The sequence below is a fragment of the Deltaproteobacteria bacterium HGW-Deltaproteobacteria-18 genome (genome assembly GCA_002841885.1).
GTDB lineage: Bacteria > Desulfobacterota > Desulfovibrionia > Desulfovibrionales > Desulfomicrobiaceae > Desulfomicrobium.
On record PHBE01000003.1, the window covers coordinates 57,672 to 171,565 of the forward strand.

General features: G+C 61.0%; 105 protein-coding genes and 2 tRNA genes (2 of these 107 cut by a window edge). 47 read left to right on the top strand and 60 right to left on the bottom strand.

Going from position 1 to position 113,894, the window contains the following annotated elements; translation table 11 throughout:
- From CVU60_03630 to CVU60_03655, 6 genes are all read right to left on the bottom strand, one after another.
- Positions 1–134, bottom strand: the 5' portion of a protein-coding gene (locus CVU60_03630) for a haloacid dehalogenase (GenBank protein ID PKN42893.1). It extends 700 nt beyond the left edge of the window; 134 of the gene's 834 nt are visible here — the first part of the coding sequence; the start codon lies at positions 132–134; its stop codon lies beyond the left edge, outside the window.
- Complete coding sequence (locus tag CVU60_03635; GenBank protein PKN42894.1) at positions 131–2,287, bottom strand: HAD family hydrolase; 2,157 nt, start codon at positions 2,285–2,287, stop codon at positions 131–133. Before CVU60_03635 ends, CVU60_03630 begins: the two co-directional genes overlap by 4 nt.
- On the bottom strand, positions 2,284–3,246 hold the full coding sequence (locus CVU60_03640; protein ID PKN42895.1) for a carbohydrate kinase: 963 nt from the start codon (positions 3,244–3,246) through the stop codon (positions 2,284–2,286). Before CVU60_03640 ends, CVU60_03635 begins: the two co-directional genes overlap by 4 nt.
- Before the next feature lie 631 nt (positions 3,247–3,877).
- On the bottom strand, positions 3,878–5,338 hold the full coding sequence (locus CVU60_03645) for a carbon starvation protein A (GenBank protein PKN42896.1): 1,461 nt from the start codon (positions 5,336–5,338) through the stop codon (positions 3,878–3,880).
- Between the two features lie 244 nt (positions 5,339–5,582).
- Positions 5,583–7,289: a transcriptional regulator gene (locus CVU60_03650; protein PKN42897.1), complete on the bottom strand. Its 1,707-nt coding sequence runs from the start codon at positions 7,287–7,289 to the stop codon at positions 5,583–5,585.
- A 9-nt stretch (positions 7,290–7,298) separates the two neighbouring features.
- On the bottom strand, positions 7,299–8,084 hold the full coding sequence (locus CVU60_03655; protein PKN42898.1) for a DNA-binding response regulator: 786 nt from the start codon (positions 8,082–8,084) through the stop codon (positions 7,299–7,301).
- Between the two features lie 318 nt (positions 8,085–8,402).
- On the opposite strand from CVU60_03655, the gene crcB reads away from it, so the two are divergent.
- Entirely contained in the window at positions 8,403–8,777 is a 375-nt protein-coding gene (gene crcB, locus CVU60_03660; protein ID PKN42899.1) for a fluoride efflux transporter CrcB, read from the top strand.
- Positions 8,778–8,856: 79 nt separating this feature from the next.
- Here crcB and rpe read toward each other — a convergent pair whose 3' ends face one another.
- From rpe to CVU60_03765, 21 genes are all read right to left on the bottom strand, one after another.
- Positions 8,857–9,525: a ribulose-phosphate 3-epimerase gene (rpe, locus tag CVU60_03665; GenBank protein ID PKN42900.1), complete on the bottom strand. Its 669-nt coding sequence runs from the start codon at positions 9,523–9,525 to the stop codon at positions 8,857–8,859.
- On the bottom strand, positions 9,522–9,980 hold the full coding sequence (locus tag CVU60_03670) for an Lrp/AsnC family transcriptional regulator (protein PKN43031.1): 459 nt from the start codon (positions 9,978–9,980) through the stop codon (positions 9,522–9,524). Before CVU60_03670 ends, rpe begins: the two co-directional genes overlap by 4 nt.
- Positions 9,981–9,991: 11 nt before the next feature.
- On the bottom strand, positions 9,992–11,074 hold the full coding sequence (gene ahbD / locus CVU60_03675) for a heme b synthase (protein PKN43032.1): 1,083 nt from the start codon (positions 11,072–11,074) through the stop codon (positions 9,992–9,994).
- A gap of 119 nt (positions 11,075–11,193) precedes the next feature.
- Positions 11,194–12,171 (bottom strand): porphobilinogen synthase, encoded by a 978-nt coding sequence (locus CVU60_03680; GenBank protein ID PKN42901.1) that lies wholly within the window; start codon positions 12,169–12,171, stop codon positions 11,194–11,196.
- A gap of 9 nt (positions 12,172–12,180) precedes the next feature.
- A complete protein-coding gene (ahbC, locus tag CVU60_03685; GenBank protein ID PKN42902.1) occupies positions 12,181–13,374 on the bottom strand; it encodes a 12,18-didecarboxysiroheme deacetylase in 1,194 nt (397 codons plus the stop codon).
- Between the two features lie 316 nt (positions 13,375–13,690).
- Positions 13,691–14,629: a hypothetical protein gene (locus tag CVU60_03690; protein ID PKN42903.1), complete on the bottom strand. Its 939-nt coding sequence runs from the start codon at positions 14,627–14,629 to the stop codon at positions 13,691–13,693.
- A gap of 51 nt (positions 14,630–14,680) precedes the next feature.
- On the bottom strand, positions 14,681–16,564 hold the full coding sequence (gene asnB / locus CVU60_03695) for an asparagine synthase (glutamine-hydrolyzing) (GenBank protein PKN42904.1): 1,884 nt from the start codon (positions 16,562–16,564) through the stop codon (positions 14,681–14,683).
- An 85-nt stretch (positions 16,565–16,649) separates the two neighbouring features.
- Positions 16,650–17,060, bottom strand: a complete 411-nt coding sequence (gene fliS, locus CVU60_03700; protein ID PKN42905.1) for a flagellar export chaperone FliS — start codon at positions 17,058–17,060, stop codon at positions 16,650–16,652.
- 18 nt (positions 17,061–17,078) lie between these two features.
- Positions 17,079–19,136 carry a hypothetical protein gene (locus CVU60_03705; GenBank protein PKN42906.1) on the bottom strand — a complete coding sequence of 686 codons (2,058 nt, stop codon included), beginning with the start codon at positions 19,134–19,136 and terminating at the stop codon, positions 17,079–17,081.
- A gap of 138 nt (positions 19,137–19,274) precedes the next feature.
- On the bottom strand, positions 19,275–20,222 hold the full coding sequence (locus CVU60_03710) for a flagellin (protein PKN42907.1): 948 nt from the start codon (positions 20,220–20,222) through the stop codon (positions 19,275–19,277).
- Between the two features lie 145 nt (positions 20,223–20,367).
- A complete protein-coding gene (gene tsaB / locus CVU60_03715; protein PKN42908.1) occupies positions 20,368–21,114 on the bottom strand; it encodes a tRNA (adenosine(37)-N6)-threonylcarbamoyltransferase complex dimerization subunit type 1 TsaB in 747 nt (248 codons plus the stop codon).
- Entirely contained in the window at positions 21,089–22,156 is a 1,068-nt protein-coding gene (gene rseP / locus CVU60_03720; GenBank protein ID PKN42909.1) for an RIP metalloprotease RseP, read from the bottom strand. The genes tsaB and rseP overlap by 26 nt, the downstream gene beginning before the upstream one ends.
- Entirely contained in the window at positions 22,150–23,361 is a 1,212-nt protein-coding gene (locus CVU60_03725; protein PKN42910.1) for a 1-deoxy-D-xylulose-5-phosphate reductoisomerase, read from the bottom strand. The genes rseP and CVU60_03725 overlap by 7 nt, the downstream gene beginning before the upstream one ends.
- A gap of 9 nt (positions 23,362–23,370) precedes the next feature.
- Positions 23,371–24,165: a phosphatidate cytidylyltransferase gene (locus CVU60_03730; GenBank protein PKN42911.1), complete on the bottom strand. Its 795-nt coding sequence runs from the start codon at positions 24,163–24,165 to the stop codon at positions 23,371–23,373.
- Positions 24,162–24,863 (bottom strand): di-trans,poly-cis-decaprenylcistransferase, encoded by a 702-nt coding sequence (gene uppS / locus CVU60_03735; protein PKN42912.1) that lies wholly within the window; start codon positions 24,861–24,863, stop codon positions 24,162–24,164. The genes CVU60_03730 and uppS overlap by 4 nt, the downstream gene beginning before the upstream one ends.
- A 9-nt stretch (positions 24,864–24,872) precedes the next feature.
- Positions 24,873–25,427, bottom strand: coding sequence for a ribosome recycling factor (locus CVU60_03740; GenBank protein ID PKN42913.1), 555 nt, complete (start codon positions 25,425–25,427; stop codon positions 24,873–24,875).
- Position 25,428: 1 nt separating this feature from the next.
- Positions 25,429–26,148 carry a UMP kinase gene (locus CVU60_03745; protein ID PKN42914.1) on the bottom strand — a complete coding sequence of 240 codons (720 nt, stop codon included), beginning with the start codon at positions 26,146–26,148 and terminating at the stop codon, positions 25,429–25,431.
- A 176-nt stretch (positions 26,149–26,324) separates the two neighbouring features.
- Positions 26,325–27,128, bottom strand: coding sequence for an elongation factor Ts (locus CVU60_03750; protein ID PKN42915.1), 804 nt, complete (start codon positions 27,126–27,128; stop codon positions 26,325–26,327).
- A 4-nt stretch (positions 27,129–27,132) separates the two neighbouring features.
- Positions 27,133–27,918 carry a 30S ribosomal protein S2 gene (rpsB, locus tag CVU60_03755; protein PKN42916.1) on the bottom strand — a complete coding sequence of 262 codons (786 nt, stop codon included), beginning with the start codon at positions 27,916–27,918 and terminating at the stop codon, positions 27,133–27,135.
- Positions 27,919–28,044: 126 nt separating this feature from the next.
- Positions 28,045–29,697: a ribonuclease J gene (locus CVU60_03760; protein ID PKN42917.1), complete on the bottom strand. Its 1,653-nt coding sequence runs from the start codon at positions 29,695–29,697 to the stop codon at positions 28,045–28,047.
- A 132-nt stretch (positions 29,698–29,829) separates the two neighbouring features.
- A complete protein-coding gene (locus tag CVU60_03765; GenBank protein ID PKN42918.1) occupies positions 29,830–31,890 on the bottom strand; it encodes an elongation factor G in 2,061 nt (686 codons plus the stop codon).
- 267 nt (positions 31,891–32,157) lie between these two features.
- Here CVU60_03765 and CVU60_03770 point away from each other — a divergent pair, with 267 nt between their 5' ends.
- Together CVU60_03770 and CVU60_03775 are read left to right on the top strand one after the other, a co-directional pair.
- A complete protein-coding gene (locus tag CVU60_03770; GenBank protein ID PKN42919.1) occupies positions 32,158–33,135 on the top strand; it encodes a hypothetical protein in 978 nt (325 codons plus the stop codon).
- Positions 33,132–34,238 carry a radical SAM protein gene (locus CVU60_03775; protein PKN42920.1) on the top strand — a complete coding sequence of 369 codons (1,107 nt, stop codon included), beginning with the start codon at positions 33,132–33,134 and terminating at the stop codon, positions 34,236–34,238. The genes CVU60_03770 and CVU60_03775 overlap by 4 nt, the downstream gene beginning before the upstream one ends.
- Positions 34,239–34,696: 458 nt before the next feature.
- On the opposite strand, the gene CVU60_03780 is transcribed toward CVU60_03775, so the two are convergent.
- The 16 genes from CVU60_03780 to CVU60_03855 form a co-directional block, all read right to left on the bottom strand.
- On the bottom strand, positions 34,697–35,242 hold the full coding sequence (locus tag CVU60_03780; GenBank protein ID PKN42921.1) for a hypothetical protein: 546 nt from the start codon (positions 35,240–35,242) through the stop codon (positions 34,697–34,699).
- A gap of 90 nt (positions 35,243–35,332) precedes the next feature.
- Positions 35,333–36,340: a hypothetical protein gene (locus CVU60_03785; protein PKN42922.1), complete on the bottom strand. Its 1,008-nt coding sequence runs from the start codon at positions 36,338–36,340 to the stop codon at positions 35,333–35,335.
- A gap of 28 nt (positions 36,341–36,368) precedes the next feature.
- Positions 36,369–37,154, bottom strand: a complete 786-nt coding sequence (locus CVU60_03790) for a hypothetical protein (GenBank protein ID PKN42923.1) — start codon at positions 37,152–37,154, stop codon at positions 36,369–36,371.
- Positions 37,155–37,172: 18 nt separating this feature from the next.
- Positions 37,173–37,886, bottom strand: coding sequence for an orotidine-5'-phosphate decarboxylase (locus CVU60_03795; GenBank protein PKN43033.1), 714 nt, complete (start codon positions 37,884–37,886; stop codon positions 37,173–37,175).
- Positions 37,883–38,527: a guanylate kinase gene (locus CVU60_03800; protein ID PKN42924.1), complete on the bottom strand. Its 645-nt coding sequence runs from the start codon at positions 38,525–38,527 to the stop codon at positions 37,883–37,885. The genes CVU60_03795 and CVU60_03800 overlap by 4 nt, the downstream gene beginning before the upstream one ends.
- Positions 38,520–38,777, bottom strand: coding sequence for a DUF370 domain-containing protein (locus CVU60_03805; GenBank protein ID PKN42925.1), 258 nt, complete (start codon positions 38,775–38,777; stop codon positions 38,520–38,522). Before CVU60_03805 ends, CVU60_03800 begins: the two co-directional genes overlap by 8 nt.
- 3 nt (positions 38,778–38,780) lie before the next feature.
- Positions 38,781–39,662: a YicC family protein gene (locus tag CVU60_03810; GenBank protein PKN42926.1), complete on the bottom strand. Its 882-nt coding sequence runs from the start codon at positions 39,660–39,662 to the stop codon at positions 38,781–38,783.
- Positions 39,647–40,210 carry a DUF4416 domain-containing protein gene (locus CVU60_03815; protein PKN42927.1) on the bottom strand — a complete coding sequence of 188 codons (564 nt, stop codon included), beginning with the start codon at positions 40,208–40,210 and terminating at the stop codon, positions 39,647–39,649. Before CVU60_03815 ends, CVU60_03810 begins: the two co-directional genes overlap by 16 nt.
- Positions 40,207–41,496, bottom strand: coding sequence for a tRNA (N6-isopentenyl adenosine(37)-C2)-methylthiotransferase MiaB (locus CVU60_03820; GenBank protein ID PKN42928.1), 1,290 nt, complete (start codon positions 41,494–41,496; stop codon positions 40,207–40,209). The genes CVU60_03815 and CVU60_03820 overlap by 4 nt, the downstream gene beginning before the upstream one ends.
- Positions 41,486–42,529: a tRNA 2-thiouridine(34) synthase MnmA gene (locus CVU60_03825; GenBank protein PKN42929.1), complete on the bottom strand. Its 1,044-nt coding sequence runs from the start codon at positions 42,527–42,529 to the stop codon at positions 41,486–41,488. Before CVU60_03825 ends, CVU60_03820 begins: the two co-directional genes overlap by 11 nt.
- A gap of 30 nt (positions 42,530–42,559) precedes the next feature.
- The gene (gene gatA, locus CVU60_03830; protein PKN42930.1) at positions 42,560–44,026 is read right to left on the bottom strand and encodes an Asp-tRNA(Asn)/Glu-tRNA(Gln) amidotransferase GatCAB subunit A; all 1,467 of its coding nucleotides are present in this window, start codon (positions 44,024–44,026) and stop codon (positions 42,560–42,562) included.
- A gap of 40 nt (positions 44,027–44,066) precedes the next feature.
- Positions 44,067–44,351 (bottom strand): Asp-tRNA(Asn)/Glu-tRNA(Gln) amidotransferase GatCAB subunit C, encoded by a 285-nt coding sequence (locus CVU60_03835; protein ID PKN42931.1) that lies wholly within the window; start codon positions 44,349–44,351, stop codon positions 44,067–44,069.
- Positions 44,352–44,353: 2 nt separating this feature from the next.
- Positions 44,354–46,288: a hypothetical protein gene (locus tag CVU60_03840; protein ID PKN42932.1), complete on the bottom strand. Its 1,935-nt coding sequence runs from the start codon at positions 46,286–46,288 to the stop codon at positions 44,354–44,356.
- A 136-nt stretch (positions 46,289–46,424) separates the two neighbouring features.
- Complete coding sequence (locus CVU60_03845) at positions 46,425–48,332, bottom strand: molecular chaperone DnaK (GenBank protein ID PKN42933.1); 1,908 nt, start codon at positions 48,330–48,332, stop codon at positions 46,425–46,427.
- Between the two features lie 238 nt (positions 48,333–48,570).
- Entirely contained in the window at positions 48,571–49,590 is a 1,020-nt protein-coding gene (gap, locus tag CVU60_03850; protein PKN42934.1) for a type I glyceraldehyde-3-phosphate dehydrogenase, read from the bottom strand.
- 10 nt (positions 49,591–49,600) lie between these two features.
- The gene (locus tag CVU60_03855; protein ID PKN42935.1) at positions 49,601–50,161 is read right to left on the bottom strand and encodes a GAF domain-containing protein; all 561 of its coding nucleotides are present in this window, start codon (positions 50,159–50,161) and stop codon (positions 49,601–49,603) included.
- Positions 50,162–50,350: 189 nt separating this feature from the next.
- Between CVU60_03855 and CVU60_03860 the strand changes: the two genes are divergently transcribed.
- From CVU60_03860 to CVU60_03880, 5 genes are all read left to right on the top strand, one after another.
- On the top strand, positions 50,351–50,767 hold the full coding sequence (locus CVU60_03860) for a nucleoside-diphosphate kinase (GenBank protein PKN42936.1): 417 nt from the start codon (positions 50,351–50,353) through the stop codon (positions 50,765–50,767).
- Complete coding sequence (gene proC / locus CVU60_03865) at positions 50,767–51,558, top strand: pyrroline-5-carboxylate reductase (GenBank protein PKN42937.1); 792 nt, start codon at positions 50,767–50,769, stop codon at positions 51,556–51,558. Before CVU60_03860 ends, proC begins: the two co-directional genes overlap by 1 nt.
- 23 nt (positions 51,559–51,581) lie before the next feature.
- Positions 51,582–52,112 carry a hypothetical protein gene (locus tag CVU60_03870; GenBank protein ID PKN42938.1) on the top strand — a complete coding sequence of 177 codons (531 nt, stop codon included), beginning with the start codon at positions 51,582–51,584 and terminating at the stop codon, positions 52,110–52,112.
- Between the two features lie 68 nt (positions 52,113–52,180).
- Positions 52,181–52,256: transfer RNA gene (locus tag CVU60_03875), tRNA-Val, on the top strand.
- A 61-nt stretch (positions 52,257–52,317) separates the two neighbouring features.
- On the top strand, positions 52,318–53,181 hold the full coding sequence (locus CVU60_03880; protein PKN42939.1) for a hypothetical protein: 864 nt from the start codon (positions 52,318–52,320) through the stop codon (positions 53,179–53,181).
- Between the two features lie 33 nt (positions 53,182–53,214).
- On the opposite strand, the gene cobD is transcribed toward CVU60_03880, so the two are convergent.
- Together cobD and CVU60_03890 are read right to left on the bottom strand one after the other, a co-directional pair.
- Positions 53,215–54,186 carry a cobalamin biosynthesis protein CobD gene (gene cobD / locus CVU60_03885; GenBank protein PKN42940.1) on the bottom strand — a complete coding sequence of 324 codons (972 nt, stop codon included), beginning with the start codon at positions 54,184–54,186 and terminating at the stop codon, positions 53,215–53,217.
- A 15-nt stretch (positions 54,187–54,201) separates the two neighbouring features.
- The gene (locus CVU60_03890; GenBank protein ID PKN42941.1) at positions 54,202–54,678 is read right to left on the bottom strand and encodes a tRNA (uridine(34)/cytosine(34)/5-carboxymethylaminomethyluridine(34)-2'-O)-methyltransferase TrmL; all 477 of its coding nucleotides are present in this window, start codon (positions 54,676–54,678) and stop codon (positions 54,202–54,204) included.
- Positions 54,679–54,800: 122 nt separating this feature from the next.
- On the opposite strand from CVU60_03890, the gene rfbB reads away from it, so the two are divergent.
- From rfbB to CVU60_03915, 5 genes are read left to right on the top strand one after another with little or no spacing between them, the layout of a single operon-like run.
- The gene (rfbB, locus tag CVU60_03895; protein PKN42942.1) at positions 54,801–55,826 is read left to right on the top strand and encodes a dTDP-glucose 4,6-dehydratase; all 1,026 of its coding nucleotides are present in this window, start codon (positions 54,801–54,803) and stop codon (positions 55,824–55,826) included.
- Positions 55,823–56,686, top strand: coding sequence for a dTDP-4-dehydrorhamnose reductase (gene rfbD, locus CVU60_03900; GenBank protein ID PKN42943.1), 864 nt, complete (start codon positions 55,823–55,825; stop codon positions 56,684–56,686). The genes rfbB and rfbD overlap by 4 nt, the downstream gene beginning before the upstream one ends.
- Entirely contained in the window at positions 56,683–57,699 is a 1,017-nt protein-coding gene (gene hrcA, locus CVU60_03905) for a heat-inducible transcription repressor HrcA (protein ID PKN42944.1), read from the top strand. The genes rfbD and hrcA overlap by 4 nt, the downstream gene beginning before the upstream one ends.
- A gap of 50 nt (positions 57,700–57,749) precedes the next feature.
- The gene (grpE, locus tag CVU60_03910; GenBank protein PKN43034.1) at positions 57,750–58,295 is read left to right on the top strand and encodes a nucleotide exchange factor GrpE; all 546 of its coding nucleotides are present in this window, start codon (positions 57,750–57,752) and stop codon (positions 58,293–58,295) included.
- 4 nt (positions 58,296–58,299) lie between these two features.
- Complete coding sequence (locus tag CVU60_03915) at positions 58,300–58,665, top strand: CoA-binding protein (protein ID PKN42945.1); 366 nt, start codon at positions 58,300–58,302, stop codon at positions 58,663–58,665.
- A 44-nt stretch (positions 58,666–58,709) separates the two neighbouring features.
- Here the strand turns inward: CVU60_03915 and CVU60_03920 are convergent, their stop codons facing one another.
- The 6 genes from CVU60_03920 to CVU60_03945 all read right to left on the bottom strand — a co-directional run bounded on the left by CVU60_03920 (position 58,710) and on the right by CVU60_03945 (position 65,487).
- The gene (locus CVU60_03920; protein PKN42946.1) at positions 58,710–59,597 is read right to left on the bottom strand and encodes a rhomboid family intramembrane serine protease; all 888 of its coding nucleotides are present in this window, start codon (positions 59,595–59,597) and stop codon (positions 58,710–58,712) included.
- The gene (locus CVU60_03925) at positions 59,598–60,380 is read right to left on the bottom strand and encodes a hypothetical protein (GenBank protein PKN42947.1); all 783 of its coding nucleotides are present in this window, start codon (positions 60,378–60,380) and stop codon (positions 59,598–59,600) included.
- On the bottom strand, positions 60,377–61,441 hold the full coding sequence (locus CVU60_03930; protein PKN42948.1) for a chorismate synthase: 1,065 nt from the start codon (positions 61,439–61,441) through the stop codon (positions 60,377–60,379). The genes CVU60_03925 and CVU60_03930 overlap by 4 nt, the downstream gene beginning before the upstream one ends.
- A gap of 24 nt (positions 61,442–61,465) precedes the next feature.
- Complete coding sequence (locus CVU60_03935; protein PKN43035.1) at positions 61,466–62,071, bottom strand: tRNA methyltransferase; 606 nt, start codon at positions 62,069–62,071, stop codon at positions 61,466–61,468.
- 76 nt (positions 62,072–62,147) lie between these two features.
- Complete coding sequence (locus CVU60_03940) at positions 62,148–62,894, bottom strand: TlyA family rRNA (cytidine-2'-O)-methyltransferase (GenBank protein PKN42949.1); 747 nt, start codon at positions 62,892–62,894, stop codon at positions 62,148–62,150.
- Between the two features lie 4 nt (positions 62,895–62,898).
- Positions 62,899–65,487, bottom strand: a complete 2,589-nt coding sequence (locus tag CVU60_03945) for an alpha-glucan phosphorylase (GenBank protein PKN42950.1) — start codon at positions 65,485–65,487, stop codon at positions 62,899–62,901.
- 77 nt (positions 65,488–65,564) lie between these two features.
- Between CVU60_03945 and CVU60_03950 the strand changes: the two genes are divergently transcribed.
- From CVU60_03950 to CVU60_03995, 10 genes are all read left to right on the top strand, one after another.
- Positions 65,565–66,041, top strand: coding sequence for a dUTP diphosphatase (locus tag CVU60_03950; GenBank protein PKN42951.1), 477 nt, complete (start codon positions 65,565–65,567; stop codon positions 66,039–66,041).
- A 26-nt stretch (positions 66,042–66,067) separates the two neighbouring features.
- The gene (locus CVU60_03955; protein ID PKN42952.1) at positions 66,068–67,261 is read left to right on the top strand and encodes an aspartate aminotransferase family protein; all 1,194 of its coding nucleotides are present in this window, start codon (positions 66,068–66,070) and stop codon (positions 67,259–67,261) included.
- 102 nt (positions 67,262–67,363) lie between these two features.
- On the top strand, positions 67,364–68,218 hold the full coding sequence (gene prmA, locus CVU60_03960; GenBank protein PKN42953.1) for a 50S ribosomal protein L11 methyltransferase: 855 nt from the start codon (positions 67,364–67,366) through the stop codon (positions 68,216–68,218).
- Complete coding sequence (locus CVU60_03965; GenBank protein ID PKN42954.1) at positions 68,215–68,913, top strand: endonuclease; 699 nt, start codon at positions 68,215–68,217, stop codon at positions 68,911–68,913. The genes prmA and CVU60_03965 overlap by 4 nt, the downstream gene beginning before the upstream one ends.
- Positions 68,910–70,031 carry a hypothetical protein gene (locus tag CVU60_03970; protein PKN42955.1) on the top strand — a complete coding sequence of 374 codons (1,122 nt, stop codon included), beginning with the start codon at positions 68,910–68,912 and terminating at the stop codon, positions 70,029–70,031. Before CVU60_03965 ends, CVU60_03970 begins: the two co-directional genes overlap by 4 nt.
- Positions 70,032–70,126: 95 nt before the next feature.
- Positions 70,127–71,398, top strand: coding sequence for a peptidase S41 (locus tag CVU60_03975; GenBank protein PKN42956.1), 1,272 nt, complete (start codon positions 70,127–70,129; stop codon positions 71,396–71,398).
- A gap of 51 nt (positions 71,399–71,449) precedes the next feature.
- Entirely contained in the window at positions 71,450–72,751 is a 1,302-nt protein-coding gene (locus CVU60_03980) for a hypothetical protein (GenBank protein ID PKN42957.1), read from the top strand.
- Between the two features lie 75 nt (positions 72,752–72,826).
- Positions 72,827–74,173, top strand: a complete 1,347-nt coding sequence (locus tag CVU60_03985; GenBank protein PKN42958.1) for a hypothetical protein — start codon at positions 72,827–72,829, stop codon at positions 74,171–74,173.
- A gap of 171 nt (positions 74,174–74,344) precedes the next feature.
- Positions 74,345–74,665, top strand: coding sequence for an adhesin (locus tag CVU60_03990; protein ID PKN42959.1), 321 nt, complete (start codon positions 74,345–74,347; stop codon positions 74,663–74,665).
- A gap of 87 nt (positions 74,666–74,752) precedes the next feature.
- Entirely contained in the window at positions 74,753–75,166 is a 414-nt protein-coding gene (locus tag CVU60_03995; protein PKN42960.1) for an aminoacyl-tRNA hydrolase, read from the top strand.
- Here CVU60_03995 and CVU60_04000 read toward each other — a convergent pair.
- Positions 75,135–77,570 carry a CoA-binding protein gene (locus tag CVU60_04000; GenBank protein PKN42961.1) on the bottom strand — a complete coding sequence of 812 codons (2,436 nt, stop codon included), beginning with the start codon at positions 77,568–77,570 and terminating at the stop codon, positions 75,135–75,137. The genes CVU60_03995 and CVU60_04000 overlap by 32 nt on opposite strands.
- A gap of 157 nt (positions 77,571–77,727) precedes the next feature.
- On the opposite strand from CVU60_04000, the gene CVU60_04005 reads away from it, so the two are divergent.
- The 6 genes from CVU60_04005 (at position 77,728) to CVU60_04030 (ending at position 86,213) form a co-directional block, all read left to right on the top strand.
- On the top strand, positions 77,728–78,591 hold the full coding sequence (locus tag CVU60_04005; GenBank protein ID PKN43036.1) for a YitT family protein: 864 nt from the start codon (positions 77,728–77,730) through the stop codon (positions 78,589–78,591).
- Between the two features lie 28 nt (positions 78,592–78,619).
- Positions 78,620–80,095: a hydrolase Nlp/P60 gene (locus CVU60_04010; protein PKN42962.1), complete on the top strand. Its 1,476-nt coding sequence runs from the start codon at positions 78,620–78,622 to the stop codon at positions 80,093–80,095.
- Positions 80,096–80,374: 279 nt separating this feature from the next.
- Positions 80,375–82,462 (top strand): thiosulfate reductase, encoded by a 2,088-nt coding sequence (locus CVU60_04015; GenBank protein PKN42963.1) that lies wholly within the window; start codon positions 80,375–80,377, stop codon positions 82,460–82,462.
- A gap of 9 nt (positions 82,463–82,471) precedes the next feature.
- A complete protein-coding gene (locus CVU60_04020) occupies positions 82,472–82,921 on the top strand; it encodes a 4Fe-4S ferredoxin (protein PKN42964.1) in 450 nt (149 codons plus the stop codon).
- A gap of 222 nt (positions 82,922–83,143) precedes the next feature.
- Complete coding sequence (locus tag CVU60_04025) at positions 83,144–85,207, top strand: hypothetical protein (protein ID PKN42965.1); 2,064 nt, start codon at positions 83,144–83,146, stop codon at positions 85,205–85,207.
- A gap of 172 nt (positions 85,208–85,379) precedes the next feature.
- The gene (locus CVU60_04030; GenBank protein PKN42966.1) at positions 85,380–86,213 is read left to right on the top strand and encodes an endonuclease IV; all 834 of its coding nucleotides are present in this window, start codon (positions 85,380–85,382) and stop codon (positions 86,211–86,213) included.
- Between the two features lie 128 nt (positions 86,214–86,341).
- On the opposite strand, the gene CVU60_04035 is transcribed toward CVU60_04030, so the two are convergent.
- The gene (locus tag CVU60_04035; GenBank protein PKN42967.1) at positions 86,342–87,250 is read right to left on the bottom strand and encodes a hypothetical protein; all 909 of its coding nucleotides are present in this window, start codon (positions 87,248–87,250) and stop codon (positions 86,342–86,344) included.
- Between the two features lie 182 nt (positions 87,251–87,432).
- On the opposite strand from CVU60_04035, the gene CVU60_04040 reads away from it, so the two are divergent.
- Positions 87,433–88,053, top strand: coding sequence for a hypothetical protein (locus CVU60_04040; GenBank protein PKN42968.1), 621 nt, complete (start codon positions 87,433–87,435; stop codon positions 88,051–88,053).
- Between the two features lie 134 nt (positions 88,054–88,187).
- Here the strand turns inward: CVU60_04040 and CVU60_04045 are convergent.
- Positions 88,188–88,263, bottom strand: a tRNA-Ala gene (locus CVU60_04045).
- Between the two features lie 147 nt (positions 88,264–88,410).
- Here CVU60_04045 and CVU60_04050 point away from each other — a divergent pair.
- The 7 genes from CVU60_04050 to CVU60_04080 all read left to right on the top strand — a co-directional run bounded on the left by CVU60_04050 (position 88,411) and on the right by CVU60_04080 (position 95,947).
- Positions 88,411–89,100 carry a polyisoprenoid-binding protein gene (locus tag CVU60_04050; GenBank protein PKN42969.1) on the top strand — a complete coding sequence of 230 codons (690 nt, stop codon included), beginning with the start codon at positions 88,411–88,413 and terminating at the stop codon, positions 89,098–89,100.
- A gap of 55 nt (positions 89,101–89,155) precedes the next feature.
- Positions 89,156–90,658, top strand: a complete 1,503-nt coding sequence (locus tag CVU60_04055; protein PKN42970.1) for a hypothetical protein — start codon at positions 89,156–89,158, stop codon at positions 90,656–90,658.
- Positions 90,583–92,298 (top strand): hypothetical protein, encoded by a 1,716-nt coding sequence (locus tag CVU60_04060; protein PKN42971.1) that lies wholly within the window; start codon positions 90,583–90,585, stop codon positions 92,296–92,298. Before CVU60_04055 ends, CVU60_04060 begins: the two co-directional genes overlap by 76 nt.
- Before the next feature lie 13 nt (positions 92,299–92,311).
- Positions 92,312–93,913 (top strand): DNA recombination protein RecN, encoded by a 1,602-nt coding sequence (locus CVU60_04065; protein PKN42972.1) that lies wholly within the window; start codon positions 92,312–92,314, stop codon positions 93,911–93,913.
- The gene (locus tag CVU60_04070) at positions 93,910–94,686 is read left to right on the top strand and encodes a dihydroorotate dehydrogenase (GenBank protein ID PKN42973.1); all 777 of its coding nucleotides are present in this window, start codon (positions 93,910–93,912) and stop codon (positions 94,684–94,686) included. The genes CVU60_04065 and CVU60_04070 overlap by 4 nt, the downstream gene beginning before the upstream one ends.
- Before the next feature lie 2 nt (positions 94,687–94,688).
- On the top strand, positions 94,689–95,597 hold the full coding sequence (locus CVU60_04075) for a dihydroorotate dehydrogenase (protein PKN42974.1): 909 nt from the start codon (positions 94,689–94,691) through the stop codon (positions 95,595–95,597).
- Positions 95,598–95,698: 101 nt separating this feature from the next.
- Complete coding sequence (locus CVU60_04080; protein ID PKN42975.1) at positions 95,699–95,947, top strand: hypothetical protein; 249 nt, start codon at positions 95,699–95,701, stop codon at positions 95,945–95,947.
- Between the two features lie 334 nt (positions 95,948–96,281).
- On the opposite strand, the gene CVU60_04085 is transcribed toward CVU60_04080, so the two are convergent.
- From CVU60_04085 to CVU60_04110, 6 genes are read right to left on the bottom strand one after another with little or no spacing between them, the layout of a single operon-like run.
- Positions 96,282–97,580 carry a hypothetical protein gene (locus CVU60_04085; protein ID PKN42976.1) on the bottom strand — a complete coding sequence of 433 codons (1,299 nt, stop codon included), beginning with the start codon at positions 97,578–97,580 and terminating at the stop codon, positions 96,282–96,284.
- A complete protein-coding gene (locus CVU60_04090; protein PKN42977.1) occupies positions 97,553–98,359 on the bottom strand; it encodes a hypothetical protein in 807 nt (268 codons plus the stop codon). The genes CVU60_04085 and CVU60_04090 overlap by 28 nt, the downstream gene beginning before the upstream one ends.
- A gap of 4 nt (positions 98,360–98,363) precedes the next feature.
- A complete protein-coding gene (locus tag CVU60_04095; protein ID PKN42978.1) occupies positions 98,364–99,368 on the bottom strand; it encodes a methionyl-tRNA formyltransferase in 1,005 nt (334 codons plus the stop codon).
- On the bottom strand, positions 99,341–99,853 hold the full coding sequence (gene def, locus CVU60_04100; GenBank protein ID PKN42979.1) for a peptide deformylase: 513 nt from the start codon (positions 99,851–99,853) through the stop codon (positions 99,341–99,343). Before def ends, CVU60_04095 begins: the two co-directional genes overlap by 28 nt.
- Before the next feature lie 5 nt (positions 99,854–99,858).
- Positions 99,859–101,655, bottom strand: a complete 1,797-nt coding sequence (locus tag CVU60_04105) for an aspartate--tRNA ligase (GenBank protein ID PKN42980.1) — start codon at positions 101,653–101,655, stop codon at positions 99,859–99,861.
- 50 nt (positions 101,656–101,705) lie between these two features.
- Positions 101,706–102,959, bottom strand: a complete 1,254-nt coding sequence (locus tag CVU60_04110; GenBank protein PKN42981.1) for a histidine--tRNA ligase — start codon at positions 102,957–102,959, stop codon at positions 101,706–101,708.
- A 147-nt stretch (positions 102,960–103,106) separates the two neighbouring features.
- Between CVU60_04110 and CVU60_04115 the strand changes: the two genes are divergently transcribed.
- From CVU60_04115 to CVU60_04160, 10 genes are all read left to right on the top strand, one after another.
- Entirely contained in the window at positions 103,107–103,811 is a 705-nt protein-coding gene (locus CVU60_04115) for a molybdopterin-guanine dinucleotide biosynthesis protein MobB (protein ID PKN42982.1), read from the top strand.
- 28 nt (positions 103,812–103,839) lie between these two features.
- Positions 103,840–105,630, top strand: coding sequence for a chloride channel protein (locus CVU60_04120; GenBank protein PKN42983.1), 1,791 nt, complete (start codon positions 103,840–103,842; stop codon positions 105,628–105,630).
- A gap of 2 nt (positions 105,631–105,632) precedes the next feature.
- Entirely contained in the window at positions 105,633–105,857 is a 225-nt protein-coding gene (locus CVU60_04125) for a molybdopterin synthase sulfur carrier subunit (protein ID PKN42984.1), read from the top strand.
- Complete coding sequence (locus tag CVU60_04130) at positions 105,854–106,693, top strand: thiamine biosynthesis protein ThiF (protein ID PKN42985.1); 840 nt, start codon at positions 105,854–105,856, stop codon at positions 106,691–106,693. Before CVU60_04125 ends, CVU60_04130 begins: the two co-directional genes overlap by 4 nt.
- Positions 106,694–106,709: 16 nt before the next feature.
- A complete protein-coding gene (rdgB, locus tag CVU60_04135; protein PKN42986.1) occupies positions 106,710–107,336 on the top strand; it encodes a non-canonical purine NTP pyrophosphatase, RdgB/HAM1 family in 627 nt (208 codons plus the stop codon).
- 2 nt (positions 107,337–107,338) lie between these two features.
- A complete protein-coding gene (glmS, locus tag CVU60_04140) occupies positions 107,339–109,156 on the top strand; it encodes a glutamine--fructose-6-phosphate transaminase (isomerizing) (GenBank protein ID PKN42987.1) in 1,818 nt (605 codons plus the stop codon).
- A 2-nt stretch (positions 109,157–109,158) separates the two neighbouring features.
- Positions 109,159–111,060 carry an N-acetylmuramoyl-L-alanine amidase gene (locus CVU60_04145; GenBank protein PKN42988.1) on the top strand — a complete coding sequence of 634 codons (1,902 nt, stop codon included), beginning with the start codon at positions 109,159–109,161 and terminating at the stop codon, positions 111,058–111,060.
- Positions 111,061–111,149: 89 nt separating this feature from the next.
- On the top strand, positions 111,150–111,836 hold the full coding sequence (locus CVU60_04150; GenBank protein ID PKN42989.1) for a DUF554 domain-containing protein: 687 nt from the start codon (positions 111,150–111,152) through the stop codon (positions 111,834–111,836).
- A gap of 33 nt (positions 111,837–111,869) precedes the next feature.
- Entirely contained in the window at positions 111,870–113,867 is a 1,998-nt protein-coding gene (locus CVU60_04155) for a hypothetical protein (protein ID PKN42990.1), read from the top strand.
- Positions 113,864–113,894, top strand: partial view of a hypothetical protein gene (locus tag CVU60_04160; GenBank protein ID PKN42991.1) — the 5' portion only. The gene runs 377 nt beyond the window's last position; only the first 31 of its 408 coding nucleotides appear in the window; its start codon is at positions 113,864–113,866; its stop codon lies off the right edge, out of view. The genes CVU60_04155 and CVU60_04160 overlap by 4 nt, the downstream gene beginning before the upstream one ends.

The following is a 113,894-nucleotide window of genomic DNA, read 5'->3' on the forward strand; positions in this document are numbered from 1 at the left end:
GTCACGTAGGCCAGACAAATTTCCTCGCGCGCCGCCAGTTTTCCAAAAAGCGCCTTGGCCGAAGGCCACGGGGGATTTGGGCCGTTGGGGATCAGGGTCCGGTCGAGGTCGGTACAGAGCAGGAAACGACTCATGCCGTGCCTTCCTCCTTGGCGGGAAATCCATAATGGGCCATGGCGTCAAGAATCCCCGCTGCGAAGGATGCCTCCGAAAAATGGATACCCTCGATGTTGGCCAGGTCCGACAGCTCTGAGGTGTGTCGGTTGTCCACCACCGTGCCCAGCGTGTTGCCGCGCAGCATGTCGGCGTCGGCCCCGGTGACACCGGCGACAAGAGTGTTTTCCAGAGGGAAGTCCAGCTGTTCGGAGCACCAGCGCAGGGCCAGACCCTTGGAGGCACGAAGTGGCAAAACGTCGAGGAATTGGCCGAAGGAAACGAGCACGTTCACGGCCTGCTCGTTGTGTTGGAGCAGTTGCCTGACCTGCTGTCCGGTGATCATGGATGTATCGATATAATAGCTGATCTTGAACGCGTTCTGGTGTTTCTTGGGCTGCAAGGACAGCCCCGGGATTTCCCGCAGGGTTTCGCGCACGGCCCGGGGATCCCACAAGTGGTTGATGTGACGTTCCCAGATCGTGTCCTGGGTGAGGTTGGGGGCGTAATGGATCTCCGTACCCTGTCCGGAGATCAGCACGTCGGGCTGCGGGATCTTGTGCTTGCGCAGCGTGGCCAGGGCGTGATCCAGACGTCGCCCGGTGACGATGCCGAAGAGGACGGTCTTGCGGTGGGCGTGCAGGGTCTGCAAGAGCGCCGCAAGCGAAAAGTCTTCGCCGATGAGGCTCAGGTCCAGCTCCGCGAAGAGCGCCTGTTTGCGGGAGATGCTTCTTCGTCTGATGGGCGCCATGCGGATCAGCGGCTCGGTTTTTTCCACCAGGGGGCGGACAACATCCAGATATTTTTCCACGTGCGCCTGCCATGAATAGTGGCGACGTACGCCGGACAGTCCATTATTGGCAAAGCTGCGCCATTCCTTTTTGTCGACCAGGGTCCGCAGGATTGTTTCCGCCATGGCCTCCTTGTCGAGGGGATCGACGAGATGACCGTTGCGGCAGTTCCTGATGATATCGATGGGGCCTCCGTCCTCCGTGGCCACGATGGGCAATCCGCAGGCCGCGGCTTCGAGCAGGGTCAGGCCGAAGGGCTCGGTCAGCGCCGGATTCACGAAAACTCCTCGTGATGCGGCGGCCAGGCGGAAAAGGGTGGCGACGTCCTCGGGTCTGTGATGCTTTGGGTAGGCGATCTTGCCGTAAAGGTCGTGGCGGTCGACGGCGAGCAGGATGTCATTCAGGACGCCCCGTGCTCCTTCATCCATGTCATGGATGTCGTCGCGGTTGCCGGCAACGATGACCAGGTTGGCGGCCTCCTGCAGGTGTGGGGATTCTCCATAGGCATCAATGAGGGTCACGATGTTTTTTTTCGGATCCGGCCGCGAGAGCGCAAGCACCAACGGTTTGGAGGAGCGTTGCAGGAATCGCTTCAGTTCAAAGGCGATGGGGCTGCTCTTTTCGCTTTCGCGGGGCGGGTAGAAATGGCTGAGATCCGTGCCTGGGGGGATCACGCGCATCCGTTCGGGCTGGTAGAAATCGTAGAGGCCGTATTGCTCCTCGATCTCCTGCCCGGTGCTGGTGATGATGCGCTCGGCCGCGCTCAGAGTGGTCTCCTCTGCCTCGATGCGGCGCGACATCCTGTACGTGTCCTCGATCTGGCCCCGTGAAATGCCGCTGGCCAACAGCCGCAGCCGCTTGCTGCGGCCCAGGGAGTGCCCGGTATGAACGAGCGGTATGCCAAGCTGGTGCGAGAGCCTGGCTCCGACATAGCCCGCGTCGGCGTAATGACTGTGCAGAAGGTCGGGAATGCGCTCCTGGCTCTTGAGAAAGGTGATCACGTTGTCGGAAAAATTGTCCAGCGAATCCCACAAGAGTTCCTTGCGCAGGTATTTTTCCTCTCCGCACTCGATGCGCACGATGCTGGCCTTGTCGGACAGTCGTTCGGTCACCTGTGCGTAGTCGGGACTGACGGCGTCGTCGACGACCCTGCGGGTCAGCAGAATGGCCTTTTCCACATCCGGGCGTTCGCCAAGGGCACTGGCCAGTTCGACCACATACTTGACCTGTCCGCCTGTGTCCGCGTCGCGGCCCAGCTCCATGTCATGTCCGCGCACCAGGCCGTGGATGCTGATCAGCACGATGAACAGCGGTTTTTTGACGGGCTTTTCGCGTGTCTTCACAGGTTCCACTCCTTGAAAAAAGGCTGGTAGAATTCCAGTTCCTCGGGGACCGCCCCCCGGATTTCGCAGATGGAAGCGGCAAAGTCGTCTGCGCGCTTGAGCGCGGTGCTTTCCGGCCAGCACAAGAGCGTGCCCAGAATGCATGCGGCGGAAAAAGCGTCGCCAGCGCCTACCGTGTCCACGATGCGCGAGGATTCCTTGCCGGGGGGAACGATACAGAGGTCATCGTTCCTGTCCAGCTGCCAGGCACCGTCTTTTCCGCAGGTCACGATCAGGCGATCGATGTCGAACATGCGCTTCAGTTCGGCTCCTCGGGCCTGCGCCAGTCCTGAGCCCGCCTTGAACATGTCGGCGAGGATACGCAATTCCTCATCGTTGAGTTTGACGATGCTTGCATTTTGCAGCGAAAACCGCGCGGTGTCCTCGTCATACCAGGGCTCGCGCAGATTGACGTCCAGAAATCGGGGAGCAGCGGCGATTTGCAGTATTTCCGACAACGCCTGCCGGGAAACTTGATGGCGCTGGCTCAGGGTTCCGAAATAGACAAGCCCGGGAGAGGCGGCTTTAGTCGCAGCAACGGCTCCGGCAGGGTCGATGAAGTCGTAGGCCTGCCGGGGCAGGATCTCGAAATGGTGCCCCGCGTTCCCGATATGAACCTGCACCTGGCCCGTGGGCAGGTCTCTGTCGATCTGGACTCCCGAGACATCCATGCCCCGTTCCTCCATGCCGGCAAGAACCCTGGCGCCAAGGTCGTCGTCTCCCAGCCGGGATATCATGACCGGTTTTTGTCCGAAGGCCGCCAGATGCCGGGCGGCATTGAAGGGTGCGCCGCCCAGAACCGCGCGATCAGGAAAGACATCAGCCAGAATTTCCCCAAAGAGAACGATGGGTGGATTCTGGCCATCGCGGGCGGGGCCTTGACGCGTGAAGGATTGCTGCGAACCTGTCTTGTGTTTCATATGGCGGAAGTCTCGTCATTATGTCGAATTTACAGGATGTTTATGTGTTTCATGCCTTATTGATGAATCATTACAGTCCGTATTTATTGTTGAATTGTCATATCCAGTGGAGCAGTTGGATAGTTGAATGACGTTTTATCATTCCGATGAATTTGAGATATTTTTTACGGGATGTGTAATGTGCGGATCAATAAAAATAGCGATATAAATTTTTTTGTTACATTTTTAATGTGATTGATGTCAATAAAAGCAGGAATTGTTCATTTTGCGTGTAACAGATCCAGTCGGCAAATCAGGCTGCGCTCCGGCAAACGATGCCCGGTTCAGTCAGGCAGCCGGCGTGCCTCAAGATCACGACGACAACGGGCCTTGAGGGGGTATTTGTGGAGCTCACGTCTGCGGGAGACGGAGTCACCCTGAGGTGCTAAGGCTGAGCCCTGTTACGTGCTATGAGTTTGATCAAGAAAATCGACGAGTCGGAGTGCCTGTTCGAAAGGGGACGGTGAGGCCTGATCATTACGGGGCAATGACATGTTGCATGAAGCTGAGATCTTTGATCTGCAAGTGCTGGAGATGGAACGAAAAAAGGGAGCCGTAAGCTCCCTTTTTTTGTGTCATGTGCGTGAAGAGGTCAGCCGATGACCCCGGGGGAATCGACGGGGTCCACTTCCACCGGAGTGTTGCGCGCCGTGAGCATGAACCAGACGAAGCAGGCTGCGGCCACGGCGATGCCGATGGGGTAGCCGATTTCCTGGCTCAGGTGGAACGGGAACTCGGGGGCCACGCAGAGGTAGGTGGCGCAGACCGCGGTCATGAAGGTCGCGGGCACGGAAGCGATCCAGTGCAGCTTGCCGTGGCGGACCAGGTACATGGCGGAAGCCCACAGCACGATGGTGGCCAGGGTCTGGTTGGAGAAGCCGAAGTAGCGCCAGATGACGTTGAAGTCGGTCTTGGTGATCAGGAAACCGATGACGAACAGCGGGACGGCGATCATGAGCCGCTTGGGAATGGACTTCTGTTCGATCTTGCTGAAGTCGGCGACGATCAGGCGGGCGGCGCGAAAGGCGGTGTCGCCCGAGGAGATAGGCAGGATGATGACGCCGATGATGGCCAGGAAGCCGCCTATGGGGCCCATCAGGGTCGTGGCGACCTGGTCGACGACTGCGGCAGGGCCGCCGCTGGCCAGGGTGGCCTGCAGGGCTTCGGGGGTCTGGTAGAAGGTCATGCCGAGTGTTGCCCAGACCAGCGCGATGATGCCCTCGCCGATCATGGCGCCGTAGAAGATCGGGCGTCCGCATTTTTCATCCGGGATGCAGCGCGCCATCATGGGCGACTGCGTGGCGTGGAAGCCGGAGATGGCGCCGCAGGCGATGGTGATGAACATCAGCGGCCACATGGGCAGGCCTTTGGGATGCACGTTGGCCAGGCCGACTCCGTTGGGGAAGAAGGTGTAGCCGTCGACGATGAGCATGGTCGAGAGGCCGAAGGCCATGATCAGCAGACATGCCGTGAAGAGCGGGTAGAGGCGGCCGATGATCTTGTCCACGGGCAGGATGGTGGCCAGGAAGTAGTAGGCGAAGATGATGCCGGTCCAGATGACCACGGCCGTGTTTTTGTCCACGTCGAAGCCAATCTTGTTGGCCAGGAGCTTGGCGGGTCCGAGAATGAAGACCACGCCGACCAGCAGCAGGAGCACGATGGAGAAGACATTCATGAACTGCTTGGCGAACTTGCCGAGGTTGTAGCCCACGGCGTCGGGGATGGACTTGCCGTCATAGCGGACGGACATCATGCCCGAGAAGTAGTCGTGCACCGCGCCGGCGAAGATGCTGCCAAGAACGATCCAGACCAGTGCCGCCGGGCCGTAAAGGGCGCCGAGAATGGGGCCGAAGATGGGGCCGAGGCCCGCGATGTTCAGCAGCTGCACCATGTAGATGGTCTTGGGGTTCATCTTGACGTAGTCGACGCCGTCCTCCAGACGGCAGGCCGGGGTGGCCCGACAGGTGTCGACGCCGAAACTGGATTCGACGATCTTGCCGTAAACGAAATAGCCGGTAATGAGTGCCGCGACGGCAAAAAAGAAGTAAAACAAGTCTCCCTCCTTGGAAAAAAGTTGGTTGCGCCAAATCTCTTCAAATCAACGTCTGGTCATGCTGTCATGACCGGGACGGCTTGCCGGGTCGAACTCGGCGGATATTTCGCGCTTTAGGACAAGACAGGGGAGGGGACAACGAAACATGTTTCAAATGTCTTTTTGAGCGCCTGAATTGCGCGAGAGGAGAGCCGAAACGTCTGGCGAGCGATGGGACTCAGAGGGGCCTGCGAAGAACAGGGGGCTAGACCCGGGCCGGCATGGGCAGCATGAAGTCGATGCAGGTGCCCTGGCCGGGCGCGCTGATGACCTGCGGGAGATAGGACGGGCCAAAGATCTGCTCCAGTCGCTGGAAGCAGTTGCGCACGCCGATCCCGCCGGAACGGGAATCAAGTCTGGTTTTGGCGAAGAGCCGGTCCACCTGGGTCTGGTTCATGCCGACCCCGTCATCCTTGACCTCAACATGCAGGCATGGGCCTTCCTTGCGCACCTGCACGCGGATCTCGCCGCCGTTTTCATGGGCCAGAATGCCGTGGCGCACGCTGTTTTCGACCAGGGGCTGGATGATCAGCGGCGGAATGGGCCAGGATTCGCATCCTTCCTGCACGTCGAAGTCGACCCGGATGCGTTCACCGAAGCGGGCCTGTTCGATGGCCAGATAACAGCGGATCTGATCCAGCTCTTCGGACAGGGGCACGAACCCCCGGCTCGCCTCCAGGCTTTTGCGCAGATAGCTGGAGAGGTCCTGCAGCAGGCTGCGGGCCTTTTCGGGACTGGTGCGGCAAAAGGAGGTGATGGTGTTCAGGGAGTTGAACAGGAAGTGCGGGTTGATCTGGGCCTGCAGGCGCCGGATCTCGGCATGGGCGAGCATGCGCTCGGTGATCTGGATGTTTTCAAGTTCGAGCTGTGTGGAAAAGAGGTTGCCAAGCCCCTTGCCGAGTTCGAAGAGCAGCAGGTCGAGGGATTTGTTGGCAGTGCCGTAGAACTTGAGCGTGCCGGCCACGTTTCCGCCCTTGGTCAGGGGGACGATGATGGCCGAGGCAAACGGGCAGTTCGGGTGTCCGCAGCCGATGCCCTCCTTTGCGCTCAGAAACATGGGCTGCCCGGTCTCGATCACGGTCCGGGTGGCCTCGGTGACGATGGGGCGTCCGGCCAGGTGGTGGTCATCGCCGACGCCGATGTGGGCCAGGACGTTGGTTTCGTCGGTGATGGCCACGGCACCGACCGTGACCCTGCTGTGGATGATGCGTGCCGTGGCCAGGGCGCTCTCGGGGGTCAGGCCGGAGCGCAGGTGGCTGACCGTGGAGTTGGCGATGTCCAGGATTTCCTGTGCCTGGACCGAATCCTGCCTGGCCCGGTAACGGAAGACCACGTTGATGACCTGCACGAAGGTGGCCGCGCCCAGGGTGTTCAGGATGATCATGGGCGCGGCGATGATGCGCACCAGTTCCACGGCTTCGGCAAATGAGTGGGACAGGGCCAGAACCATGCCCATGTGCAGCGTCTCTCCGCCAAAGGCCAGTCCGGCCGCCCAGCGCCAGTCCACGCTGCGCTCCTTGAGGTACAGGGTCAGCAGTCCGGCGGCCGCGCCTTCGATCATGGTTGCCATGCCGCAGGGCACGGCGCTGAAGCCGCCGATGTCGATAAGGATGCGATGCCCTCCGGCGATCAGACCCGAAGCGATGCCGACCACGGGGCCGCCGAAGAGACCTCCCGTGATCACGGCCATGGCCCGAAGGTTGGCCACGGATTGTGAGACAAGGTTGCCCCCGTAGGTGCCCAGGATTCCGGCCGCGCCGAAGAAGAGGATCTGCAGCAGCGTCGAGCGCCACGATGGGCCTTGGCGCAGGCGCATCTTGTGGATGGGGGTGATGGTCAGGAGCAGGAAGGCTCCGGCCACGATGAGCCCGAGACGTTCGGCCAGGGCCAGGATGAGGGCGTCGGAATTCATGGCTATCCTCTACGCAAGGCCGAGCTGGTCGCGAAAATCGCGGACCCTGGCCTTGCTGACGGTGATTTCGGTGGTCGCGTGATCGCGCATGGTCAAAAGATACTTGCCGTTGAACCAGGGCGCAAAATCCCTGACCTGCGTCAGATTGACCAGCTCCCCGCGGTTGGCGCGAAAGAAGGACAGGGCGGCGAGTTTTTCCTCCAGGCGGTCCAGGGTGCCGGGACCGTGGTGGACATAGCTCGTGTCACGCGTGTGGACAAACATGCGGCGCCCCTCGGTGCGAATGAGGACCACATCGGCGTGTTCCAGCAGCAGCACGCGCCCCCGGTGCTCCACGGAAATGCGCACCAGCGGCTGGCCGAGGCCCATGCCTTTGAGCAGTTCCTGCAGCTGCGGCTGCGCGGCGAGACCCGTGTCCTTGAGGCGCAGCTGGCTGCGCAGCCGCCCCAGGCAATTGGCCAGGCGCTCGCGGGAGACGGGCTTGAGCAGATAGTCCACCGCGTTTTCCTCGAAGGCGCGGATGGCATACTGGTCGTAGGCCGTGGCAAAGACGAAGAGCGGCGGCTCGGGGCATCTGAACGCCCGCTCCAGAACATGGAAGCCGGTCGCGCCGGGCATCTGGATGTCCTGGAAAACCACTTCGGGACGCAGGCGCACGATTTCTTCCATGGCCTGCGATGCGGACATGGCCGTGCCCACGATCCGCACATCCTCAAAACCGGACAAAAGATAGGACAGCTCGTCCAGGGCGGGCAGTTCGTCATCTACCAGGAGGCATCGGATAGGAGGTGTCATGGAGTCTCTCAAGGTGTTTGCCGCGCCTTTATCAGAATCGGACGCAAAACGCATCAATGGCGTAACTCTCTGTTTTGAATTGAGATACTGTCGAGATTGATGTCCGTCCTGTTCTGCGGCAGAAATAATTGACCCATGCGGGATAGCGCTCCACAATCATGCGCGGCTTTGGTAAGCGGAGTCTTCGCCGTGCCGAATCCTTTCGTCCCGAAGCAGCCGAGGCTTTATTAGAGGGAGGCTGTATGGCGTCTTGGCTTGTGCGTGCCTGCGACCCCGGGCTCGTCGCTGCGGACAGCGAATCAACCGCGAGGAAAACTCATGTCGAAAATTGCCTTGATCGCCCTGGCCGGGGCGTTTGGAACGCTGTGCCGCTACTGGCTCTCGGGCCTGGTCTACGATGTCATGGGGCGGGACTTTCCCTGGGGTACATGGGCGGTGAATATCACGGGCTGCTTTCTTTTCGGGCTGGTCTGGATCCTGGCCGAAGAACGGGGACTGTTGTCGGCACAGGCCCGCATTCTGATCCTCACCGGCTTCATGGGCGCGTTTACGACCTTTTCGACCTTCATCTTCGAGAGCGGCGGCATACTCAACGACGGGCAGTGGCTCAAGCTGGCCCTTAATCTGGCAGGCCAGAATCTGGTGGGTTTCGCGGCCCTCTACCTGGGCACGGGGCTGGGCAGGATCGTTTAGCGGCGCAACCTGCGCATGCATGAAAAAAACCCTCGCAGCGGGCGAGGGTTGGTCAAAACAAAGGAACGGCGCGGGCCGTCTATTTCGCGTGCACGGCATCCTGAAATGCCCTGTGCCGCTCGGCATACGGGGGAAAGCCGAAGAACGCCGAGCCGGAGACCAGGACATCGGCTCCAAGGTCAAAGAGTTCCTTGGCGTTGTCCAGGGTTACGCCCCCATCGACCTGAATCAGGGTCTGTAGCCCGCGTGAGCGGATCATGCCTGACAGGGCCGCGATCTTGTCCTTGCTGAAGGGGATGAAGGACTGGCCGCCGAAACCCGGGTTCACGCTCATGATGAGCACCATGTCCAGCTGGGGAAGCAGATACTCGACGACACCCAGCGGCGTGGCCGGGTTGAGCGACAGCCCTGCCTGCATGCCCGCCTCGCGGATGACGCTGAGCGTGCGCTCCAGATGCAGGGTGCTTTCGGCGTGAATGCACAGCAGGTCGGCGCCCGCGTCGGCGAATTCCGAGATGTAGCGCTCGGGGCGTTCGATCATGAGATGCACGTCGAAGAAGAGCTTTGAGGTCTTGCGCAGGCGCTTGATGACCGGAGGGCCGAAGGTGATGTTCGGAACGAAGGCCCCGTCCATGACATCCCAGTGCACCCATTTGAGGCCGGCCTCTTCAAGGGCGGCCAGTTCGGAGCGCAGCGCGCCGAAGTCCGAGGACAAAAGGGACGGTGAGAGGATGAATTCGCGCATCATTCCTCCCGGTCGCCCATCTTGAAGTCGACCTGGATCTTGTACATCTTGGTCGCGGGCAGGTTCAGGATGGAAATGCCTGTCTTGCGGGTGATTCCGGCCAGGGTCTCCTGCACGTCTTCCCAGGAGGGGCCGATGAATGTGAACCAGATGTTCTGGCGATGGGCCCGCAGGTAGTTGTGCGTCACGCCGGGGAGCGTGTTCACCTCGGCGATGAATTCGTCCAGTTTGTCTTCCGGCACGGCCGCAGAGCACAGGGTCGAATGCCAGCCCAGCTTTTTGGACTGGAAATTGGCCCCGATGCGGCGGATCACGCCTTTTTCCGTCAGCGCCCGCACGCGTGCCAGGGTCTCGGCTTCGGTCAGGCCGACCTGGCGCCCGATTTCTTCATAAGGCCTGGCTTCGAGCGGGAAGCCGGTCTGGATCATGTCCAGGATCTTCTTGTCAAAATCGTCCATGCTTCCACCCATCAGGCTTTGCGCCGTTCGGCGATTTTGGGGATGTACGTGCACAGCGGCTCTTCACCCATGTAGTTGTCGTTCATGGAATGGGCCCTGGCGCGGCAACCGCCGCAGACCTTGTGGTATTCGCAGATGCCGCACTTGCCCTCGTACTCTTCCTGGGTGCGGAACTGTCTGAACTGCTTCGACGAACGCCAGATTTCCGGGAACGGGGTGGTGCGGATGTTGCCGCAATCAAGTTCCAGATAGCCGCAGGGCTGGACCTGGCCGACATGGGAGATGAAGCAGAAGCCCGTTCCGCCGAGACAGCCGCGGGTCATGGCGTCGAGGCCGAAGTTTTCAGGCGTGACCGGCACTCCCTCGGCCTTGGCCCGTTGACGCATGATGCGGTAGTAGTGCGGGGCGCAGGTGGCCTTGAGATGCATGCTCGTGGTCTTGCGGAAATCGTAGAACCAGTTGAGCACGTCCTCGTATTCCTGTCCCGTGATGACCTCGGCGCCAAGCTGGGCGGCGCGGCCCGTGGGCACCAGCAGGAAGATGTGCCAAGCCACGGCCCCGATGTGTTCGCACAGGTCGAAGATCTTCTTGAAACTGCTCAGGTTCGCGCGGGTCACTGTGGTGTTGACCTGGAATTCGATGCCGGCATCTTTCAGGTACTGGATGCCGCGCATGGAGGCGTCGAACGCGCCCTGCACGCCGCGAAATTCGTCGTGGCTTTGCGCGTCGGGGCCGTCGATGGAGATGGAACAGCGCTGCACCCCGGACTCGCGCATCTTTTGCGCGGTTTCCGGGGTGATCAGCGTTCCGTTGGGGGACATGACGCAGCGCAGGCCCTTGTCTGTGGCGTAACGGATCAGTTCATAGACGTCGGCGCGCATCATGGGATCGCCGCCGGTGAAGATGATGATCGGGTTGCCGACCTGCGGGAAGGTGTCGATGAGCGCCTTGGCCTCGGCCGTGTCCAGCTCGCCTTCGTAGGGTTCCAGGTGCGCTTCGGCCCGGCAGTGCTTGCAGGCCAGGTTGCAGGAGCGGGTCACTTCCCAGGCGATGAGCTTGCAGGCCGGGGTGCCGTCGGCCAGGGTCGTGACCATGCCGCCCGGATGTCCGCCGGGCTTCGCGCCGGGATGCCCGCCCGGGTGTCCGCCGGGATGTCCGGCTTTCGGCCCGTCCAGGCCGGGGGCGCCTGCCGCGTTATGAGGATGTTTCTGCATTATATGTGTCCCGCCTTGAGCAGGTCTTGGGTGAAGTAGGAGAGAATGAGGTCCGCGCCGGCCCGCTTGAACGCAATGAGGCTTTCGAGCGCCACGGCGGTTTCGTCGATCCAGCCGTTCATGGCCGCCGCCTTGATCTGGCTGTATTCCCCGCTGACCTGGTAGGCGGCCACGGGCAGGTCGAAGTTGTCGCGGACCAGGCGGATGATGTCCAGATAGGGCAGGCCCGGCTTGACCATGAGGATGTCCGCACCCTCTTCCACGTCGGCGGCGGCTTCGCGCAGGCCCTCACGCCAGTTGGCGGGGTCCATCTGGTAGGTCTTGCGGTCCCCGAACTTTGGCGCGCTCTCGGCCGCGTCGCGGAAGGGACCGTAAAAGGCCGAGGAATACTTGACCGCGTAGGACATGATGGGCGTGTTCAGGAACCCCTTTTCATCGAGGGCTTCCCGAATGGCCGCCACCCGGCCGTCCATCATGTCCGAGGGCGCGATGATGTCCGCGCCGGCCTCGGCCTGGGCCACGGCCGTGCGGGCCAGCAGCGCCAGAGTCGGGTCGTTCTGGACCACGCCTTCGGGCGAGACCAGGCCGCAGTGCCCGTGGGAGGTGTACTCGCACAGGCAGGTGTCCGCGACCACGATCAGCTCCGGCCAGCGGCTCTTGATGCGGCGGATGGCTTCCTGCACGATGCCGTTTTCAGCGTAGGCCTGGGTGCCGGCCGGATCCTTTTCGACGGGGATGCCGAAGAGGATGAGGCTTTTGAGACCGGCATCCACGGCCGGGCCCACTTCGCTCAGGAGCTGGTTCAGACCCAGCTGGAACTGACCGGGCATGGAGCTGATGGGCTTCCTGAAATCCGGGTCCGATTCGACCACGAAATACGGCTGGATCAGGTCTTCCCGACCCAGCCTGCTCTCCCGCACCATGTCCCGCAGGACGCTTTTGGAACGCAGCCTGCGGCCGCGGTGAAAGGTGTTCATGCCGTCCTCCTAGACCTTCTCGCCGCTGATTTCCTCGTCGGTCAGGTAGCAGGCCGGGTCATGTGCCCAGAAGTCGTCGAAATAGGCTTCGGCCCGGGCCCGGAAGTTGCCGCCGCAGATGTTCAGGAAGCGGCAGGTGGCGCAGCGACCCTTCACGTGCGGCCTTTTGTCCTTGAGCTTGTGCAGGAGCTCGATCTTCTCGTCGACCCAGATCTCGGAGAAAGGGCGCTCCAGCACGTTGCCGAAGGTGTGGTGGCGCATGAACTGATCCGCGTGCACGGAGCCGTCCCAGGAGATGCAGCCGATGCCGCGTCCCGAGGAGTTGCCTTCGTTCATTTTCAGAAGTTCCATGACCTCGGCGGCGCGCGCCGGATCTTCCTTCAGCAGGCGATAATAGACGTAGGGGCCGTCGGCGTGGTTGTCCACGGTCAGCACTTCCTTGGGCTTGCCCTTGTCGTGCAGGGCCCGGGTGCGGTCCATGATCAGGTCGACCACGGCGCGGGTCTCGGCGTGATCCAGGTCTTCCTTGATCAGCTCGGAGCCGCGGCCCGAATAGACCAGGTGGTAAAAACAGATGCGCGGCACTTCCAGGGATTCGACCAGATCAAAGAGGTGCGGAATCTCGGCCGCGTTGCGCTTGTTGATGGTGAAGCGCAGGCCCACCTTGAGGCCTTCGGCCTGACAGTTTTCCACGCCTTTGAGCGCCTGCTTGTAGGAACCGGTCACGCCGCGGAATTTGTCGTGCACGGCCTCGGCGCCATCCAGGGAAATGCCGACGTAGGACAGGCCGACTTCCTTGAGTTCGCGAGCCTTGGCTTTGGTGATGAGCGTTCCGTTGGTGGAGATGACCGCACGCATGCCCGTGGAGGTGGCGTATTTGGCCAGGTCCACCAGATCTTCACGCACCAGGGGCTCGCCGCCGGAGAAGAGAATGACCGGGGCGCCGAACTTGGCCAGGTCGTCGATCATGGCCTTGGCCTGATCCGTGGAGATGGGATCCTTGTGATTGCTCGGCTCCACGGCGTGGGCATAGCAGTGCACGCATTTGAGATTGCAGCGCTGGGTCATGTTCCAGACCACAACGGGCTTTTTGTCCTTGGCGAACTGCAGCAGGTGAGAGGGAAGTTGGGCGGAGTCGCGTCCGTAGCGAAGTGCATCGGAAGGTTCCACCGTGCCGCAGTATAATTTCGAAATACCGATCATGGGTGCCTCATGTGAACGCTGGGGTTCGTCGGGGTGATGTGCGAGCCCGGCCGCGCCGAAAGGGGCTGCCGGGTCCGAAAAAACGGGAAAGCCGAAGGCTTGTCCTAATGGTTGCCATTGTCAAGTCAAGGGGTGAAAAACGCCTACTGCAGGGTGTTGGTAGGAGGTTCGGCGTTCAAAAGCGATGCCGTGCGGTCCTTGGAATCCACGGCGCGGTGCTCGGAACCTGCCTCCGTATTCTCCGCGCTGTTTCGGGGCCGACGGCGGTCTTTGGGACTGCTCAGGGCTGTGCGCCACCATGCTTTGAAGTTGCGCATCAGATCCCTCCGGTCAGCAATGTCAGGATGATGGCGATAGCCATGGCCAGAAGCATGGGCAGGATCAGAACGGCCAGGACCTGTTTGTTCGTGGCACCGTGCACGTGGCGCAGTCCCAGAAATTTGTACACGACCACGCCGATCATGGCCAGGGGCAGTCCGATGTACGGGACGATCATGAGCAGCATGGGCGCAGCGCTGTAGGTCCCGGCCCGGAAGGTACCCTCGAAGCCCTTGGTGTCAGCCTTGAAGAGCCGCAGAAAGAAGTGGTTCATGGCGGTGTCGAGAAACAGGAAGACACAGACCTCAAGTGGGTACAAAATGAGGGAAAGAGCCGCCTGCAGCGTGTTGTCCAGGTTTTCGGTCAGTACGCTCGGGGGAATGATGCCTAAGAGCTGCCAGATGGATTGAGACAGGGCTACGGCCTGAACGATGATCAGGAAGAAAAGCAGCGGCTTGAGCAACCCGTTGCCCACCGGCATGGCCGAGAAAAAGGCCTTGGGATTGGCCAGCACGTCAAGGAAAGTCTGGGCAAAGGCGCGCGGATAGCCGGATTCGACGCGCTCCCACAGCGGCAGGGATGGCTCCGGCCGTTGCTCGGCGTTAAAAGGGTCTTCTTCCCCGTCTTCATTGAGCGCGGCCAGTTCGTTCCACAGATCTTCGTCACGCGGCGGCGCAGGGGTCTCGACGGGTCCAGGAGCAGGCTGGTCGGTTTGAACGGGGGCCTGAGCCTCTTTCAGCATGTCCGGACGTTCAGGGATGACCGGCGGAACCGGGGGCTGCGACTGGGTTTCAGGTTCAATATGTTCGAGCGGGGTTATTTCACGGAATTTGAAGCGATGCCGGCATTTTGGACAGGTGGCCATGACCGCTTTTGGAGGCAGCTTCTCTTCGTTGATAGTGCGTCCGAACCCGCACTTGGGACAGGTGATGTTCATGGTAAATGCGTTCTCCTCTTGCGAGAAGGCTGATACCTGCTCTTGTCCCGATTAGCAACCGCGTGAGGTTTTGGCAGACACGAAGAGGTCGTCGAAGAGATGCACGAAGAGGGCGACAATGATTACCCCGCTGTAGTCCATGGGGCTGTCCGAATCGAACTCGCGCAGCATGTGATCCGTGAATTCGGGTCTGAAATAGCCCTTGTCGCGGACGGTGGCGGCGGAGAGGACATCGCCGATCATGCCTCTGAACATGCGCACGAACCATTTGCTCGGAGGGGCCAGGGGCTGCTTGCGGCGTTGGCTGATGGCGGGGGGCAGGAAGGTGCGAAAGCTCTTTTTGAGCAGGTACTTTTCATTGAGGCCGCGCATCTTGAGGTGGTTGGGCAGGGAAAATACGTACTCCACCAGCCGGTGATCCATGAATGGCGAGCGCAACTCGACGGAGTTGGCCATGCTCATGGTATCGGCCAAGGGCAGGGTCAGGTTCGGCAGGCGCATCTTGCTCTCCAGGTACAGGGCCTGGTCCATGAGGGGCCTGTTGCCCGGAACGGTGGGCAGTTCTTCATCCCGTTCCCCGATGATGGGCAGCAGCCGATTCACGAAGGCGTCGCTCATGAGCTGTCCCTTGAACTGGAAGGCCTGGAATCTGTAGGGCAGTGCCGGATGCGCAACAGGATAGCCTTTGAGGGCGACATACTGCATCCAGGCCTGCTGCGGCGAGGTGATGCCGGGAAAGACCCGGCGCAGAAGGTTCGCGCGGCCGACGCTCTCGTTTCTGCCAATGAAGTTCATGAGCTTTAAGAGTTTGAAATAATCGTATCCGCCCAGGATTTCGTCCGCCCCGTCTCCGGACAAGACGACTTTGAAGCCCATCTCTCTGATTTGTTTTGATAAAAGATAGAGAGGGAGGTTCAGGAGGGTGACCAGCGGGCTCTCCAGGTGCCAGACCAGTTTCTCGATTTCCTCTTCCGCGATGGAGCAGAGGAATTCGTGGTGGCTGGTTCCGAATGAACTTGAAACCATGCGCGCAAAATGGCGTTCGTCGTAGCCTGCGTCTTCGAAGGCGATGGAGAGGGTGTGCACCGGGGCGTTCGAGAGGTGCGCATAAAGACCGGTCACGCTGCTGGAGTCGATGCCTCCGCTCAAATACGAGGCTACGGGCACGTCGGCTACGAGCCGGTCGCGCACGGCTTCGACCAGGTGGTGGCGCAAGCCCTCGGCGGCCTCCTCTTCGGAGATGTTCGCCACGGGACGGTCCATGGGGATGTCCCAGTAAGGGGCGCTTCGCTGACCGTTGCCGTCTGCAATCAGTGTATGGGCGGGCGGAAGCTGGCTGATTCCTTGCAAAAACGTATCCGGGGCCAGGTTGAATCCGTAGTCCAGGAGCCGGTCCATGGCCAGGGGGTTCATGTCGCGGGGCACGCCGGGAAAGTGAAGGATGGCCTTGATCTCCGAGGCGAAGATGAGCGTTCCATCGGGCCTGCGCGTGTAGAAGAGGGGCTTCTTGCCCATGCGGTCTCGGGCCAGGAAGAGGGTTCGCGCCCGAGGGTTCCAGACCGCGAAGGCGAACATGCCGACCAGGCGGCGCAGGCATTTTTCGCCCCACTGCAGGTAGGCCGCAAGCAGAACTTCCGAGTCCGAATGTGTGCGGAAAACATGTCCAAGGCTGGCAAGTTCGGCCCGCAACGGTTGGTAATTGTAGATTTCGCCGTTGAAGACCAGGACCGCTCCGGACGGTTCGTGGACCACTGGCTGGTTGCCCCCCGCCAGATCTATGACGGAGAGCCGTCGGTAGGCCAGGGCGCAGCAGCCGTCCTGGAACAGGCCCTGGTGGTCCGGCCCGCGATGGGCCAAGGCCTGGGCCATGGACGCAAGAACGCCGCCCTGCAAAGATATCCCGTCCGGGTTGAAAAAACCGGCTATGCCGCACATGCGTGTTTTCCCTGTTGAGGTGTGGTCTGGGAAAACGTTTGCAGAATGCGTGCCTTACATGTCGGCCAGGATAGGATTTCTCTGCCTATCTGGCGTAATATGCGGCCGCTTTGGGAGGAGCCTGATACGCCGGGTTCTTGGAAATTTCCGAAAAGGCGGACCTGAAAGAGGACAGGATTCCGATCACCTCGTCCACGAGCACGGTATCCATCTTGAGGTTGGCCTGCAAAAGGCGCGTGTTGCAGTACATGTAGAGCTTGTGCAGGTTCTTGGCGATTTCCCCGCCTTTGTCCGTATTCAGGGAACCGTCGAGTTCCGCGATTATGTCGAGAGCCTGGGAGATGAGGATGCCTTTCTTGGCGAAGTTTTTCGCCTGAATTTCCCCCTTGGCCTGCTCCAGGAAGGTGATGGCCCCGTCGTAAAGCATGACCACGAGGTGACCAGGGGTTGTGGTGGTGACCTGTGTCTGCATGTAGGCGTTGGCGGCTTTGTGCACGATGCGAACTCCTTTCAATCAAGTGCTGGACAAGCTGTCGATTTGTGACTTCAGCTGTGTGGATATGTTGTCGTAATTGCCGAGAAGGGCTTCCAAATTGGCAAAGCGCAGGCGCAGGTTCTTTTCCAGGAGAGCCAGGCGGCGCTCTTCATAGGCGATCTTGTCGTCGATGGAATCCATGATGTCCTGATAGTTGTCTTTGAGGACTTCAAGAGTTCCGGTAGTTGCGTCTGTCAACCTTTTGAGTTCGTCAATCAACTCCTGGGTCTTGCCGGATTTGATCTGGGCTGAACCGGAATACGAACCGGCCGTCAGATTGATGACCTCAAGGGAGAGGCCCCTGGCCCCGTTTTCGTCCCCTTGGCCCACAATCTTCGTGCCGTCGATGCTGGCCGGGTATCCGTTGATGCTGGCGGACGTGATGTTGCCGCCAGCGTCTACGGTGTAGTTCACTGCGTATTCCCCGGCTTTCGTGATGCCTTTGATGGCCGAATCGAAATTGAAATTCGAAGATTCCACAGCAACGCCGTTCACTATTTCCTTGGTCGAAGGGTAATAGTCTGCGCTGAAGAGGCGGGCCACGGCGTCGGGGTCGGTGTTCAGCGCTGCTGAAAAGGCGCTGGAGTCGAAGACCAGCAGGCCAAAGGTCGGGGAGCCCTGGCTGGTGTCCGTGGTGATGCCTACGCTGCCCAGGGAGACGATGGGGTCCATGTCGTAGTCAAACCCGACCCCTTTTTCCGCGAGGATGTTTTTGAGCTTCTGCTGGATCATCTGCATGCCGTAGTTGCCGGTCAGCAGGGATCCGGAAACGTTTTCGCCGACAGTCGTGACCTGGGTCTGGTCCTTGATTTCCTGCAGTACCGAATTCACTGCATCGACAAATGTCTGCACTTTCTCGGCGACAGCTTCCGAGTCAAGGCTTGTGGTGATGGTCGCGCTGCCGATGCTGGCCAGGTTCATGGTCACGCCGGAGATGATGTCCGAAATGGAGTTTGTTTTGCGTTCGAAATAGCCGTCTGTGGCGCCTTGAAGCTGCTCGAAGGCGCCCGGCTGCAGTGCGCCGATCGTGGTCCCGGGAGAATTAATGATGGAAATCTGTTTGTCCGAGCCAGCCGCGCCCGTCAGGGTCAGTTCGACATTGCCGGACACGTCTGCGGCCGTGGCCATGGAAAATCCCACCTCAGCGTTGATCTTTCCGGCCAGCGCTGCGTAGGTATCCGCGGCCTCGACAGCGACGGAATACAGCGTGCCTCCATAGGCGAACCTGAAGGTACCGTCGGCGGTGGTGACCGTGTCGGCGGTCGTCTTGCCGGTGAAGGTGGCTTTGAGCACATCCTCGGTGGCGGTGGGAGGATCAAGAGGAAAGCCATCGACCCGAAGCTTGGCGTTGGCTGCGTTCTGGGTTTCAATGAACTGCGCCTGGCTGAAATTGGGGAGCAGATTGGCCGAGGTCGACGCGTCATCGACAAGGAAGTCATTGCCCGCCCCCAGGTTCATGCCCCGGATCTGCAGCCGGTAACCGCTGCCGTCGTTGACCACACTGGCGCGGACGTAGTTGCGATTGTCCGCATCGGAGTTGATGAGACTGGCAAACTGGGTCAGGGTCGTGGTGCTCGATACATTCACGGTCACCTGCCGGGACCCGGCCGCAAAGACAAAACTTCCTGCCGAGCCGCCGCTTATGACATCGTCCGGGGAGGAAAAAATTACCGCCCCCATGTGCATGTCGTTGGTCGCCAGGGACAGCACATCCACCTGATGGGTACTTTCTTCCGCGCTGCTGCCTGCCGTGGCGGTCAATGCTGTGGTGTTGGAGGAGAGTGCGTTCTTGGTCAGGAACTCGTCCGTGGTGTTCATGGAATTCAGGGACGTTTTGAGGGAGAGCATGTTCATTGAGAGCGAATCAAAGGCGTCGCTCTTGGCTTCCCAGTCTGACCGCCAACTCTCGAGCCGTTTGGTTCTGACTTGTTCGATCTCGATGAGCTTGGTCACCATGGAGTCGAAATCCGTCCCGGAGCCTAGGCCCGTGAAACGGATGGATCCGGAAACAAGCGAACTGGTCAGGTCATCAGCCATGTCATTCCTCTGGTGCGTTGGGTTGGACGAATCTACTCACGCTTCGAGCAAACCTGGTGCCAGAATCAACGTTGCCGAGTTAAAAAGGCCGGGCCGCTTCCGCGACCCGGCCGGGAATGAGGTTTTACGAAGTTGTCATTATCCCTGCATGAGCTGCAAAGCCATCTGCGGCAGGGTGTTGGCCTGGGAGAGCATGGCCACGGCGGACTGGGTCAGGATCTGGTTACGCACGAAGTTGGTCATTTCCGTGGCGATGTCGGCATCGGAGATCCGGGACTCGGCAGCCTGCAGGTTTTCTGCCTGGATCTGCAGGTTGGTGATGGTGTTCTCAAGACGGTTCTGCAAGGAGCCGAGATTGGCTCGGATGTTATCCTTGGAGGTGATGGCCGCGTTGAGAGCTGCCAAGGCTTCCTGCGCACCCTGCTGGGTGGAGATGCTGGCACCGGCGGAGGCCACGCCGTGCGAGCCGTTCGCCTTGCTCGTGTCGGAAGAAAGGCCCACGCCAAGAGCGGAGGCGGTCGCGTTGCCGATGGCGATGTAGTAGTAGTCTTCCGCGGAATCGTTGCCCGTGCCGAAGTGGATCTTGAGCGGGCCCGTCGAGGCCAGGCCGCTGCCACTGTGGCTGCTCGCCCAGCTGGAGACAGCGGTGGAGGTGGCGGAAAGATTGCCGTTCAGCAGGTAAATGCCGTTGAAGTCCGTGGCGTTGGCGATTCGGGTGATTTCCGAGGCCATCTGCTGGTACTCCGAGTCGATGATCAGGCGCTGGTCCGAGCTGTAGGTGCCGGTGGCCGCCTGGGTGGCCAGTTCCTTCATGCGGATCAGCTTTTCGTCGATGACGCCAAGGGCGCCGTCGGCGGTCTGGATCATGGAGATGGCGTCGTTGGCGTTTCTGACACCCTGGTTCAGGGACGCGATATCGGCACGCATGAGCTCGCGAATGGCGAGGCCCGCCGCGTCGTCGGCGGCGGTGGTGATGCGCAGGCCCGAAGACAGGCGGCTGACGGATGTTGACAGGTTGCCGTACGCGGCCGACAGGTTGCGGTTCGCGTTCATGGCCATCAGGTTGTGGTTGATAATGAGTGACATAAAAAATTCCTCCTTGAAAGATTAGCGGCTTCCTTGCCTTTGAATCGAGCAGTTGCGGGCCTTGCTCTTTGGTCTTGATGAGTGAATCGGCAGGAAGCGGAATTTCTTTAGAGGAATTTTGTCTGACAGCTCATGTCGGACGAAATTATTCGAAATCGGGGATGTGCCTGCGGGCGTCGGTAGCCGGAATGCCGCGCGAACTTGCGATGGATTCCAGATTGTCCTCGGCGTCGGACTTGCGCAGATAAAGCGGCTGGGGCGTTTGGTTTGAGTATTCGGCCTTGCATGCTGCTGCCAGCAGAGAGGCTGGCAAGGGTGTGTCGAGAGGCTGCGGCAGGGCCGTGGCTTTTGGCAAGGCCTGCAATTCAGGATTTTTGCGCAGGCCGCTGCCAAGCAGAAAGATGTCCGCCGGGCGTGACTGAAGCAGCTCGTACGCGTTGAGAACCGGCAGTGGGCAGACATGAGCCAGAGGCGTGCCCGCGACAAATCCCTGGATGTAGACCTGGCCCTTGCGGGCGTAGGTCAGAACCCAGAGTTCGCAGCCATGCACGAACGGTTCGGCCTGGGTGGCCAGGATCTGCGGATATTGCAGGCCGGCCATGGGGATGGCGTGCGGACGGGACAGCCCGTGCATGGCAGCGTGGGCGATGCGCAGGCCTGTGAACGATCCCGGTCCGCGCACACAGGCGATGCCCGAAAGTTCGCCAGTGTTCATGGCTTGCACCCGCAGGGCGCGCTCGATGGCCGTGGCCAAGTGGCGGATGGATTGGCCGGGGCAGAGAATCTCTTCGCTGAACATGACCTCCCGCGCGCTGCCAAGGACAACCTGAATGCGCTCCTCGGCGCAGTTGAGCGCGAGATAGCGGCTATCTGAAGTGTCGGACGATATCATTGAAAGTGGCCAGAATCATGAGCATGAGCAGCAGCATCATGCCGATTTTCAGGGCAAATTGCTGCACGCGCGGGCTCAGGGGTTTGCCGGTGATGGTTTCCAGGAAGAAAAAGAGGATGTGCCCGCCGTCCAGCACCGGGATGGGCAGCAGGTTCAGGATCCCGAGATTGATGCTGATCAGCGCGGTCAGGGCCAGCAGGTTGACCAGGCCGTTTTGCGCTTCCTTGTGGATCATCTCGGTGATGAGGATGACCCCGCCCATGTCCGACATGGGGATGACCCGCTCGATGAGCTTGACGATGCCCATGACCATCAGCCCGCTGACTTCCCAGATTTGACGTGCACCCTGGACCGCCGATTCAAAAAAGCCGAGCTCGCGGCTCAGGATCTCGCCTTTTGGTGCGATGCCGAGCATGGGCATGGTCTTGATCTCGCCGAACAGATTGCGCTTTTCCTGCAGCCGTGGGGTAACGTGCACGGAAAAGAGCTCGCTGCCCCGCTGCACGGTCAGGAACATCGAATCGCCCTCATTGGTCTCGATGCGATCGACCAGATCTTCCCAGACCGCGATCTGTACGCCATCGATCTCGATAATCTGGTCCCCGGGCATGATGCCGGCTTCTTCGGCAGCGCTCGAGTTGGTCACCTGGCCGATGACGGGCAGAAGTTCCTGCACTCCCTGGCTGTAGGCCAGTCCCCAGAAAATGAACCAGGCCAGGATGAAGTTGAAAACGGGCCCGGCCAGTACGACCAGCATGCGCTGCCAGGGAGGTCTGCGCGAAAAGGATTCCTCCGGTCCAAATCCTTCGGGAAGTTCGGCGTCCACGGATTCGCCGACGAGCTGAACATATCCTCCCAGGGGAAAGGCGCAGACACGGTAGTCTGTCTTGCCCCGGGTGAAGCCGAAGAGGCGCGTCCCGAATCCCAGGGAAAAGACGCTCACACCCATGCCGAGGCCGCGCGCGACAACGAAGTGTCCCAGCTCATGAAAAAAGATCAGTCCGCCCAGGACTACAACCACAGCCAGAATACTGGTTACCATTCGCCTTTTCCTATGGCCTCTTCGGACCGAGTTCGTGTTTGCGCATCGAGGTCCAAAATGTCCTCCAGATCATGCACGCAGGTCAAGGAATGATTGGCCAGCATCAGTTCGATGAGCCGTGCAATTCCCGGGAAAGAGATGCGCCCGTCCAGAAAAGCCTGAACCGCGATTTCGTTGGCGGCATTGAGCACCACGGGGTGGCTTGAACTGGCGGACAGCGCCTCGCGTGCCAGATTCAGGCAGGGAAAGCGCAGCGGGTCGGGGGACTCGAAAGTCAGAGTGCCGATCCGTGCCAGATCGAGGCGCTCAAGGCCGATCTGCAGCCGCCGCGGATAGCCGAGGCAGTAGCCGATGGGGATCTCCATGTCCGGCATGCCCAGGTGGGCCAGCTGCGAGCCGTCTTCGTATTCGACCAGGGAGTGAACGATGGATTGGGGATGGACCACCACATCCACCTCGTCCAGAGACGCGCCGTACAGATGCACGGCCTCGATGATCTCAAGACCTTTGTTCATCATGGTCGCGGAGTCGATGGAAATTTTTGCGCCCATTGACCAGTTAGGATGCTTCAGGGCCTGGGCCGGGGTCACCGCCTGGATTTCCTGCAGGCTTTTCGTGCGAAACGGTCCGCCCGACGCGGTCAGGATCAGGCGGCAGGCCTGCCTGCCTTCGTGGCCTGCGAAGGCTTGGAAAAGGGCGTTGTGTTCGGAATCCACCGGAAGAATGACGGCCCCGCTGGCCTGGCAGACACGGCGAAAAAGGTCCCCGGCCAGGACGAGAGCCTCCTTGTTGGCCAGACAGAGCACCTTTCCGGCCTCGGCCGCGGCCAGGGCCGGTACCAGCCCGGCCGCGCCGACCTGGGCGGCCAGGATGAGGTCGGCCTCGGGGAGGGTGGCCATGGCGGTGTACCCTTCCTGTCCTACAAGGATGCGTGGGGAATAACCGCCGGGAAGCAGCGCGCGCAGCTCTTTGGCCTTGTCTTCGCTGAGGACGCCCAGATAAGCAGGGCGGAACGTTTCGGCCTGTCTGGCCAGCAGCTCCATGTTTCTGGCTCCGGCCAGAGCCACGACGTTAAGATCGTCCCTGTTCTTGGCCACGACCTTGAGCGCGCTCGTGCCGATGGACCCGGTGCTGCCCAGAATGGCGAGGTTGCGCTGGTCGGGGCGTTCGAAAACCGGGGATGAGAGGCCTGAGATGTATTTCATGGTTTTGTCTCAGGCGAAAAAGGAAAACAGGGCGGTCAGCCCGCAGTACAGTGGGAGGGTGAAAAGCAGGCTGTCGATGCGATCCAGAATGCCGCCGTGACCGGGCAAGATTTTGCCGGAGTCTTTTATCCCGCGCCAGCGTTTCAGGGCGGACTCGAAAAAGTCGCCAATCTGCGCGGCAATGTTCAGAGCCGCACCGAGCAGGGCGAAACTCGTCCAGTGCGCGTTGCCGAAAGAGAAACCCATGGCGGTGCAGACCAGGACGCTCGCACAGAGTCCGCCAAGGCTGCCTGCCCAGGTCTTTTTCGGACTGACCGACGGCCAGATCTTGGGTCCGCCGATAAAGCTTCCCGCATAGTAGGCTCCGGTGTCGGCGGCGAAAGTGGTCAGCAGCACGAGCCCGATCTCGGGCGCCGAGATGGTCCTGAACAGACGCAGGATAAAGGGCAGGTACAGAAGTCCGAAGAGCAGCGTCTGGCTGTCCTGAAAGGCGTCGGGGGATTTGCCCCTGTCATGGGCGATCAGAAATGAGACGGCCACGCCCAGCATGGCCGAGCAGACCAGGGCACCGCCGCTCCAGGCCAGAGGAGCCCAGACCATGCCCAGAGCGAAGAGCACTCCGATGGTCTTCCAGACAGGCTTCTCCCGTCCCGGCCAGAACATGGCGTAGAACTCCAGGAGGCCAAGACCGGCCACGGCGGAGATGCCGATGCTCAGAATTGGGTCGCCGCTGTAGATGGCCCATCCCAGCAAGGGCAGAAGCAGCAGGGAGGTCAGGACGCGCTTGAAATGCGGACTTTTCATGCGGACTCCTCCCCAGTGGTCCCGAAACGCCGCTGGCGGGACGCGTAGTCATCCAGTGCGGCATGCAGTTCGGGCACATGAAAGTCCGGCCAGGGCACGGCGGAGAAATAGAGCTCGCTGTAGGCGCTCTGGAAGAGCAGGTAATTGCTCAGCCGCAGTTCGCCGCTGGTGCGCAGAATCAGGTCCGGATCGGGCATGCCCGAGGTGTAGAGTTCGCTTGCGAACATTTCTTCTGTCAGCTCCTCGGGCTTGACCTGATTTTCAAGCAAGGCCTTGCAAGCCCGCAGGATTTCAAGCCGTCCCGAGTAGTTGAGGGCCAGATTCAGGTTCATGGCCGAGCAGGCGGCGGTTTTTTCCATGGCGTGGCGCAGCACCTGCCGGGTTGCCAGGGGCAGTTCATCCAGATCCCCGAGTACGTTCAGGCGGATGGACTGCTCCAGCAGAGACGGCAGTTCCTCGGTCAAAAAGTCCTTGAGCAGGCCAAAAAGGAAGCCGACTTCCTGCTTGGGCCTGGACCAGTTTTCCTTGGAGAAGGTGTAGAGCGTCAGGTAGGGAATGCCGAGTTTTCGGCATTCCTTGACGATTTCGCGGGCGGTTTCGGTGCCGGCTTTGTGGCCGGCACTGCGGTCAAGCCCCTTGGCGCGGGCCCAGCGGCCGTTGCCGTCCATGATAATGGCGAGATGATTGAGCGGTGGCATGGACTGGATCTAGATCTCCATGATTTCCTTTTCTTTCTCGGTAAAGGCCGCATCAGCCTTTTTCACGAAGTTGTCCGTGGTCTTCTGGACCTCATCCTGGGCCTTGTGCAGATCGTCTTCGCTGATTTCCTTGGCGGTGTGCATCTTTTTGAGAGCGTCGTTGACGTCCCGGCGCACGTTGCGGATGGCGACCTTGGCATCTTCGGTGTATTTTTTGGCCATCTTGACCAGGTCCTTGCGGCGTTCTTCGGTCAGGACCGGGATGTTGATGCGAATGGCCCGACCGTCGTTGATGGGAGTGAGTCCCAAGTCCGACTTCATGATGGCCTTCTCGATGCTGTTGAAGGCGCTACGATCCCAGGGAGAGATGGAGATGGTGCGGCTGTCCGGGATGGATACGGAGGCGACCTGATTGAGCGGGGTCGGGGTGCCGTAGTAATCGACCCGGATGCTGTCCACCAGGGCTGTGGAAGCCCGCCCGGTGCGCAGCTTGGAGAAATCCTTTTCCAGACTGTCGATGCTTTTCTGCATCCTGTTTGTGCAATCCTGTGTGTGCTTTTCCATGTCATTCTCCTTGAACAATTGTTCCGACTTCTTCGCCCCTGACTACCCGCTGGATATTGCCGGGCACAAAGAGGTTGAAGACCCCGATGGGGAGTTTGTTGTCCATGCAAAGGGATATGGCTGCGGAATCCATGACCTTGAGACGGCGCTGCAGCACGTCGAGATAGGTCAGCTTGTTGAACATGACCGCGTCGGGGTGCTTTTCAGGGTCCTTGTCGTAGACCCCGTTGACCCTGGTGGCCTTCAAGATGGCCTCACATTTGAGTTCCATGGCCCTGAGCGCTGCCGCAGTGTCCGTGGTGAAATAGGGGATGCCCGTTCCGGCGGCGCATATGACCACGCGGCCTTTCTCGAGATGACGGATGGCGCGGCGCCGGATGTAGGGTTCGGCCACTTCCTTCATGTCGATGGCGGTCATGACGCGGGTCGTGATGCCGAGTTTCTCGAGGGCGTCCTGAACGGCCAGGGCATTCATGACCGTGGCCAGCATGCCCATATAGTCGGCCGAAGCACGGTCCATGCCCTTGGATGAGACGGAAATCCCACGAAAAATGTTGCCACCACCGATGACCATGCTGAGCTGCACTCCCATGGAAGCCGCCTCGGCAAGTTCACGGCAGATGGACTGGATGGTCTGAGGTTCGATGCCGAAGCCCTGCTCTCCGGCCAGGGCCTCTCCGCTCAGCTTGAGCATTACTCTGCCGTATCGGAGTTTCTCCATTGTGTAGGTACCTCTTGGGTAAGCGGTGAACGAAAAGGAGGCCGGGATGCCCTGGCCTCCTTCTCGGATGATCGTATATCCATTTCGCGCACTCGCTGCAACAGGAGGCGTGAAGCGGGACAGATGCGGGGTTTGATGATCTGAGGGCCAAAAAAAAGGGCCTTGCGGCCCTTTGCTTATGCGCCGATGGCGAACCGGAAGAACCGGACGATGTCGGCGTTTTTCCCGAGAAGATCCTTGATGGTCTTCTTGTCGTCTTTAATGAAGAGCTGTTCGCGCAGACAGACTTCCTGATAGAACTTGCGGATGCGTCCCTCGACGATCTTTTCGGCGATCTGGGCCGGCTTGCCTTCTTCCTTGGCCTGGTTCAGGTAGATTTCCTTCTCCTGGGCCAGCGTCTCGGCCGGGATCTGATCCGGGCCTACGCAAAGGGGATTGGTGGCTGCGATCTGCATGGCTACGTCCTTGGCCAGCTCGGGAGTGACCTGGCCGGAAAGCTCGACCAGGACGCCAAGCTTCTTGGTGGAGTGGACATAGGTGCCGATGGCTCCGTCACCGGAGAAGGACACGTAAGCCAGGCGGCCGACCTGCATGTTCTCGCCGATCTTTCCGATCAGGCCGGTCAGGTCGGTGGCTTCGGCAGGCAGGGCTGCCACGTCGTCAGTCTTCTTTTCCAGGGCGAGGTTGGCCAGGCCTTCGGCCAGGGCAATGAATTCCTCGTTCTTGGACACGAAGTCGGTCTCGCACTTGAGTTCGCTCATGGCCGCGGATTTGCCGTCAGCGGACAGGACTACGGTCACCAGACCTTCGGAGGTTGCACGTCCGGCTTTCTTGGCGGCCTTGGACAGCCCCTTTTCGCGCAGCCAGGCAATGGCTTTTTCTTCATCGCCATCGCATTCGGCCAGTGCCTTTTTGCAATCCATCATGCCTACGCCGGTGCGTTCGCGCAGGTCCTTAACCATCGCTGCAGTGATACTCATCGTATTATACCTCTTCGTCTGTATCTACGGATTCCGGCTCTGCGGAACCGGCCGGGAGTTCAACTTCGGGAACCTTGGTGGTCTTGGGCTCTTCCACGGTGTCCTTGGTGCTGGCGGCGCCTTCCATGCAGGCGTCGGCCATGGCGCCGGCAAAAAGCTTGATGGCGCGGATGGCGTCGTCGTTGCCGGGGATGATATAGTCAATCAGGTCGGGATCGCAGTTGGTGTCGACCACGGCCACGATCGGGATGCCGAGCTTGCGGCATTCCTTGACGGCGATCTCTTCGCGATGCGGATCGATGATGAATGCGGCCGCAGGCGGTTCTTCCATGTCCTTGATGCCGCCCAGGGTCAGGTTCAGCTTGGTGACTTCGCGTTCCATGCGCACGACTTCCTTCTTCAGGAAGCGGCTCACGGAGCCGTCCTCGAACATGGTCTCGAGCTTCTTGAGGCGAGTGATGCTGGTGCGGATGGTCTGGTAGTTGGTCAGGGTGCCGCCCAGCCAGCGGTTGGTGACGTGGTACATGCCGCAGCGCTCTGCTTCGGTCTTGATCACGTCCTGCGCCTGGCGCTTGGTGCCGACAAAAATGATCTTTCCGCCGCGGGCTACGGTATCGGCGATGAAATCGTGGGCCTTGCGGTACAGCTTCACGGTCTGCTGCAGGTCGATGATGTGAATTCCCTTGCGCGCGCCGAAAATGAAGGGGCGCATCTTGGGGTTCCAGCGGCGGGTCTGGTGGCCGAAGTGAACTCCGGTCTCCAGCATCTGTTTCATACTTACATAAGCCATGGTAATCTCCTTGGTTTTATTCCTCCGCCCACAGGAGCCCGAATGGGCCAAACCAAAAATGCGGACGTGTGGAGTGTTTGGGAACTGAAGTCGGTACGCGAGTGCTTTGTGCTTGGCAAGAAAAAATTATACCCGGGCGATGAGGGGAATGACGATGGGGTCGCGTTCCAGGACCTTGCGAAAAAAGCGGCGCAGGGAAGACCTGATTTTCTCTTCCAGCTTGTAGGCTTCGCTACCGGGGTTGCCTTCCATGACATCTAATATGATGCACTTGGCGTCTTCGAGAATGTGGGAGAAATGCTGCTCGAATATGAAGCCCTTGGACTGGATGCTGGGGCCGAAAACGATGGTCCCGAATTCGTCCTGCACCAGAAGCACGATGACAAGCCCTTCGCCGCCCAGGATCTGGCGTTCCTTGAGCACGCTCTGGCCCACGTCGCCCACGCCCTTGCCGTCGACGAGGATGGACTCGGCGAAGACCGCTTCCTCCAGGCGGATGCCCGAGGACGAAAGGGTCACGGGATGGCCGTTCTCGAGGATCAGCGCCCGTTCGGGCGCGATGCCCCGCGAAACGGCCAGTTCGGCGTGCTTGAAGAGGTGGCGGTATTCGCCGTGCACCGGAACGAAGAATTTGGGTCGGACCGTGTCGAGCATGATCTTGAGCTCTTCCTGGTGGGCGTGGCCGGAGGCGTGGATGGCCTGCACCTTTTCGTAGAGGACGCTCGCTCCGTGCCGGTAGAGGTCGTTGATGACCCGGGTGATGGCCCTGGTGTTGCCCGGGATGAAGCGCGAGGACATGACTACGGTGTCGCCCTTGTGGATGTTGATCTGCCGGTGTTCGCTCCGGGCCACACGGCTCAGGGCCGAAAGGGGTTCGCCCTGGGAGCCGGTCAGCAGGATGACGATCCGGCTGTCGTCGAGATATGCCAGCTCTTCCATGTCGCAGGAGTTTTCGCGGTTGAAGCGCAGGTGTCCGAGGTCCTTGGCGACCTCGATGTTGGTGACCAGACTGCGCCCCGTGAAGGCCACCTTGCGGCCGTGTTTGGCGGCGAGATCGAAAATTTCCTGCATGCGTTGGATGTGCGTGGCGAACAGGGTCACCAGGATGCGGCCCTTGGCCTCGGCAAAGACCTCGTCAAGGGAGTCCTGGATTTCCTGTTCGGTGAGTGAAAAACCTTCCCTTTCCACATTGGTCGAGTCGGAAAGCAGGAGCAGTACGCCGTCGTGCGAGAATTTTTGGAAGGCTTCGAGGTCCGTGGCGTGCGCACCCTGGGGATTGCGGTCGATCTTGAAATCCCCGGTGTGCACAATGCGCCCGGCCGGAGTCTCGATGCCAAGGCCGAAGCCCTCGATGATGCTGTGGCAGACCGGCATGAAGGTCACGGCGAATTCGCCCAGGTCGACCCGTTCCCGCGCGTGCACCGGGTGCAGCTTTACATGGGATTCGAGATTGCGCTCCTGCAGGCGTTTCATGGCCAGACGCAGGGTGAACTCCGAGCCGTAGAGGGGAACATCCTGCAGGTAGGGGACAAGCCAGGCCAGCGCACCGATGTGGTCTTCGTGTCCATGGGTCAGAATGATGCCCTTCAACTTGTGCTTGCGGCTGACGATGAAGTCCATGCGGGGGATGACCACATCGACCCCATAGAGAATGACATCCGGAAACATGAGCCCGCAGTCCACGAGGATCATGCTCTGCTCGGTCTCCAGGGCCATGCAGTTCATGCCTATTTCTCCCAGCCCGCCAAGCGGGGTCAGGGTAACGTGCGATTCGGGCATTAAGGGGCTCCGGTTTGTTGAGGTGTGATTTGATGCTTGCGCATCCTTACGGAAACTAAGGGAAGTGAAGCCCAAGGACAAGACCAAAAAAAAGGCCGCGTTGGAGCGGCCTTTTTCGTGCGGAAGACGGGTTCAATCTTCTTCTTTCTTGCTGTCGGCGATGACCTGCTCGGCCACGTTGGGCGGGCATTCCTCGTAATGGGCGAACTCCATGGTGAAGGTGCCCTGGCCTCCGGTCATGGAGCGCAGGTCCGGGGCGTATTTCATCATTTCGGCCATGGGCACGTGAGCCTTAACTTCGGTCACCCCGCCGATGGAGTCGGAGCCCAGGACCCGTCCGCGCCGGCTGGAGAGGTCGCCGATGACGTCGCCCATGAACTCGTCGGGAATGAACACGGCCGCGAGCATGATGGGTTCGAGCAGTATCGGGTTGCACATCTCGACGGCTTTCTTGAAGGCCAGGGAGCCCGCGATCTTGAACGCCATTTCAGAAGAGTCGACGTTGTGGTAGGAGCCGTCGTAAACGGCCACCTTGAAATCGACCATGGGATAGCCGGCCAGGAATCCGCGTGCAGCCGCTTCCTGGACGCCTTTGTCCACCGCCGGAATGTAGTTGCGCGGAATGGAACCGCCGACGATCTCGTCAAGGAACTCGTAGCCCGCACTGCGGGCGTTGGGCTCCATGCGGATCCAGCAGTCGCCGAACTGGCCGCGTCCGCCGGACTGTTTCTTGTGCCGGCCCTGGACCTGGGCCTTGCCCTTGATGGTCTCGCGGTAGGGGATCTTGGGGGTTTTGAGGAGAATGTTGGTCTTGTAGCGGCGCCTGACCTTTTCCACAGCCAGCTCGATGTGCAGCTGTCCCATGCCGGTGAGCAGCATGTCGCCTGTCTCGTCGTTCCGCACCAGGTGCAGGTTGATGTCCTCGTCCAGAAGCTTCTGCACCGCCGCGAAGACCTTGTCTTCCTCGCCTTTTTCCTCGGCGGCCAGGGCATAGGAAATGATGGATGGGCTCAAGGCCGGCTTGGGCAGGATGAACGGGGCCTTCTCTGCGCACAGGGTGTCGCCGGTGGCCGTGTTCTTGAGTTTGGCCACGGCCACGATGGCTCCGGGTCCGACCTCGTGCTTGCAGGGGGTCTGTTTTTTGCCTTCCAGAAACAGGATTTGGCCGATCTTTTCCTTTTCGTCCTTGGTTGCGTTGAGGACGCTGGCGTCGGGGGAGAGCACGCCGGAGAGCACGCGCAGCACGGACAGCTGCCCGGCGAAGGGGTCGGCAATGGTCTTGAAGACAAAAGCGGCAAACGGTGCGTCAGGGCTCGACGGGCGTTCGTTGCCGTCGGCGTCGAGCCAGGGCTCGTGTTCCAGTGGCGAAGTCATGAGGTTCTGCATGGTCTCAAGGAGCGTGACCGCACCCTTGTTCTGCAAGGCGGCGCCCGCGCAGACCGGGACCAGCATGCGTGCGGCGATGCCTGCGCGCAGACCGGCGATCATTTCCTCGTCCGTCAGCGAGCCTTCCTCGAGGTATTTTTCCATCAACTCTTCGCTGCTTTCGGCGATGTTTTCTACAGCGATTTCACGCGTCATGGTGACTTCGTCGGCCAGGTCTTCAGGCATGTCGATGGGCGTCAGGGCGCCATTCTCATCGAAGGCGTAGGCCTTTTCGGCCAGGATATCGACCAGGCCCCGGAAGTCGGCTTCGCTGCCGATGGGCAGATAGAGGAGGACGGGCTTGATGCCCAGGGTGTCGGACAGGGCCTGATAGGCCATTTGGAAATTTGCACGTTCACGGTCCATCTTGTTGATGAAGACCATGGCCGGGAGCGAGGCCTTGACTGCTTCGGACCAGATCTTCCTGGTCAGCGGCTTGACCCCGTCGATGGCGTCGATGATCAGGACCACGTTGTCCGCGCCCTGCAGAAGATAGGGAAGATCACCAATGAAGTTGTTGTCGCCGGGCGTGTCGATGAGAAAATTCAGGTTCTTCTTCCAGGGGAGCTGCGCAAAGCCGGGTTGAATGCTGCCCCTGCGTTTGGTTTCTTCGGGTTCGTAGTCGAGGACTGTCGAGCCCTCGTCGATCTTGCCCAGCCTGGTAATGGAACCGGCGGCGAACAGCAGCATTTCGGCCACTGAAGTCTTTCCGGTTCCTCCATGCCCTATCAGGGCGAAAGTCCTCTGTTTTTGAAGTTGATCCTGCATACAGCCCCCTTATGCAAAGTATTACGCAACCATATGGCTACAGGGTATAAGATCGTTCCAGTCTTTCATAATGATCGACGGGAATTCGCTTGCAAAAGAGAAGAAATTGGATGAAAGTCCCACGCTCTAAGTCCCCGAGCGCTTGTAAACCGCCTGCTATCCTGAACTTTTTCAAGAAATACCCCTATAGAGAGGGGTCTTGGAAGTTGTCAAGAGCAATGGGATTTTAAGTGCTGCGTAATTCTTCAAAATTGTTGAGAGAAAATCATGAACACGGTCGATTCACAGCCCCTGGACCCTGCATCCGCCACGCTCCTGCGTTGCCGTGCCGAGAATATGGATGCCGATGGGCCCTGGCTTTTCTGGTCCGCTCCGCCGTCCCCGACCTTGCGCCGCAGCCTGAAAGACCACGGACAGCTCGTGCCCGTGCTGGTCGATGCCGCAGGCGCACGGCCCGTGCTCGTTGCGGGTGCGGCCCGGGTTGCCGCCCTGGCGGAGCTTGGCCGTGAGATTCTGTGCCTGGACCTTGGTGCCCTCGGCGCAGAGGCCAGAGGACTGACCTATGTGCAGTCCAATGCCGGTGCGGAGTTAACCGACGGGCAGCTCGTTCTGGCCCTGCGCTACTTCAACGCCCTGTCGGACGTGAACATGGCGCGGGTGCTTGAGGCGCTCGGCTTTGAAGCGCGTTCCAAGAAGATGCGCCTGGTCCGCGCCTGGCTGACGCTGCCTGCGCGCTGGGATGCGTTTCTGGGCACGGGCGCTGTGCCCCTGGCTTGCGCGGACGTGCTGGAAGCATTTGCCCCTGAAGATCTTGAGGCCCTTGAGGCGCTCTTTGCCTCGCTCTTCTGGTCACGCGGGAACGCGGTCAACGTGCTGACGTGGATTCGCGAGGTCTGTGCCCGTGACGGTGTTTCCGTGGCAAAAGTGCTGGAGGGCGCGGGTTTGAGAGAGATTCTGGCTGCCGGTCTTTCGCCCAAGGACGCCATGACCCGCATCATTCACGAGGTACGCCTGCAGCGCTACCCGGTACTGTCGGACATGGAGCGCGAGTTTGTCGACACCGCCCGCCGGGTCTCGGCCGGAACGCGTTGGCGGGTGGTCCAGCCGGACGTGTTCGAGAGCAACGCCGTGGAACTGAGCGTGCGCCTGACGAGCCCGGCCGATCTGCACGCTGCCAGCGCTGAACTTGCCCGCATCGCGGTCCGGGAAGATCTGGGCGGCCTTTTTCCTTTGGGGGACAAATGACGGCCCTGCCTACCTATCTGCAGGGCATCAGCCGGGTTGTGGTCGATGCGGCCGTGGCCGGTTCCCCCGTGGCGCAGCGCGTGCGTCAGAGGTTGCCCCACCTGACGGCGGAAGTACTGGACGAGGGCGAAACCCTGTCCTCAGGGCTGGCGCGTGAGGATATCCTTTACCTGAAGCGGTACCGGGGTCGTTTTTTGCGTCATTGCCCCGGCACCAGCCATTATCGTTGCTGCGGATACCAGATCGTGCATATCGGTGAAAATTGCCCGCTTCGCTGCTCGTATTGCATTTTGCAGGCCTATTTTCAGGACCGCGTGCTCAAGGTCTGGGCCAACCAGGACGACCTGTGGCAGGAGCTGGACCAGTCCTTCAGCGCAAACCCTGATCGCCGCTACCGGGTCGGTACCGGGGAATTCACCGATTCATTGGTGCTTGAGGCCCTGACCGGCTATAGCCGGGATCTGATCGAATTTCTGGGGAGCTATCCGCAGGTCTGCCTTGAACTCAAGTCCAAGGTGGTGGACCTGTCCTGGATGGACGTTGTCCGCGATCCCTCAAGGGTCCTTCCGGCCTGGTCCATGAACGCACCTGCCATAGCAGAGCACGAGGAACAGGGCGAGTGCGCGAGCCTGGAAGAGCGCCTCACCGCAGCACGGACCTGCGCCCGGGCGGGTTTTCGGGTCTGCCTGCATTTTGACCCCATGATCCATTTTCCCGGCTGGCAGGAAGGCTACGCCCGCACGGTGGAGATGATCTTCGACCATCTGCGCCCCGAGGAGATCGCCTATGTGAGCATGGGCTCTTTTCGACACATGCCGGACCTGAAGCGCTGCATCATCGAGAATTTTCCCGGTTCGAGCTACATCCATGGGGAGTTCATCACCGGGATCGACGGCAAGCAGCGTCTGTTGCGGCCCTTGCGGGTCGAGCAGTTCCGCTTCCTGGCCGACGCGTTGCGCCGGGGCGGGCTCGATCGGCAGCTCTATCTGTGCATGGAGTCGGACGAAGTCTGGCAGGCGGTACTTGACCGCACGCCCTCGGACCTGGGCGGTTTATACAGGCATCTGATGGCGCAGGCTTTTGGTGATGGAGGGAAAGAGTAAGGGACTGTCAGCCTGTGAGTATTTTCAATTTGCGGGACACGGTCCGGTCCCGCCATGGCTATCCAAGCCCTGTTCTCGGGGGTGGCATTGTACGGCCGCGATCCGGGTTGGGCCGGGCAAGGGCCGCCGAAACTCCTTCTCCGGCCTCGTAGAGTCGAATCGTTGCGTGCAGGGCGTTATGTCTGGGTGGTTCGGTTGGCAACGATTCAACAAACGATGCCAGGCTCAGTCAAACAGTCGGCGCCCCTAGCCCGGCCCAACCCGGCCCGCTGGGAAGACGCATGAATGGTCGGTTTTTTCGAGTTGGCCTGACGTTGGGTGCGAAGTCATTGCGAGAAGCCAGGCTCTGCGTGGGAGTCTTCGACGCGGCAATCCACGCTTCCGATCTCTGGGGCGGCACTGTGCGGCCGCGAGCCGGATTGGACCGGGCGAGGTCCGCATGAGCTCCTGGAAGGCTCTCAGTCTGCTGCGGGCTGCGATTTCATGATGCCGCCCAGATCCAGATTCATGTTTTTTATGCAGCTGTCTTTAAGATGGCAGCGTTCACACCCGTAGCGGTGAGGGTAGGGGGTGATGGTCGCGTATTTGCGGTCCAAGGCTCCTGAATCCTGCAGGTTCAGACCAATTTTTTCAAGCGTCCGGCACAGTGGCTTGGTTGGAACCGGAACCGGCGCGCATTGCTTTTCTCCCAGTTCAGGCATCAGCGCCTTCAAGGTCCCCATGATCATGGTCTGGGCGATGGCCTCGTGCTTGAATCCTTCCGACGGGGACTGCTTCCAGATTTCGTCGACCTGGTCCTCCACCTCGCTTTCAAGAAATACGACTACATGTTCCTTGCGGTCACCAAGCTTGTAGACCTTGAGAAGGGGAAGCCATTTTTCCCAGACGTCGAGCACGGAGAGCATGTCGCGCGGGCCGAGTTCGTCGATCTGGGAGAGGAAAAGGAACGTGGGAAAATCAAACTCCGGCTGCACCGGCAGTTGGGTTATGGACAAAATCTTCATGAATGCTCGAACCTGTGGTCTAGGGTGTCTGGGAAGCCGGACGCGAGGCCCGTGGCGTGGATTGGTCCTTGATATACTTGCGCGTGAAACTCAAGAATTTTCTCTGGCTCCAAGGTGTCTGGCCGCCCACAGCGAGGCCTGTAGACGGTTGGGCACGTCGATTTTCTTGTAGATGTTGTAGATGTGCGATTTGACGGTGTTGAGGCTCAGAAAAAGCTTCTGCGCGATATCCTTGTTGGTGGCTCCGGCGGCGAGCATGAGCAGAATTTCCTGTTCGCGCTGGCTCAATTCGGCCTGTCCGTCTTCCGGGGCAATCAATTCGGCGGGGCGGTTCTGCTTGCCGAGCAGAAAAGCGGACATGGCCTCGCGGGAGAACCAGAGCTCATTTTCAAGCATGGCGCTGACACCCTTGACCATCAGCCTGAACGGGGAGTTGCGGTAAAAGATGCCGCGAATGCCGGAGGTGAGGGCTTCCAGTTCGAGGGAGCGGTCTTCCGGGACGTTGAAAAGGGCCACGGACGTGGACATGAACGGGGAATCCTCGCCGTTCGCCTCCTGCAAAAGCTCCTCCATGGACATGCCGGTGCAGTCGAGAAGGGTCAGGTCGGGCCGGGCGCTTTCAAGAATTCTGGGCAGGGAAGGGGAGTGGCTGCAGCTGACTCCGGTCTCCTGACTGAGTCTGGCAGCCAAAAGGTCGTTCAGGAGCGGGTCGTCTCCGACGATGCCGAGCATGGCCGGTCCTGCCTGGCCGGGTTTTCTGCCCGAGTTGACGCAAAGGGAGGTGACCTTGGTCGGATCGAAGGCGACGGCCATGCCGTTTTTTTCCGTACGCACCACTGTGCCCTCGACCCGAAATCTGGATTGCTGCTGGCCGGCTCTCATGCCGCCGAAATCGAGGGAGATGTTCAGCGTCACTTGCGTTCCGGCGGGATATGTCTGCCCGGTTTCGAAAAAGACCCCTCCAGCAGAGATGTTTGTCGTCGCCAGCTCCTGGTCCGAATAGTCATGCATGATCGAGCTCACTTTCGTGGGGATGCTCAAGGAAAAACGTTCAATACTGCGTCGAGTGCCCCTTTTTGACGCCGTGCTGTTGTTCATGTTTCCTCCGTGGCGGGTGTGCAACGTGTTAGTCCGATACTTTTGCTTCCGCGGTGGAGATGTCTTGCGGCAACAGGTTGTTTTTCTTGAGGTACGCTAAAAATTTTTGGGCAATTTCCAGGTTGTTGTTGAGGCGCAGGGCCGTGCGCAGATGTTCGATGGTGCTCTGGATGTCGGCCTTGGCGAAACAGGCCCTGGCCATGTTGTAGTGCAGGTTCTCGTCGGCCGGGGAGAGCTCCAGCGCCTTGGCGTAGTACTCCGTGGCCTGTTCGTACATCTCGTTCTTGCGCAGACTGATGCCGAAATCATTGAAGAGGTGCTTGTGTTCGGCCTCGAAGGTCGCCTCCATCTTGATCAGGCGTTGGAAGATGTTGTCGGCTTTGCCTGTTTCTCCCCGGTCCAGATAGGTCAGGCCCAGGCCGAAATTGGCCCTGATGTTTTCTTCATCGACGCGCAGGGCGTTGTCGAATTCGTACTCCGCGCTGTAGGTGTCCCCGTTCACTCGATGTCGCTCGGCCTTGGCGATGGTCTGATTGAGTTTGCGGATACTCGGAAAGACCTTGCTCGAATAGAACTCGGGTTCGGGTTCGTACTGCTCCAGGAATTCTTCTTTCGGGATCTCCTGCTTGGGACCGGAAGGGACGTAGTTCGGATTCAGTGGCTGGATGGTGATCACGCCCTGGTCGTCTTCTTCGGCAAACCAGTACATGGTCTGCGTGGTCTTGCGTATGGTCGCACCCGCACCGACCTTGGCAATTTTTTCTGAGGAAAAAACGCCCTTGATAAGCGCGCGTTGATTTTCAGTTTCCGACATGGGCGTCCCCCGCAGAAATTATGTGATTGTCTTCAGATAGTTCCGAGCTGCCTGCACAGGGTTGTCCGACCGGGTGATGGGTCGGCCGACGACAAGGTAATCACTGCCGTCACGGGCTGCCTGAGCCGGAGTGCAGACACGTGACTGGTCTCCACAGTCTGCGTCGGGCAGGCGAATGCCAGGAGTGAGGAGCTGAAAAGATGCTCCACATGCCTGACGTATATCACGAACTTCCCTGCCTGAACAGACCACGCCGTCGAGTTTCCAGTTTTGGGCGCTTTGCGCCAGATAAACGGTCAGATCGCGCAGATCCGCCTCGGTGGCGTCGGGATTCCAGGCCAGATCCTTGGACCCAAGGCTGGTCAGCAGCGTCACGGCGAGGATGAGGGGGGAAGCCTGTCCGGGTGCAAGGCCCTGGGCCCGGCCTGCCGCCGCCGCTTCGCACATGGCGCGTCCGCCGAGTGCGTGGATGGTCAGCATGTCCACGCCCATGCGCGTGGCCTGGGCCGTGGCCGCTTGCACGGTGTTGGGGATGTCCATGAATTTGAGATCGAGAAAAACCTTGAAACCCATATCCTTGAGTCGGGCGACAAGCTCCTGTCCGGAGTTCAGGTACAGCTCCAGACCGACCTTGACCCAGGGCACCACGCCTTGCAGGCTCGAAGCCAGGGCCAGCGCCTGCGCCGTCTCGGGAAAATCCAGGGCCACAACCAGTGCCGGGTAGGTTTTCATGAGAGCCCCCACTGGCGGATCAGGGCGGCTTGCCAGGACTCCTGGTAGGCGGGTCTGGTTTTTTCGGCCACATAGATGGCTCGTAGCTGTTCGTAAGCCAAATTCAAGTCGTCGTTCACGATCCAGTGGTCGAACCACCGGCTGTCCCCGATTTCGTCCCTGGCGGCGGCCAGACGGCGGATGATGGTGGCCTCGCTGTCCGTGCCCCGTCCGGTCAGCCGGGACTCCAGAGCCGCGCGTGACGGAGGGAAGACGAACACGTAGCAGCCCTGCCCCATGTTGCTCTTGATCTGGCGCGCGCCCTGCACGTCGATGTCGAAGATGACGTCGCGGCCTTTGGTCAGGAGGTCCATGGTGGTCTGTCTCGGGGTGCCGTAAAGGTTGCCGTGGACTTCGGCCCATTCGGCGAAATAACTTTCGTCCCGGCGGCGCTCAAACTCTTCGCGGGTCAGGAAATGGTATTCCCGGCCGTTGGCCTCGCCCGGACGGGGTGCGCGGGTGGTGCAGGACACGGAAAAAGTAAAGGCGCTGAATTCGGCGGTCAGCCGTCGGATGAGGGTGCTTTTTCCGGTGCCCGAAGGGGCGCTGATGACGAGCATCATGCCCACGTTGGCTTGCGGGGGAGTGCTTGCGCTATTCATCACTGCCTCCGGCGGTGAATCGTTGGCTGATGGTTTCGGGCTGGATGGCTGACAGGATGCAGTGGTTCGAATCGGTGATGATGAGCGAGCGGGTTTTGCGGCCCTGCGTCGCGTCGATGAGCCGTCCGGCCTGCTTGGCCTCCTCCCGCAGGCGGCGCATGGGGGAGGAGGTCGGGCCGACGATGGCCACCACTCTGCTTATGACCACGGCATTGCCGAAGCCGATGTTGAGGAGTTTTTTCTTTTCCACGCCCTACTCCAGGTTCTGGATCTGCTCTCTGCATTTTTCGAGTTCGGCCTTGAAGGAGACCACCAGCTGGCTGATGCTCGTGTTCTGGCTCTTGTTGCCGCAGGTGTTGATCTCGCGGAAGCATTCCTGGACCATGAAGTCGAGTTTGCGGCCCACGGGCTCGGTCTGGTTGAAATAGCCGTCGATGCCCTTGAGATGGATCTCAAGGCGCGTCAGCTCCTCGGAGACATCGACCCGGTCTGAGATGGTTGCCAGTTCCTGCAGCATGCGGTCCGGATCTATCTGGGCACCGCTGTCAAGGAGCAGCTTGGCGACCCGTTCCTGCAGCAGGGCGAAACGCTCCGGCGCGGTCTGGGCCGCCAGGACGCGGATCTCTTCCACCAGCACGGTCAGGCGAGCAAAGCGCACGCGCAGATCATCCTCCAGCGCCAGACCTTCCCGGACCCGCGCTTCGTCCCAGTCCGCAAGGGCCTTCTTCAGGGTCTCGGTCAGGCTTTCGATGAGCTGCGGGTTGTCGATGCTGCCGGAATCCTTCCACAGGGAAGGGATGTTCAACAGCCGGTTCAGGTCCGGCGTGTGTGAAAGGCCCTTGGATGCGGCCAGAGTCTCAAGCTCCTGCAGCATGGACGCCGCCATGGTCCTGTCCAGGCTAAGCGACTGCAACTCGGGGTTGTTGATCTTGAGCCCGAGAAAGAGCTCCACCCCGCCCCGGTTGGCCACTGTGCGGACCTCGTTTTCCCAGGTTTTTTGGTGGGCGTAGAGGGTGGGCGGAATCTTCCACTTCAGATCCAGATGGCGGTTGTTGAGGCTGCGGATTTCCCAGGACAGGGTCCAACCTTCCTCCTGGGCGCTGGCGCGGCCGTAGCCGGTCATACTCTTGGGCATTGCGTATCCTCTGATGATGTTAAATGCTTGAGGGATTCCCTGTACATGTCCCGGATGCGGGTCAGGTGCTTCTTGACCTCGGGCGCGGCGTAGTCCGGGAAGGTCCAGGGGAGGTCACACCAGTCTCCCCCTTGAAAAATGAGGGTCAGGTCGGCCCAGATTCCCTGTGACAGGTACACCCTGTGCGTGAAATTCTTGCCCGTGGCCAGGACCAGGCGTTCCTGGGTGACGTAGCCCGGGTCGAGATTGAAAAACCGCCTGCCGTCACGCGCCCAGCGAGTCTCAAGCCTGTTGGTAGCCAGCTTGATTTCGGCCAGCCCGTCGAGGGGCAGGGGGCGCTCAAAGGACAGGACAAGCCGGGAAATGGGCGAGCCCAACTCCGCGTCGTAATAGCTGGTCCGGCTGAAGGGGATGGGCTGCGACTCGTAATCGATGCGGCCCATAATCTCTTCAAGACGCGGTCGCAGCGTCGGCCAGACCTCCTCCCGGCAGGCGCTCAGCACCGACAGGAATGCACGTCCCGGCAGGGGCTCCTTCGGGATGCTCATGCCTTCTCCGTGTGCTCATGGGCACGTTTGGCCTTTAGTCCCGAAGAGGTCAATCCCACCGGGACGACGCGCAGAAGTTCGTGAGCCAAAGGGGGCGCGTCGCTGACCGAGCATTCGACGTAAAATTCGTTCATTCCCGTGCCTCCATCTTCCATGGCTACATCCATGACCGGGAGTTTGAGCAGCTCAAGCAGAAAATCCTCGCGTTTGCGGGCCACCTCCCGGCGCAGGGCCTTGGCCCTCTCCCGGCGGATGTGGCCGGGCACGGAATTCTTGAAGAGTGCGGCCGGGGTACCCGGGCGCTCGGAATAAGGGAAGACGTGCGCGTACGAGAGCGGCAGGCGCCGCACGACCTCCAGGGTTTCGTCCGCATGCGCCTGCGTTTCACCCGGAAAACCCGCGATGAGGTCCGCGCCAAGGCCGAAGACAGGCCAGATTTTGCGCAGGTCATGCAGAAAGTCGAAGATCTGCTCCGGTCCGTAGTGCCCCCGCCCCATGCGGCGCAGCACTTCCGGGCTGCCGCTCTGCAGGGAGACGTGCAGGTGCGGAGTCATGAGGCGGCTTTGCGCCAGGGTGGAGAGCGCCTTGGCGTTCAGGTCGCCGGGTTCCAGGGAGCCCAGCCGCAGCCGTGCCCGACCGGCCCAGCGGGGGGACAGGGCCCGGTCCACCGCGGCAAGAAGATCCCAGAAGTCTTCATTTGATGGCAGATCCCGGCCGTAATGGCGCAGGTTGATGCCGCACAGGGAGATTTCGCGGATTCCGGCCTCAAGCAGACGCTCGGCCTCACCTATGACCTCTGCGGGAGGGCGGCTGACGGAGCGACCGCGCGTGGAGGGGATGATGCAGTAGGTACACCCGTGGGAGCATCCGTCCTGGACCTTGATCACGCCCCGGGCGCGGTTGTAGCCGGAGATGGCCGGCGTCGGAAAGGGGGCTTGCGCCTGGTCCGCGCTGCCGAGCCGAGTCTTGTCTTTCTGGGAGATGATCTCATCCACCGCGTCCATGGCCAGGATGCGTTCCCGGTCGGCCTCCACGGCGCAACCGGCCACGACAATCCACGGTTTGGGACTGTTTGAGGAAAGGCTTCGGACCAGTTTGGCCAGATCGAGCACCGCGCGCTCGGTCACGGCGCAGCTGTTGATGAGCACCAGGTCGGCCAGGGACGGGTCATGGGTTTCCATCAGGCCGTCCGCGACGAGGGTTTCGCGGATGGCCTGGGATTCGTACTGGTTGACCTTGCAGCCCTGGGTGGTCAGAAAAAAAAGCTGTCCGGGTTCACGCCGCACGGGTCGCCTCCTGGATCACGCCGCCGGCCAGGACCTGCCCATCGGGTGAATACACGGCGGCCACCTGGCCCGGAGTGGGAATGGGCCGTGGCTCCGGAAAGGCGATGGACATGCCGGATTGGTCCACGGTTACGTGCGCAGGTTCCGGGAGCTGACGGTAGATCGTCTGCACGAGCACCTCCTCTGGCCAAAGTCCGGGCGCAAGGAGCAGGTTGGGGACGGCCGTGCGGCAGCCTGACGATATGGCCTCGGATTTGGGGCCGACGAGGAGCCGGTTGTGCACGAAGTCCTTGCCCGTCACGTAGAGGGGTTCGCGGTAGGCGATGCCCAGGCCCTTGCGCTGCCCCAGGGTATGGTTCCACAGGCCCGCGTGCCGGCCAAGCACCGTGCCGTCGGCCAGTGCGATGGGACCCGGACCGCCCAGCCGGATCTTTCTTTCCCGCAGAAAATCCCTGTAATCAGCGGGGATGAAACACACTTCCTGGCTTTCCCGTCCGGCGGGCGGCTCCATGTTGCGTTCGGCCAGGGCCAGCCGCACGGCGTTCTTGGTCCAGTCGGCCAGGGGGAAGAGGACATGCCCGAAACGTTCCCGAGGCACCCTGGACAGAAAATAGCTCTGATCCTTGCTTGCATCGAGGCCCCTGTACAGGGCCGGGCCGTGCGCGGTGTGCAGCAGTCGGGCATAGTGGCCCGTGGCCAGCCGGTCCGCCCCGAGTTCCCGGACCCTGTCCAGCAGCAGTCCGAACTTGATGGCCGGATTGCAGGCCGCGCAGGGGTTGGGGGTCAGCCCGGCCTGATAGGCGCGCACAAAGGGGGCAACGACCAGTTCCTCGAATTCACGCCGCAGGTCCAGCAGATGGAAGGGCACGAAAAGGGTGGAGCACAGATCGCGTAGCCGTTCGTGCAGGACTTCGTCATCTGTACCCAGAAAACGGGCGTGTACGGCCATGACCTCGGCTCCGGTTTCCCGGAGCAGAAGCAGGCTCATGAGGGAATCGGCCCCTCCACTCAGTGCGATTGCGGTTTTGTGCATGTAAAAAAAGGCCGGAAGATCCGGCCCGGGTTAAGCAAGCGGCGGCTTTGGCAGCTTTGGCAGGTGAGTTTCCAACGTCTGGGCCGCGGACAAGAGGCCCGCTTCATCCATGTTCCCGGCGAAGAGTTGCAGGCCGACGGGCATGCCGGAGTCCTTTCCGAGCCCGACAGGCAGGGAGAGACCGGGCAGTCCGCTCAGGTTCAGGGAGATGGTGAAGATGTCCGTCAGGTACATCTGCAGCGGATCGGCAGTGTTTTCTCCGATGGCGAAAGCCGTGGTCGGGCAGGCCGGACCGCAGATCAGGTCGCATTTGTCCAGGGCGCTCAGGAAGTCCTGGCGGATCAGGCGCCGGACCTGGGCCGCCTTCCTGTAATAGGCCTCGTAGTAACCGGCCGAGAGCACGTAGGTGCCGAGCATGATGCGGCGCATGACCTCTTCCCCGAAGCCTTCGGAGCGTGAGCGGGTGTACATGGTCGCAAGGTCCTGGGTCTGGCTGCTGCGGCGGCCGTAGCGCACCCCGTCAAAGCGGGCCAGGTTGGAGCTGGCTTCGGCCATGGCCAGGATGTAGTAGGTGGCGATGGCGTACTCCGTGTGCGGCAGTGACACGGGCACTACCTCTGCGCCCAGGGAGGCGGCCAGGTCGACGGCGCTGCGGCAGGCCGCGTCCACCTCGGCCGAGAGGCCTTCGCCCCAGTACTGTTCCGGCAGGCCCAGGCGCAGGCCCTTCAGCGAGTCGCTCCGGTTCAGGGCTTCGAGATAATCAGGGACCGGCGTGTTGACGCTGGTGGAGTCCTTGGGATCGTGGCCCGCGATGACCTGCAGGATTTCCGCCGCATCGGCCACGGTGCGGGTCATGGGACCGGCCTGGTCCAGGGAGGAGCCGTAGGCGATGAGGCCGCGCCGTGAAACACGGCCGTAGCTGGGCTTGAGGCCCACGATGCCGCAGAAGCTGGCGGGCTGGCGGATGGAGCCGCCCGTGTCCGTGCCGATGGATGCGAAGCACTGTCCGGCTGCCACGCTGGCCGCGGAACCGCCGCTGGAGCCGCCGGGAACCCGCGCCGTGTCCCAGGGATTCCTGGTGACCTTGAACGCGGAATTCTCCGTGGACGAGCCCATGGCGAATTCGTCCATGTTGGCCTTGCCGAGGATGATGGCCCCGGCGTCTTTGAGTCTGGTCACGCAGTCGGCGTCGTAGACCGGGACGAAGTTTTCAAGAATTTTGGAGCCGCAGGTGGTGGGCATGCCCACGGTGGCCAGGACATCCTTTATGACGACCGGCACTCCCCACAGCGGCCTGGTTGCGTCCGGCCCCTTTTTGTCCATGGCCGCGGCCAGGCTCAGGGCTTCTTCCCCGGAGACATGCAGGAGGGCGTCAAGCCGTGGTTCGGTAGCGGCGATGCGCTCCAGGCAGGAAGTTGTCGCTTCCTGGGCGGTGACTTCGCCTGCGCGCAGGAGATCGCGGACCTGAGTCAGGGAATGGTGGAAAAGCTGTGACATGAAAAATTCCTCTTGGAGCGGTTCTGAAGTGCGTCGCCGATCAGACGATGCGCGGCACGATGAAGTATTCGCCGTCGGTCTCGGGGGCGTTGCGCAGGATCTCGGTGCGATCGAAATCCTTGCGGACTTCGTCCTCGCGCAGGAATCCGGGCTGCTCGACGGGAGTGTACATGGGTTCGACGCTGCTGGTGTCCAGTTCGTTGAGCTTGTCCATGTAGCCGAGGATGTCATCCATCTGGACGCTGAGGCCGGCGGCCTGTTCGGGGCTTATTTCGAGCCGGGACAGGGTGGCGATGGCCAGGGCTTTTTCAGGGCTTATTTTCATGCTCATCCTTGCTGCTTCTTGTTTTGAAGTTGGATTCGGCGTTCTTCGCGGCGAATCTGTCTCTGTTCCCTGGCCTGACGGATTTTTTCCATGTCGGCCCGGATCATGCCCGATTGAGTCGGCTGGAACAGGAACAGGTCCTGGGAAGCCTGCCCTGCGTCCCAGTGCATGGGCGCCAGGGTCCAGGGCATGCGGCTGGCAGCCTCTGACAGGGCCTGGTTGAAGGCGGAGACGGAGTTCTGGCCGCCTCCGAGCAGGGCGGTGAAGCGCACGAAGTCGTAGCCCAGCGCCGCCCACATGTCCGCTTCTTCCCCGCCACCTTCCTCCATGCCGCGCTTCAGGCTCTGGGCGCTTTGGGAGGGGCTGTCGGTGCTCCATGCGCCGGGAAAGAGCGTCAGGTCGAAGTATTGGGTTTCAAGGTTCGCTTCGCCCAGGCTCTGGCCCCAGAGTTGTGGTCCAAGGAAGATGAGCCGCGTTTCCTCGTAGTAATGGAAAAGCGGGGCCAGCTGCTGTACCCGGAAGAGGGAGTCGGGCAGGAAAACCGCCTGGAAGGGAGGCTCGGGGTTCAGGGTGTCCTTGGCTCCGCTGGCGCCCAGAATGGCGGCCACGGCCTTGCCCCAGGTCGGTGGGTTCTGGATGTCGTAGCTTCTCGTCGTGGAGATGCGCGCGCCCAGAATTCCTGCCTGCTCGCGAAAGATGTCGGCCATGGCCGTGCCGAACCGGTCCTGGGGATGCAGGATCGCGTAAGACGTGATTCCAAGCTGTTCGCAGCCCCGGATGACGGCCCGGACCTGGTCCGCAGGGGTGCTGAAGAAGCGCCATGCTTCCTTGCCCTCGTCCTCGACGCTGGGCATGAAGGTCAGAAATCTGGATGTGCGGTGCAGGCCCGCCAAACGAATCTGTCCCCAGATCTCCTTGCGCAGCGGTCCGCCGATGATGGGCACGCCGCTCACGGCGCGCAATTCTTCCAGAAAGGTCGGAGATTCGGTATTGATGAGCTTGATCGCCGGGGCCTCGGTCTGGGCCCGGCTCTCGCGCCAGGCTGTGTCGGCGCCTTTGGCGATTTTCCAGCCTACCTGCGAATAGGGGCCGGAAAGGGGCAGGAGCAGGACCAAGCTCTGCCTGACCACGCCCATTTCCTGTTCCAGGGCCCGCAGCTGACCGGCAAAGAAATCCTTGTTGGCGAGACTGCCGCTGCGCACTATGGCGGACAGGCTGGGCCAGACGGCTGGCCAGTTGCCCTTGTCTTCAGTCAGAAGCTTCATGCTTCGCGCCCAGACCACCATGGACCAGGGATAGGCGTTCGGATCGGCGCCAAGAGCGCTGTCCAGAATCCTGCGCAGCTCATCCACCTGCAGGGATTCCGCACGGCGCAGGGCGTCGGCTTCCATGGCCCCCCGTGTGCCGTCATCGGGCACGGCCTTGTAGACAAGGCCCATGGCTTCGAAGGCCAGGCCATATTCCGGGATGGCCCAGAAATGGTCGGTCAATTCCATCCCGGCCGCCATGCGGGTGGTCCAGTCCAGGTCGGCGCGTCCGGCGAGATCAATGAGATAGCTCGCATAGGCGTCCCTGCCCTTGCGCGCCAGGAGAAGCTGGGCGTTGGCCTGGTTCCAGTCCCAGGAGGACGTGGCGGTTTTGTTTTCGGCCTGCCAGGCCTGCAGATTCTTTTCCGCCAGGTCGTATTCCCCGAGCTGCACCGCGCTGCCGACGGTATTGCGCCAGGCCTCGCCGCGGCCGGGGTCGCCCACGCGGCTTGTCTCCAGATACTTGGTATAACGCTGGAGGGCTTTTTCCGGGTCCGCCGCCTTGTGCCCGGGCAGTGCGGAGGCGGGCTTTGCGTCGGGGGTGGAGTACACGATTTTCTTGGCGCAGGAGGCGGAGCCGAGAATCAGGGCCATGACGAGGATGCAGGAATAAAGTGATCGGAATTTCATAAGGTATGGAGCCTGACAGGGGTCTGACGGGGTGTCCCGGTTGAATAAAAAAAAGCCTGGCCCCGTCAAGGGCCAGGCGTGGAGTATAGGGACCGGCAAATTGCCGTGTCAAGCCAATGCTTGCCGTGGTCTGAACTTACTTTTTCACTTCCGTGTAGTCGGCATCAACCACGTCTTCATCGTCGTTTCTGGCGCCGCCGCCCTGTCCGGCGTCCTGCGGCCCTTCTTGGGCTCCGGCGTCGGTCTTTTGGGCATAGAGCTTTTCGGCCAGCTTGTGCGAGGCCTGGGCCAGTTCGTCCATGGATTTCTGGATGGCATCGGTGTCTTCGCTCTGCAGGACGCCTTTGAGCGCCTCGGCCTTGCCTTCGATGTCCGCCTTCATGGCCGCATCGATGTTCTCTCCCAGATCACGGATGGATTTCTCCGTGGTGTAGATCAGGGTGTCGGCGCTGTTGCGGACTTCGATGAGCTTCTGCTTCTTCTTGTCCTCTTCGGCGTTGGCTTCGGCTTCCTTGACCAGACGGTCGATGTCCGCATCGCTCAGGCCGCTCGATGCGGTGATGCGGATGGACTGTTCCTTGCCGGTGCCGAGGTCCTTGGCCGAAACGTTGACGAGGCCGTTGGCGTCGATGTCGAAGGTGACCTCGACCTGCGGTACGCCGCGGGGAGCGGCCGGGATGCCGGTCAGTTCGAAGCGGCCCAGGGTCATGTTGTCGGAGCACATGGGACGCTCGCCCTGCAACACGTGAATGGACACGGACGGCTGATTGTCGGCGGCCGTGGTGAAGGTGTTGCTCTTGCGGGTCGGGATGGTCGTGTTGCGGTCGATGAGTTTTGTGAACACGCCGCCCAGGGTTTCGATGCCAAGGGACAACGGAGTCACGTCAAGGAGCAGCACGTCCTTCACATCGCCGGCCAGGATGCCGCCCTGAATGGCCGCGCCCATGGCCACGACTTCATCGGGGTTCACGCTGCGGTTGGGCTCCTTGCCGAAGAACTCGCCGACCTTCTTCTGCACCAGTGGCATGCGGGTCATGCCGCCGACCAGGATGACTTCGTTGATGTCGCCGGTCTTCAGGCCCGCGTCGGCCAGTGCCTTGCGACAGGGCTCGATGGTGCGATTCACCAACGCCTCGCACAAGGATTCCAGCTTGGCCCGGGACAGTTTCATTGTCATGTGCTTGGGGCCGTTCTGGTCAGCCGTGATGAAGGGCAGGTTGATGTCCGTCTCCATGGAGGAGGACAGGTCCTTCTTGGCCTTTTCGGCGGCTTCCTTCAGGCGCTGCAGAGCCATCTTGTCCTTGGACAGATCGATGCCGTTCTCCTTTTTGAATTCGTCCACCAGGTAGGTGATGATCTCGTGGTCGAAATCCTCGCCGCCGAGGAAGGTGTCGCCGTTGGTGGCGCGCACTTCGACGACATTGTCCCCGACTTCGAGGATGGAGATGTCGAAGGTGCCGCCGCCGAGGTCGAACACGGCGATCTTTTCGTTGGCCTTCTTGTCGGAGCCGTAGGCCAGGGAAGCAGCGGTGGGCTCGTTGATGATGCGTTTCACATCAAGGCCCGCGATGCGGCCGGCGTCCTTGGTGGCCTGACGCTGCGAGTCGTTGAAGTAGGCCGGGACGGTGATGACCGCTTCGGTCACGGTCTCGCCCAGGTAGGTCTCGGCGTCTTTTTTCAGGCGCTGCAGGATGAGCGCGGAGATTTCGGCCGGGCTGTACTTCTTGTCGCCGATCTCAACGTAGGCGTCGTTGTTGGCTCCGGCCACGATCTTGTAGGGGCTCTTGCTGATCCAGCTCTTGAGCTTGGGGTCGTCGATCTGCCGGCCCATCAGACGCTTGACCGCGAAAATGGTCTTGTCGGAGTTGGTCACAGCCTGACGCTTGGCGATCTCGCCCACCAGACGGTCCTGGTCGGTGAACGCCACGATGGAAGGAGTCGTGCGCCCGCCTTCGGGATTGGTGATGCATTTGGCTTCCTTGCCTTCCATGACATAGACGCAGCTGTTGGTCGTACCCAAATCTATTCCGATAATCTTACCCATTGTGGTCTCCTCTGCGATATTTGAAATAATTATGTAAAAATCGGGCACAAATTAACGCCTAAAAATTGCTTGTAAAGGGCAGGAGAGGTTTTTTTTTGGCTGGAGGGTCCAGAGGGTAAACGGCGACGCATCCGGAAGCATGCTTCAGGGGAGGATGACAGGCGTGCGGGTCGTGCACGAAAAAGCCCCTGCCGTCACTGACGGCAGGGGCCTTGGTTCGAATCGCTCGCCGGTTGGATCAAAGGCCTTTTTGCGCCATCAGATGGGCCAAATCGGCCACGCGGCATGAATAGCCCCATTCGTTGTCGTACCAGATCAGCACTTTGGCCAGGTTTCCGGCCTGGACAGTGGTGAAGTCCGCGTCCACCACGCCCGAGTGCGGATCGGCGATGAAATCCGAGGAGACCAGCGCCTCTTCGGCATACCCAAGGATGCCCTTGAGTTCGCCTGCGGCTGCGTCCTTGAATGCGGCCTTGAGTTCCTCGGCCGTCGTGTCGCGCTCGAGCACGGCCACGAAATCCACCAGGGAGACCGCAGGCACTGGCACGCGCACCGAATAGCCGTCAAAGCGCCCGGCCATCTCGGGGATGACCTTGGCCACGGCCTTGGCCGCCCCCGTGGAGGTCGGGATCATGTTGCAGGCGGCGGCCCTGGCCCGGCGCAGGTCCTTGTGCGGGAGATCGAGGATGCGCTGGTCGTTGGTGTAGGCGTGGACCGTGGTCAGCACACCCTTGGCCACGCCGAACTTGGCGTGCATGATCTTGACCGCCGGAGCCAGGCAGTTGGTCGTGCAGGAGGCGTTGGAGACGATGTGGTGGATGGCCGGGTCGTACTTGTCCTCGTTCACGCCGATGACCACGGTCAGGTCTTCGTCCTTGGAAGGCGCGGTGATGATGACCTTCCTGGCCCCGCTCTCGAGGTGCTGCCCGGCGGTGGGGCCGGTGCGGAAGATGCCGGTGGACTCGATGACGATATCGACGCCGCACGACTTCCAGGGGATGAGCTTGGGATCGCGCTGGGCAAAGCTCTTTATCTCCCACTCGCCGCCCACCCGGATGGTGTCCGCGTCCGCCTCCACCGAAGGTGCGAAGTGCCCGTAGGAGGTATCGTGCCGGAGCAGGTGGGCGTTGGTCTGGGTGTCGAAGAGATCGTTGATGGCCACCACTTCCAGGGTGTCGCGATGGCGTTGCCAGATGGTCTTGAGCACCTGTCGGCCGATGCGGCCGAAGCCGTTTATTCCTATTCGTGTTTTTTCCATAAGATGCTCCCTAGTCTTCAAAAACCTGGTAGTCGTAAGCGTTTATGAGTTCCATCTGGCGCTTCAAGGTCTGGTGCATGCGCGCGTTTTCGATGGCGATGGCCGAAATGTTGGCGATGGCCTGCAGGAAGCCGATCTCTTCCTCGTCAAACTCGCGGCGCTCTCCGGTGTAGACCCGAAGCACACCGATGGGGCGGCTGCCTTCCACAAACAGGGGGGCCACCAGCACGGAAACCAGCCCTTCCTTGGCCGCTTCGCCGCCGTACTGGAAGCGCGGGTCCGAACCCGCATCGGCAATCTGGACCACCTTGCCGGTGAAAGCCTCGCGGTCCAGGCCGCTCTTGGCCACTTCGACCACGCCTTTTTTGGCGTAACGCTCGCTGAGGCCGAAATAGGCTGCAGGCTTCAGAACCTTGCCGCTGCGGTCGAGGAGGCGGATGAAGCACCCCTTGACACCCATGGCCCGGGTCACCTGTTCCGCGATCCGGCTCAGCACCTCGCTCGGGTCGAGGCTTGAGTTCACCGTTCTGCTGACTTCGTAAATAATTTCGTAGAGGCGCTTTTTGCTCATGATTTCCTCCGTTCATGTCTGAAACTTCGCGAGAAACATACATGACAAAGGCTCAAGAGAACAACACCTTTTCGCTTCCGGCTCAAAATTATGAATTGAATGAACAAACAGGCCGGCTTTTTCCGCGAGTGTCTTGAGTTTTCCACATGCAGAGGATACGAGGCCCCAAAATCTTTTACAGGAGTATTTATGGAACGCACTTTTTCCATCATCAAGCCCGACGCCGTGGCCCGCAACCTTCAGGGCGAAATCATGGCCATGATCCAGGGCGCAGGGCTGCGCGTCGTGGGCATGAAGATGATCCAGTTGACCAGATCCCAGGCCGAAGGCTTCTACGCCGTGCATAGCGAGCGTCCCTTTTTCGGCAGTCTTGTCGAGTACATGTGCTCCGGTCCGTGCGTGGTCATGTGCCTGGAAGGCGAGAATGCCGTGCAGAAGTACCGCGACCTGATGGGCGCGACCAACAAGGACAACGCCGCCGAAGGCACCATCCGCAAGAAATACGCGCTGGACATCGAAAAGAACTCCTGCCACGGTTCCGACGGTCAGGATACCGCAGCGGTCGAAATCGCATACTTCTTCAACGCACTGGAGCTGGTGGGATAATGAAAAGATTCGGGTTCATCGGGCTTGGGAACATGGGTGGGGCCATCGCCAGGGGGTTGGCCGCAGGCGGAGCGTTCGCCCTGCACGGATTTGATCCCAGCGAGGGCATGTGCCGCAGGAATGCGGACATCATGAGCATCCATCCGACTGCCCAGGAACTGGTCAAGAATTCGGACTATGTCCTGCTGGCCGTCAAGCCGCAGGTCATGCGTCCGGTGCTGACCGGTCTGGTCCCGGCCCTTGGACCCGAAACCTGTCTTGTCTCCATCGCCGCCGGCGTCACTCTGGACCAGCTGGTCGAATGGTCCGGGAAAGAATGCCCCGTGGTTCGCGTCATGCCCAACACTCCGGCCATGGTCGGCAAGGGCGTGTATGCGCTGTGCTTCGACCACGAGCTCCTGGATGAGAGCTGCAGGCAGACTCTGCTGGACGTCTTTTCCTCCATCGGCCAGGCCCATGTGCTGCCGGAGAAGCTCTTTGACGCCTACACCGGGCTCATCGGTTCCGGGCCCGCCTACGTATACGCCTTCATGGAAGGCCTCATCGACGCCGGCGTCACCCTCGGGCTGACACGTGCCCAGGCCACCAGCATGGTCGCGGGGCTGGTCTCGGGATCGGCGCTCATGGCCGAGGCGGAGGGTGCCCATCCGACGCTTCTGAAGGAGATGGTCACCTCGCCCGGCGGGACGACCATCGCGGGCCTCAACGCCCTGGACGAACATCACTTCAAATTCGCGATCGGCCGGGCAGTCCGGGCGGCCGCCGAGCGCAGCAAGGAACTTGCGGATTAGGGCGGCCAGGAGCCGCCTTGTTTATGCCGTATTCATTCCGTAGCGCACGCATCCTTGCCCAGCCCGTGACCGCAGTCGAGACTCCGGAAATCGAGTCTGTCTATGCCGGAAACAGGGAGCTGCTGCTTCTTCTGGACCGCGAAAACGATCCTCCCGTCCTGGCCCGCCGCTTTGTCGAGCATCGGAACCTGCCGCCCCGGGGCTGCCCGTCCTCCCTGTACAATCTCATTCTGCGCGAACCCATGGCCGGTGACGTCATCGGTCTTTTGAGCCTGTACACCGGCTATCCCAAGAGCGACGTCGCCTATGTCGGCGAACTTTTTCTGAGCGTCGAATTTCAGGGCATCGGCCTGGGCAGGGAAGCCTATCTCAGCCTTGAAGCCCTGCTGCGTCCGGGGTCCCTGACCCGTGTGCGGGTGGGGGTGGGGCTCAAGAACTGGAATGCCATGCGGTTCTGGATCAGGCTTGGTTTCATGCACGTCACCGGGATGAGCGGAGACCGTATTTTCGGCCCCGGCAAGCACGCTTTCCTCGAACTGCAGAAAAATCTGTGATCCCGGCCGGATCAGTCGACGGTAATATCTTGACATGACACGGGGGGCGGGGCTAAACGCAACTCCTCGGGCGATTAACTCAGCGGTGAGAGTGCCACCTTCACACGGTGGAAGTCACAGGTTCAAATCCTGTATCGCCCACCACCGACCGCACAAACCCTTTCAGGCACCCGCCCGGAAGGGTTTTTTCGCTTATGGAGCATCCATGCAGATACAGGACGATTACGAACTTCTCGACAGCGGGAACGGACAAAAACTGGAACGCTTCGGCACTGTCATTCTGGCCCGCCCATGTGCCCAGGCCGTGTGGGAACCCGCGCAGCCCGCACTCTGGGATTCCGCCAGCGCCACCTTCGACCGCAAGGACGGGCTCAACTGGCACGGCCGGGAACGCCTTCCCGAGGAATGGATTGTGACCGTGCGCGGGGTGCGCATGCGTCTTTCGACCACGGATTTCGGGCATCTCGGCATTTTTCCCGAGACGCTCGATCTGTGGGAATGGATCGGAGCTTCCGTGCGCCAGGCTGCAGCCGAGCGCAAGGAGGCCCCGAGTTTTCTGAACCTATTCGCCTATTCCGGGGGGGCGACCATGGCGGCGGCCCTGGCCGGTGCGCAGTGCTGCCACCTCGACGCATCAAAAGGCATGGTCGAATGGGCTCGCGGCAACTCGGCCCTGAACGGCCTCGAGGATTCGGGGACCAGGTTCATCGTCGACGATGTCGGCGCCTTCCTGAAACGCGAGGTGCGGCGCGGGCGCAAATACGATTGCGTGCTCCTCGACCCTCCGTCTTTCGGACGCGGCAAACGCGGAGAGCTCTACAAGGTCGAAAGGAACGTGCAGGAGACTCTTGATCTGGTCCGTCAGGTTTTGAGCGACGCTCCGCTTTTCGTCATCCTGACGTCGCACACGCCGGGTTTTTCGCCCATTGTGCTCAGGAATCTGCTGGAGCAGACTTTCGGCAAGGGGACCCTGGCCTGCGGGGAAATGCTTCTGCATGGCGGCGACGGGGTGCTGGACCTGCCAAGCGGCACGTGGGGGCGATGGGAGGGGAAGAGCGCTGAAATTTGAGATTTCAAGCCCGGGATCTGATCGCAGATTGTATCAGCCCAGATTCCACCAGCCAAGATAGCTTCCGCTGATGGTCAGGGCCACGGTGCACAGCAGGGCGGCCAGCAGCAGAGTCCGCATCATGCCGCGAATGCGCGCCGGGGACCAGGCTACTCCGAGGGGGCCGAGAAACGGTTTGTCCTTGATCTCTCCGAAGTAGCGGGTCGGCCCACCCATGCTCACCCCGGCCACGTGGGCGGCGGCGCTCATGGGCCAGCCCGCGTTGGGGCTGTCCATGCTCCGCGCGTCCCGCGCGATGCGCTCCCAGGCGGCGGGACGCAGCCGCAGCCACCCCGTGGCCCAGATGGAGATTGCGGCCAGCCGTGCGGGCAGCCAGGCCAGGATGTCGTCGGCCCGCGCCCCGGCCTTGCCGAGCTCCTCGAAGCGCTCCGTGCGGTAGCCCCACATGGAGTCCACGGTGCTCACGGCCTTGTAGGCCCACAGCGCGGCGGGGCCCAGGAGGCAGAGCCAGAAGAGGGGGGCCACGAAGCCGTCATTGAAATTTTCGGCCAGGGTTTCGCCCAGAGCGCGGCAGACTTCGTCTTCGGTCATGTCTTCCGTGTCCCTGCTGACCAGGCCGGCCAGGTGCGCGCGGGCCGCCGCCAGTCTCCCGTTTTCAAGCAGGGCCAGCACGGTGTTCGTTTCCCGCAGCAGGCAGCCAAGGGCCAGCCCCGCATAGCCAAGATACAGGGCCAGGATTTCGCCCGCCAGGGGCAGTCCGGTCAGCAGCTGGACCAGTGCCGCGCAGCCCAGGGCCACGGCGGCGACGCTCAGGGTCCCGCCGATGCGCGGTCCAAGGAAAAAGGATTTTGCCCAGCCTTCGAGGCGCTCAAGCATCTTGCCGATGAGTCGCACCGGGTGCGGCCAGTCCCGGGGGTCACCGAAGAGCAGGTCCAGGGCCACGCAGCCCAGCAGAAAGACTAGCAGTGACAGGTTCAGCGGCAGATTGTAGAGCGTGTCGGGCATGCGCGTCTCCAGTGGTTACGGGGCGTCCGGCCTGCCCTCGCGCAGGTCCAGTTCCCCGGTCTGACGATAGGCCTCGTAAAGAAGCACGGCCGCGGCGTTGGCCAGGTTGACGCTTCTGACCTCCCCCCAGATGGGGATGCGGACGAGATCCGCGGCGTCGTGCAGGATTTCCGGGGGCAGGCCCCGGGTCTCGGGGCCGAGCACGATGATGTCGTCGGCCCTGAAGGAAAAACGGTGATAGGCCGTTCCCTGGCGCGCGCTGGTGAAAACCAGCCGCCCCGGATCGCGGCCTTCCAGGAAGGCGGCCCAGGACGGCCAGATGCGTTTGTCCACGTGAGGCCAGTAGTCAAGGCCCGCCCGTTTCAGGTACTTGTCGTCCAGGCTGAAGCCCAGGGGCTCGATCAGGTTCAGGCGGGTGGTGGAGGCGGCGCAGAGTCGGGCGATGGTCCCGGTGTTGGGCGGAATTTCAGGTTCGTAAAGGGCGATTTGCATCTTGGAGTCTCTTTAAGTATTTTTAAAGGCTGTCACGGCCCGCACGGGGACGCGCTGTCGGCTCGTCATCCACTTGGCTTTCAAACCCGCTTCCGTCAAGAACCGCGAAGTCAGGAGAATACATGCATCTGCTCGTCACCGGAGGCTGCGGCTTCATCGGCTCAAATTTCATCCAGCACATGCTTGCCGCGCACGAGGATGTGGTCATCGTCAACCTCGACAAGCTGACCTATGCGGGCAACCGCCGCAATCTGGCCGAAGAGGAGGCCCGGCACATGGGCCGCCGCTATCATTTCGTGCATGGCGACATTTGCGACCAAGAGCTGGTGCCGGAGCTCATGCAGCGTTTTTCCTTCGATGCGGTGCTCAATTTCGCCGCCGAATCGCATGTGGATCGCTCCATAAGTGACCCCTTCCCCTTTGTCACGACCAACGTGCTGGGCACCCAGAACCTCCTGGAGGCCGCAAGGCGCGCCGAGATCCCGCGCTTCGTGCACGTCTCCACCGACGAGGTCTACGGCACCCTCGGCCCTACGGGCCGGTTCACCGAGGACACTCCCCTGGCGCCCAATTCCCCGTACTCGGCGTCCAAGGCTTCCTCGGACCTCCTGGCCCGGGCCTATTTCCACACCTACGGGATGCCCGTCATGGTCACCCGCTGTTCCAACAACTACGGCCCCTACCAGTTTCCGGAAAAACTCATCCCCCTGGTCTATTTGAAGGCCTCCAGAAACGAGCGCATCCCCGTCTACGGCGACGGGCAGAACGTTCGGGACTGGATCTATGTCATGGATCACTGCCGGGGCGTGGAGGCCACGCTTTTCAAGGGACAGCCCGGCGCAGTCTACAATTTCGGAGGGGACGCCGAGCGGACGAACCTGGAAGTGGTGCGTCTCATATTGCGCCTGACGGGCAGGAGCGAGGATCTCATCACCCATGTCACTGACCGGCCCGGGCATGATCGCCGCTACGCCATGGCTTTCGAGCGTTCAACGAAGGACCTGGGCTGGACCCCGCAGCATTCTTTCGAGGATGGCATGGCCAGAACCCTGGCCTGGTACAAAGCCAACGAGGCCTGGCTTGACGAAGTGCAGAGCGGCGCCTATCGCCAGTTCATGGATGCATGGTACCAAACGAGGCAGGCATGAGGAGCGCAGTCGTACTGGGCGGCAAGACCGGCCTGCTGGGGCAGGCGCTGTGTCTGGCTCTGTCCAGGCAGGGATGGACCGTGAACGCTCCGGGGCGCGACGAGCTGAACCTGTTTGAACGCCCGGCCGTGGAGGAATACCTCATTCGGACCGAGGCCGCGGTGCTTTTCAACACTGTGGCCTACACCAAGGTCGATCAGGCCGAGGACGATCCGGCCGAGGCTTCCCGGCTGAATCGGCAGTTGCCGCTGATCCTGGGCAAGGCCGTGCAGAACACGGGGGTTCCCCTGGTCCATTACAGCACGGATTTCGTCTTCAACGGTAAAAAGACAACCCCCTACGGACCCGGGGACCAGCCCGCGCCCGGTTCGGTCTACGGCCAGACCAAGCTGCAGGGCGAGCGTGAGCTTCTGGCCCTTGATCTGCCGAATCTGCTCATCATCCGCACCTCGTGGCTTTTTGGCCCGTGCAAGACCAATTTCGTGACCCGCATTCTGGAACTGGCCGCGACACGGCCGGAGCTCAGCGTGGTCCACGACCAGATCGGCAGCCCTTCCTACACCCCGGATCTGGCCGTCGGTTCCCTGGCTCTTCTGGACAGGGGGGCGACGGGCATCTTTCATCTGGCCAACGCCGGACAGGCAAGCTGGTGCGAGCTGGCCACCGAAGCCGTCCGGGGGGCGGATCTGGCGTGCCGGATCAAGCCCATACCCTCGTCCGAATATCCCCAGAAAGCCTGCCGACCTGCATATTCGGTCCTGGATCTTGGCGCCTTCACGGCCGCCACGGGCATCGCGCCTCGGCCGTGGTTGCAGGCCCTGCGCGAATTTCTTTTCTCCCGGGAAGACTGCCTGTCATGATCCTGAGCAAGCGCGAAACCGCCGTCCTCACCGCCGTGGTCGAGACCTATGTGGAGACCGCCTTGCCCGTGTCGTCCCAAACCCTGGCCACGGGTCTTGGACTGAGCCCCGCTTCGTTGCGCTCGACCATGGCCGCCCTGACCGAAAAAGGTTATCTGCGGCAGCCGCACACGTCCGCCGGGCGGGCCCCGACTGTCCCTGCTTTCCGCTATTATCTCGACCAGGTCCTCAAGCTCGGGCCCCTGCCGCGCAGGGAGCAGTCCCGCCTGCATGATCACATCCAGCCGGGAGAAGGGGATTTGCCTCAGGTCCTGCGTCGCGCCGTCCGGACGCTTTCGACCCTGACCCGTCAGGTGTGCGTGATCATGGCCCCGCGTCAGGATCTGGCCCGCTGGCGGCAGATAGATTTCGTACTCCTGCGACCGGGCATGATCATGGCGGTGCTGGTCATGCATGGCGGGCTGGTCAGCAACCGTCTGGTGCAGATGGACGAGAGCCTGGGAGCCAATGATCTCGTGCACTACGGGAACTACCTGAACAGTCTTTTCGAGGGACGCACCACCCATGAGGTGCGCGGCGAGATCGAGCGGCAGTTGCAATACGCGCGAAGGACCCTGGATGCCTATCGCAGGGCCTGGGAGCTGGCTTCGCAGGCCCTGGCCGAGGAAGAGCAGCCCGAGGTTTTCGTCGGCGGCACGAGCCATCTCACGGACCAGCCCGAATTCACGGAGCTTGAGACCATCCAGGAGCTTTTGCGGCTCATCGAGGAACGCTCCCGGCTGCTTGAACTGCTGGACAAGACCTCGGTCAGCCAGTCCGTTTCCGTAAGCCTGAACCAGAGCATGCCCGGACTCGCGGAGTGTTCGCTGGTGGCTTCTCCCTACAGCGCTTTTTCCACCAATCACGGCACGTTGGCCGTGCTCGGGCCGGTGCGCATGAACTACGCACGCATCATGCCCATGGTTGACTTTGCCGCTCAAATACTTAGTCAGTGCCTCAAATCCCGCTTCTAAGGATATTCGTGAAGCGTTTTTTCAAATATTTCAAGGATCAGGAGTTTTTCATGTCCAATAAGGAAAAAGAGGGCCAGAACCCGGATGAAGTGCAGACCGAAATGCAGGCGGAAGAAACACGGGAGCTGACCCTGGAGGAAAAATACGCCCAGGCCCTGGCCGACATGGAGGAGCTCAAAAAGGACAACTTGCGTGTCCTGGCGGACAGCGAGAATTTCAAGAAGCGTTTGCTGCGTGAAAAGGAGGACTATTTCAAGTTCGCCACTTCCGCCATCCTCGAGGAAATCATCCCGGTCATGGACAATCTCGACCTGGCCCTGGCCCACGGCAGGCAGGCAGAAGCCTGCAAGGATCTGGTAACGGGTGTGGAGATGACCATGAACATTTTTCTCGACACGATGAAAAAGCATGGACTGGAGCAGATCGCCGGGGTTGACGTGCCCTTCGATCCTTCCCGCCACGAGGCCCTGGGTCAGGTCGAACGGGACGATGTCGATGAAAACACGGTCTGTCAGATGCTGCAGAAGGGCTACATGCTCAAGGACAGGCTACTGCGCCCGGCCAAGGTCATGGTCAGCCGCAAGGCGGGAGCGTAAACTCATGGGACAGATCGTCGCGGTGCTCGGCGCGAGCCACAAGCCGGAGCGCTACTCGAATCAGGCCGTGCGCATGCTCAAGGATTACGGTCACTCGGTCATCCCGGTCACGCCGGGCCGAGCCGTCATCGAGGAGTTGCCGGTTGTTTCGAGCCTTGATGCCATCGGTCAAAAGGTGGACACGCTGACTCTCTATGTCGGGCCGGACCGCAGCGCCCAACTGCAGGACGCCATCCTGGCGCTCAGGCCCGGACGTGTCATTCTCAATCCCGGCACCGAATCGGCGGCACTGGAACAGGCCTTGACCGAAGCGGGCATCCCCTGGGCGCACGCCTGCACCCTGGTCATGCTCAGAACCGGACAATTCTAGACGGCAGCCCTTGGCCCGGGGAGCCCCTGCGGCTCCTCGGACCCTCACCCTGCAAGCGCCCCGCTCCCAAGGGCCAAGGCCCAGGCCCAGACCGCAAGGGCCAGCCCCGCCGCCCCGCTCAAAGCCCCGATCCGCGCCTTCCATCCCGTTGCCCCGTGCCAGTCTCCGACCAGCAATCCAAAGGGCAGACCGCAGCACATCCCGAAAAAATGCGCGCCCAGATCCACGCGCTCCTCGCCCGCGCCGAGCATGGCCAGCAGGCTGAAACCAAATCCCAGAGCCAGCAGAAGGACCTGTCCTCTCGAGCCGCGTTCGGCCCGTCCCGCGCCTCCAGCCAGGACGCCGATCAGTCCGAACACGCCCGTGGATGCGCCCACGCTCAGGTGATCGGGCGCCTGTGCCCAGGCGTTTACGGCATTGCCGAGGCTGCCCGAAAGCACAAAAAGTCCCCAGGTCAGGCCTGATCCGATGCGTCGCGCCAGGAGCGAGGCAAGCACGGCCAGCGCTCCGGCATTGGCCAGTAGATGTCCGGCGTCGGCGTGCAGGAAAAGGGCGGTTACGCAACGCCACCACTCACCGCCCAGAATGAGCGCGGCGTCGGCCCGACCGGCGAGATGCCAGGTGATGCGCTTGCCAAGACCTTGGGCGTCGAGCCATATGGTCAGGCCCAGGAATATGGCGATGACCAGCAGGCTGACCCAGGAATTGTCGGGCAGGGGTGCAGGGCGTGGGCGGGGCAGATTTTCCTCTTCGTAGGCGATGATCTCCCGCACCGCGAGCGGAGCCAGGGCCGGTGCGACCAGAAGCCTGCCATGATCGAAGCGGTTCAGGAACCTTCGGCTGGACAGGACCAGGGCCCAGGCGCGGATGGTGGCCTTGTCCGGGCTGTGCTTCGAGGTGGCCAGGGCCAGGGTGGGCAGGATGTCGATCACTTAGAGAATGGATATCTGTCCGCGCACGAAAGACCAAGCCAGTCCCAGGTATTCGTGCACGGCCATGTGGCAGGTCTTGATGTTTTCCGGTCCGGGCAGGAAGTGCTCGGGTTCGCCTTTGTCACGGTAGCAGGTCGGTGCGGGGATGGGCTTCAGGCCCTGATTTTCGAACAGTTTGACGGCTCGCAGCATGTGCGAGGCCGAAGTCACCAGCACAAAGGCGTCGGAACCGGCCAGAGCCTTGATGTGCATCGCTTCGTCGTGGGTGTCGAGGGCCTTGTCGGAGAGCATGATGCGGCCCGGATCGAAGCCGAGGTCCGCGGCGGCAGCGGCCATGACCTGCGCGCTTGACTGCTCGTCTTTGTATTTTCCGCCCGAAAGAACCAGGATGGAGCCCTTAAAACGGTTTGCCACCCGAATGCCCTCGGTGAGCCTGTAAATGGCCGCCTCTTCGAGCATGGCCCCGGGGGGCAGGCGCGTGTCCGTCCAGTGTCCCGCGCCAAGCACGACCACCCATTTGACAGGCGTCTTGACGATTTCCGCACTGGAAAGGTTCAGGGGCGGGTAGGCGCTTTCAAGGGGGCGGATCATGTACCCGGAGACGGAATTGAGGGAAAATGCGTAGAGCAGAAGCCCGGCCATGACGAAGGGGGCGATGGCTTCCCTGGAACGGCGCAGCAGCACGTAGATCATGCCGAGGGCGAAAAGAACCAGACAGACGGACAGGGGCATGAAGAGCGTGCCCAGGGCTTTTTTGAGGATAAAGCCCGCGCCCGCGTTCATGTGCCGAATCCCATGCGCCTCTGCAGCAGGACCATGTCGGCCAGGACCAGCCGAACCATGGCCGCGAGCACCGGGACCACGCGGGGGATGGCGCAGATGTCGTGCCGTCCGCCGATGCTGATGGTCCGCGCAGCTCCGAAGCGGTCCCGGGTCTGCTGCTCAAGCGCGATGGAGGGGATGGGCTTGATGGCAGCGCGCAGAACAAGCTCCTGGCCGCTTGAGATCCCGGCCAGGATTCCGCCAGCGTTGTTGGATGCAAATCCCGAATCCAGCATGGCGTCGTTGTTTTCGCTGCCGCGCATGCGGCTGGCCGCAAATCCGCTCCCGATCTCGACTCCCTTGACCGCGCCGACACTCATGAGCGCCGCGGCCAGACGGGCGTCGAGCTTGTCGAAGACCGGTTCGCCAAGCCCCGCAGGCACGCCCAGGGCGCGAATCTCGACGATGCCGCCCAGCGTGTCGCCTTGCGCCACGACCTCCCTGACCAGTTCTTGCCAGCGCAGGGCCGCGTTGTCGTCGGCCGCGAAGAAGAGCCGGCGCTCTGCGCCTTCCATGTCGATGTTTTCCGCCGCGATGCCGCCAAGCTCCACTGCGCCGGCCCGGACAGTGATTCCGAGAGGCCGCAAAAACTCCCCGGCAATGGCTCCGCCCGCCACGCGGGAGACGGTCTCCCGGCCCGAGGAGCGGCCTCCGCCGCGATAGTCGCGCAGTCCGTACTTGGCCTGATAGGTCATGTCTCCGTGACCCGGCCGGAAAACATCTTTTATCTCACCGTAGTCGTGCGAACGCTGGTCCGTGTTCTCGATGGCAAAGCCGATGGACGTGCCCGTGGTCAGACCCTCGAAAATTCCGGACAGGAGACGGATGCGGTCCGGCTCGCTCCGGGCGGTGACGGCCAGGCCGCCCTGGCCGGGCCTGCGCCTGTCGAGCTCAGTCTGGATGGTGGCTTCGCAAAGGGCGACCCCGGCGGGACATCCGTCCACCACTCCGCCCAGGGCCGGGCCATGGGATTCACCAAAGGTCGTCAATTTGAAGATGCTGCCGAAAGTGTTTCCCGCCATGGGTTCTCCTCGGGCCCGGCCCGGCTAGTAGTCTTTGCCTCGCTTGCACCAGTCGGCGTATACGTTCTCGAATTCGTCAGCGTCCAGAGGGCTCCGGTCGTACATCCCGGCGGCCAGGCGCTGGCGCATGGCCTCGTAGAGGATGGTCGCCGCAGCTACGGACACGTTCAGGCTCTGCACCATGCCGAACATGGGGATGTAGATCTCGTCCGGCACATGAACCTTGACGTCGGGGTCCATGCCCCGGTGCTCGTTGCCGAGAATGATGGCCGTGGGTCTGGTGAAATCGATATCCATGATGGGCCTGGCCGTGGGGCTGAAGCCCGTGCCCACGATCTGCATGCCCCGGTCGCGCAGCCCTTGGACCATGGTCCCGGCTTCGCGGTGGCGGGTCAGGTCGATCCATTTCTTGGCGGAGCCCGAGGAGCTGTTGGCCAGGGATGGAAATTTTTCCTTGGTGTAATAAAGGTGCACGCCGAACACGCCGAAGGCGTCGCAGCTGCGCAGGATGGCGGACACGTTGTGCGGGTCGTGGATGTTGTTCAGCACAAGCGTCAGGTCGGGCTGGCGCTTTGCCAGTACGGATCTGAGTCTGGTTTTGCGGTCTTCGGTCAGGAATCTGTCAGGCATGGGCTCGAATTTGGTTGAGGTGTTGAAGATGAACGCGGTCTGTACCCGCATCGGCCTCTCTTGGCAAAGGCCGAAGTCAGCGCTGCAAATGGAGCAGGTATTCCTGATTGCCCTTGGGCCCCTTGATACCCGCCGCGACGGAGCCCAGAACGTGCAGGCCGAGCTCCTCCCGGGCAAAGTCCTGCACTTCGGCCACGGCTTTGAGCTGCAACTCTTCCGAGCGGACCACGCCCTTGATCGCGTGCTCGGGTCCAAGCTCGAACTGCGGTTTGACCAGGGCCAGGATCTGCCCTGTGTCCTTTAGAAACTGCAGACAGGGGGGCAGGATCAGCCGCAGGGAGATAAAAGAGCAGTCGGCCACTACAAGATCCACCTTTTCGGGAATGAGGTCGGCGGAGGCGTGGCGCAGATTGATCCGCTCCAGGTTGACGACGCGCGGGTCGGTGACCAGCTTCCAGTGCAACTGGGCGTGACCCACGTCCACGGCGTAAACACGCGTGACCCCGAACTGCAGCAGGCAGTCAGTGAAGCCGCCGGTGGAGGCTCCGGCGTCCAGAGCGACCATACCGCTCACGTCCAGGGCGAAATGCTCAAGGGCCGTGAGCAGCTTGTAGCCGCCGCGGGACACGAAACGTTCCGCCTCCTTGATCTCAAGGCGCGCATCGCGGGGAATCTGCTGCCCGGGTTTGGCCACGGGGGTCCGGGCCTCGCCCTGGAGCAGGAGTACCTGTCCGGCCATGATCATCCGTTTGGCCTTTTCGCGGCTCTCGACCAGCCCCTGTTCGGCCAGAACCACGTCGGCCCGATCGATTTTCTTGGCCATCCTTCTAGCCTTGCGGTTGAGGTTCGGGTTTGTCGGCCCAGAAGATCAGCCCTAGGCTGTGCGCGTCGCGCAGCAGCGGATGATGCGGCAGGATGCGCACGGTGAAACCGAACTTGCCCGTGGCCATGGGCATGGCCTTGCCGCGATAGACGTACCAGCCGTCAGCGGTGCGTTCGTCCGGGCTCATGGGAAAGGTGGACCGGTTTGCGAACTTGCCGGTGTGATCGAGGGGGCCGGTGTAGATTTCCACGCGGATGTCCTGGATGCCAAGGCCCTCGACCTTGACCTCGGCGCTGACCTCCAGATTTTCACCGACGAACATCTCATGGGCCGTGACGCACTGCACGTTGCGGATGTCGAGTTCCCCCCAGTGGGTGAGCAGGTTCATGCGCCACTCGGCCAGTTCCATGACCGGACGGTATTCGTTGGCCGTGAGTTTGCCGTAGCTGATGTTGGACGGGAGGTAGGCGCGCTTGGAATATTCCTCGACCATGCGGTGTCCGTTGAAGACCGGACCCAGGGTTTTGAGGGCCTGTTTCATCTTCTGCACCCAGCGTCTGGGGAAGGAGCCCTGCACTCGGTCATAGAAGAGCGGGATGACGTCTTTTTCGAGAATGTTGTAGAGGGTCTGGCTCTCCACGAAGTCCTGGTACTCAACGTCGTCATATTCCTCGGCGTTGCCGATGGCCCAGCCTACGGAGTTGTCCGGGCTCCAGGCCTCGTCCCACCAGCCGTCGAGGGTGCTCAGGTTCAGGACGCCGTTGGCCATGGCCTTCATGCCGCTGGTGCCGCAGGCTTCCAGGGGGCGACGCGGGTTGTTGAGCCAGATGTCGCAGCCCTGAACCAGATAGCGGGCGACCTGCATGTCATAGTCCTCCAGAAAGACCATGGACGCGCGACACTCCGGGGACTGGCAGAGGCTGATGAGCTCCTGGATGATTTTCTTGCCTTCGTTGTCCCGGGGGTGGGCCTTGCCGGCAAAGACGAACTGTACCGGGCGGGCAGGGTCCGTGACGAGGCGTTTCAAGCGGTCATCGTCCTTCAGAAGCAGGTAGGCGCGCTTGTAGGACGCGAAACGACGGGCGAAGCCGATGGTCAGGGCCTCGGGATTGAGGACATTGTCCGCCACTTCAAGTTCCCAGCTGCGGCCGCCCCGGGACATGATCTGCTGCTGCAGCCTGCGTCGCACGAAATCGACCAGGCGTTCCCGCAGGCGTTCGTGGGCGCGCCACAACTCGATGTCCGGGATGGAGCCGAATTTTTCGCCGACCCGCTCGCAGTCCGGGTCTTCGCGCCAGGACTGGCCGAGGAATCGGTCATAGAGGACGGACATCTCAGGCGCCACCCAGGTCGGGAAATGGATGCCGTTGGTGACCCAGGTGATGGGCACATCCTCTTCGGGGTACTGCGACCAGACATTGGCCCACATCTTGCGCGAGACCTTGCCGTGCAGACGGCTTACGCCATTGTTGAACCGGGACAGGCGCAGGGCCAGGATCGTCATGCAGAAGTGCTCGGCTTCGTCGCGCGTGTTTTCCCGGCCCAGGGCCAGGAAAACCTTCCAGGAGAGCCCCAGATCCGCGGAATATTCCAGGAAGTATCTGGCCATCAGGTCCGGGGAGAACCGGTCGTTTCCCGCCGGGACTGGCGTGTGCGTGGTGAAGACCGAGCTCTGGGCGACCAGTTCCAGGGCCGCCTCGAAGGACAGGTGGCGGTCCTGCATGAGCACGCGGATTCTTTCCAGACCCGCAAAGGCCGAGTGGCCTTCGTTCATGTGGATGACCCGGGGAGAGAGGCCCATGGCCTCCAGTGCCTTGATGCCGCCGATGCCGAGCAGGTACTCCTGCATGAGGCGCATTTCCAGATCGCCGCCATAGAGCTGTGAGGTCAGCTCCCGGCGTTCGGGCGTGTTCTCGGAAATGTTGGTGTCCATCAGGAAGAGCGGCACGCGGCCAACGTCGGCCCGCCAGACGCGGAAATAGAGCGGTTTGCCCTGCATCTGGAAACGCACTTTAAGGGGCAGGCCTTCTTCGTCCAGTACGGGAAAAAGGGGCATCTGCTCGAAGTCGTTGGGCTGATAGCGCTCCTGCTGCCAGCCGTCGTGAGTCAGGTACTGGCGGAAAAATCCGCGCTGGTAGCAAAGGCCGATCCCGACCAGGGGAATGTTCAGGTCGCTGGCGGATTTGAGATGGTCTCCGGCCAGCACGCCAAGCCCTCCCGAATAAACGGGCAGGCATTGTGCGATGCCGTATTCGGCGCTGAAATAGGCGACTACCGGTCCGCTCTCCAGGGCATCGAGTCCGGTCATGGGGCCGCGTTTGGAGATGTATTTTTCGAAACCCGCCGCAATGGTTGACAGACGGTCCAGAAAGAATTCATCCTCGCCCAGTTCTTCCAGTGTGCTCTGAGGCAGATGGTTCAGGAACCAGATCGGATTGTGCTCGCTTTTTTCCCATAATTCGCGGTCTATCTGAGCAAAGAATTCCTCGATTTCATGCTGCCAGGAAAAATAGAGATTGCTCGCCAGCATCTTGAGCGGCAGAAGTTTTTCCGGAAGCTTGGGTACAACTGTATAAACATGCAATGGTTGCATAAATCCCCCTGTCATAAATTTGTAACGCATCCCTGCATGCGCGCTTGGGTTGCAAGTTAGCATGCCAAGGAGAAGAAATGAATCCCTGTTCCGGAATTGTCACCATGCCGGTCAAGGTCCGTTTTTTATCGGAAACGTGCCCGCCGGAGAAGTTTAACTATGCCACTCCGGGGTCGGCCGGTATTGATCTGCGGGCTTGTATGGCGGAAGCGGAGGTCGCCATCCCCCCCGGGGGAAGGTTTCGCTTTCCTACGGGCATTGCCGTGGAATGCACGATGCCGGGAGTGGCCGGTTTTGTCTATTCCCGAAGCGGCCTGGGCACCAAGGACGGCCTGGTTGTCAGCCAGGGAGTCGGCGTCATCGACCCGGACTATCGCGGCGAGATTCTGGTCAGCCTCCTGAACACTTCGGACCAGACCCGTACCGTGACCCGGGGGCAGCGCATCGCCCAGCTCGTTTTTCAGCCGGTCGTTCGCGCGGAAATCATTCCGCAGGACGATCTTACCGAAACCGCGCGCGGCGCCGGGGGATTCGGGCACACCGGCACGATCTGATCCAATTCACTTGCAAGGAGAATTTCATGAACAGCGAAGATATAAAGCAGGGCGAGGCCTCGGCTCTTTGCCGGACCTATGCGCGTTATCCCCTGGCCGTAAGCCGGGCCGAAGGGACCAAGCTCATCACTCCCGAAGGCCGCGTCTATACCGACCTTCTGGCGGGCATCGCCGTGTGCAACCTGGGGCACTCCCATCCTGAACTGGTGGAGGTCATCCGTGCGCAGGCCGGCAAGCTCATCCACGTCTCCAACCTTTTCTACCAGGAAGAGCAGGTCGCCCTGGCCAACAGGCTGCTTGGCACCACGCATCTGGAAAAGGTCTTTTTTTGCAACTCCGGAGCCGAGGCCAACGAGGGCGCCATCAAGCTGGCCCGGCGCTACATGCGCGAGGGTCGGGGCGAGGAGCGCTTCGAGATCATCACCCTTGGCGGGTCTTTCCATGGCCGCACCCTGGCCACCTTGACGGCTACGGGCCAGGACAAGATCAAGACCGGGTTCGGGCCGCTGCCCGAAGGATTCATCACAGTGCCCTTTGCCGATTTAAAGGCCATGGAAGCCGCCATGAACGAGCGCACCGCTGCGGTGCTGATCGAGATGATCCAGGGCGAGGGAGGGGTCAAACCCCTGCCGGGGGATTACGTTCGCGGTTTGGCCGAGCTTTGCGCCGCCAAGGGCGTGCTGCTGATCGTCGATGAAATCCAGACTGGCGTGGGCCGGACTGGAAAATTCTGGGCGCATCAGCATGCGGGCCTCGTCCCGGACATCGTTACCGTGGCCAAGGGCCTGGCCGGAGGGCTGCCCATGGGTGCGGTCATGTGCACCGAAGAGGTCTCCAAGGGCTTTCCTCCGGGCAGCCACGGCACGACCTTCGGCGGCAACGCGCTCATCTCCGCCGTGGCGGCCAAGGTCATCGAGATCATCGAACGCGACGATCTCTGCGGCCGGGCCGCGCGCATGGGCGACTGGCTGCGCGAAAGGCTGGAGGGAATCAGGACCAGACTCCCGGAGAAGATCGTCGAGGTGCGGGTGCACGGCCTGATGATCGGCATCGAATTGACGCATCCCGGGGCCGAGGTCTGGAAGGAGCTGCTCGAGCAGGGCTTTGTCCTGAACCTTACCCAGGATACAGTGCTGCGTTTGCTGCCGCCGCTGGTCATAACCAGGGAGGAGTTGGAGGCGTTCTGCCAGGCCCTGGAATCCATCCTGGCCAAAAGCTAGTTTCTGCCGAGTTTTCGTTCATGGGCCCTTTTTTCACCGGGAGCGGGCCCTTTTTTCAAACTTCAAATTTCAACGGTGCGCATCCCGTTATCAGGTTTATACATGTCAAACAAACTCGCCCGTCTTACTCTTTCCTTTGCCCCGGAAAACGAGGATCTTGTCACCGGTCTGCTGTTTCTGCACACCCCTTGGGGCTGGGAGGATGACGGTACAAAGGACGGCCTGCGCCGCCTGACCGTGCATTTCGACCGTCCGGAACAGTCCGCCGAAACCGAGGCCGCTCTCCAGGCCGCCTGCCCGGAAATTATTCTGGAGAGCACAAGCGTGGATAACGCGGACTGGACCAGTGCCTGGAAAAAATACTTCACGCCCATCCCCATCGGATCCAGGTTTGTGGTTCTGCCCGCCTGGCTCAAGGACGAGCCCTGCGCGGCCGAGCCCATTCTGATCGAGCCCAAGATGGCTTTCGGGACGGGACATCACCAGACTACGGCCCTGTGCCTTGAGGCGCTGGACCGCTTGGCGACGGATGGAGTCCTTACGGAGGGGCAATCCTTTCTTGATCTGGGCACGGGCTCGGGGATTTTGGGCATCGCCGCCGTCAAGCTCGGGCTCATCGGCCAGGGCCTCGACATCGACCCGGTGGCCATCGACAACGCCCACGAAAACGCCGCCCTGAACGCGGTGGAGGGCGCTTTCAAACCCGCTACCGGCAGTGTCACGGACATCCCGGCGGAGCAGCGCTTTGACTGCATCCTGGCCAACATCCTGGCCAATCCGCTCATCGACATGGCCGAGGACATCTGTGCCCGCCTGGCCCGGCCGGGTGTGCTCATCCTGTCCGGCATCCTGCGCGAGCAGGCGGATCGCGTGGTGCAGGCCTATGTCGACCAGGGCTTGGCGGCTCCTGCGATTTCATACTCCGGGGAATGGACCCTGCTCGTCTTTCGCGCATGAACCGGGAGGCCGTGCTGCTTGGCTACTACCGGGCGATGTCGGCCGAACTGGGACCAAGCAGGTGGTGGCCGGGACAAACGCCTTTCGAGATCGCTCTTGGCGCCATCTTGACCCAGAACACGGCCTGGGCCAACGTGGAAAAGGCGATACACAACCTGCGCAAATCCGGCCTGCTCGATCCCGGGGCCCTTGCCCGGTTGACCGACGGGGAAATTTCGGTGCTCATCCGGCCGGCCGGCGCCTTCCGGGTCAAGGCGGTGCGGGTGCGCAATTTCCTGAATTTTCTGGACAGGACCTGTAATCTGGACATGAGCGGATTGCGGGGCGAGACGATGGAAGAGCTGCGTCCGGCCCTGCTGGAGGTTTCCGGCATTGGGCCGGAAACGGCGGATTCCATTCTCCTCTACGCCCTGGGACTGCCGTCCTTTGTGGTCGATGCGTATACGCGCCGCATCCTGTCAAGGCACGGGCTTGTTCCCGAAGACATCGGGTATGGGGAACTGCGGGAGTTTTTCATGGATGTTCTGCCGCCGGACGTGGCGTTATATAATGAATACCACGCCCTCCTCGTGCGCACGGGAAAGGGTTGGTGTGCAAAGAAGGCGGGAAAATGTGCGAGCTGTCCTCTGGCCGTCTTCCTGGAAGAGTTCAGCCTCTTGACCTGCGTGGGAAAAAGCATCATCCCTCACCCATGAATCGACCGTCATTCCGCCCCAAGCCGCGCTTTTTAGCGATCATCCTGATGCTCCTGGGAGGCCTTGTGTTCACGGCCTCACTTGGCTTTGCCTCTCTGGAAGAAGAGATGGCAGCCAAGAACAGGCAGCTGGCCGAGCGGAAAAAAGCCATCCAGAGCCTGACCGAAAAGGAACGCAGCCTGCACAAGGATCTGGCCAAGCTTGAAAGCTCGGTCAAACAGGCGGCGGTCTCTCTTGAGACGCTCGAAGACGGGCTGGCCACGCTTAAAAAAGAGCAGTCCGAAGGCGCCGAGCGCCTTGATGCATTGCTTAAAGAACGGGAAAAGACCACCGGTCGCCTGCAGGAGTTGATGCAAACGCTGTGGCCCATCTATCTGACGGCCAAGGAAGAGGGCTTTGCCTCGGTGGAGCAGTGGGCCGAAGCCAATCGCCGGGAGGCTTGGCTGACGGCCCTGTACGGCGAGGCGCAATCCTTGCGGGAGGAGATCGAGCGGCAGAGCCAGATTGTGGCCGACCAGCAGTCCGTTCTGGATCAGCGCGCGGCCCAGGCCGAGGCCAAGCTGGACAAGATCAAGGCGTCCAGGGCCGAGCTTGAAAAAAAGAGGACGCAGTACGAACGCCAGATTGCCGAGGTGCGGGTCAAGAAAAAGGAGAGCGAAAAGGAAATCCAGAACCTGATGGGTTCCATCGCCGGCATCCGCCACAAGATCAGCCTGCAGTCTTCCAAGAAGATTTCAAAACTGCAGGGCAAGCTGAACTGGCCGGCCAAGGGCAAGCGGGTCGTGTCCTTCGCGCCTGACGGGAATCCCGCCAGCAACGGGATAGGTCTGGCCTTGCCGGCCGGCACGCCGGTGCGCAGCGTCTCCTGGGGCAAGGTCGTGCATAACGACCAGTTGCGCGGCTTCGGGCAGGTCGTGATTGTTTTCCACGGCGAGGATTATTATTCGCTGTATGCCTTTTTGTCCGACGCCCCCATCCCGGTAGGTCGGGAAGTGGAACGCGGACAGCAGATCGGCGTATGCGGATTTTATCCTGCCGCCAAGGGCGAAGGCCTTTATTTCGAATTGCGTTACAGGCAAAAAGTCATTAATCCTTTAAAATGGTTACAATCGGGGTGAAAAGAAGGTTCGCATTTTTTCGGACCGGACTTCATCACGTTACCCGCTTTTTAGTGATTCCAACAATTTCTCGCCATTCCCTCAGGGAGGATATCATGCGTTTCAGCCATTTTCTTGGCACGATGATTCTTCTGGCCGGCCTTTGCGTCACGGCCTCGTCCAGCCAGGCTCGGGATACCGATCATTATCAGGCCTTGAAGCAGTTCAGCCAGGTTCTGGATCTGATAGAAAAAAATTATGTTCAGGAAGTCGACCGCACGGATCTGATCCATGGGGCCATCGAGGGGATGCTCAATTCCATTGACCCGCATTCCACATATATCGATCTCGACAAGTTCAAGATGATGCAGGAAGAATTCCAGGGTGAATTCGGAGGGATCGGCATCCAGATCGGAGTCCGCGACAAGCGCCTGACCGTGATCGCCCCCATTGAAGACACCCCCGCCGACAAGGCAGGGCTCAGGGCCGGTGACATCATCCTTGAGATCAACGGAGTTTCGGCGATGGACATCTCCCTTGAGGAGGCGGTGTCCAAGATTCGCGGCCCCAAGGGAGAGGCCGTGGAGCTGACCATCATGCACAAGGAATCCCAGGCTCCGGAAAAAGTGACCATCGTGCGCGGCACGATTCCTTTGGTCAGCGTCAAGGTCAAGGAACTCGAGCCCGGCTACCTGCACCTGCGTTTGACCGACTTCAAGGCCAACACCACCGACGACATGCACAGCAAACTGCGCGAGTATTCGTCCAAGCAGGAGTTAAAGGGCGTAGTCCTTGATCTGCGCAACAACCCCGGAGGCCTCCTCAACCAGGCCATCTCCGTGACCGACACCTTTTTGCGCGACGGGCTCATCGTCTACACCCAGGGGCGTGATCCCAAAAGCAGAAAGGACGAGATGGCTTCCCGGCAGTCGACGGACGTGACCTGCCCGGTGGTGGTGCTCATCAACTCCGGTTCTGCCTCGGCCTCGGAGATCGTGGCTGGTGCCCTGCAGGACCGCAAGCGGGCCATCCTGATCGGCGAGCGCACGTTCGGCAAGGGCTCCGTGCAGACCATCATGCCCCTGTCCGACGGTTCGGCGGTCAAGCTGACCATTGCACTCTACTACACGCCAAACGGCCGATCCATTCAGGCCGAGGGCATAGACCCCGACGTGGAGCTTCCCTTCGTGGTCGCGGCCGAAGATGCAACCCTGCCCCGTGATTTCAGGGAGGCGAACCTCTCCAAGCATCTGGACAATCCCAACGGGGAGACGGAGCTGAATCCGGAAGAGCTTGAAGCCAAGGAAGCATTGGCCAGAGACAACCAGCTGCGCATAGGGCTGAGCATGGTCAAATCCCTGCCGCGCTTCATGCAGATCACCAACTGATTCTCATCTCATCGCGGGGCGACACCTGTCGTCCCGCGTCTTTTTATATCCATGCCCCCAAAAAAACGGAAAAAAAAGAAGCCAGCTGCCAAGGCGTCCGGCTTTTCGCTGTTCAAATCCCTGCTCTGGATTTGCGTCGTCCTTTTGACCGGCCTGACGCTTTTCGTGGCCATGCATCTGCCGTTCAAGAATGCTCCGAGCAAGCCCGGGACCGTTCAGTCGCCGGTCGCGCACAAGGCTCCAGAAGGACCTGTCGCGCAAGGCAGCAAGGAGCCCCGGTCAAAGCAGCCCTCCGTCAGGGACGTCCCGGCGCAAAAGAACCAGAGGCTGGTATACGAAGCCCAGATCGACGATTTTGACGCCAAGGTCCGCCGTGTCGATCTGGCCGTACTCAAGGGGCTGGCAGCCCAGGGCGGATCCGAGAGCCTCATGCGTCACAGGACGGTGGAACTCAGGCGTCATGGAGGTCAGGAATTCTATTATCAGAACCTGACCATCAACCTGGGACAGGAAGTTTTTCCCTTTCTGGCTGAGCTCAAGAGAAATCTGGATCAGCTTGGGCCGGGCTTCAGCCTCAAGACCGTGGACAACAATCCGCGCGACCTGGAGATCTCCATCCTGGGCGAGCCGACCCACCACATTTTTCTCCCCCTTTCCCTGGTTCCCGAGGCCCCTCCGGAAGTTCAGACGGTAAAAGCTCCGAGGCTTGTCATCATCATCGATGATCTGGGCGAGAGCATGGCCGTGGCCAACCGGCTGGCCGGCCTGCCATTTGAGGTCAGCTTTTCGGTTCTGCCTCATAACACCAAGGCGCGTCAGGTGGCCGAACTGGCCCGGCAGAAAGATCTTGAGCTGCTTTTGCATCTCCCCTGCGAACCGGAAGGCTATCCCAAGTCGGCTAATTCAGGTCCCGGAACCTTGCGCGTGAACATGACTCCGGCCGTTCTGGAACAGACCCTGGCCGACAATCTGGCGCGTCTGCCGGAAGTGGACGGCGTCAACAATCACATGGGTTCACGTCTGACCCAGGACAAAAAGGCCATGGCCGTGGTGCTCGGTCATCTGCAGGGGAGAGGGAAGTTTTTTGTGGACAGCCTGACCACGCCCAGGAGTTGCGTGCGCGACGTGAGCAAGACTCTGGGCTTGCGTTACTACAGACGGCACATCTTTATCGACAATACGGCCAAGGAGCACGCAATCCTGCTACAGCTCAAAAAAGCAGAGAGCCTTGCCAGGCGCACCGGGCTGGCAGTGGCTATCGGCCATCCCTACCCTGCGACGTTGTCTGCGTTGGAATCATGGGCGAAAACCCGCGATATGAGTGTGGTTGTCTGCAAAATTCAAGATATTTGACAAATTCCTGCTTTTTCTCCAAGTAATGGAAGCTGTACATAGAGATGTATTCTAGCTCATCAGCAGGAGCCCAAGATGGAGCCGCTTACCCCTTCTTCATGCATAAACGTCCTCCTCGGAATTTCCCGGGGACTTTCGCATCGAACTAGCATTCAAAAAACACTGGAAGAAATCTGCACCCATGTGGAGAGTTTTTTTTCTCCCAAGCACTTGGCGTTTTTGCTTGTTGATCCTGATACCGGCGACCTGACTTTCAACCACGTTGTGGGTGATAAAATTGATTTGGTCAGAGGCAAGAAGTTGCGAAAGGGCACGGGACTGGCCGGGTGGGTCGCCGAGACGGGAGAAGCCCTGCTCATCGAGGACACTGCGCAGGATCCCCGGTTCACTGCGCAATTTCTGACAGCCAAGACCAAGGGGTGCTCAACGGTCATGGCCGTGCCGCTCAAGAGTGGGGATATGGTCTACGGAGTGCTGGAGCTCATCGACACCCAGCACGGGGAACCCTTCACCAAGCGGCAGCAGGTGGATTTTTCGGCCATCGCGGAGGTCACTTCCGTGGCTTTGGAGCGGGCATACTATTTTCAGGCCATGCGGCGCATGGCCGAAACGGATCAGCTCACAGGCCTGCCGAACAAGCGGACCTTCGATCGCTACATGGAACGCGAGATCGAAGTCTGCAAGCGTTACGGAACTCCGTCGAGCGTGCTGATGGTGACGATCGACAATTTGCGCAGGCTCAACGAGGAATATGGCCCGTCGAGCGTGGACAAGATCATCCAGATGCTCGCCACGGTCCTGGGTGAGGAGGTGCGCAAGGTCGATGTGCCGTGCCGCATCGCATCGAACAGGTTCGCGGTGATCATGCCCAATACGGCCAAGCCTGCCGCTCTCGACGTCAGCCAGCGCATCAACGCCAAGATCGCCCAGCAAAGCGCCGCCAGACAGATGCCTTATTTTTCCGTGGGGCTGGATGTCGTTTCCGGCGTCCAGGAGGACATAGCACCGCTGCTTGGGATTTGCGACACGAGCAAGACCGCGACCAGGGGTTTTCGCAAGTTCCGCAACGTTGCTGCCAACCTGGTGCTGCTGCTGAACGAGGAAAAGCAGGCCATGGAGCGCAGGCAGTATTACCGCAAGAACGTGCAACTGGCCGGACGGTTCGAAAATCCCGATACGGGTGAGAGCGGTGATTTTCTGCTCGAAAACGTGTCCCTGAACGGTATCGGTTTCACGACGTTGCTCTCCCATCGTTTGGTCCGGGGGGCATTGATCAGGGTCCGTTTCCGCCTCGACGATGCGCGGCGAACCGAAGTCAGCCGGCTGACCCGGGTCAAATATCTGAGCGATCGATTTGTCGGGTGCCAGTTCGCAGATCAGAAAAGCTACGACAGTGATCTCGGTTTTTATCTGATGCGCTGATTGCAAGCGCATTGCATTCCTTGAAAGCGGACCCCGGGTCCGCTTTTTTTATCCTTTCGGGTGGCAGCCTGCCCAGGATCGCGCCGGATTCGGATCTTCAGCGATGGTAGGGTGTTGACATCCGGTTTGGCTGGATTAAAGAAATACCTATTCAAACTATAGGAGGCATCTATGTTTACTCTCCAACCGGCGGCAAAGGCGCAGCTGGATGAGCATTTCGGCGGCAAGGACAAGGAACCCATTCGCATATACATGGCTTCCGGCTGCGGCGGAGCCCGTCTCGGGTTGGCCCTGGACGAGAAGAAAGACAATGATCAGATCTTCGACGTGGAAGGGTATTCCTTTCTGGTCGAGGCAGACCTGTACGAGCAGGCCAAACCCATGACGGTCCTCTTTGACCAGAACATGGGTTTTACCGTGGAATCGAGCATGGTTTTCCCCGAGGGCGGGGGCGGTTGCTCATCCTGCGGTTGCGGCGGAAGCTGCGGCTGATTCAGGCAACGGCATGAAGCGTGAAAAGGGCGGTCCAGGCTGCCCTTTTCGCTTTCGAAACCTCCACATTTTCGTTATCCACTCCCCATGTTCATCACACCCCGCGTACACATCGAAGACGAGGACATCCGCCTTGAATTCATCCGTTCCTCCGGTCCCGGCGGCCAGAACGTGAACAAGGTGGCGACCGCCGTGCGCCTGCGCGTTCACCTGGACGCGATTCGAGGACTTGACGAAGACGGGATGGCCCGCCTCGAAGCCCTGGCCGGAAAGCGTGTCACCGTGGACAGGGAGTTGGTCATCAGGGCCGAGTCCCATCGTACCCAGGAGGCCAACCGCAAGGCAGCCCTGGAGCGTCTGGCGCATCTGGTGGCCCAGGCTGCCGTGCGCCCCAAACCCCGCCGGGCCACCAGACCCACCAAGGCTTCCAAGGAGAGACGTCTGGCGTCCAAGGCCAGGCAGTCACGCCTCAAGAATCTGCGCCGGAGCGCAGAGGACTAGCCTTTTTTCCTTCGACATTCCCTCCTCTCCTGCAACGCAGGTTTTCCGCCCCGAGCCTGGCCTGGACATACAGCCCAAGGGCCCGGACAGCCCGGTCAGCATCCCTGAAGACAGGCATGCCCCGTTCGCGCAGCATGGCCGCGAAGGGGTTGTACATCTCCCCGCCGTCGACCACGGCCACGATGGGCTTGGCGCTGTGACGAGCAATGGCGCCGATGCGTTCTGCGATGTTCTGGCTGGCGTCCATGTCCAGGGAGGACAGGGACGGCGTGAGCGGGATCATGCCGATGACGGCCAGGTCCACTCCCGGATCCGCCGCCAGCGCGTCCACGACCTCCGTGAATAGTGCGTCGGTAGCCGCCGGGTTCATGTCCAGCGGATTCTTGACCTCGACCAGCCTGTCGAGTCCGCAGGCCTCCAGGGCCTTGGAGATGCGCTGTCTCGTTGCGGGACGGAATGCGGCCATGCGCAGCTCGAAGTCATCGGTTGTAATGTTGTCGGCCATGCCCACCGCCTCGTACCCGGCCGTGGAAACAGCGGCCAAGCGGTTTCCGGCAATGGTTTTGCCATGCAGCCCCTTGGCCAGCATGTAGAGCTCGGTGAACTGGTTGAAGGATCTGGCCACCATGGCCCCGGCCTGGGTCAGGCAGGATTCGCAGACCGTGTAGTCGCCGGCCAGGGACGCCGTGTGGCTCGACGTGGCGGTCTTGCCCTCGGGTGTGCGGCCGGCCTTGTAGAAGATGACCTCCTTGCCGGACAGGACAGCCTGCCGCACGGCGCGGGTGAAGTGCACGCCGTCGAGATCGTTGAATCCTTCGCAGTAGACTCCGATCACGTCCGTGTCCGGATGGCTCCTGAAGTAGGCCATGAAGTCGCCCAGGGTCAGGTCGTTCTGGTTGCCGATGGAGATCAGGTAGGCGGGGTCCAGCTCCGGGGCGCGGCTCATGCGTGTGGCCATGAACGCTCCTGACTGGCTGATGAAGGCGGAGTTGCGATGGTGCTGTCCCCGCCCCTTGGGAAGTTTTTTTTCGGGGATGAACCAGGTGTCGTAATTCCCTGGGTGGGAAATGACCCCCATGGAATTGCCGCCCAGGAAAACGGGTCCATCACCCTGCCTGTGACCGTCATCGATCCAGGACATGATCTTCTCGGCCATGGCCTTGCTGTCCTGCGTTTCGCCAAGGCCACCCGGGATGAGCAGTACGGACGCGGCTTTTTTGCAGCTCATGATCTCTTCGATCAGCTCCGGCAGGTGTTCGGCCGCCACGGCTACCACAAAGAGGTCAACCGGTTCGCTGAGGGCTGACAGCTCCCTGGCGCAGACTACCCCGTCGATATTGGTGGCGGACGGGTGGATGACCGTTATCCTGTCCGCAGGAAAACCATGGGCCAGGATGTTCTGCAGGATGACGCGACCAAAGTTCTGCCGGGATGTGGACACGCCGATCAGGCCGATGCGGGCCGGGTGCAGCAGGGTGTGGATCTTTTCCACGGGCCTTGGGGCGGCCAGCGTCTTTTGGGGCAGCGAAAAGCGGCACATCCCGTCAAGGGGCACCATCATGAAGTCTGAAAAGGCGAAAGGGTTGATTTCCAGTTCGTCGATGACGAAGGGAGCGTCCTTGGCCGTCGGTGAAAAGAAGTTTCCGACCTGGATGAAGGCCGAGAAGCACTCGATGAGCTGCTCGTCGGCGACCACGCGCTTCTGGCCCCGCGTCTTTCCGGCCAGGACCTTGTACGCCACGGTGCGCCTGAAGAGCTCGAAAAAGGACTCGCCGTCGTTGAGTTCGGTCGAAGCCGAGACGATGCTGCGGTTCTTGCGGAAATTGTCGGCCAGAAGCTCCGTGTCCGTTCCGCCCACCCCGGCGGTCAGAACCATGCCGAATTCGCGTGTGGCACGCAGGCCGACGATGAGTTCGTTGCCGAAAGAGGTGGCGTCCGGGGGGATGAACTGCACCAGGAGCACGCCCTGGATGTCCTGGGAGATGGCCGAGACCAGCGCGTCGCCGGTCAGCCCCTGATAGTGCGTCGGGGCATGGGCGGGGCGGCGTTCGATGCGGTCTGCGTAGTTTTCGGCGACCTCGTACATCATGCGCCGCCAGGTCGAACGGATCTTGTCGGGATGCTTGGGGATGATACGTACGCCGCCAACGTCGCTCTTGTGCACGATGTAGGGCGAGACGATCTTGAGCACGACCCTTTCTCCGGGAAGGGCCAGCAGTTCCTCGTCCGAGGGCCGGGTTCCGGCCAGGAGCAGGAGGCTGCGCGGAGGCGTCTCGGAGCCCAGGTTTCGCAGCAGGCTGTAAACCTCGTGCTCGTAAAGGAGGTCTCGCCCCTTGCGCTCGGCTTGTGTGAAAATCTGGGTCATGGCCGCGAAATCGATATGCGTGGCAATTTTGATGCTCATGGTGTGCTCCGAAGGTGGATTTGCGGTAACGTAGCGCAGGGGAGGGCGGCAGGACAAGAAGAGGTTCGTACGCCCGTGCGACGGCATGAGGGGTTTGTCATGGCGCTGTACCTGCAAAAGGCTGGACATTTTCGTTAAACGCGGCATGTTGGCATTCATGAACACCAAGCTTCGTCTCTACACCTATTCCATCCCGTGGAACATATTTCTACTGACCGTGGGCAGCTTTCTTGTCGCCATGTCCATCAAGTCCGTGGCCGTGCCGCACGGATTCGTCACCGGCGGCGTGTCGGGCATCGCCCTTTTGGTCTATTATTTTTCGGAAATGCTGACCCCAGGGCTGTGGCTCTTCATAATGAACATCCCCATCGCCCTGATCGGCTGGATCATGATCAGCCGCAGATTCGTGCTGTACACGGCCTACGGCATGTGCGCCATCACGGGCTGGATGGAGGTCATCTCCTTCACCCTGCCCGTGCATGACCCCCTGCTCGCGGCCATTGCCGGAGGCGCCATACTCGGCGCGGGGGCAGGCATCAGCATGCGTTCCCTCGGGTCCTCCGGCGGCCTCGATATCCTCGGCATCCTCCTGCATCAGCGCTTCGGGTTCCGCATTGGCCAGGTCAGCTTCCTGTTCAACGCGGTTCTGTTCACGGTCAGCTTCTCGCTGCTGGAGACGGACATGGTGCTCTATTCCCTGATCATGGTTTTCGTGACGAGCCAGATCATGGATTATGTCCTGAGCATGTTCAACCAGCGCAAGCTTGTGTTCATCATCTCCGATCATGCCCAGGCCATTTCTGATGCCATCATCAAGAGCGCCAACCGTGGCGTGACCCTGCTTGAAGGACGCGGAGGATACACCGGGCAGCCCAAGCAGGTGGTCATGACCGTGGTCAACAACGTACAACAGAAAAAACTCGAGGAGTTGATCTTTACCCTGGATCCCGAGGCTTTCGTAATTTTCGAGAACACGTTCAACGTCATCGGCAAGGGCTTTTCGCGGCGCAAGGTGTATTGAGCGCGGCGAAGCGGGAAAGAGGGGAGTTTTGCAGGCGGGTGTCGGCGGGATGATTTTTGTTTATCAACATGGGTCAGGAAACATGAAAAGACTTTTGCGCAGCCTTTTACTCGGGATGTGGGTGGCTGTTCTCATAGGGCTCCTGAGCGCCTGTGCCGGCAAGCCCCTGCCCGAGATCAAACCGGACCCCGGGCTTGTGGCGGTGGAGGAGGAAGAGACTCCTCTGGGTCCGGCCCTGCTTGCGGAAATCGTCCTTGACGTACCGCAGCGGGCAAGCCTCGCCGTACAGGTTTCGGATCAGTCACTCATGGCTCCGGCGAAGCAGGTCGCCCTGCACGATCTTGCCCTGGAGCGTTTTTTTGCGCCGTGGAAGCAGGTGCGCGCGTCATTGTCCGCCAAGGATATTTCCTGGGGCGTGCGCAGCTTCGGGTCCAAGCAGGGTTATGCCGAAAACCTGCAGCCGTACCCACAGGACAGGTGGGTGCATGTCGTGGCCTTGCAGGATCTGCCCACCTATCCATCCATGAGCGCCTCGGCCATCATCGTCCGCAACACCGCCATGCGTGTGCTGCCCTCGAATCGTCCATTCTTTCTGGATCCGAAAAGAGCCGGCGAAGGTTTTCCGTTCGACTATTTTCAAAATACCGCCGTATGGATGGGCACGCCTGTTTTTATCAGCCATGCGTCCCTGGACCGAGCCTGGTATTACGTCGAGACGGCCTTCGCCAATGGATGGGTGCGCAGTGAGGACGTTGCGCTGGCGGACGGGAATTTTTGCGCGCAATATGAATCAAAGGCCATGGTGGCCCTGCGCAAGGACGAGACTTCGCTGCTCGGACAGGGCATGTTTCTGGGGCAGACCCATATCGGAGCCATCTTTCCCCTGCATTCCCGCAGCGGACAGGGCTTCATGGTCAAGGTTCCTGTCAGGGACGCATCGGGATGGGCAAAAGTGGCTCTGGCCGAGCTTGGCTATCTGCAGGCGTCGCGCATGCCTCTTCCGCTGACTTCACGCTCCGTGGCGGAACTGGCCGACGCCATGGCCGGGCAGTTGTACGGGTGGGGCGGGATGTTCGAAAATCGGGACTGTTCCTCCACCATGCGCGATCTGTTTCTGCCTTTTGGCATATGGCTGCCGCGCAATTCGTCGCAACAGGCAAAACATGGAGGAGAGCTGGTCGCCCTCGAAGGGTTGGATGTAAACTCCAAGCTTCATGTCATCCGCACTCAGGGAGTGCCGTTTGCCTCCCTTGTCTGGCTGCCGGGTCATATTGGTCTCTATCTTGGAACGGACGGAAGGGGCGAAGTACTGATGCTGCACAACCTGTGGGGAGTGCGCACGGCTTTGCCGGATGGCGGGGAAGGACGGGCCGTCGTCGGCCGTCTCGTCGTCTCGACCCTGCGCCCGGGGGAGGAACGGGACGATGTGCGCCGGAACGATTTTCTGGAAAAGGTGCGAGGATTGACCCTGATCGACACAAAGCTTCCCGTGAACGATAAATAGATCGGGGCATGTTTTTGGCGATTATCCTGATTTGCATCAGTCGGCGCCAAGGGCAGGATTCAGGCGGACGGATGCGGGTGAGTTATGCGAAATTGATACAAGCGTCGAAATGGAGGAGGCCTGTATGACGACTGGTCCAGGAGATGATTGTGAAAAAGAGCGCATTATCGGGGTGAGTTTTCCTAGACCCCCGTCTGCAGGTAGTGGCAAACAATCATATTGAATAACCATCAGCGGGGTCCGGTTTCGGGTTTCGCGCCTTATCAGCGGGAGATGGCCATGACGGCAACAAAATCAGTGTTCAGTGTCTGCGGCATGTGCACCGTGCGCTGCCCAATCCAGGTGGATGTGCAGGACGGCAAGGCTGTTCGCATCCAGGGAAATGAATTTTCTCCGCTCAAGAAGGGCCTTTGCGCCCGCGGAGCGGCCGGTATCGCCCTGGAGCAGGATCCGGAAAAGCCTCAGACCCCGCTCATCCGGGTCGGTGAACGCGGCGAAGGCAAATGGCGGGCTGTGTCCTGGGATGAAGCCCTGGACTACGTGGCCGACAGGCTCAAGGGAATCATGGCCGAGCACGGGCCCCGTTCGGTGCTGTGGAGCGACCGCGGCGGTCCCTTTCCGGATCTGCATCAGGCGTTCATGCGCGGCATCGGGTCACCCAACTACTGCAATCATGACGCATCCTGCGCCCGCAACGTGCAGCACGGAGCGCAGTCCGTCATCGGCGTGGGCCGCAAGATGGTGGCTTACGACCTGCGCAACGCCAAGCACATCATCCTCCAGACCCGCAACATCATGGAAGCCATTAACGTGGCCGAAGTCAACGCTGCCCTGGACGGCATCGCCGGGGGCGCAAAGCTGACCGTTATCGACATCCGCGGCAACGTGAGTGCGAGCAAGGCCGACAACTTTTTTCTCATCCGCCCCGGCACGGACTACGGCTTCAACCTTGGCGTCATTCACGCGCTCATTTACGAAGGGCTCTACAACAAGGAATACGTCGAGCAATTCGTGGACGGGTTTGAGCAGCTCAAGGAGTTCGTTAAGCCCTACACGCCCGAGTGGGCCGCCGCAGAGACCGGAGCTTCGGCCGAGGCCATTGTCGACCTGGCCCGCCAGCTGTCCGCTGCGGCGCCAAGCGTGGTCTGGCATCCCGGCTGGATGGTCGCCCGTTACAACGATTCCTTTCAGGTCTGCCGCACGGCCTACATCATCAACGCACTGCTCGGCTCCATCGGCGCCAAGGGCGGCCTGCCCTTCGTCAACGCGGCCAAGGAAGTGGGGCGCAAGGGCCTCAAGAAGCTGGTCGATCTTTTCCCCAAGCCCGAGGAGAAGCGGGCCGACGGCGTGGGTTGGAAATACCCGCAGTTCGACGGAGGCCCGGGCCTTGTCAATCTTGCCTACGACGCCATAGTCACGGGCGAGCCGTATCCCGTCAAAGCCTATCTCTGCTTTCGCCACGATCCGCTCATGGCCATGCCCGATCCCGAGGCCTTGAAGAAAAAATGGGCCGGACTCGACCTTCTGGTCAGCATCACTTTTTCTTGGTCGGACACGGCCTGGAATTCGGATGTGGTCCTGCCCTTGTCCACCTATCTGGCGCGCGAGAGCATCATCGCCGGCAAGGCCGGTCTCAAGCCCCAGTTCTTTGTCCGTCACCGGGCACAGGAGCCAACCTTTGATTCCAGAGCCGACTGGGAAATCATCTGCGGCCTGGCCAAGAGGCTGGGCCTTGATCCACTGGCCTTTGATACCATCGAGGATCTCTGGAACTACCAGCTTCAGGACACCGGCGTGAGCATCGAGGATTTTCAGGCCAAGGGTTTCGTGGAATTGGCCGACAAGCCCCTCTACCGCCCCATGTCCGAGATCACGCTGCCCACGCCTTCGGGCAAGATCGAGATGTCGAGCGGCAAATGGGCCAAGGTCGGACATGACACCCTGCCTCCCTACGCTTCTCCTGCTCATCCGCCGCAGGGGATGTTCCGCATCGCTTTTGGCCGGGTCGGCGTGCACACCCAGGGGCACACGGTCAACAATCCTCTTCTGGCCGAACAGATGCCCGAAAACGTGGCCTGGATTCACACCAGCCGTGCCGCCGAAATGGGCATTGCCGACGGCGACATGGTCGAGGTTTTCTCGGTCAGGGGCGAAAGCGGCAGAATCCGCGCATTTGTGACGGATTGCGTGCATCCGGAGGCCCTGTTCATGGTTCACGGGTTCGGGCACAAGCTGCCGGTGGAATCGAGAGCCATAGGCAAGGGCGCGGCCGACCAGGAACTCATGCCCGGCGGTCTGGAATGCTGGGACAAGGGTGGTGGATGTCTCTCCATGCAGGAACACTTTGTCGGCGTGCGCAAAATCTAGGGGGCAGCGATGAGCAATTACAGAATGAAACTGGACAAGAAGCGTTGCATTCACTGCAAGGCCTGTGAAGTGCACTGCAAAGTAAAGAATAATAATCCTGTTGGAATCAAATACGCTGTGCACACCTCTGGCAAGCCGGAGCTTAAAGATGGCAAGATCGTGATGAAGGCCTCTTTTCGCAGCTGTTATCACTGTGACGATCCCGCCTGCGTTGCTGCGTGCCCCACGGAGGCCATGGTGCGCCGCGAGTCCGATGGTTTGGTCTACGTGATCAAGGAATTGTGCATCGGATGCGAATCCTGCATTGCGGCATGTCCCTGGAACATCCCTGTTTTGCACGAGGAAGAGAATATTGTCGGAAAATGTGATTATTGCATGGACCGTCTTGATGCCGGTATGGAGCCGGCCTGCGTGACAGCTTGCACAACGCATGCGCTGTGCCTGGAACGCAAGAAGTAATCTGTATTTTTATTTGTCATCCTGACGCCCCTGGACTGAGTGCAGTGCAGGGGCGTTTTTTTTGAAAAATATTTTGAGTGTCAAATTTTTAAAGCGCTACAAAAAAATATTTCATCAATACGACTTAAATCAGCACGAAATGTTGAAGTCCTCGGATTGCTGGGTTATGCAGGACTACTTGCTGGTAAAGCTTGTTTTCAAATCAACAAGTTGGAGTGTTATATGAAGCTCAGATCGAAATTCGTCCTTCCGCTTTTTGTTTCGGTGGTTGTCCTGGGTATTGCAGGCGGACTACTCATCCGTTCCCAGTTGACTGATTTTCAGGGGCAATTGTTGCGCTCCATCGCCGAGGAAAAATCGCGTGAGGTGGACACCGCCATCACGACACTGGCGAATCAGGGGCTTGAGAAGGCAGCGCTTTTTTCCAGGCGGACGGATGTGGTGCAGGCCTTTGAGTTGGCCCATCTAGGCAATATTGATAATGAAGCGGACCCCCTGCTGCAGCAGGCCCGGGATGAGTTGCGGCGGTTGCTTGAAGACGACCTGGCCGGATTCAAGAGCGTCTCGGGCAAGGCCATGCAATTGCATTTTCATTTGCCCAAGGCGCGCAGCCTCGTGCGCCTGTGGAGGGAAAAGCAGACCAAGCGCGGCGGGGAGTGGGTCGACATCTCCGATGATCTGACCGCTTTCAGGGAGACGGTCGTGCAGGTCAACACCAACGGCAAGCCTATCAAGGGTATCGAAGTCGGCAGCGGCGGGTTCGCCATCCGCGGCATCGCTCCGGTAGTGGATGCAAGCGGAAAGCAGCTGGGATCGGTCGAGACTCTTGAATCCTTCGAATCGGTCATCGCGGGGGCTGCTTCCGGGGCAGGACAAAGCATGGTCGTGTATATGAACGCTGCGAATCTGTCCGTGGCCACGGCCCTGCAAAATCCGGAAAAGAATCCTCTGGTCGGCGACAAATTCGTTCTGGTCACACCCACCGAGGACGGCCGGGTCGAGGGCCTCGTGACCCCGGAATTTTTGCTGCAAGGGCAGCAGGGCACCGTTTACGAAAGATTCGGGGATATGGCGCTGGCCGCTTTTCCGGTCAGGGATTACGCGGGCGGACAGGTCGGCGTACTGGTCTATGCCTTTGACGCGTCTGCCTGGACCACGGCGATCCGCGACGTGGGGTTCTATATCCTGGCTCTCATGGCGGTGGTGCTTGTGGCTGCCGGATTGATCAGTTCTGTTGTGCTCATGCGTCTTATCATTCGTCCGCTCTCCCTGATGAAGACGCGCATCATCGACATCACGGAGGACAGGGCCGATCTGACCGACCGTCTGGCAGTCAAATCCAGCGACGAGATCGGCGAGCTTTGTTCCTGGTTCAACAAGCTCATGGACAAGATTCGGAACATGCTCGCGGATGTGGCACAAAGTTCGAATCAGGTGGCGAGCGCTTCCCAGGGGCTTTTACAGCTGGCAGGGTGCCTGAACGGCTATGCGGACACGATGACGCACACCTCCACGGCGGCCGCGTCTTCCACGGATGATATGAGTTCGAACATGAACACCGTGGCGGCAGCCATGGAGGAATTCACGGTCAACATAAGCACCGTGGCCACCAATTCCGACGAAATGAGCGCGACCATCTCCGAGATCGCGCTCAGTACCGGCAAGGCCAAGGAGATGACGGTCCGGGCCGTGTCCGCCGCGAGCAAGGCCACGGCTCAGGTCGGTGAGCTTGGTGTGGCGACGAGGGATATCGGCAAGGTGACCGAATCCATCACCGCCATTTCCTCCCAGACCAATCTGCTGGCCCTCAATGCCACCATCGAGGCGGCCCGGGCCGGTGAGGCCGGGCGCGGTTTTGCCGTTGTCGCCAACGAGATCAAGGAATTGGCTCAGCAGACGGCAAAGGAAACCGAAGAGATCCGCAACCGCATCCAGGGTATCCAGCAGGCAACCGGGCAGACGATTTCGGAAATTGCCGAGATCACAGAGGTCATCGGCGACGTGGACGTTATCGTGGGGTCCATCGCCGCGGCCGTGGAGGAGCAGTCCGTGACAACGCGCGACATTGCAGAGAACGTTGGCCAGGCCTCGGTTGGCTTGCAGCAGGTCAACGAAAGCGTGGCTCACGTGGATGCGGTGGTGCGCGATATCGCCCGTGACGTCGGGCAGGTGCGCAACGTCGCTACGGATGTTACTTCGACGGCCAAATCCGTGCATGAAAATGCGCAGAACCTGTCCGGTCTGGCCCAGGGTCTGGATACCATGGTCAGTAAATTCAAGATTTAGCTTCGCGGGCTTTTTGGGCCTGTTGATTGAAGGCTCGACAGGTTGTTTTGCGTGCAAGTCGCAGGAGAGCCGTCTTAAGAAGGCGGCTTTCTTTTTTCAGCAATCTCGGATCCAGGCGGCGTGCATTCCCGGGGTTCGGTACGGTTGGTCAATTCAAAAAAATGGGCGTGTGATGTTGAATATCGGGTGTCACCTTTCCTCTTCCAAGGGTTTTCTGGCCATGGGGCGTACGGCCATCGAGATCGGCGCGAGCACGTTTCAGTTCTTCACGCGCAATCCGCGGGGCGGGAAGGCCAGGAGCATCGATCCTGCCGATGTGGCCGCATTCATGGCGTTGGCCAAGGAACATGTCCTGGGCCCTCTGCTGGCTCATGCGCCGTACACGCTGAATCTGTGTTCGGCCGACGCCAAGGTCAGGAGCTTTGCCCTGGAGACGATGCGGGACGATCTGTTGCGCATGGAGCATCTGCCCGGTAACATGTATAATTTTCATCCCGGCAGTCACGTGGGTCAAGGCGTGGACGAGGGAATACGGCTCATCGCGGCGCAGCTTGATGCCGTGCTCACATCGCAAACAAAGACGCTGGTCCTGCTTGAAACCATGTCCGGCAAAGGCAGCGAGGTGGGGAGCACTTTTGGCGAACTGCGCGAGATCATGGACCGCGTGCGCCTGCCGGAAAAAATCGGAGTCTGCCTTGACACCTGTCATGTGCATGACGCCGGATACGACATCGTCACCGACCTGGACGGCGTGCTGGCCGAATTCGACCGGGTCATCGGCCTGAAAAATCTGCACGCCGTTCATCTGAACGACAGCCTGAACCCCAGAGAAAGCCGCAAGGACCGCCATGCCTGCATCGGCGAAGGCCACATCGGCCTGGAGGCATTCGGACGCATCATCAACCATCCGCAGTTGCGGCATCTTCCTTTTTTTCTGGAAACACCAAACGAACTGCCGGGGTATGCCCAGGAGATGAGCCTTCTGCGGGGGATGTGTAAAGACTGACCGGTCCGGCGCGTCGGGCAGGCAGGGCCGCCCGGCTGCGCGGCGCCCGCAGCGAAGGTGCCCGAAGACCAGCCAGTGTCGGGAATCACGCCCCAGCACCCCGGACGGAACAGAGGTGATGCGGGTGTCTAGGGATGCCCGAACTCGTCCCGTAGCCGCGCCAGGGCTTGCAGCTCCCTGCGCTCGTATGCCGCCCTGTCCAGCAGCGTCGGCTGGCCCGTGGGTGGCACGTCGTGGTGCATGTAGCGGTAGATGTCGAAGTTTCCGCAGGTGTGGCCGCGTACGTGCATGTCACGGAACCAGCCGCAGCCCACGTCCAGGATCTGTTTGCCCACGTTCAGGATGGCGCCGAAGGGCGTAACGCGGCCCTTGGGCACGGTCAGGGGACGAGCCTTTTTCATGTCGATAAGCGCGCACCATTCGTTGACCCGGCACTCGGGCAGGGGCCAGGGCTGTCGCACGAAGCAGTCGTGCATGCGCGGCAGGTGGAGGGCGCGCATGAAGAAGCCCTCGGGGGCGCGGGTGGTCTTGTAGAGGGACTGGAGTTCGTCGAAGGACGGCCGGTAGTCGAAATAGTGGTCTGAGTCGCACCTGCCCGTGAAGGCCGCCGGGCAGTACCAGCACTGGCCGATGTGGCCGATGGCGATGTGTCCGCCGATGCCGTCGAGCATGGCCCCGACCACGTCGTCATGGAAGTGGGCGTCGTTGTGGATGATCAGGACGTAATCCTTGTCGGTGCTCTCCCAGCCCCATTGGTAGCGGATGGCGTGGCGGTAGGTGACGTCGTCCAGGCGTTCGGGCTCCAGGGCGAAGCAGTAGTTCCAGATCTCTGGGCGCAGGTAGGATATCTTGTGCTTGAGCTTGTCGAGAACGAACCCGTGCAGCCCGGTGTGGATGTCGACGCCGAGGTGTTTGGTGTTCTCCTCGACGAACCAGATGCGGTCGATGTGGTGTCCGCTGGCGCGCTCCAGGGTGAGCAGGGCCAGGGCGGTCTGGTAGGGCTTGCCGCAGACGTTGATGAGGACGTCGATCTTCATGTTCTCCACCGGGCCGGAGGGGGCCGCTGTTGTCGGAACCGTTCGGGAGGGCCTTCTGCAACCTTCGTACACAAGCGACGGGAGTGTCAATCCGGAACGGGATTTGATCCGCAGCCCCGGTTGTTGTGGCAGGATTTCTGCTAGCGGTCTCGTGGAGTCAAAATATCGCCGAGGTCACCCGGATGCTCAAATCGCTTTTTCTCAGATCCTCGAATTTTTCAGCCTTTGCCCCGGCTCGCCACGACGAGGTCGTGCTCGTCCTGCCGTTCATCGACCATGACCTGGCGGTTCAGGTCGAGGAGATCCTACGCCTGCGCGCCAGCCATCCCGGCCTTTTGATATTGGTGGAGGATGACGCGCGTCTTGGCTTCATCCGCGTGGCGAACTTCGTCTACTCGCGGACAGCGTCGCCTTTCTTCGCCTACCTGGCCCAGGACGCCTATCCCGGCATGTACTGGCTGGAGCAGGGCATGAAGGCGCTTAAGGATAGCCGGGCGGGGCTTCTGGCCTTCAACGAGGGCCGCTTTTTCGGCACCGTGGCGGCCTTCGGCCTTGTCCGGCGCTCGTGGGCGGCGACCCTTTACCGGCACATGCTCTTCTACCCGGGCTACCGCTCCCACTGCGCCGACACGGAATTGACGGCCATCGCCTACGTCAGAAACCAGCTGGTCTTCAATCCCAACGCCCTTCTCATCGAGGTGGATTACCGCAAGCACACCAAGCCCAACGACCCCGACGACGAGCGCCTCTACAGGGAGCGGCAGGCCACGGGCTTCGGGGGGCTGATTTCTGTCGGGGCGTGATTTCCGCCCACGGGGACGGCGGACGTGGCGGAAGAGGGGCGGGGGATGGAGGATGCAACAAAAAAGCCGTCATCTCTGACGGCTTTTTTGTTTGTGGCATTCAAGTAAACTTAATGTTTTTTCATGCGTTTAAGTGGTGGAGCTACGCGGGATCGAACCGCGGACCTCTTGAATGCCATTCAAGCGCTCTCCCAGCTGAGCTACAGCCCCACAACGCGAAGCCGCCTTTTGATACATTCGCCATCGGCTGTCAACAGGAAAAAATTGTCATACACTCAAGTGTGGCGCAATTGGTTCGTCCCTGATAGGGGGGCCTGACAAATCTGGCGTTGTGGGCTTCCTGATGAAGGTGATTTTATGGAGCCTGGCGGCCGGGGCGGGCTTTTTTCCGATGTCGGAACTTGGCCTGTTACAACCTCAGCGGAGAAATTTTTGATGCGATTTTTTCTGAAGATGGTTCTGCTTACGGCTTTTTGCATTTCGGGACCAGGCGTGCTCTTGGCTGCCGACAAGGCTGCCGGGCAATGGGATATCGATATGGAACACTCTGCCGTGGGGTTTCGGATTCGCCATATCGTGGGCTATGTGCCCGGCGTCTTCAGCCGGTTTTCCGGCCAGGTGGAATATGATGCGGCCGCGCCCGAGAAAAGCCAGTTTTATTTTCTGATCGACAGTTCAAGCGTTCATACCGGCGTTCCCGCCCGTGACGACCACCTGCGCAGTCCCGACTTTCTGGACGTGGCACGGTCGCCCAGGATGATTTTTTCTTCCAGGCAAGTGGTCCCCGAAGAGGGAGGCGTTCTTGTCGTCACCGGAGACCTGACCATTCGCGACGTGACCGCCGAGGTTCGGGTTCCCTTGCGGGTGCTCGGCATCGCCGACCATCCCTTCAAGGACAAGATGCCGGGCGTTAGGGTACTCGGCCTGCATGCCGAGTTTTCCATAAATCGTCTGGATTTCCATGTGGGCTCCGAGGAATGGACCCGGATGGGAGTCATGGGCGAAACCATCGATCTGACTATCGACATGGAGCTGCTGCAACGCTAGTACTGTCCTCCGTTCCGGGGCCTTCCTGGACAACTTGCCCGCAGCCAGAGGAAGCATGGACAGTCTTGAGATTCACCTTCGGCACGTCGATGTGGATTTGGGCACAGCCCGCATTCTGCATGACCTGAATCTGACCCTTTGCGGTCGTGAGCATTTTGCCGTTCTCGGCGACAACGGGGCGGGCAAGACCACCCTGCTGCGGCTGCTCGTCGGCGAGCTGTGGCCTTCACAGCGAAGCGGCGGCGAGCGCATCTATCGACTCTTCGGGGAAGAATCGTCTTCTCCCATCGGCGTGCGTCCGCATGTGCGCCTTGTCACGCCCGCCATGGCGGACTGGTATCTGCGCCATGATCTGCGGGTGCCGGTCTGGGAAATCATCTGCGCCGGGATGCACAACACCCCCTTTCTTTATCACGAGCCAGTCGAGGCCGAACGCGAAAAAGCACGGACCCTGGGCCTTGAAATGGGCCTGGGACTGGTCCTTGATCGTCCCATGCGAGCGGTGTCTACGGGCCAGGCCAAACGCGCGCTTCTGGCCCGGGCGCTCATCGCCTCTCCAAAACTGCTTGCCGTAGATGAGCTGACCCAGGGGCTGGACCGGCAAGGTCAGCTCAAACTGCTTGACGCTCTGAACCGCATCGCGGCCACGGGCGACACCCGCCTTCTGGTCAGCGGACATGGCCTGCTGCCCGTGCCCGAAGAAGTTCGGGGGCGGATATATCTTGAGCACGGGCGGCTCGTTGATAGTCCGGCGCAGGTTCGCCCCGGCACCCTGGAGTTGCCGGAAGAGCAGGCCTCGTCGGTCCGGCCAGAGACCGTGGTCGAACTTGATTCGTGCACCGTGGTCATGGAAGGCCGCGCAGCCGTGGACAATCTGAGCTGGACGCTTCGTGCCGGTGAATGCTGGGGCGTGCTCGGGCACAACGGCGGCGGCAAATCGACTCTGTTGCAGCTCATCACTGGGTACCGCCGCCCCTGGCCGGGCGGCGAGGCGAAATGGTTCGGCCGGTCGGGGCTCACGCGAATGATGCAAATCCGTGGTCGCATAGGCATCCTTGCTCCCTGGATCGGGGAGCGCATCGAGCTCAAAGCCTCCTGCCGCGACGTGCTTCTTTCGGGCCTGTGCGACGGGCTGGGCGTGCATCGCGGCCTTACAGAACCGCAGATCGGCCAGGCCGAGGAACTGGCGAAAGCCTGGGGCATGGAGGATTGGCTGGATCGGCCGCTGGGTTCCCTCTCCTACGGTCAGGCGCGGCAGGTCATGCTGGCCCGCGCCGTTGTGCATGTCCCGGATCTTCTGGTCCTGGACGAACCTTTTTCCGGCCTCGACGCCTCCTGGCAGGCACGCATGGTCGAACTGCTGCGGCATTGGGCCGCAAAGGGGCGCACCCTGGTGCTGGCCACCCACTCCCCGGAATACATGGACGAGCTGCTGACCCACGGTCTCATTCTCGATCAGGGGCGGCTCGCGGCCGCTGCCGAATGGTCCGCATTGCGGCAGACTCCCGCCTTTGCCGCACTTTTCGAAAATCCGGGGCAGCCGGCAGAGGTGTCATGAACATCGTCTGCGTGAGTTCAAGCCTGTGCGCAGCCCTGACCGGCCTTGGACACAACGTGCTGGACCTGCGTCCGGGAGCGGGCATCGTGCGCCTTGCTCCGCTTGTGGGGGATTTTGTCCCTGATCTCCTTATCCAGCAGGAATCCCTTGGCCCCCGGACCCTCGTCGCCGACCTCGATGTTTTTGCCTGCCCCAAGGTTTTCTGGTCCATAGACACGCATTTGAACAGCTTCTGGCACCAGTACTACGCCCGCCTTTTCGATCTCTTCTGCACCACCCAGAAGCATTGGCAATCCTGGTTCAGGGAGCGGGGTGTCGCCCGGACCCTGTGGCTGCCCTGGTATGGCTCGCCGCGCGTCCTGCCCCTTTGGGACGAGCGTCGCCAGGGCCTGGGTTTTGTCGGCCGGGTCACCCCGGAGAGGCCGGTCCGGGAGTGGTTTATGGATTGGCTCAAAGCGCTGGGGCCTCTTGAGACGCGGGCCGACCTCGGTTTTGCCTCCATGCTCGATTTTTACGATCGCAGCCGGATCGTGCCCAACGAGTCCATTTTCGGGGAAGTGAATTTTCGCCTGTTCGAAGCGGCCTCCTGCGGATGCGCGGTGATCAACCCGGCCACACCCGGACTTGAGGACCTGTTCGTTCCGGGCGAGGAGGTTGCCGTGTATCGCGACGGCGCGGAGCTTGCCGACTGGGTCCGGCGACTGCGTTCGGAGGCTCTGCTGGCCCGCAGCATGGGGCTGCGCGCACGGGAGCGGGTCAAGCGCGAGCACCTTCCGCAGCATCGCGCTGCCGCGCTGCTCGCTGCGGTCGGTGAAACGCCTGCCCGGTCAGCGGCCACAGGGGGCGACGCGCGGGTGGCCTGGTGGCTGACCCTGTATCATCTTTGGGAGGCAGGGCGTCTGGACATGGATGCGGATGTTCTTGCCGGCGGGCTCTCGGCCCTGCCTGTGACGCAAGAGGTTCTGGCCGTTCTGCTGCGTCTGCGGGCCAGGCTCGGCCGGGAAGAGTACATGCGTCTGGCCGTGCCGGTGGCCGAAAAAGGGCAGTACGAGTCCTCGGTTGACGTCAACCTGGCGGGCAGCATGGGCGCGCTCGGGTTTGCCGATGTGCGTCTGGCGCGTCTTTTTTTCCTGCGGCACAGGCGTCACTGCGCGCCTTCGTCCCCGGACCCGGGGAGCACGCCGCTTTTGATTTGCCTTGCCTGGGCCAGGGAGCTACAACGTATCAGGCGGGTTTTCAGGCCCGGATTCGTGTTCAATCCCAAAAAGCACCTGCCGGCATCCAGTCTGGAATGTCTGGTGCTGGCCAGCGAATTCGAGCCGCAACACACGGACGTGTACAGGGAGATGGCCAGAATCCTCGCCCGCGACAGGGGATGGGACAGCTTGCGGCTCAAGGCCCTGTCCTATCTTTCATTGCGTGAGCGCACGAACTGGCGGCTGACCCTGGAACTCGGGGCCACCAATTGCCGCGCCTTTCGCGTGCGGCAGGGCCTCGAAGAGCTGCTGGCGGCCAGGGACGAAGCCCTGCGTCAGGGCCAGGAAGATCGTTTTTGGCGGCGGCTTGAAGCCCATGACGAATCCGGACGAATCCGGGACCTGCTGCGCCCCGCGACCGTTCCGGGACCGCACGCAACCTAAGCACAAGGCGGATATGCTCGAAACACTGCGCATTCGGAATCTGGCCCTCATCGACGATGTCGAGCTTGAATTCTGTCCGGGCCTGAACGTGCTCACCGGCGAATCCGGCGCGGGCAAGTCTTTCATCCTGCGCGCCCTGGATTTCATCCTCGGCGAACGCATCGCCGCCGATCTGGTCCGTCCAGGCCGTGAAAAGGCCCTGGTCGAGGCCGTGTTCCAGCTTGACGGCGAAGAGCTTTTTCTGCGGCGCGAACTCTCCGCCAAGACCGGTCGCAGCCGCCTCTTTATCAACGACGATCTGGGTTCCCAGGAACGTCTGGCAGAACTTCGGCCCAAGCTTTTGATGCACACCAGCCAGCACGGGCAGCAGCGCCTGCTTTCACCGGAGCATCATGTCGAGATCCTGGATGCGTTTCTGGCGGATCCGCTGATTCTCGTCACCCAGCGCGAGGCCCGCGAAGCATTGCAGGCCATTCTGGCGCGCAAGGCCGAGGTGCAGCGGCGCATGGCCGGCCTGCTCGAACGGCGTGAGTTTCTCGAATTTCAACTGGCCGAGATCCGCAAGGTGGACCCTCGCCCCGGCGAGGAAGAGGAACTGCTGCGACTGCGCGATGCGTCCCGCCAAGCCGAGAAGGCCCATGCGCTGGCCGATGAGGCCCAGGGGCTCTTGCTGGGCGAGAACGGGCTGCAGGACGCCCTGACGTCTCTGGAACGCGCTCTGGCCGGGCTAGGTGAGGCCGACGAGAGCTTCGGCGAGCACGCAAGGGAGGTCGGGCGTTTCCGCGATGGCTTGTCCGACATGGTGCGCGACCTGCGCGCCCTTGGTTCGCATCAGAACGCGGATTTCGATGCCGAAAAAGTGGAGAAGAGGTTGTGGGAACTGCAACAGCTGCAGCGCAAGCTCAAGAGGTCCCTGGATTCCATCGTGGCTCTTGGCGAGGAGATCGAGGAAAACCTGTCCTTCCTGGACGAAAGCGGCCTTGCCCTGAAGCGGCTGGAAAAGGACGAGGTCCTGGCCGCCAAAGCCCTGGCCCTGGCCACGACGGCGCTCAATTGCGCGCGGGAGGCAGCTTCCGTCGAGCTGACCGCCGGACTCAAGAACGAACTGGTCAACCTGGGTTTTTCGGAGCATCTGCGGGTTCTGGTGGATTTTCGGGCCCTGACCATCCACGCGGGTATTGACGAGCTTCGGCCCCGGTTTTTATGGGTGCCCAACCCCGGTCTTGATGCGCAGCCTCTTGACCGCATCGCCTCGGGGGGCGAGCTGTCCCGCTTTCTGCTGGCCGTGGTCAGCCTGCGCACCAGGGATCAGCTCCCGGCCCTGCTCTTCGACGAGGTCGATTCGGGCATAGGGGGGCAGACCCTGATCAAGGTCGCCGAGCGTATCCGCCTGCTTGCGGCGCGTCAGCAGGTCATCCTCATTACCCACTGGCCGCAGCTGGCCCGGCTGGCCGACGAACATTTCGCCATTCGCAAGGAAGTTCACGACGGCGTGACCTACACCTTGTGCGCAAGCCTCTCCCCCGCCGAGCGTCAGGCCGAACTGGCCCGCATGGTGGGCGAGGCCCCACCCGTCACCCATGAGCCAGGACAAGCGTCCGGGAATTTCATATGATCGACAGCCAAACACCATGCCGGGATCTGGAGGTTCTGTCCTGCCGCCCCGGAAGCGACCCTTCCATCATCGACCTTGTCCTCGCCGCGCCGGGTTGGACCTGCAAGCCCGGACAGTTCGTCATGCTTCGCCCTGCGCATTGGGGCGTCGAGCTGGTCTGGCCCCGTCCTTTTTCCGTCTGCGACGTGTCCGACGAGGGCTTGCGCATCATTTTCCAGACCGTGGGGCGCGGCACGCGCAAGCTCGCCGAGCTTGAACCCGGACAGAAAGTCACGGTCTGGGGGCCGCTTGGGCGATGGTTCCGCATCGACGAGTCCCGGCCCAACCTGATCCTGGCCGGAGGGGTTGGCATCGCTCCCTTTGTCATGCTGGCCCGGCGCGAAAAAACGGACAACCTGTCCATGCTTTTCGGGCATCGCCTCGATCTTGAACATTATCCGTACGACGAGATAGCGGCCCATATCAAAAGCGAGGCCATGCAGCAGAAAACCCCGGCCGACATCGCCCAGTTCGAGACGGTGCTCTCGGAGCGCATCAAGGCATTGGCCGGTGTCGGACAGGTGCTGGCCTGCGGACCGGAACCCATGCTGAAAGTCGTGCAGAAATACTGCCTCCTGCACGGCACGGATGGCCAGGTTTCCCTGGAAAATCGGATGGGCTGCGGTGTTGGGGCATGTCTTGGCTGCGTCTGCAAGACCGTGGCCGGGGATTACGTGCAAAGTTGCGTGCACGGTCCCGTCTTCGATGTGCGCGACATAGAGCTGGGGGTATAGCCATGGATCAAACAGTCAAACTTGGACCCCTGACACTCAAGAATCCGATCATCACCGCCTCGGGCACCTTCGGGTACGGCCTTGAGTTCATGCGCTACGGCGACCTTTCCGCCATCGGTGCGATCTGCCTCAAGGGCATCTCCCTGGCTCCGCGCGCGGGCAATCCCATGCCGCGCATAGCCGAGACCCCCTGCGGCATGCTCAATGCCATCGGCCTGCAGAACGTGGGCGTGGAAAAATTTCTCAAAGAGAAGCTGCCCTACATCCCTGCCGGAGCGACGCTCATTGCCAACCTCTACGCCCAGACCGCCGAGGATTTTGGCGAGTTGGCCGGGATTTTTTCGACCGAGGACAAGATTTCGGCCCTTGAGGTCAACATCTCGTGTCCCAATGTGCGCGAGGGCGGCGTCCAGTTCGGCCAGGACCCGCTCATGGCCGCGCAGGTTGTCGGTGCGGTGAAGAAGCGGGCCGGGGACAAGCCGGTCATCGTCAAACTCAGCCCCAACGTGACCGATGTGCGCGTCATTGCCAGGGCGGCCGTGGATGCGGGGGCGGACATGCTCTCGCTCATCAACACGCTCGCGGGCATGTCCGTGGACATCCGCAAGCGCAGGAGCCGTCTGGCCAACGTGGTCGGCGGGCTTTCGGGCCCGGCCATCAAGCCCGTGGCCCTGCGCATGGTCCATCAGGTGTCGGGCGCCGTGAATGTGCCGATCATCGGCATGGGCGGCATCACCAGCGCCGAGGACGTGCTGGAGTTCATCCTGGTGGGGGCGCACGCGGTGCAGATCGGCACGTACAACTTCATGCGCCCGGACAACGCCTTTCGCCTGGTCGAAGAGGTGCGGGTGCTGGCCGAGTCGTTGGGGATCGCCTCCTGGGACGAGTTCCGGGGGACGCTTCAGGTGTAAGGATTGCTGCAGATACCTGGGACGCGTAAAGGGCATGGATTCACGTCTACGCGGGGATCCATGTTTTCGGAAATGTTCCATCGAAGCACGAGGGGGAAGGGATGATCAAGAGATTCTGCGACATATGCAGTGTGGAGATTCAGGGCCTCAAGGACGGAATCTACGAGGAACGTTACACTCTGGTCATTGAAGATCCGGCAAATCTGTCCCGCCTCGGCGGGCAGCTCGGAAAGATGAACCCGGTCATCGAGATGAAGCTCCAGAACAGCAATAATACTGATATCTGCCGAGAATGTCTGGAAAAGGTTCTGGTCAAGGAGTTCCACCGGAGAGCCAAGCGATCGGAATAAAATGGCAGGCTTCCAAAGTAATTGCCTGTCACCCCGGCGTCTGGTTCTGGCCCTGTTTTCAAAGCAGGTCTTGAGCACCAGCCTCTTCATCCTGTCAGAATTTCATAAGATCGTGTCGTCGCTGCTTTCGAAAAGGATGATAGAGATGACGGCATTCGCATTTTAGCTTCACGAAAGATCCCATCCCGTTCAAATCCCAGATGATTTGCGCCGAACCTCCAGCCTGGAGGGAGGTGCTGCAGCCCTTGGCTTCCCGTATTGGTGAATCCGCCTGTTTGATGGCGGCGTTTTGTGGTCATTTTGCCCGGGCAGGATGTCCCGGGGCGGGTCTTGTTCAGCTTTTGCGCAGGACCGCGCCGTAGAAAAATTCACCCAGCCCTTCAGAAGGATCGCTGGTTGATTGTCGCAGGCAGGAGAAGGAGGGATGGTCGTGAGTGAAGCGTTCGATCTGCTTCTCGTTTTCTTCAGGATTGAGGGTGCAGGTCACGTAGGCCAGACACCCTCCCGGCGTGAGGACATCCGCCGCGGCCTGCAGGATTTCTCTCTGCAGGGTGACAAGCCCAGCACAATCGGCCGCGGTCCGTTTCCACTTTATGTCTGGTCGCCGGGAAAGGACGCCAAGGCCCGAGCAGGGGACATCAAGAAACACGGTGCGGGGCATCTGCCGCAGGGGATAGGGGCCCTGGCCCTGGGCCCGGAATGCGGGGATGTTATAGCCGAGCCGCGCACCTTCGGCTTTTAGCTGTCTCAACCGGAAGACATTGACATCCGATGCCCACACGCTTTTGCCCACTTCGGCCAGCAGGTACGTCTTGCCGCCCCGGCCGGCGCAGGCGTCGAGCACGGGAGATGGCCAATGATCAACGCCCAGGGCATCCATGATTTTTTGCGCGGCAAGGCTCTGGCGCGTCGCTGCCCCCTCGGCCACGGCCTGGGCCAGAAAATCCGGCCACTGCGGGAGGGCAAAACCCCAGTTCGTGGAATCCTGTTTCAGCGGCTGCAGATTGTCCCGCAGCGCTTCCGCCTGCGCATGCGTACGGTTGATCCTGACCCCAAGCGGCGGCGCGCTTATGGTCGCCTGCAGGAAGGCCTGGGTCCGCTCCTTGCCGTAGCTGTTCAGCCACATGCCGGCCAGCCACCGCGGGCAGGAATACCAGGCGGCCAGAAAATGGTCATGACCGGCGGTCTTGGTCTGGTAATAGTCCTCGAAGCGCACGGCCAGGCCCAGGCGCAGCAGGTTGCGCAGCACGCCGTTGGCCACCTTGCTCATGGTCTGGTCCAGACGTTCGCGCACCAGGGTCACGGCCCAGTCCAGGGTCGCGTAATCGGGGATGCGGCTCAGGAAAAGGAGTTCGTAAAAGGCCACTCCGAGAATGCGTTTCATGATGGGAGAGGTCTGGACCGGATTTTTCAGCAACTGGGAGAGAAGAAAATCGATACGTCCGCGCATACGCAGGTATCCGTAGGCCAGTTCCGTGGCCAGGCCCTTGTCCGGTCCGGCCTGGACCGGGTTCAGCACATCGTCCACGGCGGCCTGCAGGTCCTGCTTGTGGTCGAGGGTGCGGCGCAGGATGTCGAGGGCCAGGCGGCGGGCTGCAGGCGTGCTCATGCCAGGAATTCCTTGATGGCCCATTCGACCTTGTCCAGGGCCACGTCGGTGTCAAGGCAGGGCCCGAAGGGACGGGAATTGAGGATGCCGTAAACGGGCAGGGGATGGGTGTCCTGGATGCCGCTGGCCAGATCGCGCTCGCAGGCCACGGCGATGATCAGCCCGGGACGGTGCTGGACCACGATGCGCCGGGCAATGGTTCCGCCCGTGGCCACGGCCAGCTTGATGCCGTATTTGTCGCGCAGGGCCAGAAGGCCGGCCAGGGCGCAGTCTCCGCATCGTTTGCAGTTGTCGATGTCGTAGGTCAGCCGGAATTTGCAGCGGCTGTTCTGGATGCAGTGCGGCATGAGCAGCAGGATCCTTTCCGCCGGAAAGCGGTGCCCCTCGCCCCTGACCAGTTCGTTGTTGACCTTGATGAACGAGGCCCGCACCGTCTGTTTCGGGATGCCGACGAAGCGGCCCAGCAGGGTCATGAGCGGCAGGAAGAGCTTGACCGTGATGCCGCGCAGGCGCTTGGCGAAGAGCACGGGGCGGCCGAGCAGGATATTCAACACCAGGGCCAGGGCCGCCCAGCCGATGGCCAGGATCAGGGCCACCGTGATGAAGCCGAAAACCCAGGGCGCGGCGGGATGGATGGTGGTCAGGCCGACAAAAGGGATGAACCAGACCAAGGCCAAAAAAAGGCAGATCAGCACCGAAGAGCCGGTGATCAGGCCGATGAAGACCCGCTTGCGGGTTTGAAAGGAATCCCGGATCTCCTGCTCCAATGGGCTTCTGGTTTTGGTGCTCCTGGGACTGACCATGGGATTATTCGCTCGGGCAGGAAGGTTCGGTTTTGAGCAGATGGTCGCCGGAACAGCGGCTCAAATAGCCGCAATAGAACTCTCGGCCGCGCAGGGGCTTGCTGTTTGCGGGCTTGATGACCGGCACCGCGTAAAGGCGATCGCTGCAGGCGATGAGCACGCTGTCGTCGGCCACGCCATGAATTTCGCCGGGCTGTGCGCCTTCGGGCAGGGGATCGCCGATGGTGCCCGGGTGCACGGTCAGACGCAGGGTCTTGCCGGGCATGCCGTCCCAATCGAACCAGGATCCGGGCCAGGGGAAAAGGCCGCGGATGCGGTTGTGCACGGCCAGCGCGGGTTGGTTCCAGTCGATGCGTCCCTCTTCCTTGGAAAGCTTGGCGGCATAGGTGGCCCGGGCGTGGTCCTGGGGGATGCGTACGAGGCGTCCCTGGTCCATCTTTTCCAGTGCCTCTACGAGAAGCTTACCGCCCATCTCGGCCAGTTCGTCGTGAAGGGTCTGGGCCGTGTCCGTGATGCCGATGGCGCGGCTGCGCTGCAGCAGGATGTCGCCGGTGTCGAGGCCCGCCTCCATCTGCATGATGGTGATGCCTGTCACGGGACGCCCGTCCATGATGGCGCGCTGAATGGGTGCCGCGCCCCGGTACTCGGGCAAAAGGGAAGCGTGCACGTTGATGGCGCCGAGTTTGGGGATATCCAGCACCGTGCGGGGCAGGATCAGACCGTAGGCCGCGACGAGCAGAAGGTCCGGCTCAAGGGCCGCCAACTGGTCCACGTCCGCTTGCTGCTTGAAGTTCAGGGGCTGGAATACGGGGAGTTGCGCCTCCATGGCCAGCAGCTTTACCGGCGGAGCCGTGCAGACCTGTCCACGGCCGCAGGGACGGTCAGGCTGGCAATAGACTCCAACGATGTCGCAGCCGCCCCAGTCAAGAAGGTGTTTGAGGGACACGGCCGCGAAATCGGGCGTGCCCATGAATACGACTTTCACTCTTCGTTTTTCTCTTTCAGCCATTTTTTGAGCTTTCTTTCATACAGGGTGCGCTTCAATTTGCTGATCTTGTCGATGAACAGCACGCCATCGAGGTGATCCACCTCGTGCTGCAGGCAGATGGCCATGAGGTCATCGGCATCCATCTCCACCGGGTTGCCGTCAAGGTCCGTGGCGGACAGGTGCAGGCGCTCGGCGCGTTTCACCGTGGTGCGGTAGCCGACGACGGACAGGCATCCTTCCTCGGACTCCACGGTGCCTTCGAAGTTGGAAAGGACGGGATTGACGAAGACGTGCGGGTCTTCGCGCTTGTCCGGGCCGCTTAAATCCACGGTGATGAGGCGGATGCTCTCCGCCACTTGCGGCGCTGCCAGGCCGATGCCTTTGTCCTGGTACATGATTTCAAGCATCTCGGCGGCAAGGGCTCGTATTTCTTCGGTTATCTCCGTCACCGGCGCCGCCTTTTTGGCCAGCACCGGGTGGGGATAGGTAATGATCGATCTCGACATGATGTTTACTCTTTGGGCTTTTCCCGGAGGCGCAGTCCCAGATCGCGCAACTGTGTGTTTTCGACCGTCGACGGGGCCTCGGTCATGAGGCAGGTCGCCTTCTGAGTCTTGGGGAAGGCGATGACGTCGCGGATGGACTTGGCTCCGGTCAGGAGCATGATCAGACGGTCCAGTCCGAAGGCAATGCCGCCATGGGGCGGTGCGCCGAAGACCAGGGCGTCGAGCAGAAAGCCGAACTTTGCCTGGGCTTCCTCGGCATCTATGCCGAGCGCGGCAAACATCTGCTGCTGGGTCTCGGGGTTGTGGATGCGGATGGAGCCGCCGCCGACCTCGGTGCCATTCAGCACGAGGTCATAGGCGCGGGCCACGGCCTTACCGGGATCGGCAGCCAGTGCGCCCATGTCCTTGGGTGCGGTGAAGGGGTGGTGCATGGCCACCCAGCGTTTTGCCTCGGGGTCCCATTCCAGGAGCGGGAAATCCGTGACCCACAGGGGCGCGAAGGTGCCCTCGGGGATGAGGCCAAAGCGTTCGCCGAGTTTGAGGCGCAGGTTGCCAAGCGCGCTATTGACCATGTCCGGGGCTCCCGCCTGGAAGAAGACGATATCGCCGGGCTTGAGATCCAGGGCCTCGGTCAGCCCGGCCCGTTCGGCATCGCTCAGAAACTTGGCGATGGGGGACTGCCAGCCGTCCTCCTTGATCTTGATCCAGGCCAGGCCCTGGGCGCCGTAAATCTTGACGAACTCGGTGTAGTCGTCGATCTCCTTGCGCGAAAGTTCGGCGCCGCCGGGTACGGGCAAGGCTTTTATCAGGGCTGCCGTGGCGAAGAGCTTGAACTCCGAGCCGCGCACGATTTCGGTCACGTCGGTGAGCTTCAGGCCAAAGCGGATGTCCGGTTTGTCCACGCCGTATTCGGCCATGGCCTGCTCGTACTTCATGCGCGGGATGGGCTGGGCGAGCTCCTGGCCCAGGGCTTCGCGCAGCACGCGGACGATCATGCCCTCGGCCATGCCCATGACCTGCTCTTCGTCCACAAAGGACATCTCAATGTCGATCTGGGTGAACTCGGGCTGGCGGTCGGCGCGCAGGTCCTCGTCGCGGAAGCATTTGACGATCTGGAAATAGCGGTCCATTCCGCCGCACATGAGCAGCTGCTTGAAGAGCTGCGGCGACTGCGGCAGCGCATAGAACTGGCCCTGGTTGACGCGGCTCGGCACCAGGAAATCGCGTGCGCCCTCGGGGGTGGACTTGGTCAGGACCGGGGTCTCGATTTCAAGGAATCCGAGCTCGTCCAGATAACGGCGCACGGACTGGGAGACGCGGCTCCTTAAGATCAGATTGTCGGCCATGGCCTTGCGGCGCAGGTCCAGAAAGCGGTACTTGAGGCGCAGGTTCTCGGACACGTCGACCCGATCCTCGATGGGGAAGGGCGGTGTCTTGGCCGTGTTCAGGAGCTTGAACTCGGTCACGTAGACTTCGATGGCGCCCGTGGCCAGCTTGGAGTTGACCATGTCGTCGGGACGTGCGCGCACCACGCCCTTGATGGCCAGGACGAATTCCGTGCGCAGCACGTGGGCGCGGGCGTGCGCCTCGGGTGCGACCTCAGGGGAGAAGACGACCTGAGTCAGGCCGTGGCGGTCTCGCAGGTCGATGAAAATCAGTCCGCCGTGGTCGCGGCGGTATTGCACCCAGCCCATGAGGCAGGCTTCCTGGCCCAGCTGCTTAGGTCCCAGGTCCGCACAGGTGTGGGTCCTGCGCCAGTCGCCGAGGGAGTCCATCCCGAGTTCCGTGTTTCTGTCATCCATATATTTTCCTCGCTTGGGTACGATAAGCTGCAAACGGTGTGTGTAAAGTCCTAGGGCTTGCGAAAGCCCAGGGCCTGCTCCAGATCATCCTGGCCGATATTCTTCTGCACGCCCGTGGCCATGTCCTTGACCACGATCTGGCCCTTTTCCATTTCGTCCTGACCCAGGATCAGGCAGGTCTTGACGCCGAGCTTGTTGGCCTGGCGCATCTGGGCCTTGATGCTGCGGGCCTCGAAGGAGACCTCTCCGGCGAAGCCCCGCTCGCGCATGCGCTGGGCCAGGAGCAGGGCCGTGTTCAGGGCGCGGGAGTCGAGCACCGCCAGATAGAAGTCCGGGGTCGGGATCTGGGCCTGCCCGTAGAGCAGGGCCAGACGTTCCATGCCGCAGGCGAATCCGATGCCCGGCAGGTCGGGGCCGCCGAGCTGCTTGATCAGTCCGTCGTAACGGCCTCCGCCGGCCACTGCGGTCTGCGCGCCGATCTCTCCGGAGACGACTTCGAAGGTGGTGCGCTGGTAGTAGTCAAGGCCGCGCACCAGTCGCTCGTTCAGGCGGTAGGGAAGCTGGGCGCTGTCCAGGATGTCGCGCACCTGGGCGAAATGTTCGTCGCATCCGGGGCACAGGGAGTCGGTGATGCTCGGGGCGCCGTCGACCAGTTCCTTGCAGGTCGGGACCTTGCAGTCCAGCACGCGCAGGGGGTTGGTTTCGCTGCGGCGCTTGCAGTCCTCGCACAGCTTCGACTGATCCACCCCGGACAGGAAGTCCCGCAGACGCTGGTGAAAGACCGGCCGGCACTCGGGGCAGCCCAGTGAGTTGAGTTCCAGGGAGAGATTCTTGAGGCCCAGTTTGCACAGGAAGGTCCAGAGCATGAGCACGACCTCGGCGTCGGCCTGGGGCGCATCCGTGCCCAGGACCTCGACGTCGAGCTGGTGAAACTGGCGCAGGCGGCCTTTTTGCGGGCGCTCGTAGCGGAACATGGGTCCGCAGGCAAAAAGCTTGGTCGTGCCCTCGGATCCGCACTGGCCTGATTCGATGAAGGCGCGCAGCACCCCGGCCGTGGCTTCGGGGCGCATGGTCAGTGAGCGTCCCTTGCGGTCGGCGAAGGTATACATTTCCTTTTGCACGACGTCGGTTTCCTCGCCGATGGAGCGGGCGAACAGCTCTGTTTTCTCCAGTATGGGTACGCGCACTTCCTGGCATCCATACGTGCCGAAAACCTGGCGGGCCAGATTTTCCATCAGGGTGTGGACCGTGCTCTCCGGGCAGAAGAGGTCAGAAAAGCCTTTAATTTTCTGAATTTTAGACATAGAAAATATCTGTCCTTGACGAATGGGATGGGGGATGCGCGCCTTGAGCCAGGCTCCGTTTGCAATGGGGCGGGACTTGCGGCGATGCGCATGGGAAAATTGAATTGGTTAATTGATGAACGAAGGATTGTCAAAGACGGAGGAGCAATGTTCAAGGCTGTTTCAGTGGTGGGCTTCAAGAAATCAGGCAAGACCACGCTTGTGCTTGACCTTGCCCGTGAATTGACGGTGCGGGGCCGCAAGGTGGCAGTGGTCAAGTTTACCCATCACGGGCTGGACCTCGAGGGCACGGACACGTCCCGTTTTGCGCAGGAGTGCGTCAGCGTTGCAGGTATCGGTCCCAAGACCACGACCCTGCTCTGGAATTCTGCGCGGCAGCTGCAGGACATATTTCCCCTGCTCGATGCGGACATCGTGCTGGTCGAAGGAGGGAAATCCCTGACCTGGCTGCCCCGGATCGTGGTTCTGGGCTCCGGAGAAGACGAGTCCATGCTGGACAACGGCTTGGCCCTGGCTTCCCATGGGACGGGGGCATTGCCCGGTGTGCGCAGGATCGACTCCATCGCGGATCTGGCCACGCTTGCCGACAGCCGGGCCTTTTCCCTGCCCGGCCTTGATTGCGGAGCCTGCGGCAGGGATTCCTGCCTGGCTCTGGCGCGGGAAATCGTGACCGGCACGGCCGACGAGGATTTCTGCGTGGCCATGCATGCCAAGCTCAGCATACGGGTCGGAGGCAGGCGTCTTGCTCTGAATCCTTTTCTCGACAGGCTGGTCACGGGAACCATCCGCGGACTTCTGACCGAACTCAAGGGCAATGTGCCTGGGCAGAAGGTTGAAATCATCCTGGAATAAACCCGCGAACAAGTGACGAGGAGAATTCATGCGCAGAGACCCGGCTGAATCCGACCGGATCATGGCCATGGGCAGGTGGTTGCTGAATTTTGTGCTTATCGGCGTGGTCAGCGGCTTGGGGGCTGTTCTTTTTCATTTGCTGTGTGAAGGCGGCAATTTTCTTTTCATGGACATGCTGGCCGGCTACCATCCGCCTGCGCCAGCCGGTGAGCGTCACCTGCTGCCAAGCACCGGCAACGAGTTCAACAGATACATGCTCTTCGTTCTTCCGGCCCTCGGCGGCCTGATCAGCGGCTGGCTGGTCTATACGTTTGCGCCGGAGGCCGAGGGGCACGGCACGGACGGTGCCATTGACGCCTATCACCGCAAGGCGGGGCACATCCGCGGGCGCGTGCCCATCATCAAGACCCTGGCCTCGGCCATAACCCTGACCTCCGGCGGGTCTGGCGGACGTGAAGGTCCCATCGCCCAGATCGGAGCCGGTTTCGGATCCTTTCTGGCCACGCGCCTGAAGCTTTCGGACCGGGACCGGCGGATCATGCTGGCTGCGGGCATGGCCGCCGGGGTGGGCAGCATTTTCAGGGCCCCGCTGGCCGGAGCCCTGTTCGCGGCCGAGGTGCTTTACCGCGACCCTGAAATAGAAGGGGATGTGATCATCCCTGCCGGTTTGTCCTCGGTGGTGGCTTACTGCATTTTCTGCATGTTTTTCGGTTGGGGGAATCTTTTCCGGGCCCCGCAGATGGCGTTCTCGAATCCCCTGGCGCTGGGTCCGTATACGGTTCTGGCTCTTGTTCTGACCGCCGTAGGCTGGCTTTATGTGACCAGCTTTCATCGCATCACCGCCTTTTTCAGATCGCTTCGCATGCCCCGGCATTTTCGCCCGGCCCTTGGGGGCCTGGCCGTTGGCGTGATCGGCTTCTGGCTGCCCCAGACCCTGGGTTTTGGATACGGCTTCGTGCAGATGGCCCTGGATGGCGACGCGTCGCTGTGGTTGTTGGGGACGGTCTGCTTTGGCAAAATCCTGACCACTTCGCTGACGATCGGTTCAGGCGGTTCGGGCGGCGTGTTCGGTCCTTCCGTGGTGATCGGCGGGGCCGCCGGTGCGTTGGTCGGGATTTTCTTCCATCATTTCATGCCCTCGGTTGTTCCGCAGCCTGCGGCCTTCGTGCTGGTGGGCATGGCCGGATTTTTTACCGGGGTATCCAACACGCCCATCTCGACCATCATCTTCATCAGCGAGATGAGCAATTCCTATCAGTTGCTGTTGCCAAGTCTGCTGGTCTGTTCCCTGACCTATTTGCTGTCCAAACGCTGGACCATCTACACGTCGCAGGTTGACGGACCGGTCGACTCTCCGGCTCATGCCGGGACGCTGTTCGTCGACGTGCTGCAGAAGCTTAAAGTCAGTGAATTGCAAGACCGCCTGACCCCGCCCTGTCTCATTCCGCAGAACATGACCCTGGCCAGTTTCAAGGAGCGCTTTCGCTCCACAAAGGAGCATTATTTCCCCGTGGTGGATGGGAATGAACGCATGATCGGAATCTTCTCCGTCAATGATGTGCGTGAATTTCTTTTTGAACCGGGTCTTGACTCTCTGGTGGTCATGTCGGAATTAGGTACAAGAGAAGTCATATCCACCACACTTGACGAGGATCTCAATTCAGTATTTTCCAAAGTGACGGTGAAGAATATTGACTCCATACCGGTGGTTCGGGATGATGCCCCCGACATTGTGGTGGGAATGCTCAGCAGAAGAACCATCATCGACTTTTACAACAAGCGCTTGGCCACGCTCCGTCAGCGCGGGGAAAAGGGGTGACCATGAAGATACGGATCAAATGTTTTGCGACTCTTGGCGACCATACGCCGGAAAGCGGCAGTCTGCAGTTGGCCGAGGGCGCGACGGTCATGGACGCCATGACCCTGGTCGGGCTCAAGGAGGAGGATGTGAAGCTGATTTTCGTCAACAGCAAGAGCGCGGCGCTTGATACCGTGCTGGCCGATGACGACCAGCTGGGCATTTTTCCGGCGGTGGGAGGGGGATGAGCGACTCGTTTGCGCGCGGCCTTGAACGGGTGAGCGCTCATGACGCCCAGCGCAAGGTACGCACCGTGTCCCTGGCAGAGCTTGGCGCGTTGTGCGACCGGGAGGGACTCTCCCTGAACCAGGGCGGGCGGGCGGCTCTCGCGCATGACGTGACGCCCCTGCCCCTGCTCAAGAGCAGGCACGGCATAAGCCGGGGCGAGCAGGCCGCGCTTCTGGACTCCACGGTGCTGCTGGTCGGGGCCGGAGGACTGGGCGGTTATGTGCTGGAACTGCTGGCCCGGTTTGGCGTGGGGCGAATACTCGTTGCCGACGGCGATGTTTTCGAGGAGAGCAACCTCAACAGGCAATTGCTTTCCAGCGTGGCGGATCTGGGGCGCAACAAGGCCAGGGTCGCGGCGGAGCGGGTGGCGCGCATTGCCCCGTTGGTGGATGTGCAGGCTCTGGAGATATTTCTGGATCGGGACAATCTGCCCCGGGCCCTGCAAGGAGTGGGCGTGGTTGTCGATGCGCTGGGCGGGATAGCGCCGCGCATGGCCCTGCATGATGTGGCGCTGGGATTGAAGATTCCGGTCGTGGCCGCAGCCGTGGCCGGCTGGACCGTGGTGGTGGGCAGCGAGACTTTCGCACGCAGGGGTATCTCGCGCATGTGGTCAAACCCCGATGCTTCGGACGCGGAACACGCTCTGGGCAGCCTGTCCCCGGCGGTCTCGCTGGCAGCGGCGCTCATGGCGGCCGAAGCCTCCCGTTATCTGCTCAAGGGCGAACTCCAGTTGGCCGGGCGCATGCTGCACGCCGATCTGGCCTCCTTTTCTTTTGAAATTTATGATCTTGAATAAGACACGAGACAATGAGATGAACACAATCGTTTTGGCAACGGGCAATGCGGGCAAGATTCGTGAACTGGCGGCCATGCTGGCCGAGCAGGTGCCCGATATCCGGGTTCTCGGGCTGTCCGATTTCCCCATGATCAAGGACATCCCCGAGACGGGAGTGACTTTCGAGGAGAACGCGCGCATCAAGGCCGTGGCCGTAGCCCGGGCCACCGGGCTGGTGGCCGTGGCCGACGACTCGGGTCTGGCCGTGGACGCTCTGGGCGGTGCCCCGGGAGTCTATTCCGCCCGTTACAGCGGCGAGGGAGCAACGGACCAAAAGAACGTGGACAAACTGCTTGATGCCCTGACCGACGTGCCGGATGCCGGGCGGGGCTGTCATTTTGCCTGCGTCATGCTGGCAGCGACCCCTGGCGGCACGGAATTGATCGGACGGGGAGCCTGGCACGGCCGGGTCGCCTGGACGCCCGCGGGCAGCGGCGGGTTCGGGTATGATCCCGTATTTTTTGACGAGAATTTGGGTGTGACGGCGGCGCAAATGGAAGCGCAGGTCAAGAACGCTCGCAGTCATCGGGGGCTCGCCCTGCGGGATCTGCTTCGCGGCTGGCCTGAATTCTGGAAAAAAGCTCAGCTGGAATTGGAGAAATAAACATGTGCGGAATCATAGGATATACGGGGCATCGTCCGGCCATCCCGGCCATTGTCGAAGGACTGCGACGCCTGGAATACAGGGGCTATGATTCGGCCGGAGTGGCCTACGAAGAGGCGCAGGGGCTGCGTGTCATCCGTGCCGAAGGCAAGCTTGGCGCTCTGGACCTGAAGGTCGCGGGTCTGGACACGGCGTCCTCGGTCTGCGGCATCGGCCATACCCGTTGGGCCACACATGGCCTGCCCGTGGAGCGCAATGCCCATCCGCACATGGATGGGGACAATCGCTTTGCCCTTGTCCACAACGGGATCATCGAAAATTACGTTGAGCTCAAGGCCGAGCTTGTGGCCGAAGGGCATGTCTTCCAGTCCGAGACGGACACCGAGGTGCTGGTGCACGTCATCGCCAAGGGCGTGGACCTTACCGGCGACGTGCGTCGGGGCATCTCCTGGGCGCTCTCCCGGATTGACGGTGCCTACGCCTTCGCCCTGCTCTCCCGCGAACATCCCGGAAAGATCTGGGCCAGCCGCAAGGCCAGCCCGCTTCTGATGGGCATCGGGACGGGCGAGAATTTTCTGGCCTCCGATATCCCGGCTTTCCTGCCGTATACCCGGGAAGTGGTTTTCCTGGACAATGGCGAACTGGTCGAAATCGACGCGGGCTCGTGGCAGGTCTTCGACTCCCTGACCCTGGAGCCCAAGGACAAGGAAGTGAAGCACATCTCCTGGGATGTGCAGGCCGCCCAGAAGGACGGCTTCAAGCATTTCATGCTCAAAGAGATCTTCGAGCAGCCCAAGGTTATCCGCGACTGCCTGACCGGACGAATCCAGAAGGGTCGGGTCGTGCTGCCCGAACTCGACGCCCTGGCCCTTCCGCAGCGGCTGACCATTGTCGCCTGCGGAACATCCTACCATGCCGGACTTTGGGCCAAGTACCTGCTTGAGTCCTGGGCGCGCATCCCCGTGCAGGTCGAGATCGCCTCGGAGTTCCGCTACCGCGACAGCGTTTTTCTGCCCGGCGATCTGGTCCTGACCATCAGCCAGTCCGGCGAGACCGCCGACACCCTGGCCGCCATCCGCATCGCCCGCGAGGCCGGGGTGCCGATCCTCGGGCTGTGCAACGTGGTGGGGTCGTCCATTGCGAGGGAGTCCGACGCTGTCGTGTACACCCAGGCCGGGCCAGAGATCAGCGTGGCCTCGACCAAGGCCATGTGCAGCCAGATGGTCCTGCTGCTGCTCATGACCCTGTCCTGGGGCGTGCGAAAGGGCGTGCTGCAGGACGAAACCCTGGAGCGCTGCCTGCACGATCTGCCCCTGCTTCCCGATCAGCTGGAAGCGGAGCTGCCCACCGTCCGCGAAAAGGCCAAGGCTTTGAGTCAGGAGTACGCTGACGCCCGCAGCTTCTTTTTTCTGGGCCGCGGACAGAACTTTCCCCTGGCCCTTGAGGGTGCGCTGAAACTGAAAGAAATTTCCTACATCCATGCTGAAGGGTATGCCGCCGGCGAGATGAAGCACGGCCCCATCGCGCTCGTCGACCAGCATTTTCCGACCTTCGCCATGGCACTGGGCGATGAACTGCTGCAAAAGGTGGCCTCGAACCTGCAAGAAGTGCAGGCCAGGGGCGGCCGGATCATCGCCCTGGTCAATCCCGGCGCTGCGCCTGCGGTGGAGGATCCCTGGGTCCTGCCCGATGCATGGGGCCCGCTGAAGAGTTTTCTGGTGCTGCCGGCAGTGCAGCTTTTCGCCTATGAAATGGCCGTCTACCTGGGCAAGGATGTGGATCAGCCCCGGAATTTGGCCAAATCCGTGACCGTGGAATAAGGATGTCTCTACGAAAATCGCTTGAAATTGTTATTGCCCTGGCGATGGTGCTGGGGTTTGCATGCACTGCTCTGGCTTCGGCCAAGAGCGAGTATACGCGTGGGGTCAGCGCTTTCAATTCGTTGCTTGCCAACGAAAAGAGGGCCGGGCTGAAGGCGGAATGGGAAGCGGTCATGAAGCCGTTTTTACGTTCTCTTGGGGCCGATCCCAAAAGCGAGTATGCGCCCCGGTCCATGTTTTTTCTCGGCAGATGCTATGAAGAGCTGGCCCGCCGCTCTTTTTCCCGGACCGACCGGCTCAAGGCCCTCGAAGCCTACGATCGCATGCTGGCCGTGTATCCCAGGCATGGATGGGCCGATGACGCCCTGTACCGCATGGGCCTGGTCTGGCAGGAGCAGTTCAACGATCCTGTAAGGGCAGCCAAGGTTTTCACGGCTGTCCTCAACGATTATCCCAACGGCGACAAGGTTCCCGAGGCGCGTGAACGCCTGGCGCGAATTCCTGGCGGCGATCCGGTCAAGACTGCCTCGCCCGCGCGGGAAAAGCCGGAGGAGACAAAATCTGCGGCGGCCCCGAAGCAGGCAGCGGTCCCGGCGGCAAAGCTCAAGGACGGGCTGACCCTGCTGGGCATCCGTCACTGGTCCAGCCCGGATTATACACGGGTGGTCATGGATATCACCCAGGATGCGCACTATGAACGCGCGCTCGTGGAGAAGGCCAAGAACGGCAACAAGCAGCTGCAGATCATGCTGCAGCAGGCTGGCATTGCGGCCGATGTCATGCCAGTGCGCAGCATCGATGACGGGATTCTTTCCATGATTCAGGTAGCCCCTGATCCGGCTGGAGGAGCGCTGGTCACACTGGATCTGATGGCGATGGACCACTACAGGGTTTTTACCCTGCCCGAGCCTTACCGCGTGGTTATCGACATTTACGGCAAGGCCGGGGAAGCGACTCAAAAGTCCCAGGCCGTTGCCGCCGCTCCGCAGACGGATCATGTGCAGGCGGCCTTGGCCGAACTGCAGGCAAAGCAGGAACAGCCCTCTCCCCCGAAAAAGGACACAACGGCAAAACAGTCCGGCAAGATCCCCGCGACCAAGAGCACTGCTGCGAAAACCAAGACCCCCGCTCAGGAGGCCAAGACGCCGGAGATCAAGGTCAGTTCGACGCAGAAAAAGTATACAGGCTCCCTCGTTGAACAGCTTGGTCTCAAGGTGCGCACCATCATGATCGACGCCGGACATGGCGGCAAGGATCCCGGCGCGGTGGCCAACGGCCTTCAGGAAAAGAAGCTCAATTTGCGTATGGCCAAGATTCTGGGAGGGATGCTCAAGGAACAGGGTTTCGAGGTGCATTACACCCGTACCGGCGACTCGTTCATCCCGCTGGAGGAGCGCACGGCCATGGCCAACGCCAAGAACGCGGATCTGTTCATTTCCATCCATTGCAATGCACACAAGGATAAAACCGTCAAAGGGCTTGAGGTCTATTACCTGAACCTGGCCACCGACGCGCAGGCCGTGCGCGTCGCGGCGCGTGAAAACGGCGTGTCCGCGAAGAAGATCAGCGACATGCAGTTCATCCTTTCGGACCTCATGCTCAACTCCAAGATCAATGAATCACGGCAGATGGCGGCCCTGGTCGAAGAGGAGACCTTGCGGATCATGCGTCCCAAGTATTCGCTCTCCAGTCATGGCTCCAAGGGCGCGTTTTTCTACGTCCTGACCGGGGCACGCATGCCGTCCGTTCTGGTGGAGCTCGGCTATCTGACCAACCCCACCGAAGCGGCCAGACTCAACACGGACGCCTATCTGGGGACCATGGCTCAAGGACTGACCCGTGGCGTGCTGGCCTACAAAAAGAAACTGGAACGATTTGCCCTCAACCCATCGGGCAAATCCTGATAATCGTCTCCGGTGAGACTTTTGCCGCCCATGCCCCGTTTTGGGGCTGGGCGGTCTTTTTTTAACACTTTGCTTCGGAGTCAAGAGTCATGGTTTTTCCCCTCGGTTCGGTGATCAACGCATTGGCCATTCTCGCCGGAGGCGCTTTGGGGATGTTGCTGCATGGCCGGTTGCCGGAGAAAATGCGGCAGGTCGTTTTTCAGGGCCTCGGGCTTTGCGTTCTGGTCATCGGCATGCAGATGGCTTTGCAGGGGAAGAACGGGTTGCTTGTGGTCCTGAGCGTTCTCATTGGCGGAGTGGTGGGCGAGGCCTTGCATCTCGAGGACCGTTTCGCGGGACTGGCCGGGAAGCTGAAAAATCTGGTGCGTTCAAGCAATACCCGTTTCGTGGACGGCATGGTCAACGCCTCTCTGATTTACTGCATCGGCGCCATGGCCATTCTCGGTTCTTTTGACGAAGGCATCCGCGGAGACCACTCGATCCTCTTCACCAAGGCCCTGCTGGACGGATTCGCCTCCATCGCCCTGGCTTCGACCTACGGGGCCGGGGTGCTTTTTTCCGCCTTGCCGGTCTTGCTTTACCAGGGCCTTTTGACCCTTTTCGCCAGTTCCTTTCAGGCGTATTTCTCAGATTACCTCATCGCCCAGCTCACGGCCACCGGCGGGACCCTGATCCTTGGCATCGGCATCAACCTGCTCGGGCTCACGGTCATTCGCCTGTCCAGCCTTTTGCCGTCTCTGGTCGTGATCGTCATCCTTTCCATCGTCTTTCCGTAAGTGCGCAGCGACCCTTCTTGGCGGAGAAGAGTTTTGCTTTTCAAAGTCTTGCCGATGTGTTTAAAATGGAAAGGTCGGAGTCGGAATTTTCCGCTTCGGCATGCGTGGATTCAAACTTTTAGCGGTGGGCAGATGGCGACCTCATCCCGGATTATTCCAACCGATGCCAGCGGACGACTGGGTCGCAAGCTGCTGCTCTGGATCCTGCTCGGGAGCACTGTTTTCACGGTGCTCGGAACGGTGGTGCAGCTTACTTTCGATTACCGCAACGACAGGGAGGCCATGCTCTCGCAGCTGGAACAGATTCGCACGTCGCGCCTGTCCAGCCTGACCAGCGCGCTGTGGCATCTGGACGAGGTACAGATCCTGGTCCAGCTCGAAGGGGTCCTCGAGATGCGCGACATCATGTACGCAGAGGTCGTGACTCCGGAGGGAATACGGTATTTTCGGGGGGGGCAGGCCGAGGAAAAAGATCTGTTCGTGCGGAAATTCCCTCTCCAGTACAAGGTCCTGGATCGCATCGACATGATCGGCACCCTCATTGTGGCCGCCGACAAGAGCGCCTTGCAACGCCGGCTGCTGGACAAGATCCTGGTCATCGGCATCACCCAGGGCGTGCAGATCTTCCTGGTGGCCATCCTTGTCGTTTTCATCTTTTACATGCTGGTCACCCGTCATTTGCGCCGGATGGCTCTCTATACCGCCGGCCTGACCATCGACAGGTTGCCGGAACCGCTTTTGCTGGACAAGCGCTCGTCCACGCCCGACGAGATCGACATCGTGGTCCGCGCCTTCAACGACATGCGCGAAAACCTGCTGCGGGATATCAAGCAGCGGGAAGACGCCGAGAAGAAGCTCAAGGAGGCCGAAGGGTACATCCGTAACATTCTCGATTCGATGCCTTCGATCCTGGTCTCTGTAGATGTGGATGGACGCGTCACCCAGTGGAATCAGCAGGCGGTGCTCAAAATCGGTGTCTCGGTGGAAGAAGCCGTGGGCAGGCCGTTTACGGATGTGTGTCCTGGGGCTCCGGTCAGCATGGAGCAGATCAGGGAGGCCGTGAGCACCAATCTTTCGGTCAAGATACCCAAGGTGCCCAAGAAAGAGGAAGACGTGGTGGTCGAGTACGTGGACGTCACGGTCTACCCCCTGACGACCAACAACGTGCAGGGTGCGGTCATACGCATAGACGACGCCACGGAGCGGGTGCGGCTCGAAGAGATGCTCATCCAGTCGGAAAAGATGATCTCCGTAGGCGGCCTGGCTGCGGGCATGGCCCACGAGATCAACAATCCCCTGGCGGGAATCCTGCAAAACGGGCAGGTCATCAGAAACAGGCTCTCCCCCGAGTTGCCCGCAAACAGGAAGCTGGCTGAAGAACTCGGTGCCGACATGGACCTGATCCATGCCTATTTCGAACGGCGCGGTTGCATGCGCATGATGGATTCGATCATGGACTCGGGCTTGCGGGCCGCGCGGATCGTCGAGAACATGCTGTCTTTCAGCCGCAAGAACAATCTGCGCATGGCAGAGGTAGATATCCGGGCACTGCTGGACCGGACTCTTGAACTTGCGGCCAATGACTATGACCTCAAAAAGCAGTATGACTTCCGAAAGATCAGGATTATTCGCGAGTACGAGGAGAATCTGCCGCTGGTCTGTTGCGAGGAAAGCAAGATCCAGCAGGTCTTTTTCAACCTGATCCGCAACGGTGCCCACGCCATGGGTTCCAACGACCGTCCGCCCTGCTTCATTCTGCGCGTCATGAGCGCCGACACGGAGGTGCGGATCGAGATCGAGGACAATGGACCGGGTATGTCCGAAGAATTGCGCAAGAGGGTTTTCGAGCCGTTTTTCACCACCAAGCGGGTGGGGGAAGGCACCGGTCTTGGTCTCTCGGTGTCCTATTTTCTGATAGTTGAAAACCATGGCGGCAGGATCGATGTGGAATCAAGCCTTGGCAAGGGTTCCGTCTTCATCATCCATCTGCCTCTCACTCCGGTGGAAAAAACCGCCGGCGGAGCTTCATGATGTCGCAGGATACGATCACGCAAAGCA

Excerpts from the sequence above, each read along its gene's own strand:
- CVU60_03930 (PKN42948.1), bottom strand. The coding sequence starts at position 61,441 with ATGGCGGGAAACACTTTCGGCAGCATCTTCAAATTGACGACCTTTGGT.
- CVU60_03990 (PKN42959.1), top strand. The coding sequence starts at position 74,345 with ATGTTTACTCTCCAACCGGCGGCAAAGGCGCAGCTGGATGAGCATTTC.
- CVU60_03725 (PKN42910.1), bottom strand. The coding sequence starts at position 23,361 with ATGAAATACATCTCAGGCCTCTCATCCCCGGTTTTCGAACGCCCCGAC.
- CVU60_04020 (PKN42964.1), top strand. The coding sequence starts at position 82,472 with ATGAGCAATTACAGAATGAAACTGGACAAGAAGCGTTGCATTCACTGC.
- rfbD (PKN42943.1), top strand. The coding sequence starts at position 55,823 with ATGAGGAGCGCAGTCGTACTGGGCGGCAAGACCGGCCTGCTGGGGCAG.
- crcB (PKN42899.1), top strand. The coding sequence starts at position 8,403 with ATGTCGAAAATTGCCTTGATCGCCCTGGCCGGGGCGTTTGGAACGCTG.
- CVU60_03950 (PKN42951.1), top strand. The coding sequence starts at position 65,565 with ATGAATCCCTGTTCCGGAATTGTCACCATGCCGGTCAAGGTCCGTTTT.
- CVU60_04055 (PKN42970.1), top strand. The coding sequence starts at position 89,156 with ATGGACAGTCTTGAGATTCACCTTCGGCACGTCGATGTGGATTTGGGC.
- CVU60_03870 (PKN42938.1), top strand. The coding sequence starts at position 51,582 with ATGCCGTATTCATTCCGTAGCGCACGCATCCTTGCCCAGCCCGTGACC.
- CVU60_04060 (PKN42971.1), top strand. The coding sequence starts at position 90,583 with ATGGTCCGCATTGCGGCAGACTCCCGCCTTTGCCGCACTTTTCGAAAA.
- CVU60_03860 (PKN42936.1), top strand. The coding sequence starts at position 50,351 with ATGGAACGCACTTTTTCCATCATCAAGCCCGACGCCGTGGCCCGCAAC.
- CVU60_03710 (PKN42907.1), bottom strand. The coding sequence starts at position 20,222 with ATGTCACTCATTATCAACCACAACCTGATGGCCATGAACGCGAACCGC.
- CVU60_03750 (PKN42915.1), bottom strand. The coding sequence starts at position 27,128 with ATGAGTATCACTGCAGCGATGGTTAAGGACCTGCGCGAACGCACCGGC.
- CVU60_03845 (PKN42933.1), bottom strand. The coding sequence starts at position 48,332 with ATGGGTAAGATTATCGGAATAGATTTGGGTACGACCAACAGCTGCGTC.
- CVU60_04040 (PKN42968.1), top strand. The coding sequence starts at position 87,433 with ATGCTCAAATCGCTTTTTCTCAGATCCTCGAATTTTTCAGCCTTTGCC.
- CVU60_04025 (PKN42965.1), top strand. The coding sequence starts at position 83,144 with ATGAAGCTCAGATCGAAATTCGTCCTTCCGCTTTTTGTTTCGGTGGTT.
- uppS (PKN42912.1), bottom strand. The coding sequence starts at position 24,863 with ATGCCACCGCTCAATCATCTCGCCATTATCATGGACGGCAACGGCCGC.
- CVU60_04130 (PKN42985.1), top strand. The coding sequence starts at position 105,854 with ATGAGCGACTCGTTTGCGCGCGGCCTTGAACGGGTGAGCGCTCATGAC.
- CVU60_03835 (PKN42931.1), bottom strand. The coding sequence starts at position 44,351 with ATGAAAATAAGCCCTGAAAAAGCCCTGGCCATCGCCACCCTGTCCCGG.
- CVU60_03640 (PKN42895.1), bottom strand. The coding sequence starts at position 3,246 with ATGAAACACAAGACAGGTTCGCAGCAATCCTTCACGCGTCAAGGCCCC.
- CVU60_03810 (PKN42926.1), bottom strand. The coding sequence starts at position 39,662 with ATGCCCAAGAGTATGACCGGCTACGGCCGCGCCAGCGCCCAGGAGGAA.
- CVU60_04095 (PKN42978.1), bottom strand. The coding sequence starts at position 99,368 with ATGGCTGAAAGAGAAAAACGAAGAGTGAAAGTCGTATTCATGGGCACG.
- glmS (PKN42987.1), top strand. The coding sequence starts at position 107,339 with ATGTGCGGAATCATAGGATATACGGGGCATCGTCCGGCCATCCCGGCC.
- hrcA (PKN42944.1), top strand. The coding sequence starts at position 56,683 with ATGATCCTGAGCAAGCGCGAAACCGCCGTCCTCACCGCCGTGGTCGAG.
- CVU60_03955 (PKN42952.1), top strand. The coding sequence starts at position 66,068 with ATGAACAGCGAAGATATAAAGCAGGGCGAGGCCTCGGCTCTTTGCCGG.
- CVU60_04050 (PKN42969.1), top strand. The coding sequence starts at position 88,411 with ATGGAGCCTGGCGGCCGGGGCGGGCTTTTTTCCGATGTCGGAACTTGG.
- CVU60_03890 (PKN42941.1), bottom strand. The coding sequence starts at position 54,678 with ATGCAAATCGCCCTTTACGAACCTGAAATTCCGCCCAACACCGGGACC.
- CVU60_03855 (PKN42935.1), bottom strand. The coding sequence starts at position 50,161 with ATGAGCAAAAAGCGCCTCTACGAAATTATTTACGAAGTCAGCAGAACG.
- CVU60_03825 (PKN42929.1), bottom strand. The coding sequence starts at position 42,529 with ATGCACAAAACCGCAATCGCACTGAGTGGAGGGGCCGATTCCCTCATG.
- CVU60_03745 (PKN42914.1), bottom strand. The coding sequence starts at position 26,148 with ATGGAGAAACTCCGATACGGCAGAGTAATGCTCAAGCTGAGCGGAGAG.
- CVU60_03880 (PKN42939.1), top strand. The coding sequence starts at position 52,318 with ATGCAGATACAGGACGATTACGAACTTCTCGACAGCGGGAACGGACAA.
- CVU60_04080 (PKN42975.1), top strand. The coding sequence starts at position 95,699 with ATGATCAAGAGATTCTGCGACATATGCAGTGTGGAGATTCAGGGCCTC.
- CVU60_03800 (PKN42924.1), bottom strand. The coding sequence starts at position 38,527 with ATGAATAGCGCAAGCACTCCCCCGCAAGCCAACGTGGGCATGATGCTC.
- CVU60_04000 (PKN42961.1), bottom strand. The coding sequence starts at position 77,570 with ATGAGCATCAAAATTGCCACGCATATCGATTTCGCGGCCATGACCCAG.
- rdgB (PKN42986.1), top strand. The coding sequence starts at position 106,710 with ATGAACACAATCGTTTTGGCAACGGGCAATGCGGGCAAGATTCGTGAA.
- rseP (PKN42909.1), bottom strand. The coding sequence starts at position 22,156 with ATGGTAACCAGTATTCTGGCTGTGGTTGTAGTCCTGGGCGGACTGATC.
- CVU60_03980 (PKN42957.1), top strand. The coding sequence starts at position 71,450 with ATGCCCCCAAAAAAACGGAAAAAAAAGAAGCCAGCTGCCAAGGCGTCC.
- CVU60_04030 (PKN42966.1), top strand. The coding sequence starts at position 85,380 with ATGTTGAATATCGGGTGTCACCTTTCCTCTTCCAAGGGTTTTCTGGCC.
- CVU60_03760 (PKN42917.1), bottom strand. The coding sequence starts at position 29,697 with ATGCCCGAATCGCACGTTACCCTGACCCCGCTTGGCGGGCTGGGAGAA.
- CVU60_03985 (PKN42958.1), top strand. The coding sequence starts at position 72,827 with ATGGAGCCGCTTACCCCTTCTTCATGCATAAACGTCCTCCTCGGAATT.
- CVU60_03790 (PKN42923.1), bottom strand. The coding sequence starts at position 37,154 with ATGTCGGAAACTGAAAATCAACGCGCGCTTATCAAGGGCGTTTTTTCC.
- proC (PKN42937.1), top strand. The coding sequence starts at position 50,767 with ATGAAAAGATTCGGGTTCATCGGGCTTGGGAACATGGGTGGGGCCATC.
- gap (PKN42934.1), bottom strand. The coding sequence starts at position 49,590 with ATGGAAAAAACACGAATAGGAATAAACGGCTTCGGCCGCATCGGCCGA.
- CVU60_04110 (PKN42981.1), bottom strand. The coding sequence starts at position 102,959 with ATGTCTAAAATTCAGAAAATTAAAGGCTTTTCTGACCTCTTCTGCCCG.
- CVU60_04005 (PKN43036.1), top strand. The coding sequence starts at position 77,728 with ATGAACACCAAGCTTCGTCTCTACACCTATTCCATCCCGTGGAACATA.
- CVU60_03935 (PKN43035.1), bottom strand. The coding sequence starts at position 62,071 with ATGCCTGACAGATTCCTGACCGAAGACCGCAAAACCAGACTCAGATCC.
- CVU60_04035 (PKN42967.1), bottom strand. The coding sequence starts at position 87,250 with ATGAAGATCGACGTCCTCATCAACGTCTGCGGCAAGCCCTACCAGACC.
- CVU60_03780 (PKN42921.1), bottom strand. The coding sequence starts at position 35,242 with ATGAAGATTTTGTCCATAACCCAACTGCCGGTGCAGCCGGAGTTTGAT.
- rpsB (PKN42916.1), bottom strand. The coding sequence starts at position 27,918 with ATGGCTTATGTAAGTATGAAACAGATGCTGGAGACCGGAGTTCACTTC.
- CVU60_03770 (PKN42919.1), top strand. The coding sequence starts at position 32,158 with ATGAACACGGTCGATTCACAGCCCCTGGACCCTGCATCCGCCACGCTC.
- CVU60_03975 (PKN42956.1), top strand. The coding sequence starts at position 70,127 with ATGCGTTTCAGCCATTTTCTTGGCACGATGATTCTTCTGGCCGGCCTT.
- asnB (PKN42904.1), bottom strand. The coding sequence starts at position 16,564 with ATGTGCGGCATAGCCGGTTTTTTCAACCCGGACGGGATATCTTTGCAG.
- gatA (PKN42930.1), bottom strand. The coding sequence starts at position 44,026 with ATGTCACAGCTTTTCCACCATTCCCTGACTCAGGTCCGCGATCTCCTG.
- CVU60_03775 (PKN42920.1), top strand. The coding sequence starts at position 33,132 with ATGACGGCCCTGCCTACCTATCTGCAGGGCATCAGCCGGGTTGTGGTC.
- CVU60_04115 (PKN42982.1), top strand. The coding sequence starts at position 103,107 with ATGTTCAAGGCTGTTTCAGTGGTGGGCTTCAAGAAATCAGGCAAGACC.
- CVU60_03765 (PKN42918.1), bottom strand. The coding sequence starts at position 31,890 with ATGCAGGATCAACTTCAAAAACAGAGGACTTTCGCCCTGATAGGGCAT.
- rpe (PKN42900.1), bottom strand. The coding sequence starts at position 9,525 with ATGATGCGCGAATTCATCCTCTCACCGTCCCTTTTGTCCTCGGACTTC.
- CVU60_03655 (PKN42898.1), bottom strand. The coding sequence starts at position 8,084 with ATGACACCTCCTATCCGATGCCTCCTGGTAGATGACGAACTGCCCGCC.
- CVU60_03690 (PKN42903.1), bottom strand. The coding sequence starts at position 14,629 with ATGAACATCACCTGTCCCAAGTGCGGGTTCGGACGCACTATCAACGAA.
- CVU60_03650 (PKN42897.1), bottom strand. The coding sequence starts at position 7,289 with ATGAATTCCGACGCCCTCATCCTGGCCCTGGCCGAACGTCTCGGGCTC.
- CVU60_03965 (PKN42954.1), top strand. The coding sequence starts at position 68,215 with ATGAACCGGGAGGCCGTGCTGCTTGGCTACTACCGGGCGATGTCGGCC.
- CVU60_03940 (PKN42949.1), bottom strand. The coding sequence starts at position 62,894 with ATGGCCAAGAAAATCGATCGGGCCGACGTGGTTCTGGCCGAACAGGGG.
- CVU60_04015 (PKN42963.1), top strand. The coding sequence starts at position 80,375 with ATGACGGCAACAAAATCAGTGTTCAGTGTCTGCGGCATGTGCACCGTG.
- ahbC (PKN42902.1), bottom strand. The coding sequence starts at position 13,374 with ATGATCGGTATTTCGAAATTATACTGCGGCACGGTGGAACCTTCCGAT.
- CVU60_04075 (PKN42974.1), top strand. The coding sequence starts at position 94,689 with ATGGATCAAACAGTCAAACTTGGACCCCTGACACTCAAGAATCCGATC.
- ahbD (PKN43032.1), bottom strand. The coding sequence starts at position 11,074 with ATGGTCACGACCCTGGCCGACGGCACCCCGGCCTGCAAGCTCATCGCC.
- CVU60_03795 (PKN43033.1), bottom strand. The coding sequence starts at position 37,886 with ATGAAAACCTACCCGGCACTGGTTGTGGCCCTGGATTTTCCCGAGACG.
- def (PKN42979.1), bottom strand. The coding sequence starts at position 99,853 with ATGTCGAGATCGATCATTACCTATCCCCACCCGGTGCTGGCCAAAAAG.
- CVU60_03970 (PKN42955.1), top strand. The coding sequence starts at position 68,910 with ATGAATCGACCGTCATTCCGCCCCAAGCCGCGCTTTTTAGCGATCATC.
- CVU60_04085 (PKN42976.1), bottom strand. The coding sequence starts at position 97,580 with ATGGGCCATCAAGGAATTCCTGGCATGAGCACGCCTGCAGCCCGCCGC.
- CVU60_04125 (PKN42984.1), top strand. The coding sequence starts at position 105,633 with ATGAAGATACGGATCAAATGTTTTGCGACTCTTGGCGACCATACGCCG.
- CVU60_03815 (PKN42927.1), bottom strand. The coding sequence starts at position 40,210 with ATGAGCATCCCGAAGGAGCCCCTGCCGGGACGTGCATTCCTGTCGGTG.
- CVU60_03925 (PKN42947.1), bottom strand. The coding sequence starts at position 60,380 with ATGAACGCGGGCGCGGGCTTTATCCTCAAAAAAGCCCTGGGCACGCTC.
- CVU60_04145 (PKN42988.1), top strand. The coding sequence starts at position 109,159 with ATGTCTCTACGAAAATCGCTTGAAATTGTTATTGCCCTGGCGATGGTG.
- CVU60_03740 (PKN42913.1), bottom strand. The coding sequence starts at position 25,427 with ATGGAAAAGCACACACAGGATTGCACAAACAGGATGCAGAAAAGCATC.
- CVU60_03785 (PKN42922.1), bottom strand. The coding sequence starts at position 36,340 with ATGAACAACAGCACGGCGTCAAAAAGGGGCACTCGACGCAGTATTGAA.
- CVU60_03915 (PKN42945.1), top strand. The coding sequence starts at position 58,300 with ATGGGACAGATCGTCGCGGTGCTCGGCGCGAGCCACAAGCCGGAGCGC.
- CVU60_03680 (PKN42901.1), bottom strand. The coding sequence starts at position 12,171 with ATGAACACCTTTCACCGCGGCCGCAGGCTGCGTTCCAAAAGCGTCCTG.
- CVU60_03730 (PKN42911.1), bottom strand. The coding sequence starts at position 24,165 with ATGAAAAGTCCGCATTTCAAGCGCGTCCTGACCTCCCTGCTGCTTCTG.
- rfbB (PKN42942.1), top strand. The coding sequence starts at position 54,801 with ATGCATCTGCTCGTCACCGGAGGCTGCGGCTTCATCGGCTCAAATTTC.
- CVU60_04070 (PKN42973.1), top strand. The coding sequence starts at position 93,910 with ATGATCGACAGCCAAACACCATGCCGGGATCTGGAGGTTCTGTCCTGC.
- CVU60_03945 (PKN42950.1), bottom strand. The coding sequence starts at position 65,487 with ATGCAACCATTGCATGTTTATACAGTTGTACCCAAGCTTCCGGAAAAA.
- CVU60_03995 (PKN42960.1), top strand. The coding sequence starts at position 74,753 with ATGTTCATCACACCCCGCGTACACATCGAAGACGAGGACATCCGCCTT.
- CVU60_04065 (PKN42972.1), top strand. The coding sequence starts at position 92,312 with ATGCTCGAAACACTGCGCATTCGGAATCTGGCCCTCATCGACGATGTC.
- grpE (PKN43034.1), top strand. The coding sequence starts at position 57,750 with ATGTCCAATAAGGAAAAAGAGGGCCAGAACCCGGATGAAGTGCAGACC.
- CVU60_04090 (PKN42977.1), bottom strand. The coding sequence starts at position 98,359 with ATGGTCAGTCCCAGGAGCACCAAAACCAGAAGCCCATTGGAGCAGGAG.
- CVU60_04105 (PKN42980.1), bottom strand. The coding sequence starts at position 101,655 with ATGGATGACAGAAACACGGAACTCGGGATGGACTCCCTCGGCGACTGG.
- tsaB (PKN42908.1), bottom strand. The coding sequence starts at position 21,114 with ATGATATCGTCCGACACTTCAGATAGCCGCTATCTCGCGCTCAACTGC.
- CVU60_04150 (PKN42989.1), top strand. The coding sequence starts at position 111,150 with ATGGTTTTTCCCCTCGGTTCGGTGATCAACGCATTGGCCATTCTCGCC.
- CVU60_04120 (PKN42983.1), top strand. The coding sequence starts at position 103,840 with ATGCGCAGAGACCCGGCTGAATCCGACCGGATCATGGCCATGGGCAGG.
- CVU60_03670 (PKN43031.1), bottom strand. The coding sequence starts at position 9,980 with ATGGACGATTTTGACAAGAAGATCCTGGACATGATCCAGACCGGCTTC.
- cobD (PKN42940.1), bottom strand. The coding sequence starts at position 54,186 with ATGCCCGACACGCTCTACAATCTGCCGCTGAACCTGTCACTGCTAGTC.
- CVU60_03840 (PKN42932.1), bottom strand. The coding sequence starts at position 46,288 with ATGAAATTCCGATCACTTTATTCCTGCATCCTCGTCATGGCCCTGATT.
- CVU60_03705 (PKN42906.1), bottom strand. The coding sequence starts at position 19,136 with ATGGCTGATGACCTGACCAGTTCGCTTGTTTCCGGATCCATCCGTTTC.
- prmA (PKN42953.1), top strand. The coding sequence starts at position 67,364 with ATGTCAAACAAACTCGCCCGTCTTACTCTTTCCTTTGCCCCGGAAAAC.